The sequence below is a fragment of the Nocardia sp. NPDC057663 genome (assembly GCF_042799895.1).
GTDB lineage: Bacteria > Actinomycetota > Actinomycetes > Mycobacteriales > Mycobacteriaceae > Nocardia.
This window is the reverse complement of the sequence record NZ_JBHVHX010000007.1, coordinates 142,903-258,245: the sequence shown is the minus strand read 5'-3', so window position 1 is coordinate 258,245 and position 115,343 is coordinate 142,903. Positions and strand designations below refer to the sequence as shown.

Genomic DNA, 115,343 nt, shown 5'->3' with positions numbered 1-115,343 from the left:
ATCGGATCGCGGGGCTCGACGCCGGGGCCGACGACTACCTCTGCAAACCCTTCGCGCTTCCCGAACTCACCGCCCGGCTGCGCGCCCTCCGGCGCCGCACCTCGGCGAAGCCCGCCTCGACCGACACCGTCGTCACCGATGGCGTGCGGCTCAACCGATTCCAACGTCAGGTATTCGTCACCGACACCGAGGTCGAATTGACCCGGCGCGAATTCGATCTGCTTAGTGCGCTCGTGGCCGACCGCGGCACCGTGGTGTCGCGAGAACGGCTACTCGAGCTGGTCTGGGGAGGCGACGCGCCACAAACCAATGTCGTCGACGCTTTCATCTGTCATCTGCGTCGAAAGCTGTCTCCGCCAGGCACACCCGAGTTCATCCACACCGTGCGCGGTATCGGCTATGTCGTGCGATAGGCAGCTCGGCGATACCGGTCGTGCAAGGAAGTATCGCACCTCACACGAACATGAACGCATCCTCAGAATTCCCCGACCACCATCTTATTAGCCGCGCATACGGTCTGGACCGAGCACGTTCTTCCCCTGGAAGGTCTCCTCTTTCCGCCCGCGGCCGCCTCGCCGGTTCGATCCCAACTCCCCTGAGAGGTTCATGATGTTGTCTCCCGGCGCACTCGCTGCCGTCGTCACCGTCCGTCTGCTGCAACGATCGGCCCTGGTGCTTACCATCGTCGCAACGATGTCGGCGACCCTGCTGACCACCGGGATCGGCGCCCGCGCCCACGGCGCCTACGACCCCGCCGGGTTCGACTTCTACGTCGAGTCGAGCATGGGTCCGATCAAGTCCCGCATCTTCCGCGCCGCCGACGGCAACACCAACCGCGTCGTCTACGCACTCGATGGCATGCGCGCCCGCGAAGACCTCAACGGCTGGGAGATCGAATCCGACGCCGCCCGCAGGCTCACCGAACAGAACATCAATGTCGTCATGCCGATCGGCGGGCAGTCCAGCTTCTACGCCGATTGGGAACGCCCCTCCACCTTCTACGGCGCCACCATCGACGCCTACGCCGACTCCGCCGGGCTCGACGAGATCCCGGCGTTTTCAGACGGCCCCGGCAAGTCTTACACCTACGCCTGGGAAACCTTCCTGACCCGAGATCTGCGCAACGCCCTGCGCGACCGGCTCGGGTTCAGCCCGGTCCGCAACGGCATCTTCGGCCTGTCCATGGGCGGCAGCGCCGCGATCACCCTGGCCGCCTACCACCCGGACCAGTTCAGTTTCACCGCGTCGATGTCCGGATACCTGACCCCCTCCTCGCCCGGCATGCGGACCGCGATCAGCACCGCGATGGTCAATGCCGGCGGCTACAACCTCGCCTGCATGATCGACTCGCCCCTGTCGACGAAATGGCAGCGCATGGACCCGTTCGTCTTCGCGCCCCGGCTCATCGCCAACAACACCCGGGTCTGGGTCTCCGCCGCCACCGGCGTGACCACCGACCGATTCGACAAGGACACCCTCGCCGGGTCGGCACTGGAAATCCTGGCCTGGGCGAGCACCCGCACCTTTCAGGCCCGAATGACCACTCTCGGCGCGAAGAACGTCACCTACGACTTCCCCACGACGGGACTGCACAACTGGCGACTGTGGCAGGACGAGCTCGTCCGGATGCTGCCCGACCTGTCGGCCAGCATCGGATGAACCGTCCGCCCCGCGACCCGGGTCCGAGGAACAAGTATCCTTCCAAGCCACTCCCAGAAGGACCTGAGAACAGCCGAGGGTAACCCTCGCCCAAGCCGCAAGGAGGCAGAAGTGTCCTTCCCGGACAGCTCCCGTCACGAATCCGAATCCGAGTGGTACCAGGCGGGCCTATCCGTCCGCCGAGATGTGATGGGAGATCAGTTCGTAGACCAAGCGCTTGCCCGTACGGAGGGAACCGACTCGGCAGAGCTGCAGCGGTTTGTGACTGAACACGTATGGGGCGCGATATGGAATCGTCCTGGCCTGGACCGGCGGAGCCGCAGTCTGCTCAACCTCGGGATACTGACAGCTCTGCGCGCACACGAAGAGTTGGCCGGCCATGTTCGCGGTGCCCTGGCCAACGGACTCACAAGGGAAGAGATCACCGAAGCGGTCCTCCATACCGTTGGATACTGCGGCGCCCCAGCGGCACTGTCCGCGATGCGAGTCGTTCAGCAGACATTCGACGCGGACATCCAGTAGCCGGGTCACTCGCTCAACCGAGCCCGAAGACGTGGCCCACCCTCCAATTTGTCACAGTGGCACGGCAGTCGAACCGGATAGCAGGGAAATCGTATAGGTCGGCGCCGAACTTCCGTCCGCCCTGGACTGGCCCGACTACGCGCATCGCCCTGTATTGATGCACCGTTCACATTTCGTTCGGAAGTTCAGCCGGTTCGGCACCATGCGCCCTCCCCTGCCAGTGCAGGATCTCCAACGCCACCGCGATACGAATAGGGTTGCGCTCCAGGGGCTGAGGAAGCAACTGCCGCGCTCGGGCAAGCCTGCGCATCAGCGTGTTGCGGTGGAGGTAGAGCTGTTCCGCAGCGGCCGATGCATTGCCCTGCTCCCTCAGATAGGTCAGCACCGTCGCCCTCAACTCTGGATCAGCCGATGCCAGATCACCTAGGGCGCGATGAATGAAGTCCATTGCCCTCTCGGGGCTTTCGGTGACCAGCGCAACGAGCTCGACATCCTCGAACTCCGCGATCTGCTGGGTCGATCGCAGGCGGCCCATCATCCGCTGGGTAGTCAGTGCATCGCTATGGCTGCGCCGGAAGCCATCCAGTCCGGCGGCCGTGGGGCCGACGGCGATGTGGATGTCGGGGTTGGTAGACACGAGGTCGTTCAACTGCCCTTTGTCGAGCCTCGACTGCCCCGGCATCCACACCCATCGTGTCGCTGTGCTGGCCATGATGCTCAAAGGCCGACTATCGACCGACTGGCACATGGCGTCGGCAACACGATCGAGTCGACGGGGGTCGACATTCGCCTGCTCGCTCCACACCACAGCAGCGGTGTGCGCTTGGTTCAGCCCATAGCCCAACAACATTTCGGCGCGCTGACGCGTGATCGGAGCGCCATCCATGATGAGAGCGACCACTTCACGCCGTTTCGCATGTGAGCCGCGAGTGAGTTCGGCACGCTCTTGTTGCATCTGAGCTTCGATGCCCTGCATCGTTGCATCGAGAAACGCACTGATGGACTGCGCCGTCACATCAAGGAGTTCCTGGAGCTCCGCAGGGTCATCGGTCAGCGTGAAAACGATCTGCATCCATCGTCGCCACGCCACATTCTGGCCGATGCGATACGCGTCGAGAGACGACTGGTCGAGCCCACGACGAACCAGATCGCGCGCGATCGCCAATGGCTCGGCGCCGAGGTTGGCGGGCACGGGCGCACCGGGATTGCGCACGTTTGCAGATGCCCAGTGCTGCAAATTCGCGCGGGTGGTCCGACTACTCGCCGCGGCGAGTTCGGGGTCTTCGGCCATCACCGGGCTGGCGGCAAGGACAGCTCGGTTCACCTCTTCGATCCACGCTGCGGGCGCATCCAACGCGATCTCAGCGCCGCGCCGAATCAGCTCCTTGACCCGAGGCGATGCCGGTACCCATTGCACCTCGAAACCCTACCGCAGGGGTGGTGCACTGTGCACATACGTGGAGTCAAATAGGGCACTGACGACCTTGGCCGCCAGGGATGCGCGTCCGATGATTATGTGAAGAGCATCACTATCCCAGAGGACAACTCTTCATGACACCGCCACAATCACGACACATCGAGCACTTTGACGTCTTGATCGTCGGCGCCGGCATCTCCGGCATCGGTGCCGCCTACTACCTGCAACGTGACCACCCCGGCCGTTCGTACGCCATCTTGGAAGCGCGCGACGCCATCGGCGGCACCTGGGACCTGTTCCGGTATCCGGGCATTCGCTCCGACTCGGACCTTCACACGTTCGGGTACGAGTTCAAGCCCTGGCGCGACGAAGCGATCGCCAGCGCAGACAAGATCCGAGCCTACGTGTGCGAAGCCGCCACCGAGCACGGCATCCGCGAAAAGATCCGTTTCCATCACAAGGTCGGCGCAGCGGCCTGGTCGAGTGACGACGCGCGCTGGATCGTCGACGTGGAGCGCACCGACACAAGCGAATCCACCCAGATCAGCGCCAACTGGCTTTTCTGCGCCAGCGGCTACTACCGCTACGACGAAGGCTTCACCCCCGAATTCGCCGGACGTGACCGATTCGCGGGACAAATCGTGCACCCACAGCACTGGCCCGAAGACCTCGACTACGCGGGCAAACGAATAGTCGTGGTCGGAAGCGGTGCAACCGCCGTGACGTTGGTGCCGGCCCTGGCAGAGGCCGCCGGGCACGTCACGATGCTGCAACGGTCCCCCACCTACATCCTGCCCGTGCCATCGAGGGACTCCATCGGCGATGCGTTGACCAAGGTGCTGGGCGAGAAACGCGGCTTCGCTGCGACACGTCGCAAGAACATCGCAATGCAGCGTGTCACCTGGCGGTTCTGTCGGCGGTTCCCGCGGCTGTCGCGGAACATTCTGCGCCGCATCAACTCTGCCCAGCTCCCCAAAGGCTATCCCGTCGACGTCCACTTCAATCCGAGCTACAACCCGTGGGAACAGCGTCTGTGCACCGTTCCGGACTCCGACCTGTTCCGGGCAATCAGCAGTGGCACCGCGTCCGTGGTCACGGACCGAATCGCCACATTCACCGAGACCGGAATAGAGCTCGAGTCCGGAGCCTCGCTCGACGCAGACATCATCGTCACCGCCACCGGGCTCAACCTCCTCGCGTTCGGCGGCATGTCGCTCACCGTCGACGGTGCAGGAGTTCACCTGCCGGATGCTGTCGCCTTCAAGGGCATGATGCTCAGTGGTGTCCCGAATTTCGCCTTCGCGATCGGTTATACCAACTCCTCCTGGACGCTCAAGGTCGGTCTGCTCTGCGAGCACTTCTGCCGTTTGCTCAGCCATATGGACGCCCACGACTACGCGGTGTGCTCCCCGCAAGCCGAGAACGCCGTCACCCAAACTCGGCCGCTGCTCGACTTCGCCGCAGGCTACGTCCAGCGATCGCTGGATCAGCTGCCGCGGCAAGGGACCGAGGCACCGTGGCTGACCTCCATGGACTACCGCGACGACGTGAAACTACTGCGCTTCGACTCGGTCGCCGACCCGAACTTGCGCTTCGCAGCCGCGGGAGCCGCTGGCACCGCGACCGCCACGCAGCACGCCGTCATCGCTTGATCGCCGAAATGGGAGACTTCATGACCACCTTCACGAACAAGGTCGCCGTCGTAACAGGTGCAGGGTCAGGGATCGGGCAGGCCCTGGCTCTCGCCTTGGCCGAACGCGGTGCCCACCTTGCCATTTCCGATATCGATGACGCCGCCCTCGCCTCCACCGAGCAGTCCATCGTCGCGCTGGGAGCACGCGTACACGCACAGCGGCTCGATGTCGCGGATAGGCAGGCTTTCGCCACCTACGCGCAAGACATCCGAAGCCACTACGGAGTCGTTCACCAGGTCTACAACAATGCCGGGGTCGCCGTCGATGCCGGCGCCGTCGTGTCCACTGACTACGTCCAGTACGAACGGGCTATCGGCGTCAACCTGTGGGGCGTCATTCACGGAACGAAAGAGTTCCTGCCCCATCTGATCGCGTCCGGCGACGGGCACCTCGTCAACATCTCCAGCATCAATGGCATCTTCGCTCAGAACGCTGCCAGCGCGTACTGCACGACCAAGTTCGCGGTCCGTGGGTTCACCGAATCGGTCCGGGCGGACATGATCGCCGAGGACCTCCCCGTGCAGGTGACCGTCGTACACCCCGGCGGTGTCGCCACCAACATCGCCAACTCGGCCTTGGCCAACGCCGCCGACTTCGGCATCGTCCCCACACAACGAGACCGCCAGCGAGTCGAGGTCTACAACTCCAAGCTCCTCCGGATGCCGCCGCGTAAGGCAGCCGCGATCATCCTCGACGGCGTCGCAGCCAATCGACCCAGGATCCTGGTCGGTTCCGACGCCCGGTTCATCGATGCGTTCGCGCGACTGATGCCGCGCACGGCACCAAAGTTCGCTGCATGGCTCGACAAACGCACGTTCGGAACCTCATCGGAAGCCTCAGCAGCTTCGGTGACGCCGTGACCACCTCGCCGACCTCCACCGATCTCTACTGCCATGTCAACAACGGTATCCGACTGTGTTATCGCACCGCCGGGTCATCGTCGAACCCACCAGTCGTACTGGTCGCCGGGCTGGGGCTGGATCTCACATCCTGGCATCCGAAACTGGTCGAGCACCTTGTCGCCGAGAACATGTTCGTGGTCCGCCTCGACAACCGGGACACGGGCCGCTCATCGCGCATTCCCACGAGGCCACCCGGTCTCATCCGGTTGCTCACTGCCCGTCCACGCACCGACAGCTACAACCTCACGGACATGGCGAACGACACTGTGGGGCTGCTGGACCATCTCGGCATCGGCAAGGCTCACCTCGTCGGGATGTCGATGGGAGGGATGATCGCCCAATCCGTGGCCTCGCAGCACCCCGATCGGGTCACCACCCTGACATCGATATTCTCCACGACCGGCGCCCGCAAGGTCGGACAGCCGGCATGGTCCACGCGGGTTCGGATGGCGATACCGGCGGCGACGACGCGAGAGGAATCGGTCTCCCGGCACTTGATGATGACGCGGCACGTCGGGAGCCGCACGCTGGGAACGGACGAGGCCGAAGCAGTTCGCTACGCCCGGGGTGCCTGGGATCGCGCTGGCGGACTCGGCAACCGCGACGAAGTAGCTCGCCAGATCAACGCGATCTACCTCTCCGGCGATCGGACCAGCCAATTGCGGCGTGTTTCCGCCCCGACCCTGGTCGTTCACGGCGACGACGACCGTTTGGTACACCCCAGCGGAGGACGCGCTACCGCTGCCGCGATTCCGGCTGCTCGTGCTGTCACCATCCCCGGAATGGGACACGATCTCACTCCGCGTCCAGTGATCGACCACCTCGTCGATCTCGTCTCCGAACATATCCACTCAGCCGAGGAGGTCAGCTCATGACCGCGACAGAACCTCATCCCATGGTCAATCTCCCGCCGGGGCCGCGGTGGCCCGCCCCCGTCCAGGCGATTGCCTTTTCTGTGTTTCGACCTGAAACCGTACTGGCCCAGGCCCATCGCTACGGCCCCAGCTTCTCCGCCAAGCTTCCGCTGTTCGGGCAGGCAACCGTGATCACCGAACCTCCACTGATCAAACAGCTCTTCCTGTCGCCTCCCACCGAGATGGAGACCATCGACCCCAGCCTCGATCTGATGTTCGGGAAGGGTTCCACCTTCGGACTCCGCGGTGACCAGCACCGCCGCCGCCGCAAGCTGCTGACGCCCCCCTTCCACGGCAAACGTATGCGCGCGTACGAGGCCATGATCGAGGAGGAGACGTTGAAGGAGATCGCGACCTGGCCCGACGATGAGGAATTCAGCGTCCTCCCGTCGTCGATGCGTATCACCCTCAACGTCATCCTCCGGGCGGTGTTCGGCGCTGACGGCAAAGAGCTCCAAGAACTCCGCGAGCTAGTCCCTGCATGGGTGGAATTCGGCTCCAGGCTGTTCGGCCTCCGGTTCCTCCACCACGACCTCGGGCCCTGGAGTCCATGGGGGCGCCACCTCGCCAAACGACGCCAGTTCGACCGCATCGTCGACTCCCTGATCGACAAGGCTCGAGCCGACCGTGACTTCGAGAACCGTGACGACGTTCTCTCACTGATGCTGCAGGCCCGGTACGAGGATGGCGCGGCGATGTCGAGACAAGAAATCGGCGACGAACTAGCGACGCTGCTGGCCGCCGGGCACGAAACGACGGCCACCACCCTGGCATGGGCGCTGGAACGCCTGCAACGGAATCCAGGGGTTCTCGCCGAGCTGGTCGAGGCCATTGACGAGGGCGACGACAAGTTCCTCCAAGCGACCGTCTATGAGGTGCAACGGGTACGCCCGGTCATCGACGGCGTCGTTCGCAGGGTCGCGGCACCCACTGTCACACTGGGCCAGTGGGTGCTTCCGCACGGACACCATGTCTTCGTCAGCGCCACCGCGGTCCACAACGATCCAGCGTTGTACCCGAACCCCGACAAGTTCGATCCGCTTCGATTCCTCGGCAAGTCGCCCGACAACTTCGCCTGGGTTCCCTTCGGAGGAGGAAACCGACGCTGCATCGGTGCAGCCTTCGCCAACATGGAAATGCTCGTCGTGCTCCGTACCATCCTTCGTCACCGCGCTCTGCAACCCACCAGCGCACCGAACGAGCGGCAGAAGTACCGGGGCGTCGCCTTTGCGCCCGCACGCGGGGGCCGAGTCCTCCTACACCGCCGAAACCCGGCAACCCAAGTCAAGCCGACCACCAACGCCGGCGGCTGAGTACCTGTTTTCAGTCAACCGCTCCCGCTGCTTGCTCGTCGTGCGAGCTGAACCAGCCGCACGACACCGGATCGCCGGCGAGGCCCTCGACACAGTCGCGGGTCTTGCTGCGGGCATACGATGCCAAGGCTGGATTTCCGCCGCGCCTCGCGGCCGTATCGAACGAGATCACTTGCCTCCGAACTCATCACCCCCGCAGTACGAAGCCGACTCCACGCACGGTGTGGATTAGGTGCGGATAGCCGACAACCGCGAACTTGCGCCGAACGTGGCCGATCACGACATCGACCACGTTCGATGTCGTGGGGAAGTCATCACCCCACACAGCCTCCAGCAGCTGCTCCCGAGGCACCACCACGCCGCGATGCGCTACGAGAAGGCTCAACACCCCGAACTCGCGCCGGGTCAGCGTGACATCACGACCAGCGAGAAGTACGCGACGCGATGACGGCTCGATCTGCAAGGGACTCACCGGCAGCACATCAGGCAATGCCGTCCAAGCCCTGCCGCGACGGCGCAGCAATGAGTGCAGGCGCGCGTTCAACTCGCGGAGGCTGAACGGCTTGGCCAGATAGTCGTCCGCGCCGAGTTCCAACCCTTCGACTCTGTCGCTCACGCTGGTATGAGCACTGAGTACACAAATGGGGACATCGACGCCGACTTCTCGAAGAGAAGTGATGAATCCGAGCCCACCCAGCCCCGGCATCTCGATGTCCAACACGACAACGTCGGGCATGAGGTCGTGAGTCATTGCCAATGCGTCTGCCCCGCCGCCTGCGGTGCGTACGGCGAATCCGCTCAGCCGAAGCCCACGCTCGAGCGACCGACGCAGGTCGGCGTCATCGTCGACCACCAACACCAGATGACGCTCGTTCCGAACGGTGCTGTTGCCGGACCCGCCCCTGCCAAGGGCTCGTGCCGCGTGCGCACTCACAGCAGCCACACCGTCCTCCCCAGACTTTGTCTTCCGCGTGCAGACTTCATAAGAGTTCTCTGACATCGATTGACTGACTAGATCATCATCCATGACTGTTATATCAGCTGGACGCGCTGGGCACCGACGACCAACGTCTCACCGCCGCGATCCGGATGCCTCACCGCCGACGGTGGTGACCGAGCACCAGGGAGAACACCGAATGCGGATGCACAGACTCGTGGCGTCGACCGCTGTGGCAGCAGCCGTCGGGGTTTGCAGCGCTACAGCCGATACCGGTACCGCTGCGGCGGCATCTGGGTGCCCCGCGCTGTATGTCGTCGCGATCCCGGGAACATGGGAGACGGGAAGCGACAGACGAACCACGGGTCCGGGCATGCTCAGCGGCGTGACCGATGAACTCCCCGACTCGGAGCAGGTGGTCTATGTCGACTATCCGGCTACGGCGTTTCCCTGGGAGGGCAAGGCCTATGGCGCGTCGAAGAAGATCGCAGTCGACACAGCGCGCTCGCTGATCTACCAGCTGGAGCAACACTGCGCAGATGCACGATTCGCGCTCGTCGGCTACAGCCAGGGTGCCGACGCCGCTGGAGATCTCGCTGCCGAGATCGGCGGTGGCAGCAGCGTCGTTGCGCCAGACCGAATCGCCGGCGTCGGTTTGCTGTCAGATCCGCGGCGGTCGCCGACCGACATTCAGGTTGGCCCCGCAGTCCCCGGTTCCGGCGTACGAGGTTCCCGCCCTGGGGGTTTCGGCTCGATCACGCCCCGCGTCCGAACCATATGCGCTGCCGGCGACCTGTACTGCTCCACCGACGAGGAAGACTTCATCACGCGGGTCGCGAGCACCCTCGGTGGCGTCACCGACGACTCCCCCGAGAGCATGCAGCGATACCGCATCGAGGCGACCGCGCTTCTCACCGAACTCCGTTCCGAGCATGATGGACCGGCTGCCTCGCCGGAGGAAGACCAGAAGGCAGCATCCCGTCGTGCGATCGAACTGGGACGGTTCTATGGATCTGGCACGCACATGTCATATGGCACCTACCTCGTCGGCGATGGAAAGTCATCGATCCGGTGGCTACACGACTGGGTTGCCTCGCTGGGGTAAACCGAACAAGTGTCCGCCCCGCATTCTGCCGGGGCGGACACTGCCAGATCGACGCCAGGACTACTCAGCCCGCTGCGGCATCGGCTGATTGATCGTTGTGAAGTATTGAGCAGCTGCCGCGATTGCCACGGGCGCGGTGACGAAGAGCTGCCCTGCCAAGGCCCCCAGGAATCCACCCGCCCCGACACCGGCGATGCAACCCTGAACGCCGGACGGCAGAGCCGCGAACATCGTGGCCAGCGCACCGGACAACACCGCGCCGGTCACCCCTCCGAGAGCGCAACCGACGGCAGCACCCCCAATCGCACCGGTCAAGGTGCCCACACTTGCGCCCAGCGCGATCGTACTGGTCATTCGACTCCATGCGTCCTTCTCGCGGTCGTATTCGTTCTTCCACGTTGCCTGGTCCTCGTACGGCAGCGCCACCGGCTTGTACTGTGCCCGATCGAGGCTGTACCGCGGCGTCAGCGTAGCCATCCGGTCCGCGACCACCACATCGATCGGAAACACGAAATCGTCTACCCGGAACGAGAGTTCGGTGCCGGCAAGGACGGTGCCGCCGGCACCCACGATCTGGAGTACACCGCGTTCGACCACCAGCGAACCCTTGTCCACCTCGACAGTGGCCACCGTATCGCTCACGGAAGCCACATAGTTGACCGACTCCGAACCCGAGTCCGGTCCGGCATCGGCATGACTCGCTCCAGCGGTGATCGCCAGCGCAGTACTGGCGGAAGCGAGCGCCAGTGCGATCTTGGTGAATTTCACGGATGAGCCTTTCACTTACTGCCACGGTGTACACAGTCGCCACCGCGGGAATGAATTTCAATTGCGTTGCAGAGGATGTCGATTCACATCCGCCCAGAGCCGGGCATTCATTGATTGACCGCGGCTGAACCCAAGGGCGATCCGGGCATGACGAACGGTAGGAGAGGAAGGGCAGCGAATCAACGGATAGGCGCGACCAAACCCCGGACCCGCGCATTTCGCCAGAAGTTTCGTACACGACGCTTCGCGCGACCGCTAGGAAGAAAATATGCCCCGAGCGGCCAGAACACCCGATCGAATCAATGCTCGGACGACGGAAATACCCGCAGTATTCGTCACCCATGTCACATTCTTCATCGACGCCGAATCGCCCTGTCCAACAGTGACTTACGCCGCGATCGGGCCTAGTTGCGCCTTCGATCACTTAACAAGCGATCATTTTCCACAGAATTTTCACAACGTACCACGACCGCCGCAAGAGAGAGCCCGGGCGGCACCAGCACCAGCAAGACGACCCGTCACCGGCGCGCAAGCGGGACAGGCCGGCAACGACCCCCTGGCAATGACCCTTGTCATATGTGATGATGTCCTCAGTTACGATGACAACGTCACTCGCTGAGCAGGCGGGGAAGCTGGAAAGGCGGGCGGCCGGTGGGCCACTACAAGAGCAACGTGCGCGACCTCGAGTTCAACCTGCTCGAGGTACTCGGACTGGAGACGATCCTGCAGTCCGGAGAGTTCGGCGACCTGGACGCCGACACCGCGCGGTCGATGTTGACCGAAGCAGCCCGCCTCGCCGAGGGCCCGGTCGCAGCCTCATACGCGGACGCCGACCGCACTCCCCCCACGTTCGATCCGCGCACGCACTCCGTACAGCTCAACGAGTCGTTCAAGCAATCGGTGCGCGCCTGGTATGACGCCGACTGGTGGCAGGTCGGCAAGCCCGAAGCGATCGGCGGTATCCCTGCACCCCAAATGCTGGCCTGGGCGATCAACGAGTTCATTCTCGGGGCACAACCAGCTGCCTGGATGTACATCAGCGGCCCGAGCATGGCTTCCCACGTCCACCGTTCCGGGACCGAACTCCAACGGAACTGGGCGAGCCTAGCCGTGGAACGCAATTGGGGTGCGAGCATGGTGCTGACCGAACCCGACGCAGGGTCCGACGTCGGCGCAGCGCGAACACGGGCGATTCCGCAGCCTGACGGGACCTGGCACATCGAGGGGGTGAAGCGGTTCATCACGTCGGCCGAGTCGGATGATCTCTTCGAGAACATCATCCACCAGGTTCTCGCCCGTCCGGAGGGCGCCGCCCCGGGAACAAAGGGTCTCAGCCTGTTTCTGGTGCCGAAGTACCGCTTTGATCCGGAGACGGGTGCGCCAGGCCGGCGCAACGGTGTCTATGTCACCAATCTCGAGCACAAGATGGGCCTGAAGGCATCGGCGACCTGCGAACTCACGTTCGGCGCGCACGGTGAACCGGCTGTCGGCTATCTCCTCGGTGAGGTACACAACGGTATCGCGCAGATGTTCCACGTCATCGAGGAAGCTCGCATGATGGTTGGCACCAAGGCGATCGCCACGCTCTCCAGCGGCTACCTCAACGCCCTCGACTATGCGCGCACCCGCGTCCAGGGAACCGACCTGACTCAACTCGGCGACAAGACCGCACCGAAGGTCACGATCACCCACCACCCCGACGTCCGCCGTTCGTTGATGCTGCAAAAGGCATACGCCGAAGGAATGCGCGCGATCTACCTCTATACCGCCGCGCACCAGGACCCCATCGTGGCCCAGCAAGTCTCCGACGCCGACGCCGAGCTTGCCCGTCGGGTCAACGATCTACTGCTGCCGATCGTCAAGGGTGTCGGATCCGAGCGTGCTTACCAGTACCTCACCGAGTCACTCCAATGTTTCGGCGGCTCCGGTTTTCTCCAGGACTACCCCATCGAGCAGTACATCCGTGACTCGAAGATCGACTCGCTGTACGAGGGTACGACCGCGATCCAGGCCCAGGACTTCTTCTTTCGCAAGATCGCTCGCGACCGGGGCGTAGCGCTGGCCCACATCGCCGGCAAGATCCGCGAAACAGTCGAATCCGATGCCGATTCCGGCCGCCTCGAGCAGGAGAAGGCCATCCTCGGAACAGCACTCGACGACGTGCAGGACATGGTGGGCCGGTTGACCCAGCACCTCTTCGCAGCAGAGGGCGACCCCACCGAGCTGTACAAGATCGGACTGGAGTCGGTGCGCTTCCTCTTTGCCGTCGGCGACCTCCTGATCGCATGGCGCCTCCTCGTCGGCGCTGAAATCTCTCTCAATGCAACAGATTCCGAAATCAACGACCGGGACAGGTCGTTCTACGAAGGCAAAGTCGCCGCCGCCTCGTACTTCACCAGAACGGTACTGCCGAGGCTCACTGTCGACCGCGCAATGATCGCCAATGTCGACGCCGCGGTCATGCGCGTGGATGAAGCGGCCTTCTAGCCCAATTCTCGCAACGGCCGCCTGCCAGCATTCGGCAGGCGGCCGTTTCTGCAAAGTGGTGACCCACTCGATGCCACAATCGGCGTCGGTACTTCCGAGCTGCACCAAGCGTGCTGACAACTTCGACGTAAACCCTCAGAAAGGACCTGAAATTGAAAGATAAACTGTTCGGAATCGCCGGTTCGCGGCGCGCGTTCATGACCGGCGCGACCGCCGCGGGACTGTCCGCGATCTTGGCGTCCCAACCCGCAGCTGCCGACGTGGGCTCCGATCCGATCAAGTTGACATGCGCCATTCGCCGTCGGCCCGACCTGTCTCCGGCAGAGTTCTACGGCTATTGGCTGCATCGCCACGGACCTTTCGCCGTCGAGCAGATCAAGATCCTCGGCGGTTTGCGCTACGTTCAGAGTCACGCAACCGACTCCACTCAGAACCTCGTCCTGACCACCACACGCGGCGCAGGACAGCCGTTCGACGGGTTGGTCGAAGTCTGGTTCCCATCCGAGCACGCATTGATCGCCGCGCTCGCCACACCTGCAGGTATCGAAGCCAATCTGGGACTCACGGAGGACGAGAAGAACTTCATCGACGTGCCCAACTCCGCGTTCTTCCTCACGAAGGAGCACGTACTCCTCGGTTAGCTAGCGCATCGAGGAGGCCGCGCGCCGACGCGGCTACGCGGTCGGGCCATCGGGCGCTGCGTTGCTGTGAGCACGTCCGGTTCGGCCCGTGGCCAGGCCGTTGAAACGCCATGCGCCACGGGCCGATTCTTACCGAAACACCGTCGAACGTCCTGCCCTCCGGGCATCCATGTCAACCGGCGACCAGAGCGTCCTCGGTCGCTTCTACAGCTGGCGTCGACTGCTTCGCACGCCGAGTCGGCAACAAGGCGGCGACCGCAACGGCGCCGACCGCGAGCACGATCGCCGCGATCGAGCTGGTGTGCGACACGGCTTCGGCGAAGGCAGAGTCGGCCACCGCGGTCAGCTGGGCTGCCTGCTCCGACATCCCGGCCTCCCCGAGCCGCTGCGCCACGATCAGCGCACCACCGATCGAGTCCTGGGCCACATCAGCAGCTTCCGCGGGCAGTCGGCCTTCGACAGCGGGACTGATCTCACTGCTGTAGGTGCTGGCAAGCAAAGAACCGAGGATGGCGATGCCCAGTGTGCCGCCCAGTTCGATAGAGGTGTCGTTGACCGCACCACCGACGCCGAGCAGCCGCTCCGGGAAGGCATCCATGATGGTGTCCGTGGCCGGCGAAACGCTCAGGCCGATTGCCGCGCCCAGGAGGACCAGCGGCCACACGAAGGCCGAATAGCCGGACTCGGCGTCTACTCGGGTCAAGATTGCCAGTGCCGCCACCCCCAACAGCATGCCGGCGACAACCATCGTCCTCAGGCCCAGCCGCGGGGTCAGAACTCCAGTGATGGCCGAGCCGATAAAGACCGCACCTGCCAGCGGCAGCAGCCGGACGCCGGTGGCGAGGGGGTCATAGCCGAGGACGAACTGCAGATGCTGCGTGACGTAGTAGAGCGCTCCGAAAGCGGCCAGGAAGAACAGGAGCACAGCGAGATTCGCGCCCGAGAACGCACGATCGCCGAACTTGCGAATGTCGAGCATAGGGTTCGGGTGACGCAGTTCCCAGCCGATGAACCCGGCGATGGCCACAGCGGCGAGCGCTCCGGCGAACACCGCCGATGCGTGCCAGCCATTTCGCGGCCCTTCGATGATCATGAACACCAGCGCCGCGACAGCAACTACGGAAAGCGCCCCACCGACCAGGTCCAGCCGCTGCGCGGTCTGTGCCCGTGAGGGCGGGACCAGCATCAGTGCCCCCACGATCGACACCAGCGCGATGGGAACGTTGATAAGGAAGGTCGAAGACCAACCGTGGTCGACGAGCAGCCAACCTGCGATCAACGGCCCGATCGCGATCGCGAGGCCGGTGGTGGCCGTCCAGATCGTAATCGCCACGGCACGTTCACGTTTCGGGAACGTCGCCACCAGCAGCGAGAGCGTGGCCGGCATGATCATCGCAGCAGCGGTGCCCATGATCGCCCGGGCCGCGATCACCCATTCGGCACTGTCGACAACCGATCCCAGCACAGCGCCACTGGCGAACAACACCAGACCGACCAGCAGCATGCCCCGTCGACTGTATTTGTCGCCGATCGCACCCATCAACAGCATCAGGGCCGCGTACGGGATCGTGTAGCCATCGATGATCCATTGCAGATCCTGGCTGGTCAGAGCCAGATCCAGGGTCATGTCCGGGGCGGCCACGATCAGCGAGGTGTTGGTCATCACGCCGATGAGCACACTCAGGCACAGCACCGCCAGGGCGGCCCATCGGCGGCCGTAGACGGTCTCCGGTTCGACCGGAGCGGTGACGAATACGGACATGTCAACTCCTCAGAAATTTTGCACGATTGTGTGCAATTTTGCACCCATGTGTGCAATCTAAGGGCTTTGCACAGAGCTGTGCAATCATGGGGGCCTAGAAGTGAACGGACTCACACAGCAGCGACAGGAACCATGACGACATCAACGACACCGAGCACCCGGGCTCAGGCCAAACGCCGACACATCCTCAACGTGGCTGCTGTCGAACTCGCACGCAATCCGGCCGCCAGCATGGAGGAGATCGCGTCCGCGGCCGGCGTTGTGCGCCGAACGCTCTACGGGTATTTCCCGACCCGCGACGCATTGATCGACGGGATCCTCGACGTGGCGGCCGAAGACATCGTCAGCACACTTCGCACGCTCGACCCCGACGAACCGGTCTCCGTCACGACGGCACGGTGCACGATCGCTCTATGGCGGGTGGGAGACAAGTACCGTCTCCTCCTCAAGCTGACCGGAACCAACCTCGGGGCACGCATCGAGCAACGGCTGGCGCCGGTACACGAGCACGGCACCGAAATGCTGACCTACGGCCAAGAGACAGGCGTGTATTCCGACCACCTTCCCGCCGAGGTCCTCTCCCACGCGCTGTCGGGCCTGGTGCTGGGACTCCTCGAAACGCGCAACAGTGGCGAGTGGACAGACCCCGACCCTGACATAGGGGCCGCGCAGGCCTGTCTCATCACCTTGGGGGTGCGCCCCGCAGAGGCGGCGGAAGTCGCCAAGATGGCGGCAATCCTCGAGAATCAAGACCATCAGCCGACCGACTGCCCACCGCACACCAGCATCACGACACCCCGCAACGTGCCCGAGAATCGTGTCTGACGCTTCGATCAGATACGATTCTCAGTGACGATTCAACGAAAGGTGGGCCGGTGACCGCTGAACCCGCAGCACGCAACCGTGTTGACCGTCGCCGCGAGCGCACCCGAAACGCGCTACTCGGTGCCGCGCGAAAGTTCCTCTCCGAAGGCCGATCCGCGGTGAGCATCCAAGAGATCACCGATGCGGCCGATGTGGGATTCGGGTCCTTCTACAACCACTTCGATTCCAAAGACCAGCTCTTCGACGAGGCCGTGCGGTCGGCGCTGCAGGTCTACAGCGAAATGCGCGACGGGATCGTGGCGCTGTACGACGACCCAGCCGAAGTCTTCGCTGTGAGTTTCAGGATGACCGGCCGTCTACAGCGACAAGTACCGGAGATGGTGCGGGTGATCCTGCATTCTGGGATGTCTGTGCTCTTGCGAGACGAGGGACTGGCCCCCCGGGCACGCAAGGACATCATCGCCGCACAGGAGGCCGGGCGGTTCGAGCCGATGGACCCCGACATGGCGATCATGGCCGCCGGCGGCGCACTGCTCGGCTTGCTCCAACTGCTCGACGCAAACCCGGAAGCCGATGTCGAGGCGCGCACCGACGAGATGACATTTCACATGCTGCGGATGTTCGGGATGAACAAGCGCACCGCACAGAAGCTGAGCTCCGCCCCCCTGCCCCCGCAGCCGCAACTGTAGCGCTGCATCTCGAGCGCACAGCGTCGATATCCCGCGCCAAGAAGGCTTCGCCTGCTGGGCGGGGCCGCATGCCGACATCATGACCCGCCTGCCGAATTTGGTGGAGTACATTCAGCGCCACTTCTCGTTCTCCGACTATGGTTCGACCGGGTCTTGAAGCAACTGACCGGTCCCGGTGGCGGACGAGGGTGGGAACCCGGACACAACACCACCACCGCGCGGCGCACGCCTATACAGTCGACAGGACTATCGCGGTAATCCTCGACTCTCGTGTTGTTCCCACCGAAGACCGGACACTATGACCTAGTTGCTTCCTGTGACGATTCGACTTCGGCATCGTGGCCATACTCTCGTTCGATGGCGGCGCCTTCGATGTCGAGGTCTGGGACATAGCGGCCGAACCAGCGCGGGTGATACCACATACGATTGCCGACCAGCGCCATGACGGCCGGTACCAGCGTCAGCCGGACGATGAACGCATCGAGGAGGACGCCGACGGCGAGGGTGAATGCCAGTGGTTTGACGATCGGATTGTCGACCGTCGCGAATGCGACGAAGACCGCGAACATGATCAACGCAGCCGCTGTGACGACGCGAGCGGAGTGGGCGACTCCGTTCTGCACCGAGGCGACCGCGTCTTCGGTGCGGGTGTGTTCCTCCTTGATCCGGGAGACGACAAAGATCTGGTAGTCGCTCGACAGCCCGAAGATGATGGCCAGGGTGATGATCGGCAAGAAGCTCAACGTCTGCGCTTTGGTTACGTCGAGAATGTCTGCGCCCCAACCCCATTGGAATACCGCGACCTGTGTTCCGAGGGCTGCGAAGACCGACAGGATGAACCCGGCGATCGACGACAGCGGAACCAGGATCGTCCGGAAGGCAACGGTCAGCAGGATCAGCGCCAATCCCACCACGACGACGAGGAAGATCGGCAGTGCCTGAGCCAATTTGTCCGACGTGTCGATATTCGCGGCTGTAGTACCCCCGACCAGGTACGTCAGTCCGGTGCCGCCTTCGATCCGAGCTCGGTCGTCACGCAACCTGTTCACCAGATCGGCGGTTGCGCTGTCACCTGGTCCGGTCTTCGGCACGACCTGGAGCAGCAGCAGCTGGTCGCCGGTTCCGGCAGGCTGCACGACCGCGACATCCGGCTCTTGTTGCAGTCGACCGATCAGTGTCTGTGTCGCGTCCTGGCTGGTGGCGTGAGAGAGGTCGGTCACCACGAACAGCGGTCCGTTGAAGCCGGGTCCGAAGGCCTCACTGACCAAGTCGGAGGCCTTCCGGGCGGTACTCGATTCCGGCTGCGTAGCGCCGCTGGGTAGCCCCAGGTCCATCTGGGTAACCGGAATCGCCAAGACGACAAGTATCGCCACTCCGGCGACCAGCAGCGGGATCCGGAATCGCGTCACGAATCGCCCCCACGCATGGCCGCAGGTGCGTTCGGGCTCGTAGGCAGCAATACGAGCCACCTCTTCTGCTTTCCCCGGATGCAGCGGAGGCGATATGAACTTGGCAACCGTCCCACCAGCGAAACTGAGCAGCGCGGGCACCAATGTCAAGGCGACGAGCATTGCGACCAACACCGCTGCCGCCGCGGCGAGTCCCATCACCGTGAGGAAAGGAATCCCCGCGACGGTCAAGCCGCACAGCGCAATGATCACGGTAATCGCCGCGAAAACCACCGAGCTACCTGCCGTACCGACCGCCAGCGGAATCGATTCGGCCGTCGTCATGCCCAGTACTAACTGGTGTCGATGCCGAGACAGTATGAACAACGCATAGTCGATGCCGCAGGACAGACCCAGCATCATCGCCAGCGACTCCGCGGCTGACGGCACATCGACGAATGCGGCGACGCCGAGTATCCCCGCCAGCCCGATTCCCACGCCGACCAGCGCAGTAACGATGGGAAGGCCGGCCGCGACGACCGCGCCGAAAGTGATCAACAAGATGATGAACGCGGCAACGACACCCAGGACCTCCGGCGAGTGGGGGATCTCCGCTGTGAAGCCGGGGTACACAGCACCGGAGAACTCGACCTCGAGTCCGGCCTCGCGTGCCCCGTCAGCAATGTGATCGACCGCCTCGAGCGTGTGCTCGGAGACCTCGCCGGCGGAAACGGTGTACTGCGCACTGCCTAGCGCGACCCGCTGGTCAGGGGATACCGCCTGCGCCTGGAACGGATCGACGACGGCCGCGACCTGAGACAACCCCTGCAATTCCGTCATCACCTGGTCGATCTCGGCTTTCACCTGCGGATCGGTCACCTTGGCCAGGCCGGGTGTGGCGAAGACGATCTGCATCTGCGCGCCGCTGAACGCCGGCATCCGCTCTTGCAGAAGTTGCACTGCGTCCTGCGACTCGGTACCGGGGACGGTGAAGTTGTCATTGGTCTTGCCGCCCGTTCCCGCGGCGAAAGCAATGGCACCGGCCAACAGGAGAATCCAGATCGCCACCACCCACCAGCGGCGGCGAGCTACAACCTGGCCGAGAGCGAACAGATACCTGGACATGCGGGTCCTCTCAGAGAGATACCAAACGACACATCGACACAGCGGTCTCGCGAATCATCCGCACACTAACACGCCAGATGACGACATCATCATAAACGCTGTAATGGTCAGCAGATGGTGTGCGAACGGTGTCAACGTGTCCGAATGCGTCGATGGCTCGGAACGAACGCGGGCAGTGTTGTCCACAGAGTTTCCGGGTGCCGGGAGATGCGCTGAACAGTGCCGTCCGGCCGAACCAGTGCCGCTTTGCCACCGCCGCGGCGCACCCAGCGATACAGCGCGGAACCGCGCGTCGCGTCGATGACGACGCAGTCGCGTTGCCCGCACATGACCCGCTCTTCGGACGACAGCCCGACAGTGGTGACGATGGAGAACCGTCCCGCGACGATTTCGTCGACGTGGCGACCGTCGGCGAGCCGGACATTCGGGATCAGCCGGCCACCGAGCCCACGCCACGGCAACGGGGCGGCAACGAGTTCGGACCGATGTAGTGGTGGCGATTCACCACCGGTCACCATGCGGGTGAGGCCCGGCACCTGCGATAGCCGTGGCACGATGAACCTGCGCAAGCGGTTGCCCATCTCACCGCCTTCGGTCATCGTCATGCCGGTGAGCTTGGCCAGCCGGATCATCGCTCGCGCGTGTGGCTTTCGCTCGATCTCATAGGTGTCCAGCACACTGTGCGGCAGCTCGGCCCGCAGCACGCCGGCCAGCTTCCAGGCGAGGTTTGCGGCGTCACGGACGCCCGCTCCCATTCCTTGACCGATGAACGGCGGCGTCAGGTGAGCAGCGTCCCCGAGCAGGAAGATCCTCCCCCGCCGCCACCGATCGGCGAGCTGGGCGCGGAAGGTGTAGTCCGCGACCCGCACCAGTTCGAGGTTCTGCGCTGTGGTGACATCCATCCAGGGTGCTATCAGGGGCTGCAGCTGGGAAAGATCCCGGTAGTCATCGGCGGTTTCACCGGGTAGCAGCCGAAACTCCCAGCGGTGTCGCGTCTTTCCGATCCGCATGTACGTTGCGGGGCGCATGGGATCGCAGATCTGGTGTACGCCTTCCCAATGGCCGAGATCCGTCGTCGTGGAGATATCGACGACCAGCCAGCGCTGCTCGAATCGGAGATCGTGCAGCTTTCCACCGATCGCCTCGCGTACCAGGCTGTTCGCGCCGTCACAGCCCAGCACATACTCCGCACAGACGGAGTCGGCTCGGCCCGTTGTCCGATCCCGGAAGTCCACCCGGACACGACCGTTCTCCTCGGTCACGGCTTCGACCTCGGCGTTGGACCGAAGCGTTGCCTCCGGATAGATACCCAGATTGGCTCGCAGCAGCTCTTCCAGTTCGGGTTGGTCGAACAGATTTGCCTCCGGATACCCGTTGCGGCCATCGGCTGGATCTCGATCGAATTGGGCCAGCACGTGCCGATCGGCGTCGACGAGCCGTAGCCCCAGCGCCGGCCGGGAGATTCTGTCGAACTCCTCATCGACCCCGAGCCGATCCAATACTCGTCGGATCTCACCGTCCAGATGGACCGCACGCGGCTGGGGATAGACCCCCTCCCACCGTTCCAGGACCAGCGATTCGATCCCATACTGCGCCAGCAAAGTTGCTGCGGAGAGTCCCGCCGGACCTGCTCCGATGATCACGACGGGAATCACCTCGGCATTCACTGAATGGACCCCGCAGCGGTGACAATGTAGGCAACAGCGACCAGACCCGACCCGGCCGCGGGCACGATCTCGATCACACCGTCACCTCGACGCACATGGGACACGATGGCGCCACCCATCAGCAGTGCCAGCCCGGTACCGGCCGCCACGCCGATCCAGGGGTACGCGAGGCCGAGTAGCACCCCGGCCGCCCCTGCGGCTTCGAGCGCGCCGACTCCCCGAAATGCGGTTGGGGTAACACCGAGATGCTCCGCGCGAGCTCGCATCGGCGCGATCGCAGCCAACTTGGCTCCACCGAACGCCGCGAACTCTGCCGCCAGCACGCCGGCGAGAACAGTCGAGATAATATTCATCACCCGATCACTACTTTCCAGGAAATCGCGTAACGGCCGAGGGTGGACTCGACCTCGCTGGTGTCGACGCCATCGCCGACGGTGACTCTCGCGACGATCGCACCGTCGGTCACATCCGCGGTGACCGCTCGAACCCCGTCGACGCCTGCCAACGCGTCGACCAGTTCGCGTCGGGTCGCGTCAGCACGCAGCCCCAATTTGTAGGGCTTGCCGACATCGGTGACGGGCAGAGCATCGACCACCGTGACGGTTTTGGGCGCGGCTGCGCGTTCGTGCACTCGTGCGACCGCCCACTCGACCAGTTCCGGCTCGGTGACCGTTGCGTCCGCCGAGAGCGTCACGTAGGCGACCGGCACTTCGCCAGAGTGCACGTCGGGGCGGCCGACGGCACCTGCGGTGGCCACTTGGGGGTGCGCGAGCAGGGCGTCCTCGATGGTCGCAGGATCGATGTTGTGGCCGCCACGGATGATGAGGTCCTTCGCGCGGCCCTGCAGGTGAATGAAGCCGTCGCGGTCGATATGGGCCAGGTCACCGGTGTTGAGCCAGCCGTCGACCAGCGAACCCAATCCGCTGGTGACGTGGCCGAGTTCATCTTTGCCGGTGATGTATCCGGAAAAGACCGTCGGGCCGCTGATCACGAGCAAGCCGGTCTCCCCGGTGGGCAGTTCCTCCCAAGCACCGTCGTCGTCGATACGCACGATCGCCACAGACTGGTAGGGCATTCTCTGTCCGACCGACTCCGGCCGCGCCAGGTGGGGGAAGCTTCGTGCTGTGATGCAGGTGGCTTCGGTGAGGCCGTATCCCTCCACGAGCGTCACGCCGGTATGGGTCTGGAAGTTCTCACGGACAGCCTGCGGCAGGGGGGACGCACCCACCATCGCGTAGCGCAAGCTCGAGATGTCAGCGCTGATCGGGCACTGGGCGAGCACGGCATAGACTGTCGGGACCGCACTCATCGCCACGATCCGGTAGTGCGACACGATGTTCCAGTACTCCGCGTAGAGCGCGAAGTCTCGATAGCCCAGCGGTCCGGCCCACACCACCGACTGGCCGCGGAAGAGCGGCGCGAGCAGAGTCACGATGAGCGCGTTGACGTGAAACAGCGGCAACGCAGCGAAGACGACCGCATCCTCGTCGAGCAAGGAATTGGCGGCGAGCATCCATGCATTGGAGACCTCACCCCGGTGCAGGTGTGCCGCCATCTTCGGAACACCGGTGGTCCCGCCGGTATGGAACAGCGCTGCCAGATCATCCGCAGTGGGCGGCACACCGACGAAATGGGACGAAACCTGTTCGGCGGCAAGAGCATCAAGGTAGCCGACGACTACCCCGTCGATCGATGGAAGCGCAGGCGGCTCGCCGGCAGCCAGCGTCGGGCGCAGTACCAGCACCGCGTCCAGCAGCCCTTGGGCAGCCAGCCCGCGGACCGACGCCCAGGTTGTCTCGGCGAGTTCGGGTCCGGCGGAGATCAGTACACGTGCTCCGGCGCGACCGAGCAATTCCGCGATGTGCTCGAAGGACAGGCCGCCGTTGATCGGCGCCGCGACGCCGGCCAATTGTGCTGCAAGAGTGGCGGGGATCAACTCGGCGCAATTGGGCGCGATGAGCCCGACCGCATCGGTGCGCCGCACGCCGAGTTCGTGCAGCAGGTTCGCGTACCGGTGGACATCGGCGAGAAGTTCACCGTAGGTACGCCGCAGCGGTTCCCGCCATCGTGTGGCGTCGGGCAGGACGGTGATCGCGTTGCGCTCCGACCACCGTGCCGCGGCCCGGACGAGTAGCGCGTAGGTCGAATCAGGCAGACCGCGTGCAGAAAGGGGCACCGACTCGATGGCAATGAGGTCCTCCGGTTCGGCGTACCGCGGCCAGAGGATGTCCTCGGCCGCCACGTCGAGAGTCCCGTTGTCGGTCATTGCGCATACCGCACGATCGTGCGCTGGCGGCCCAGATCGATGGCTCCGTCATCGGTGCCGATGGCAGCCTCGACCACGTCGCCGTCCTCGAGGTACTTCGGGTTCTTGGCCTGCTTCTGGAAGAACAGCTTCCACTTGACCTTCGGCGGCAGGAGCGATCCGATGATCTCGACAGCCTTCGGAGGGGCACTGATCGCGGTTCCGATCGGTGTGCCGGTGAGGAGCAGGTCGCCGACATCCATGCGCTGGAATCGGGTCAGCTCGCGCAAGGCCTCGACCGGCCGGTAGATCATGTCGGCCACCGTCATGTCCTGGCGCACCTCGCCATTGACCCACAGCCGCAGTCGGAGGTCGGTGAACCGCTTCAGCTCGTCCGCATCCAGCAGCACCAGCGCCGGTCCGACGGGGGTGAAGGTGGGATAGGACTTCGCTTCGTAGAACTGGGTCTTCGGCAACTGGACATCCCGAGCGGAGACGTCGTTGGTCACGACCAGGCCCACGATGTAGTCGGCGAGGTTCTCCGAGGTGATCTCCGAGCCGACAGGCATTTCATTACCGAAGACGAGGCCGATCTCCACCTCGTAGTCGAGCAACTGAACGTGGGGGGGTCGGACAACGTCCTCGGTCGGTCCACTGATCGACCCGGACGCCTTTCGAAAGAACGTCAGCGGAACAGACTCCGGGTCCATTCCCGAATCCTTGACATGCGAGGCGAAGTTGGTCATCTGGGCGACCACGCGGCAAGGTGCGGTAACCGGGGAGAGCAGCGACAGGCTCTCCACCGGGACGGCGTCAGTGCCCGAAGCTGCGGCCGCAACCGCCTCCAGGTCACCGAGCAGCTCGCGAGTCGTCGACGCGGCGGTGTCGACGCGGACGGCACCGCTGGGTGTTTGCACCCACCAGGCTTCGGCAGTGCGGAGAATGGACAGGCTCATGATTTGGCTACTTTCAACAGGCCGCGCAGGCGGCGGAGATCGAATTCATTGCTGTCGAGCAGCGCGTCAGCGATCGCGCGCAGTTCTCGAAGGGATTCGCTTCCAGGAGCAATGCCCAGAAAGTCTTTGGTGACCGGTGGGCCCCATTGGGAGAGCCCAGAGGCGGTCATCGGAGCCCAGCCCGGTTCGAGGGATGAGTCGAACAGGTCGCCGTCGCTGAAGTGCTCTACCAAGAAGCCGTCGGGGTCACGCCAATAGTCGAAGATCTGACTTCCCTGGATGTGACGTCCGATCCCCCATGACCGCTGGAAGCCGCTCTCACGCAGATATTCACCACCGGCAGCGAGCGCGTCCAGGTCCGCCACCTGATAAGCGGAGTGCACGTAACGATTGGAGGGCCCCAGGGTCAGGGCGAGCGTGTGGTGGTCAGCCGGAACCGAGCCTCGGTCGCAGCGAATGAAGCTCATGATCGGGCCCCGCTTGCGCTGTCCCGCGTAGTAGAGGAAGTCGCTGACGATCAGGCCCAAGTTCTGCAGGTACCAGTCGAGAGTCTCGCGATATTTGGTCGTCTGCACCACCACATGCCCGAGGCGCTGCACGCGGGCCGGTACCCGAGCCGGCCGCTGGGTGGCGTTGATCCGCAGAGCCTCGTGGCCGAGGTTGTAGACCTGCGGTTGTTGCGGTTGCAAGGCAGGAAGTTCGTGAGTTTCGGCAACCACTCGGACTCGGAGACCACTGGGATCGACAAGATTCACCGTCACTCCACCGAGCGATTCCGGCAGCGGCACCGGGGACGAATCCGTGGCGTCGGCCAGCCGCAACAGGTCGGTCGGCTCCGCAGCCTTGAACGCGGGGCCGATGAATCTCGACCGTTCTCCGCGACGGATGAGCACGCAGGGCGCACCAGGATCCGTCCCCCGCAGCTGCAGCTCATCGGCCGACTTCGACGACGTCGTGAACCCGAACGCGTGCGCGAATGTCTCCGCCCCGTCCAGGTCGGGCTTCTCGAACTCGAGCCACGCCAGGTCGAGGACCTTCACCACCGGGTTGCGTGCCCGGCCTGGATGTTCACCCGCCACTGCGCCGCTCTCACTGTGCAGTCCGCTGTGCACATCGTGATGGCCACTCATGGACCACTCCCTTCAAGATAATGACGATATCGTCACTCACGACAAGGTTGTCAGTCAAGTGTTTCTGACATATTCGTCAGTATTGACAGGACGCGCTAGGATGGCGGGCGTATACGTCACGGGAGGTAACAGAGATGGCTGCGCAAAAAGGATCGGAGCCGAGCCGATTGGAGCGACGCAAGGCGCGTACGCGCGCAGCGCTCGTCAACGCCGCCCAGACACTGCTGGCCGAGGGCAGGCTCAATGTGCCGATTCTCGAGATCACCCAGGCCGCCGATGTCGGCATGGGCTCGTTCTACAACCATTTCGACAGCCGAGATGCGCTCTTTCACGCCGCCATCGAGGAAGCGCTCGACGTCCACGGCGCCGTGTTGGACCTACTGTGCGAGGACTTGGACGACCCAGCCCAGGTCTTTGCCCAGAGCTTCCGCCTTACGGGCCGGTTGCATCGGTTGAAGCCGACGATCAGCAAGGTTCTACTCAGCGACGGACTCAACCTCGTCGGCTCCGACAAAGGCCTGGCACCGCGCGCTCGCCGCGACATCCAGGCAGGGGCAAGCGCGGGCAGATTTCGGATTCAGGACCCGGAGTTGGCGCTGACGATCGTCGCGGGCGCAACCTTGTGCCTCGGACAGCTACTCCACGACCGCCCAGAACGTGATGACGCCGAGGCAACTGACCAAGTCGCCGAAGGCTTGCTTCGCATGCTCGGTCTCTCTCACGAGGAAGCTTCGGAGATCTGCCGGCGCCAGCTCCCCTCCCTTGACGTGACGCAGGATGCTACTGCGGTGTTAGCAGCGATAGACACTGCAGGATCCGTCACAATCGCTACTCCGCGCTCATGACGATCAGACTTCGAAACTGAGGGTCGGCAGCGGGCTGGTGGCGATCTCGCGTGCCTCGTCTCGCGGAATCCCCAAGGCACACAAGATGAGTTCGACCGCTGCCGTGCCCGCTTCCCTCCAGCCCTGGTGCCCTTCGACGACCATCCACATGGCGCTGACCACCGTACCCATGATCATCGATGCGATTCCGAGTTCCGATCCGGCGGTGATCGTGTAGCGACCGGCAGCCACCCCGGCTGCCACATCCTGCATCGGCGGGCCGCTGACCATTTCACGCAACGACTCGTCGGTAAGCCCGTACCTGACCATGAACCGTCCGATGGCAGGGTTCTCGTGCGCGAGGCGCAGCAACATGCGTGTTCCCACCGACAACCGCACGGGCGGATCGAGGTCCCCGTGCGCATCCATGGCACGCACGTTTGCGCTGTGGACATCGAAGGCGAGCTGAGCCCTGACCTGCTCGAAGAGCTGTTCCATCGACTCCACATTGCGGTAGAGCGTGCCGCGTGCAACACCAGCCTCCGCGGCGAGCTCACTGATCGTGACGTCCAAGCTGCCACGCTCGGCGAACAGTCTCATCGCAGCACTGGCGATCCGTCGCTGTGTCGCACTCATCCAGCCTCCTAACGCGTCCTTCGAAACAGTACGGATCTGTTCGAAGCGCGTCAAGATCGCAACAGTAGGCCTCCTTATGCTCAAAATTAGACACCCGTGTTCCGCGCTGAGCCGACAGAGTCACGTCATCACCGATCGAGGTTGGTCCGTCCGAACGTTGAGCGCTGGGACGGACCAACCACACGGATCGAGATCAGACCTGTCGCTCGGCGGTCAGGTCCAGGGCGATGTCGACGATCATGTCTTCCTGACCGCCGACCAGACCGCGGCGACCTGCCTCGGTCAGCAGAGTACGTACATCGACGCCGTAGTTTTCCGCAGCCTTCTCCGCATGGCGCAGGAAGCTCGAGTACACCCCGGCGTAGCCGAGGGTCAGCGTTTCCCGGTCCACCTGCACGGGACGTTCCATCAGCGGCCGGATCAGATCGTCAGCAGCGTCGGTGAGGCGATCGAGATCGGCGCCGTGTTCCCACCCGTTCAGATCGGAAACAGCGACGAAGGCTTCCAAGGGGGTGTTGCCGGCTCCGGCACCCAGACCCGCGAGTGACGCGTCGACACGACACGCACCCGCTTCTACCGCGACGACACTGTTCGCCACGGCCAGCGAGAGATTCTGGTGGGCGTGGATGCCGACCTCGGTGCCTTCGTCGAGGACCTCACGATAGGCGCGAACGCGGTGCCGAACTCCGTCCATGGTGAGGCGGCCACCGGAGTCTGTGACATAAATACAGTGCGCACCATAGGATTCCATCAGCTGTGCCTGCTCTGCGAGTCTCTCGGGCGTGTTCATATGGCTCATCATCAGGAACCCGGACACGTCCATACCGAGGTCGCGGGCACAGGCGATGTGCTGGGCCGCGATATCAGCCTCGGTGCAGTGAGTCGCGATCCGCACGGACCGAACACCGAGATCATAGGCGCGACGCAGGTCATCGATGGTCCCGATGCCTGGCAGTAGCAGGGTGGTCAGCCTGGCGTGGGTCAGGGAGCCCGCGGCAGCTTCCAGCCACTCCCAATCGGTATTGCTGCCCGGCCCGTAGGTCAAGCTCCCGCCGTGGAGCCCGTCGCCGTGCGCGACTTCGATCGCGTCGACGCCGGCAGCGTCCAGCGCAGCAGCGACGGCGGCCACGGTGGTCGGCGATATCCGATGTCGCAGTGCGTGCATACCGTCACGCAACGTCACATCCTGCAGGAAGACTCGTGTCATCGTGCGTTCTCCGGAATCGGTGTCGCGGTCGCGGCCAGGCGTTCTGCCACCCGCAGCGCCGCCGAGGTCATGATGTCGAGGTTCCCGGCGTACGCCGGAAGATAGTGAGCGGCGCCCTCGACCTCGAGGAACACCGAAACCTGGTGTGTTGCTATGGCACTGGTGCCGGTGAGGGTGCGCATGGCGGCGTCGGCGGACACGGGCGAGATCTGGATTTCCTGCTTGAGGCGATAGCCCGGAACGTATGCCGCTACCTCGGCGATCATCGCGGTGATCGATGCGCGCACTTTCGCGTGCGTTTCCGGACTGGGGTCGCTGATCAGCGCGAGCACGGTGTCTCGCATGATCAGCGGCGGCTCCGCCGGGTTCAGGACGATGATCGCCCGACCGACGGCCGCGCCGCCGACCACTTCGATCGCGTGCGAGGTTGTCTCGGTGAATTCGTCGATGTTGGCACGGGTACCGGGGCCGGCGGATTTCGAGGCGATCGAGGCGACGATCTCCGCATAGGGCACTGCCGTGACGCGGGAAATCGCAGAGACGATCGGAATGGTTGCCTGTCCGCCGCAGGTCACCATGTTCACGTTCGCAGCGTCCAGGTGCTCGTCCAGATTGACAGCCGGGACGACGAAAGGCCCGATAGCTGCCGGAGTCAGGTCGATCAGGCGCTTGCCGTAGGGCGCCAGAACCGCGGAGTTCGCGCGGTGAGCACCGGCAGAGGTCGCGTCGAAAACGATATCGATCTCATCGAAGTGCGGCATCTCGATCAGCCCTTCGACGCCGCCTGCGGTGGTCGGCACGCCCAGTCGCTTGGCACGGGCAAGCCCATCCGACTCGGCGTCGATCCCGACCATCGCCGCCATTTCCAGCGTTTCGGACAGGCGGAGGACCTTGAACATCAGGTCGGTACCGATGTTTCCGGAGCCGACAACGGCCACCTTTGTACGGCTCACGATTCCTCCCACAGGAAGTCGACGGCACCGAGTGTTTCTGTGCCGATGAAGATTTCGTTGCGCACCGGCACTCCCGGATGCAGTGGAACCATCGGGCCGAGTGCACCGGAGAGTACGATCTCGCCGGCGCGCAGCGGCGCGCCGAGGTCGCGCGCGGTGCGAGCCAGCCAGGCCAGTGCGTTGAGTGGATCGCCGAGGCAGGCGGCGCCGGTTCCGGTGGAGACGATTTCGCCGCCGACCGTCATGTTCATCGCGATGTCGCGCGGTTCGAATTCTTCCAATGAGAGTCGCTGCGCCCCCAGTACGAACCAACCGCTGGACGCGTTGTCGGCGACGGTGTCAGCGAAACTGATATCCCAATCGGCGATCCGGCTGTCGACGATCTCCAGTGCAGCGGCGGCGTAGGCCACGGCACCGCGCACGCTGACCGGGTCGAGTTGAGCGGTGTCCAGATCGGCACCCAACACGAATGCGAGCTCGGCCTCCACTTTCGGTTGCAGCAACCGCGGTCGCAGTCCGGTCACAGTCTCGTTGACGTCCATGTCGCCGAAGAGGACTCCGAAGTCTGGTTGATCGACTCCTAGCTGACGCTGAACTGCCGGGGAGGTCAGTCCGATCTTGCGTCCTACAACCCGGGCACCCGAGTCCAGTCGGCGGCGGACGCCGATTCGCTGGACGGCGTACGCGAGATGGACGTCCTCGGGGCCGATGAGGTCACGTATCGGCGGGACGGGAATGCCGGTTGTCGTTGCGGCCAACAGCCGCTCCGAGGCAGCTTGCACCGGTGTGGACACGGCCGAGTTCGCGTTCATCTCGCCTCCTCGAGGTTTCGCGGCGAGCCGTTCACCGCGGTCGGTATCGGACTGGGTGGGAACTCACCAGAATCCGCGCGAGGTAGCGCCTGGCCGTCGAGTTTCCGGAACAGTTCGGCGATCAGAGCCCTTTCCCGTCCTGCTGCAGCGATCCCGAAAACGTACCGGTCAGGTCGAAGCAACAGCAGACCTCCTTGGCCGACCCTCGCTTTGGCGAACCATCGGGCGAGTGTGCCTGTGTAGTCCTCGATGTCGGCATAGTCGTCGCCGGCAGCGCGCCCGTCCCCTGGATTTCCTTGTGGCCGTCCACCGACTGGGTAGACGGTGACGAACTGAGCGCCGATTTCCCGGAGCCTGGCCACATCGTCGGCCTGCAGCGTCTGGCGAGGGTCGACCCCGTATCCGAGAACCGAGAAGCCCAGTCCGAGTGCGTCATCGAAACGGGACCGGCGACCGTCGTAGGTCCGGACGTCGGGCTGCGGCGCGAGGGTGCCCTCGACGTCGCGCAGTCCTCGCCGCGCCAGACCGAGATAAGCTCCACGGCGAAATCGCGGCGAGGGCTTCATCTTCGCGCCGCGGATCCACCCGCTCAAGCCCGGTACACGCAGCGCGGTAACGAGGGCGAGGTCACGTGCCGCCGCCACCAGCTTGTTGTCCACGGATACCAGGGTCTTGTTCAGCACCGACAGATCGATCATGGCCTTCGCGTGGGGGCGCCGCTCGGATTCGTAGGTGTCCAGGATTCGTGGGCTTGCACCATGTTTCAGGATCGCGGTGAGCTTCCAGGACAGGTTGTCCGCGTCCCGCACGCCCGAATTCATGCCCTGCCCGATGAACTGCGGCGTCATGTGGGCGGCATCGCCGGCGATGAGGACGCGTCCGACCCTCCAGCGGTCCGCGACCACGGCATTGAAGGTATAGACGAGTTTGCGCAATACCTCGACCTCGTCGGGGTCGACGAAGCGAGCGATATGGCGACGAACGGTGTCGTCGTCCTCCATGTCCTCCTTGGTCTGTGAATCGCTGAGCATGAACTCGAAGCGATGATGACCTCCGGGCTGCGGACACGAGACGATCGGCATCTCCGGATCACAGACGAAATTGAAGTACGGCAGGTGCCGAAAGGCGTCGATCCCGTCCTTCGCTTCCAGATCGACCACCAGCCAGCGCTGCGGGAAGCTGGTGCCGGTCATATCGATCCCGAGTTCGGTGCGAACGACGCTGCGTCCGCCGTCGCAACCGATCAGGTATTGCGCACGTACCCGCACAGCGGTGCGCGGATCGGGGTCCGATGAGCGCCGACCGTAGTCGGTTCCACGGCATTCGGCATGCTCGACGTTCACGCCGTGGGCATCCTGCTCGAAGCCCGTCACTTCGCGACCGCGCAGCACGGTGACGTGTGGATAGCCGTCGAGGGCACGTTCCAGACTCGTCTCCAGGTAGGGCTGGTAGAGGAAGTTGGCCACCGGCCAGCCCAGCGGCCGGTCGGTCTGGTGGAACTGCGCGAGCACGCGACCGTCGCCGCGCACCCATTGCACGGTGCAGTCGACGTTCATGTCCGCCGCCAATTCATCTGCCACCCCGGCGGTTTGGAAGATCCGCAGGCCTTCGTCATCGGTGTAGACCGCGCGGGCGAGGCCGTAGTACTCCGGCTCGCGTTCGAGCACCAGCACGCTCACCCCGCGCCGGCCGAGCAGGTTGGCCAGGGTAAGGCCCGTCGGGCCGAGACCGACGACCACAACGTCGTAGTCGGTGGTGTTCATCGCGGAAGCCCTCCCGTGAGCTGGGGAACGATCGTCTCGGATGTGCGCGCGTTGTGCAGCGCCTGCTGGAACTGAGCAAACTTGGTCAGCACGGTTTCGCCAACGGTGGTGTGACCCCAGATGCTGATTCCCTTGTGCGTCGACGGTTCCCAGGTGGATTCGAGTTCGGGGCCGATCACGACCGGATTCCAGCCGACCTCGAGTTCGAAGCCGGACGGCGTGACGCAGTAGTAGGACAGTTCACGGTCGTTGGTGTGCTGTCCGACCGACCACTGCATCCGGAATCCCAGTTCGGTGACCCGCCCGAAGGAGGCGAGCATGTCGTCCAGCGTTGCCGACTGGACATTGATGTGCTGGACACGGGTTCGCAGCGGATCGATCTTCACTCCGCGTATGTTGGCGATGGCGATCGAGTGGTGCCGCTCGTTGACCCGCAGAAATCGGATCTTCATCTTCAGCCCGGAGATGTTCTCGTCGATGTAGTCGGTCAGCCGGGAGTCGAACACTGTCTCGTAGTAGCCGCGCATGGCCTCCGGCTCTCGCGACACGATCGCCACGTGCCCCAGCCCTGCCTCGCCCGTGACCCACCCCGAACTCTGCATGACCAGCGGCTCCGGCGTCGTGACCGGGACGGTGAAGATCTCCTGAGCGATACCTTTGGGTCCGGCGAAGCGCCACAGCCGCTCGACACCGCGCAGGGCCGCCTGATCCGGATTACCTTCGACGATGGGTACGCCGCGGTCGGCGATGCGGGCGACGATGCGGTCGAAAGTGTCATCGTCGTCGATCTGCCAGCCCAGCGCGGTGACGTCCTCGGCAGGGCCGCGCTGGATGAGGAACCGACAGGCGTGGTCGTCCAGCCGAAATCGAAGGGAATCCGGGCTGTGCCGGTCCACGTGCATGCCGATGGCATCCGAACCGAAGCGTTGCCAGTCGGTCAGCCGCTCTGACTGCACGACGACGTAGCCCAGGTGCACCGCGCCGAACACCGACGCATCGGAACCGGGAATCAGCGCCTTCGTCATGACGTCGCATCCAAGAACTCGGCCGCCAGAGAATTGAAGAGGGCTGCGTGTTCCCATTGCACCCAGTGCCCGGTATTGGCAGCCAGGTACAGGTCGCAATTCGGCATGATCTGCGCCAGAGTGCGGCCGCCCTCCGGGCGGTTGACCTTGTCCTCGGCACCCCAAATCACCAAAGTGGGGTGTTCGACCTTGCCGAGGCGGGAGTCGCGGGTGAAGTCCATCCGCCACAGCGTCCGTAGCGCGAAGATTCCAGACGGCCGACGCAGCGGCGGATTGGCGACCACCTCCGGGTCGATGCTGCCTCGGTAGCGTTCTTCGATGACCTCGTCGGGCACCGCGTCTCCGTCGAACACCAGGGACTCGCGGATGAAGCTGATGAGCTTGTCCCGGCTGGGGCCACTGCCTTGGTAGTAGCCCAGCAGTTGCTGCAGCCCGGACGTCGGCAGGGCCCGGGTCGTTCCGATGCCGCCCGGCCCCATCAGGATCATCCGGTTCACCTTCTCGGGCCGGTCCATCGCCAGCCGCAGCGCGGCCGCGCCACCGTAGGAGTTGCCGATCAGGTGAGCGGAAGCGATCCCGAGTTCATCGAGCAGGCCCCCGATCACCCGCCCGAGGTCTCCGAAGGGATCGGACTGGTCGACCCGTTTGGACGACCGGCCGTAGCCGGGCAGGTCGGGAACGATCACGCGGAAGTGCCCCGACAGCGCCTCGATGTTGCGCGAGTAGTTCGACAAACCCGTCGCGCCTGGTCCGCCGCCGTGCAGCAGGACTACGGCCGGACCCTCGCCCGTCTCACTGATGAAGATTTCACGATCGCCGACCTTGACCGTCCGACCGGTCCCGACGCCCTTGTCGATGGTTGTCACAGCTACCTCCACTAGTTGTTGATAAAATCATCAACAATCCGATCGAGGTTGTCAAGGTGTATCTGATGAACTCATCAATATCCACATATGACGTGCGGGTCTAGATTGACCATCTTCATCATTCATGATGAAATCATCACACGCGCGAAGGTTGCCTTCGCCGCTCACGCGCCGTTGATGTCGCATCGAATTCACTGGCGAGCGCTCACGCGCACGAAGGGGGAAGCTGTGAGGCGTCCGAAGAGGCGGGACCACCTCCGGATCGACGATTCGTTCTGGGTGTGGCTCGATACGCCCGGTACACCTATGCATGTCGCCGCCCTGGCAATCTTCGAATCGGAGTCCGAGGCTGCGAACGTAGTCGTCGAGCGCGTTCTGACGAGCTTCAGACAGCGCACCGACCTCGACCCGCGCTTTCGGTTGGTGATCCGGATGCGGCGATTCCCGCTGCGGGCTCGACGCGAGCAGGCGACCGATGTCGATCTCGACTACCACCTGCGGCACCACCGGCTGTCGGGATCCGAGGGTGAGCACGCTCTCGAACAGCTGGTTTCACGATTGCAATCGATTCGCCTCGACCCCACCCGCCCGATGTGGGAGGTACACCTCATCGATGGCCTGCCCGGCAACAGATTCGCGGTGTACCTCAAGGCCCACCACTCGTTGGTCAACGGCGTCGACGCGCTCCGGCTCCTGAGTCGCTCTCTCGCGAGTGACCCCGATTCGTCCCCTCCCACCCCGGTGTGGACGATTGGCCGGCCTCTCCCGCGGCTGACACCCGCTGACGCAGATACAGCGGATTCTCCTCGGAGCAGTCGCGCGAAGACGATTCACGCCGCGTCGAAGGCCGCTGCCAAGCTATGGTTCGCCGGCCTGAGGAGCACACCTCTTGTCAGCCCGTTTGCTGCCACGAGCTCGCGGTTCAACATCGCAATCGGGCCACAACGACACGTCTGCACGGCATCCGCCGATCTGAGCATCATCAAGGCCATCGCGAAGGCCAGCGGAACGAGTCTCAACGACGTCGTCCTTGCGGCCTGCGCGACCGCCCTCCGCCGGTATTTGCTCGACATCGGCGCGCTGCCCGTCAAGCCGCTGATCGCAGGATGTCCCGTCTCAATCGAGGCCCCTGCAGGAGCTTCCGACAGCTCGATCGGCATCTTGTTCGCCGATCTCGCCACCGACGACTCCGACCCGTCCGCCCGTCTGGCCAGGATCTCCCGCTCCACTCAGACAGCGAAGGAGCACCAGGCCGAGTTGCCCCACCCAGCGCTGATTCCGTACGCGATCCTGGCGATGGCCCCACACACCCTGCGGCAGCTCGTGCCGGGCGCCGCCCACCTTCCACCGATGTTCAATCTGATCATCTCGAACGTTCCGGGACCACCTCAGCCGCTCTACCTGGCCGGCGCACAGATGACCGAACTCTATCCGGTGTCGCTGCTGTTCAAAGGCGAGGCTCTGAACATCACCGCGGTGTCCTATGCAGGCCGACTACAACTGGGTATCACCGCGTACGCTGTTGCCCTCCCCCACCTTCGTTGCCTCGCCCAGTACTTCGAGGCTTCAGTCGAGGAGATGCGCCGACACTACCTTGCCCCGTTGCCCGACCTCACGATGCCCGCATGACCTCGAACCTCCAGGAACCACTTTCATGACGACACAACCTGCCCTGTCGAGCCGCTTGCCGCGTCGCGCCGCGGACGCTCCGACCGTCTCATTCAGCAATCGAGATGCTGTCTACGAGTTCTATGCCCGACACCGTCAGAACAGGCTGCGGGCCAAACTGCTGTGTGCCGCCACGGCCTTCCGACACCGGCCACAGATCCGGTATGCCGACGGAGCACGCTCTCAGCTCGAGCAGTTGATTCGCGACGGCAAGCCTCTGATCGTCGCAATCAATCATCTGAGCATCGAAGATCCACATGTACTGGCGGCCTGCTCGTGGCGCAGCATCCTCCGCCCGATGATCGGCCGCACCCGAGTACTCGCCAAGGATGACCTGTTCTTGGCCCCCGCCCAACGCTCCCGGCTGGACACGATGGGGGGCATCCCGGTGTTCCGCGGTAAGGACCATGGCTTGCGCGCAGCCCACAGCGCCGGCCAGCAGCTGATTGATGTTTGCGTCGATCGGCTTCAACTCGGCGACAACCTCGCGCTCTTTCCCGAAGGCACCTGCAACGAAACCGACCCCACCCGAGTCCAAGCTATCGGGACAGGGATCGGACACATTGCCCATCGGGCCGAAAGAGCAGGTGTCACACCAGCATTGCTCTTCCTCGGCCTCACCTACGGCCCCGATCACGCCACCACAGAGTCGGCGACTTTCTACTTCGACACCCCGGTCACCGAGCTGCCGGACCGCCCTGCCTCGATTACCCGATCAATCGCCGCAGGGATGCAAAAGGCGCTCGATGGCGCGATCGCGCACCATTCCGACGGACACTGAAGCCGACGGCTGAACGCCGGTCCGCAGGCGGCCGCAACCCCAAAACTCCACGGCTGGTGTCTCCTTCGTCCATGGCAACGACCTGTGGGTCGCGGACACGGTCCGCGACGTTCGCGCGGCGTAGATGGACTCGATGAGGTCGGCGTAATTTCGGGCAACCACGGCTCGCTTGATCTTCAGACTGGGGGTGAGTTCGCCTGATTCGACAGAGAGCTCGCGCGGCAGGATGCGGAACTGCTTGATGGTTTCCCAGCGGTTCAGATTCGCATTGACCACGTCTACGGCGCGCTGCACGGAATCGCGAACGGTGGCCTCGGTGCTGCCATGTGCGGATTCCGGGTCGATTGTCACCAATGCCGAAGCGAAGTTCCGTCCGTCGGCGACAACGATCACATGCGAGACGATCGGGCAAGCCGCCTTGATCGCGGACTCGATTGCAGTTGGCGCGATATACTTTCCGCCGCTCGTCTTGACCAGGTCCTTCTTACGGTCGGTAATCGTCAAGAACCCCTGTGGACCCAGGCTCCCGATGTCCCCTGTGGCGAACCAGCCGTCCGCGTCGATCACCTCGGCCGTCTGGGCGGGCAGCCCATGATAGCCGCGCATGACGCCTGGGCCACGGAGGAGGATCTCTCCGTCGTCAGCGATCTTCACCTCCGTGCCGGGGAATGCTTCACCGACCGTGCCGATCCGAATGTCCTTCGGGCGGTTGACGAAAGATGCCCCGGTGGTCTCGGTCAGTCCATAACCTTCCAGAATCGGCAGTCCCGCGGCCGCAAACCATTCAGCGATCTGCGGGGAGAGGGCCGCGCTACCGGACACGAGGTACTCGATGTTGCCGCCGAGGCGCGCGCGGATTCGCGCGAAGACGAGCCGGTCGGCCACGGCAAGTTGCGCGGCTCGCCAACGGGAGGGCATCCGACCTGACGCTCGAAGTCGGACCGCTTCGATGCCGATCCCGAACGCCCAGCCGAACAGCGCCTTACGAAGGGTCCCACCTGACTCCGCTGTGGTCACGACCCGGCTGTAGATCTTCTCGAAAATGCGCGGTGCGGCAGCCATGAACGTTGGCTGAATGATCGCGACATTGTCGATGATTCGATCGATTCGGCCGTCGATCACGGTAACGAACCCGATCTCGTATTGAGCCGCCAACAGCAGTTTGCCGAACACGTGCGACAGCGGCAACCACAGAAACTGCACATGGTCTGGGCGGACGACTCCTTCGGACGCGACGGCGGATCCGAGGTAGAGCCAGTTGCCGTGAGTGAGTTCGACGCCCTTGGGCCGTCCCGTGGTACCCGAGGTGTAGACGATGGTTGCCAGGTGACTGCTCGTCAGCTCGGCGAGCGCATCGTCGACCGCGGTCGGGTTGGTGCTCAGATGCGACCGCCCGATCTCGACGAGATGCGCGAGCGACAACACGCCACGCCGGCCTTGATCGCCGTCGAACATGACCACGTACCGCACGGCGCCGACGAACTCGTCACCGAGCTCGAGCTTTGCCAGTTGGTCTTCGTTTTCGGCGAAAACCACGGAAGCGCCGCAGTCTCTGAGGATGTAAGCGACATCGTCTGCGTTGGTGCTCGGATATACGGTCGTGGTGGCGCCGCCCGCAAGTGCGATGGCGAGGTCAGCAAGGATCCACTCCATGCGAGTGGAACTCGCGATCGCTACGCGCTGTTCGGCGGTGATCCCGAGCGCCAGCAACCCTGCCGCCAGTTCACGGGCACGAACAGCTGTTTCCACCCAGTTCAGAGACTGCCACTGCCCCTCGGACGTCGGCACACGGAATGCCTCGCTCGTCGGTGATTGGGCGCATTGCGCCAAGAAGCGGGCACCGACAGAGGCGTAGGTGACGGATGTTGCGGTCAATGTGTCATCTTCCGTTGCAGTCGAATTGATTCGGCGGCCTGGTCGGCAGGACCTGGCTGACTTTCCGGTTGCTTTCAGACAGGACAGTGGGCGCAGCTCGTCCTAGTGAGCGTCACCGAACGCACGCTCGTGGTAGTCACTGCGCGCGGTCTGATCCATTTCCTCGGCAATGCGCCCGATTCCGGTGGCCAGCAGGACACGTTCCCGGATCACCCGCCCGACCAGATGCCCGAGTCGAACGCCGATCGCCTGACCAGCCGGCGACCACACCTCGAATCGGTTGTGCTGCACAGCATCGACCACGGCACGGGCGCAATCGTCGGGTGTGCCGACCGGGATCAGTCGCGACGGACGGCGGGTTCCAGTCGTCATCGCGGTCGAAATGTAGCCGGGGTGCAGGACCGAGAACTGCACGCCGCTCGTGCGGTACTCCAAGCGCAGGGATTCGGTCAGGCCGACGACGCCGTGCTTGGTGGCGCTGTAGACAGCACTTCCGGGCTGGGGCACCCGCCCCGCCGCGGATGCGACATTGACGAGATGACCGCTACGACGAGGCAACATTCGTTGTAGCGCGAGACGCGAGCCGATGATCGGACCCATGAGGTTGACCGCCACCTGGCGGCGGCTGACATCGTTGGGTTCGGCGTGGAACGGCCCCATCCAATCGACGCCGGCGTTGTTGACCAACACGGCCAACGGTCCGTTCGTATTCTCTGCCTCGTCCAGGAACGACTCGAAGGAGCTTTCATCACTCACGTCGAGCCCGAAACCGATCGCACCGTTGCCGAGTTCGGCGGCTAGGGCGCGGGCAGATTCAGCGTCGATGTCACCAATCGCGACACGCGCGCCAGCACGAGCGAAGTGCTCGCTCACGGCGCGGCCGATGCCGTTGGCACCGCCGGTCACCGCCACCGAGGCGCCCTCGAGGGAGGCGGTATTGGCACGCGACCGGCGCCGCAGAAGTGTCGTCATTGCTTTCCTCGGGTTGGTTGCTAGTCGGTCCGCTGGCCGAACTCCAGAACAGTGGTGTCGCACTGGCGAACCCGTGACCACAGAGTCCGCAGCAGAGACCACAGAGTGGCCCGTGAGTCGCCTCACCGGATCCGCAGTGGGATGCACGCCACATATTGAACACGAGCGTTCAAAGAAGATCAACCCCGTACACTTCAGCACTTCGCCGGATCGATCTTCACAGTTGTGCGCAAGAGCAACTTCAACCGCCACCCTTCAGTGCATCACCGCCGATAGACGCACTCCCGCAAGGTTTCCACCAACCGATCACCTCGTCAGACATGATGCCGTATTCCAACTCGGAGCAATCTGACGCAATCCTCACTACTGCTGAATCTTCACAAAACCGATCGACATCTCACCTGAACGCACCTACACTCAGGTTTCACGCGGTGTAACTTGGATCACCTTCTCGCTCAGATGTGCCGCGTACCACTGTCAAGAGCGACGAAGTGGAGGATGTCTTGACACGCATAAGACTCATTCGGACGCGCCTCGTAATCAGCTCGGCACTACTCCTCGTAGCCGGACTCATTGTGTTCGCGGGCGTGCCGTACGTGTGCCGACTACAGGACGGGTTTGCTTCATCACAGCGCCTGGTCGGTACCTACCAGGTGCTCGATCCAGCAACCTTCGACCTGGGCGAGCCCACAGAAATCGATGCACACCGCGAGACGACCGTCGATTCGGCCACACAGTCGACGGCCTTGGTCACATCGACAACCGTCGTCAACCTCCCCTCCGGTGCACAGAGCACGAAGTACAGCTATGCGGTCAACCGCTATGACTACGGCCAGATCCGGCCCCCGAAGGGAGGAGATGTGCTGAATCAACGCGGAGGAATGGTAATTTCGCGACCGACAGCGTCCGGAGCCGGCGATTTCAAGGTCTACAACCCTGCAATCGACAGCACCCAGCCGATGACCTACACGGGTTCCAGTCAGATCGGCGGCCGAGCAGTCAACAACTTCACCGGCACCGCGTCCGGCGTGCTGGCCGATCGGCAACTCGCCGCACCCTACGAAGCGGCGATCGGAGTGCTGGCGAACACCGGAGACGGAACAACGATTCCCAAACTCCTGCTGGAGATGATTGTCGCCGATCTACCGCTCCGCTACGCCGGGCGACTGGCGGCGATCCTGCCAGCGCTGCCGAACGAAGTTTCCGTCAAACTGACCGTCGTCGACACGACCTCCCTCGCTCTCGACCAGCAGATCGGCGCTCCGATCACCCTCTCCGGCGACCAGACCACGATCCTGAACGTGTTCGACGACTTCACCCTGACACCGGTCATGCCGCTCTCGCGCATCGCTCTGCACAGCGACGCAGACTCGACCGCCGCCTCGGCCCAGTACATGTCAGACAATGGCCGCAAACTCACAATGTTCGGAACCTATCTACCGATTGGCCTGACGGCCGCGGCGCTCGCCCTCGCCATAAGCGTCGCAGTCAGCGTGGTCAGGTTTCGCCGGAGTAGTACACCCGTCGCCTCTGCGACCGCGGCCTCCGATCCGGATCCAGGCGATCGACACACCACTCGATACACCCGCGCGGGCGCCGCCTTGCCGTAGACAACACGGCGCGGCAGTCGAAGGACCATCAGGGGCTAGAAGAAGGACCACGACCAACGCCACAGCACCAGGGGATCGCGGCAAAACCTCGCGACACCAGCACCCTGTCGATCACACGCAAATCGTCACTGTGACGTGACCGCCTTCGTCGGCGTAGTGGACATCGAATATTGCCCGCCGCGAGCAGATCTCACTGCGACCGACGCGGCACCCCGCACATCAGGAACCCGCACCAGCATTTGATGCTTTCATCAATTATGATCTCAATGACACATGCTGGAGGACTGATGGCAACGGATCACACCGCAAACGGCAAGGTCGACCGACGCCGGGAACGAACACATCGAGCCCTCCTCGGCGCAGCACGAACGCTTCTCGCCGAGGGCCGCACCGCTGCCACCATCCAAGAGATCACCGACACCGCAGATGTGGGATTCGGCTCGTTCTACAACCACTTCCACTCCAAAGAGGAGCTGTTCACCGAGGCAGTGCGCGAAATCCTCCACGAACACAGCGAGATGCGTGATCGCATCGCCGCAATGTATCGCGATCCTGCCGAGATGTTCGCGGTGAGCTTCCGGATAACGGGGCGACTTCAACGACAGCTCCCCCAGGTAATCCGCGTGATCCTGAATTCTGGAATGTCCGTTCTTCACCTCGACGACGGGCTGGCGATGCGGGCTCGCCGCGACATCGTCGCCGCCCAGGAAGCCGGGCGGTTCGAGTCGATGGATCCCGACATGGCAGTCATGATCTCGGGCGGTTCACTACTCGGCCTGCTTCAGTTGCTCGACGCCAAGCCCGACGCCGACGCCGACGCGCGAACCGACGAGATGACCCGCAATGTTCTGCGCATGTTCGGAATGACCAAGCATTCAGCCCTACAGCTCAGCAGCAGCCCCCTTCCCCCACCGCAATCCAGCCCGACATCGTCGACTGCGCTCGATAGATCCGACATTGCGCTCGAATGCGCCGGGCGACACACAGAACATTGAGCCGAACCCGACAGCGCACCTCGCAAGTCCAGCGGCGACTACGAACGCAGCTCGCGACACAGTTGGCACCCAGACCGACACCCCCGCTTCGAGCCCGCCACAGAGAGACGCCCACCACCCCTGACTACATCCTGCAATGCGCATCACAAGACGTCCTTGATCTATATTGAACAATAGTGTTCAATTACGTATCGATGCGGTCGCCGGTCGACGCACAGCAACGAAAGGTACGGCCATGAGTCAGGAACCCGCCCCCGCACGAGGAGGCTCAGATGCGGAGCACGTTCCGGTCCTGATCGCCGGCGGTGGGCCGGTCGGTTTGACGCTCGCGCTGGCCCTGGCCAACCATGGCGTGGAAGCTCTACTGGTGGAGCGGAATCCGTCTACGACGACCCACCCGAAGATGGATATCACCAACGGCCGGAGCATGGAACTGTTCCGCCACCTCGGCGTCGCCGACGATCTGCGCAAAGTCGCGGTTCCCGAAGACCACCCCTTCGATGTCTCCTGGGTTACCAAACTCGATGGATGGGAGTTGGCTCGATTCCGCTACCCAACAGTCGTCGAGCGGAGGGCACTCATCCGCGACCGCAACGACGGCACGGTCACTCTCGAGCCTGCCATGCGGGTCTCCCAGACCATCCTGGAGCCCGCACTCAAGGAAATCCTGGAAGACCGCGCTGACGGCATCGACGTGCGTTTCGGCTGGGCATTGGAGTCGTTCCAGCAGGATGACCACGGAGTCGACGCGGTGATCCGGCATTCGGCCACCGGCGAGCACCGAACCGTGCGCGCCCAGTTCCTTGCAGGGTGCGACGGCGCCGGAAGCGTCGTACGCCGAGGGCTAGACATAGCCCTCGACGACATTCACCTGCACCGGTTGGCGGCACGCGAACTCGGCTTGCGACGACTCGTCTCCTCTGCGATTCGGGCCTACCGCGAGGACCACGAACCGCCGATGGACGGCCGCGTCTACATGGTCCATTTCACCTCGCCCGACCGTGAACTGTTCGAGAGATTCGGGAAGACCTGGCACACTCAGTCGCCAGAAGGTTGGACCCTCATCTCGCAGAACGACCATGACACATGGACTCTGCACAACCCGATCGGCAGAGGTGTCGACCCCGATTCCATCGACCCGAAGCAGTTCCTCTTCGAACGTTTGGGCATAACATTCGACTGCAAGATCATCGTCGCGAATGCCTGGCGCCCCCGACTGTCTCTCGCCGAAAGCTATGGACATGGCCGCGTGTGGCTTGCTGGGGACTCCGCACACCAAGTGGTCCCTGCAGGCGGCTACGGCATGAACACTGGAGTCGGCGACGCGATCGGCTTGGCATGGGCGCTTGCCGCAAATGTCCAGGGCTGGGGCGGAAACCGTCTATTGGACGCCTACGAAGCAGAGCGCCGACCGGTTGCAGTTCGCAATCGAACCGCCTCGGCACGCAATACGCTGGTTCGGATTGCAATCAAGTCCTTGCACAAGCGGAGCATTCATCGCGACGGGTGGTCGGGAGATCGCGACCGCGGCATGATCGGACGGGAAATCCTCGATCTGGGCAACCTCGAGAACGAAGCCGACGGTATCGAATTCGGCTACCGATACAGCGACTCACCCATTGTCTACGGCGAGAACCTGCCATCGGAAGATCGCTTCCATTCCTACATCCCCAGCTCGGTCCCGGGCGCTCGCCCACCGAGCCTGTACCTCGATGACGGGCGCGCGATCTTCGATCTACTAGGCCCGGGATTCACTTTGCTCCGTTTCGCCGATATCGATGCCGGAGAATTCGAAACCGCGGCAGCAAACCGCGGTATGCCCTTTGCCGTCGTGGACATCCGAGACACACACGCGCGCTCGTTGTACGAGCGAGACCTTGTTCTCATTCGACCCGATCAGCACGTCGCATGGCGCGGAAACACCGTTCCCAACCATCCGGAAGACGTGATCGACCGCGTGTGCGGTGGCACGAAGGCACCAACTTCACCCTGAACTTCCGACAACTCGACGGAGGCATCCACAGACACAGACACCCCCTTCAGGCACTTCATCTGCATTTCTTCGAACAACATCCGAGGCACAAAATGACCTACCCGATCCGAACAATCTCGATGATCACACCCCTGATGCTGCGTGGCGACCTCACCAGAGAAGCCGCGACGACCTATTGGGCAGAAGCCCATGCGGAAAAGGTCAAGAAGCTACCGAATATTGTCGAGTACAATCAGCGTCACTTCTCACCGACTGATCACAGTTTCTGGCCATCGGAAAACGGCGTCGGCACGATCGTTCCGCAAGAATGGAAATTCGATGGCCTCGCCGAACTCCGGTTCGGAAAGACGGCCTTGATTCCCAACACCGCTCTGCACGCGCGCGAGGTGTATCTCGACGAGCAGAATGTCTTCGGCCGCGTCGTCGGATACCCTGCGTTTCCGAACGGAAGGCATTGGTGGACAGACGGACACGACGATACGGTCGGGCACCGGGTGACGCTGATGCTGCGTCGACGCGTCGGCGTCCGTAGCAAGCAGTTCCGCGAGTTCGTCAGCGGCGGTGTCGTTCCGGCGTTGCTGTCTGCAGGGGCGCGTGACCTTCGTGCGTACTCATTCCTTCCATGGATCCCGGTATCTCACACCTCACCCGGAGTGGCGCACAACAATCCTCCACATCAGCGGTACCACGGAGCCGTGATCTTCGGGACCGACGATCGGGCAGCTGTCGATGAACTGCTGGGCAGCCCCTCAGTGAAGGCGCTGGTTGCCGAACAACACACTGTGTTCACTGCAGTTCATGCCTACGGCGTGGAACGCACCGTGCCGGCAATTCGGGCCAACACCGAGGCCTGATCAGGGTCGCGGTGCTACGTCCGTCGGGAAGTACCGCCACATGGTCGCGCCGGCCGAGCTTCGAGTCCAGCAGCTGCCGAAGCAACAATTTCGCGCCCTTCCGGACCGCATACCGCAGCCGATCGGGATCGTTTGCCGCCCCGATGCCCTTCCCGGCCCACAAAGGGCCTGGAATATGCGTCTGATGCACCCGAGGCGAGGAGGGTTCGTCCGGCGGATCGAGGTTCCGTGTTCGCGCGGTCGACACATAGATCGCACAATGCAGGCCCACGAAGAGTCCCCACGAAATCGCGACTACGCGACGATCATTCCAACTACAGGAGAAGGCTGCGATGAAGCTCCGTCGAATCCGTGTCGATGACCGCCTCGAACTACAACGGCAAGGCAGCGATGGCCGATGGACATCCCACGCCGACCGCCAGCCCTTAGGCGGCGCAGTTTTCGATGCCACCCATGAACTGACCACCGCAGCAAGGCATCTCACCCTCTCCGAGTACCTGCTGCCGTTCCAGCCTGCAAGCTTTCGGGACTTCTTGCTGTACGAAAAGCACAATATCGACGCAGCGCGCGGCTTGGTACGCAGGTTCCACCCCGGCCAGTACCGCGTGACCGCAGGATTCGAGGCGGTCGCCCATCGTCCGTTTCCTCTGTTCGAACCGAATCGGCTGTTCTACAAACAACCGATGTACTACATGTCCAACCATCTCACGTTCGTTCCCAGCGGCACCCCGATCAGCACACCCAGCTACTCCGAGTCCCTGGACTTCGAGCTGGAGCTCGGGTTCGTGCTCTCCGCTCCCTTACGGGACGCAACCCCAGAGGAAGCGCTCGCCGCCATCGGAGCGTTCGTTGTCCTCAACGACATCAGCGCGCGCGACGTACAGCGGGCGGAAATGTCCAGCGGCTTCGGACCACAAAAGTCGAAGCACTTTCTGAACTCGATGTCGGCCACCGCGGTCACAGCCGATGAGGTACTCCCCCAGGTCGACTCGCTCACCGGTTCGGTGCAGATCAACGGTGTCACCGTGAGCACAGTGAGCAGCGCAGGAATGCAGTGGAGCCTTGGCGAAGTCCTCGCCCACGCCTCACGATCCGAGCAACTCATCCCCGGCGAACTCTTCGGAACCGGAACCTTGCCAGGCGGCAGCGGCATGGAAACCGGTCACTGGCTCGAGACCGGCGACACACTCACACTCGCCCTGGACGGCATCGGACACATCACTCACGACATAGTCGGTAGCTGACCGCCTTCCGATTCCCGCCACCCGCACCGATGGCAGTGCACATCGGGGAATTTGACACCCAGTGAATCCACCCGTACCCAGACCGACCAGCACGCCGCTTCAGCGCTTGGCCGGACGAATGCAACGCGCCCTCCCCCCGGGATGGCATGCGGACGTTATCGACATACACACCCATCGCGAAGCGGAAGAGCGGCCGACGCTCCGCGTCGGGCCGCCGTAGGGCGGGTTCGCTGTCCCCGGGCTCCGGGAGCAGCTGGGCGCTGGGTGGGTGAGCATGGCCACCATGCGCACGCTCGGCTGCCTCGGCTCCCTGAGACGCACATGGCATCCATCGAGGTTCCAGCGCCGTACAGCGTGCGCCACGTCAATCCTTGTCGAGCCCCTCGGCGGACTCGCGACCGGCGATGACGACGCGGTCGAGGAAATCGGCCAATAGTTCGAGTTGGTCGGGGGTGTAGTCGGCGCACAGGTTGTCGACGGCTGTGTTCATTCCCGACAGCAGGTCGTAGACCTCGCCGAGCCGCTCGGGGCGGGAGCGGACGACGACCGCGCGGCGGTCGCCGGTGGCGCGTTCGCGCAGGATCCAGCCTCCGCGTTCAAGGCGGTCCAGGATTCCGGTGAGCGTCGCGGGATGCAGACCGGCCTGCTTCGCCAAGGCACTCGGGCTCAGCGGGCCATGGCTGTTGACCAGATCCAGGCAGTCGAAGTCGATGTCTTTGAGTTCGAGATGGGTGCCGACCTTCCGGTTGAGCAGCGCCAATTGACCGCGCACATCGCGCAGCGAGCCCTTGACGCGGGCGGTCAGGCGTCGTCGGTGACGAGCATCACCCACATTTTGTACGGAACTCATATCATCTCCAACTCAAACCAACTAGTATGACTTTCATATCTTACGACATTCGGTAGGTCTGCATCGGCGACCTACCAGGCAAGAAGGAAGGTCAGCCATGATCGTCGTCATCGGAGCCACCGGAACAGTCGGCCGGGAAGTCGTCACGCAGCTGGTAGGGACGGGTGCGGCCGTCACCGCCGTCACCCGGGACCCAGGACAGGCGCAGATGCCGAGGGGCACTGTCGTAGTGGGGGCCGATCCCTCGGTACCGAGCATTCCCGCCGAGACCTGGGACGGCGTCGAGGCGGTGCTGCTGAGCTCGCGCGCCGTGACCGCCTCTGCACCGGAAATTCTCTCCGCCGCAGCCGATCACGGAGCGCGCAGGGTGGTCGTGATCTCGGCATCGACGGTCGAATACCCCGCGGGAGAGCCGCGGTTCATAGCTGGATTCCGGGCACTGGAGGCCGCGGCAGAGGCGTCGGGGCTTACATGGACATCGTTGCGCTGCGCGGATTTCGACGCCAACACGCTGGCGTGGGCACCGCAACTCCGTGGCGGCGACGCGGTGCGCGGCGCCTACGGAAAAGCCGCCACCTCCCCCGTCCACGAACGCGATATCGCCGCGGTCGCAGTACGCACACTGACCGAACACGGCCACGACGGCCGCCGGTATGTGCTGACCGGCCCACAGTCACTGACCCAGCACGACAAGGTCCACATCCTCGGCGAAGCCATCGGCCGCACCCTGTCATTCCTCGAACTCGCCCCCGAGCAGGTTCGCGCCGCCATGACCGCCCAGGGCCTGCCCGAGGAAGTCCCCGCCCGGCTACTCGGCTCCTTGGCCGACTACGCCCGCACCCCCGGCCCCACCACGGGTACCGTCGAGGACCTGCTCAACAGACCCGCTCTGGACTTCGCCGCCTGGGCCGCCGAACACGCCGACTCCTTCCCTTCTCGTCGATAGATGGCCCAGTGCGTTCTAGTCAAGATTCGCTGTGCGACCGGCGGCCCTACTCGGTGCCATTCACGATCGCGTTCATGCGGTTGCGTGCTTCATCGGCGGTACGCTGCCGTGGCGATTCAATAGCCGCAGGTTCGGGTGTCATTTCTGACCTCACCTGACGGGTACGGCGCGGCAGTCTCGGTCGATCATCTCAGCCCTGAGTCGCCAGGAGCGGTCGTGGGCCGTACTGCCCCGATCCGGTCGTTCGTGATGGCCGAGACCGGCCCCGGACTCGGACTCCAGGTCGGCGGATTTGGCGATTCCACCGCTTGGACGGCCGGAAACCGTTCAGGCTTACCGCTCTTCGACCAGGCAGGCTCGGGAACATCAAGGTCCCCATCGGCGAACTCGGCAGCGGCCGCCGCCGACTCCATGAGCGCGGAAGGGATCAGCACCACCGCGCGCACGCCACCGTATGCGGACTCATTCAAGCGCACCGAAATGCCGTGCTGCCCAGCCAGCTTCGCGACGACGAACAGGCCCAGCCGGGTATTGCCAGACACCGCCGCAACGCTGAAGTCGGGCGGATCGGCCAGCGTCGAATTGTGCTCGGCGAATTCGCCCTCGGACATGCCCAGGCCCTGGTCGGTGATCTCGACGACGACTCCCCGGCCGACCGTCATTCCAGAGACAGTCACCTGGGTTGCCGGCGGCGAACAGGCAGTGGCATTGTCCATGAGCTCGGCGAGCAGATGAACCACGTCCGCGACGGCGTGACCTGCAATTCGCGTCTCGGGCATACGCTCGGCGCGGATTCTGGCATAGTCCATGCTTTCAGAAACCGCACCGCGGACCACATCGAGCAGAGGGACCAGATTTCGCCAGCGGCGGCCGGGCTGCTCACCACCCAGAATGATCAGGTTCTCCGCATTGCGACGGGACCTGGTCGCGAGGTGGTCCAGCTGGAACAGCAATTCGAGCTGACGGGGATTCTCCTCCGTCCGTTCGGCTTGGTCGAGCAGCTCGAGTTGCCGATGTACCACGAGCTGGCTGCGATGCGCGATGTTCAGGAACACTGTGTTGATACCGGCACGGGTCTTGGCCTCGGCGATGGTGGCCGATACCGCCGCGAAGTGAGCACGGTTGAAGGCAGCGGCTACACGGCCCAATTCGTCGGTGCCGAAGTCCAGCGGGGCCTGCTCGGAGGTGGCGTCGACATCCTCACCCGCGCTGAGCCGCTTGAAAAGCGCAGGCATACGTTGATCAGCCAATTCCAGTGTCTCATTGTGCAATCGGTACATACGACCGATGAATCGGTTGGCGAGTACCAGTGCCGACAGGAAGGCCAGTGTGGCAACAAGCAGAACGCCGAGTCCACCGAGAAGCGAGTCACGAGCAGCCCGTTTTCCCTGATCGCGGGCTATGGCGTGGGCTTCGTGTCCCTGATCCTCCCACACCTTCTGCAACGCGGCATTGATATGCCCGGACGCCTTTTGCCAAACCTCGAGGCTCATCGGCAAGGTAGCCGTAGCCTCCACAGCCGTCGAGGCCGGTTGGCCACCGATCACTGGTCCGCGCAAAAGTAGCGCATCCTGCATCCCGATGACCTGCTGCCAGGCCACATCGTTGGTGATGGCGTGGAGTTGGGAGAGCCGGGCATCTTTCAAGATGGTGGCGGAATATGCTACCTCCGCACGGAATTCGCCGACCAGGCGGCTGAATTCGAGAAATTGACCCGCTGTCAGCTCACCGGTGGTCAATGCTACTGCACCGATCGTGTCGGCCTGCGAGAGCGCTTCGGCGGCGCGCAACAGCTCGACACAGTAGCTCAGTTCGATGGCTATGGGGGCATCCGGAGCGACTCGGGCCGCCAGCGTGGAGGCAGAGATGGTGACCCCGATGACCTGCGTGAAGTAGCGAAACACCTCATCAATGGACACCCGACGGGAGTCAACTCCAGCGCGCAGCGTCGGCACCATCGCGAAAAGCTTACTGTAGCCCTCGATCTCGGCGCCCGAACCGTCAGGATTGAGTTCGCTGGCCTCCTCACCCTTCACGACAATGGCAGCCAAGGCTTGGTCGGAGCGCTGCCGGACGGCAACCAGTCCATGCACCGCGCTGGCATCACCAGCCAGATGCAGGACCGAGAGCCGCCGTTCCTCTTCCAATGCCAACACCATGAGCTTCGCTGGAACTGTCGTACTGCTTGCGAATTCGGCCCACAGTGTGGACTCCCGGGCGGTCTTCACCAGAAACAGGGCCGCCCCGCCACCGATGGCCAGCAACGCCACGCTGGAAATCAGCACAATTCCCATCAGTCGAGCCCGAACGCTCAAGCGCCCACGGGCACCCGAGACAGAGTTCGTACCAACCGATTTGCGCAGGTCCTGACAGCTGCCCACTGTGGATCTTCGAATCTTCCTGCTCCTAGCTGCCGCGTTTCTCGACTTCACAGTTGATGACTGATTTATCATATCTGAGTCAATCATCACATCTGCTGGATGAGAGCGTAACCGAAGCGAAGGGATTCGACTACTGCCCCGTCATGCATGGCGACGGCCTTCTCCCGCCGGTGACCGCCGCTCACTGCCTCCATCGGCGGGGCTACGCACCCCTGGATCGGGCCGCAGCCCGGGGCCTCCCGGAATGTCACCTCACACAGCGAGATGCCGGCCGTCGTCATCCCACCGGCGCAGTCCTCAGCGCGGCGATTCGATCCCCGACGCGCACGGCAGCAGAAGTCGCGGCGTCCAGGCTCCCTAAAGGCCCCTTGCCGGAGTCAACGGGCGCCTCGACCTCGACGTTCACCGAGATTTGATGCGTGACTGCGCTGTCGCCGATCAAACCCAGCAACAGATCGTCCGCGGCGAAGGGCACGATCCGGACGTCATGGCGTAGTCGGTAGCCGGGCACATACTCCGCGACCTCCGCGGCCATCGCCTCGACCGATGCCCGCACAGCGGCATGCACCGAAGGATCGGGTTCGGTGATGAGTGCCAGCACAGTATCCCTCGTACGCGCCGGGGCGCTGTCGGGACTGAGGATGATGATCGTTCTCCCGATCTTGGCGCCACCTACAGATTCGACACCTGACGAGGTCCGTCGAAGGAACTCATCGACATCAGGGACAAACCAGGGCCCTACGGCCTTCGACGCTACGTACGCACCCACCTCGGCGTAAGCCACCTCGGTCACCCGGGTGATCGCAGCGACGATCGGGATCGTGGTCTGCCCCGCGCGAGTACCGATGTTCACCTCGGGCTCGCCTAGGAGTCGGTCCAGATTGACCGCTGGGACGACGCAACGACCCCCAGCAGCCGGGGACAGGTTTATCACACGCTTTCCGTCGGATCGCAGCGAATCGGCTTGACCGCAACGCGCAGCAGCCAGGGCGGTCACATCGAAGACGATATCGACCTCACCGTAGTGCGGCATCGTTCGCAGCCCTCCGACTCCGCGATTCGTCGTCGGGACTCCCAGACGATCCGCTTCGACCAGCCCCGGGGAGGCCGCGCCGAGGCCGGCCATTGCCACCAGCTCGAGGCTCGACGACTCCTCGAGGACCTTGATCATGAGATCAGTGCCGGTCGCGCCGGAACCGAGAATGGCTACTTTGGTCCGCCTCAACACTGCCTCCATGACGAGCGGCCGGGAACAATTACGATCACTTCCTCTACTCTGACGATAGCATCACTTACCAGTCTTTGCTAGGCACTGTTGACTCAGATAGAACACTAGTGTTCCATTTGGGATGGATGACCGCACGGCCGCGGGACAGCGGCAGGTCGCCAAGAGCTCAGGAGGCTTCGATTCCGACGACCGATCACCGGCAGACTTCCCATCCGACGAGATGGTCGCGCGCGCTGGTCACTGACACCTCAGCAGGTATCGGCACATCGATCGCCGAGGATCTGGCGGCCCTGGGCGTCAACCTGGTGCTCGTCGCCCGAAGCGAACACACCTTGCACCAGTTGGCCGAGTCGCTGCAGACAGCCCCCGGCAACGAGGGGCCGGCTCTGCGCGCAGACCTCACCTACGACAGGGCACGGAACGCGCCCGAACGTCCACTCGGCGTCGACCCCGTCTTCGACTCCCCGGGACATCCGGTGCCGCAGCGCACTCCTGTTCGGCGAAATGCTCTGACACGCACAGACCGTCGAGGAGTCGAATAGTGGATTCGACATTCGTGGTCGCGGGCGCATCATTCGTCGCCGCGTTCTTGTGGCGTGAAGTACTTGTCGGCCTACCCGCACTCCGATCGGACCCGTCGGCGGATCAGCTCTCATTCATCGCGGGCTACTACGCCCGGATCACTCGAACCGCAGGGACGAGGTCGGCCCTCGCCCTCGCACTTCTCGCGGCCGTGGGCGGACTTCTCACACAGATCATCACCGATGCGAGACCGGCATGGCAGTCGACGATGAGTCTGACACTGCTCGTCGCGGTTCCAGCGATCAGCTCATCGCTGACCTGGCCCGCCGCCAAGCTGCTGAGCAGTGGCATGGACCTGTCACGGATCACGCAGTGGGTCGCCGCTACCCTCACCCGCTGCCAGCTCGTTCTCGTCGGATTGACGACAGGCATCGTCGGAATACAGCTCCTCGAAGCGGGCGATACCCTGCCCGCGGCGATAGCTGTCGCTGGTGCCACGTTCTTCGCCGGCATCATGTGGAACGAGGTCCTGCTCGACTGTCCCATGAAGTCGACATCTCGATCGATCCCTGACGCGTACCCGGCGGTGCTCACGGCCTACTACGCGGTGATGACTCGAACCTCACGGGGACTGAACCTGTCCTCGCTCGCGCTGTGCATCGGCGCGACACTTGGCGCACTCGTCGTACAGCTACTCGACCCAAACATCGAAAAGAGCGGCACGATCATCTCTTTGGCCATCATGGTGGGATTGCTGGCCTTCTCCGGGACCCACACTTGGCCGGCTGCGGTTCGCATCGGAAGCGGTTCCGCCGACCACTCGGAACTGAATCGGATCGCCCGCCCTCTCGGGCTGAAACACCTCGCCTTCGTCGCGAGCCTTCTGACAGTCGCCACCATTCAGATCGCCACTCTCCTCTGAACGGCTGGCAGCGCTCGATCGACATCGACATCTGTAGGGCCGCGCGCCATCCACCCTGGAGCGTGCCCGGAATCGAGCACCGGCGTTCATCAGTCAACAAACAGGTCAGTACGCACTTCGATACCAACCGACGGTCACCGCAGAACAAGCATCGGTAGCCACGACACCCATGGAGATGCAATGGACAGAACCAAGTCGACAACCGACCTCGAGGTCCGGGTGGCCCGGCTGGAGGCGGTCGAGGCGGTACGTGGCACCTTTGCCCGATACACGCAACTGATGGACGGAGGGTTCGTCGACGAGCTACTCGACGTGTTCGCGACGGATGCAGACTTCTTGGCGGAGAACGAACCTCCAGGAAGCGGTGGCTCAGTCGACTACCGCGGCCGCTCCGAGATAGCAGGCCACTACCGCGCACTCCCCTACGGCTGGTTCCGACATCACACGACCAATACAACAGTGGATGTCTCCGCAAACGCGCAACAGGCCGAACTGTCGAGCTACTTCTTGACCACTTTCCCCGGCGGCGTCCAAGGCGGGCTGTACGAGGGCAGTTTCGCTCTCGACGTCGATGGCGTATGGCGTATTCGCCGCTGGCAGATCACGTCGTCGTGGGGTTGGGGAACCGGCGATATCGGATTCCAGTACTTCGAACCTCTCGCTGCACGCACCCTACGCGGCGGAAGGCCGGTCGTCTGGAACGAAACATTGGGATCACACGGCAATGAAACAGCACAAGAGTCCGTCGATCCGATCGGGTGACATCGACGCTGCGGCCACGCGGGCACTCCCTGCCGCACGGCTGTCAACCCACATCGACCGACAAGACTGTGGCGACACGGGCCGAAGCTGCCATCAATCGTCGCCCTAGCCATGAGGTGTGTAGGCGAAGCCATTCACAACCCACTGGCGCGCCACTTGTCAACAGCGACACCGCTTGTGACAGAAGAAGATTCAGGAAGGAAGTCAAATGACCGGACGGCATCGAGCAGTGACCAAGCAAGCCACCATTTTTCGCATGCTTCCCGTGGCCGTAGCACTGCCCGCAGCAATTGCTGTCGGCACCGGAGCCGGGGCCGCACAAGCCGCGCCGGTGCACGCTGTCGCTTACGCCCCTCACTCCCCGGAGCCCTTGGCGGCAACAACGACCTCAGCCACCGAGACTCCGCATATTGCGACCCCGGCATCGTCGGTGATCGATGCCGACACCGCGATTCACACTGAGAGCGTGGTAGCGCGACCAGCAACCTACGCCGACCAGGTGGCCTCCGCGGCACCGATTGCGAGCCCGATCGAGAACGCCACCTACCTCGGCTCGACCGCTGGACAGGTGATCGGCGGCATTGCCGGCGCCGGCCTGGGCGCACTCGGCGGATCGGCACTGGCGCCCACAGTTGGTGTCACCACGCCTGCCGCGGCAATCGGTGGCGGGATCATCGGCGGCGCGGCCGGAACCGTTGCCGGTTATTACGCAGGGGCCTACCTCGGGACACTTCTGGCTCAGCAAGCGCCCGACATCATTCCCAACGTCCTGCCCTGATTCGCCCAGTTCTGCCGACCACACCGTCATATCAGGGCTCCTGCCAGACCGGTACGGACGACATGGTTCCAGGGTTGATCGGCGGGACCTCGCTGAGGCCCCGCCGATCAATCATCTGGACTCGAGGTCTGCCGGCAGAACAGGTCAGTGTTGCGGCGCGAGCGCGGCGAAGATCTTGCGACCGAAACGCTGAGGGAGGACTCCCAGCATGGCGGCCGAGATCTTATAGTGCCTCCCCGGAACCGAAAGCGCCTTGCCGACTGCGGCGTCTGCCAGCGCGTCGGTAGCAACTCGCTCCGGAGACAGCACGAGCCAATTCGGGACACCATCGAGAGCGCCCTCCACACCCGCATGTGCCGTGAACTCCGTCCCGACGTAGCCCGGCATGACCGTCGTGACAGTTATGGCCGAGTCTCGAATCTCCTCATGGAGGGCTCCGGAGAAGCTGTTGACGAATGCCTTGGTTGCACCGTAGACGGAGTGATAGGGAGTCGGTTGCAGACCATCCAGCGATGAGACACTGACGATTGATCCCCGATCTTCGCTGCGCATCCGGTCCAGTGCCCGTCGCGAAAGCCGCAGTGGCGCTATGACGTTGACATCGATGGTTCTGATCTCGTCGTCGAGATCCGTGCTGGAGAATGCGCCGAACGTGCCGATTCCGGCATTGTTGACCAGGAGATCAATGAAAGGGTCGGCGGCCAGACGACGCTCTACGACTTGTAGGGACTGCGTGTCAGAGAGGTCGGCAGGTAAGACCTCGACTGCCACGTTGTGTCGTACCAGCAGTTCTTCGGCGAGCGACTGCAACCGCGCCTCGTCACGAGCGACCAGAACCAGGTCGACGCCTTGGCTGGCCAGGCATCGCGCGAACGCAGCACCGATACCCGCCGATGCGCCGGTTACCAGCGCTCGATTCCACCTTGCATGGCCTGCGGATCTCTTGCTGATTTTCACCGAGAATGCCTTTCGAGTGCGAGATTCATTGGAGCAGGAGTTGATCGGAGCATCGAGCTCTCGAAGGCAGCCGCGCCGACCTGGCGACCCAGTAGGCGGATGTCACGATGCTCGCTCCGATCCGACCTCGCTGCCATCCCACACTGCGACTGCTCGCCGCCTGCGCAAGTATATGACGAAATTCTCATTTCTGATAGTAGTATTGATTATTTTTCAGGGTCCCGCTTGGCAGCTCGCTCGATGCAAGACCGAGTCACATGTCCGCACCCCCAACCAGACAGGCAGCACCAACCGGCAGGCAGCAGAGGAACTATGTGCGGCTACGCAGGCGAGGAGGACGCGTGCCGACGACACGAACGCGAGTACGTGACACTGCGTGCCGCCCACACGGCCGCCCCTGCCTTGGTTGACGGCCCGATCGAACCACAGCCCGACGTCGATCAGAATCACTGCCCGACGCCCCCGGCGCCGAATCTGAAATGAAACTGTGTCTGAAAGTGTCGGCGAAACCGGCGGCGAGTGGCGAGAATGGGCCCCGACGGTTCGGCGCGACTCAGCACCTGCCGCACTGTCGCTAATCCCCTTCGGCAACAGAGGAATTGGACGATGAACAGGTTGTCGAGATCCGCCGCGGCGACGGTGGTTGCCGCCGTCGTCGCGGTCGGGACTGCGGCGGTCGGCGTCGCGCGGGCGGAAACGCCCGGCGCGCAGCCCTGCACCCCGTACACCGCAATTTTCGGGCCGGGGACCTGGGAGACCACGCTGGGCGCCGATCCCGAGGTGCCCGTCGGCATGCTCCGGCCCGTCGGCGATGGTCTGCAACGGCAGTTCGGCCGTGACATCACGGTTCTCTACGTCCCCTATGCCGCCAGCGCTTTCGACCAGGGTATGAGCTACGCGGAGTCCCTGAGCACCCTGGAATCCCGCTTGCGCCAGATGCTGCGTGGCCTGTGCAGCTCGACGCAGGTCGTCCTCGCCGGCTACAGCCAGGGCGCGGACGGCATCGGCGATCTCGCCACCGAGATCGGCAATGGCGACGGTCCCATCGATGCCGATCGAGTGGTCGGTGTCGGACTACTGGCCGATCCACATCGCGATCCGAATACCACACTCTCCCTGGGAAATCCGCAGCCCGGATACGGCATAGCCGGATCACGAAGCCGGGATTTCGGTGCGTTGAGCGAGCGGGTTCGCACCCTGTGTGCCGATGGCGATCTGTACTGTTCCCTCGATGCCGCCGCCTCCCCGTTCCTCGCCGTGTTGGGCAGGGTCCTGAGCGGTGATCCCGCACCGATCGCGAACCTCGTCCCCGCCACGGCCGATCCCAGCAGTCTGATCGCTCAAGCCGTCACCATGGGTGCCGGCTGGACCGCCACCGCGGCGAACCTGCCTACCATTCTCGACAACCTCACCCGCCTTCCGGAGTTCATCGCGGCGGGTGACATTCGTGGTGCGCACCGGACCGCGCGTGCCCTGAACGTTGCCCTGGCCCCGTTGGTCCAGGCCGCCGCGGGTGTAGACCGAGTCCTGGTCGCCCAGGTCATCCGCGCAGCCGCCGCCGTCGACCCCTCTGGTCGGACCGCAGGCGTCAGCGTCATCGCCGACGCCCTCCTGCACATCGATTTTCTGAGCATCGCCGACAGGGTCGGCCACATTCAGGAAATCCTCTGGCGTGCGGTCGAATCCCTCGATCGCAACGACCCCATCGCCGCCGCCGCCGACCTGGCGACCTTGGCCGCCGCCGGCGCCGATCTCACCGGCTCCGTGCTCGGCCCCGTCGCCGCCGGCATCCGAGCCGACCTCCACGCAACCACCCGAACCCTGCTCAGCATCGCCGACCCCGCCACCGTCGATGAGCTCGTCCAACTGGGCCGTCAAGGCGTGGACATGGCCAACTTCTATGCCTCCGCCGCCCACATCGACTACGGCGACGACGTCCACATTCTCCTGAGCTACCTGAGCTCCCAGGTCGTTTCGTAGCCTTTGGCGTGCCGCCTCGCGAAACGGTTGTGCCGCCGAAGCATCGCGGGCCAGCCGTCGCGTATTCTCACCTCGTGCCGACTGGCGGTAGCAAACAGGTTCGCGCCGCACGCAAGCGCAAGAAGCGGATGGCGCAGGTCACCCACGACCTCACCGACGCACAGTGGGACGCGCTCAAGACGTCCTGGGGCGGGTGCGCTTACTGCGGCTCCCCCGCCACCTCGCTGCAGAAGGACTGCGTGCAGGCCATCTCGCGCGGCGGCCGCTACACACTCGGCAACGTCGTGCCCGCGTGCGGGTCGTGCAACGCCAGCAAGTGCAACGCCGAGGTGACTGGCTGGCTGCGGCGCAAGAAGCTCGACGAACGCTCGTTCCTCGTGCGCCACTATGAGATCGCGGCCGAGCTCACAACCCGGTTCGCCTAGTGGCGTAGCACAATGGTGGAAGTTCTCCACAAGCCTCGGGGCGACACACCTATGGCTGGTCAACACGGCCACCAGCAGCGCACTCGCGATCCATGGGTCCCCGCGCCGGTGTCGACCACCACATCGGTTTCGCGGCTGGGACTTCCAAGCAAGCCGCACAAGGGCCGTGGGGCCTGAAAGCCGACGAAGCGGTACTCGCCCGTGATGAGACTCGGTGCAGGAATCTTGACCAACTTTCAGCGCAGCTCGAAAGCGGCCATCAGGCATGGCTGGTGCCAAAATTGCACGACACGCCAAGTGATGAGTGTGGCTCTCTAGTCGGCTCAGCATGTCTTGCGCGCAGAATGCTCGGCCAACGAACCGAGCAGTTCCCGACCAAGGTCCCGATTTGAAGTGACTTCGTACCCTAGGTGCCTGAAAATCGCGATGGTGGGATCGGGGCCCGTAAGAGAGTCCGCCCCATCGATGTGAGGTTCTCAGGTGACAAATTCGAAGCCGCCCAATTTGTTTCAACGCGCATCCGAGTCCGTCACCCCCGACCTACTGCCGACGAGAGAGCGACTGCCATACACCGTCTCGATCCTGCCTCTCAGCGGTGTCGACCGACTGCTCCCGGAAACCGCTGGCATGGCCGAGCAAACCGGCGTGTCCCCTCGCAATCCACGCGATCGCGGAATTGACCGCGACGGTGTAGTTCTCCGGCATCGCCTGCGTCCTACCACAGCGACAGAGACAAACGGCCTGTTTGTGATTGCGAGGCTCGACGCCGGCGACGCTGCGGTCGATGTCTACAGCAGCGAGTTCTATTGCGGTCATGCTTCCGATGGCGCCGTTTGCGCCCGTACCACGGCAATCTGGTCGAGGTCACTGCGGCTGGAACCGGGCACATCAGCCGATCTCGACGGGCTCGACCGGACGCTGGCTGCCGCCGGATACTGTCGCGTCGGCGGTTGGCGCGTTCGGGTCACAGCCAACGGCGCCGTCCGGTACTTCGCCGACGCAACAACTAGTTCTCGGTGAGCTGCAGACAGCCTTCAAGATCCGTAGCGTCCTGGCGTTCAACCAGTCGGGTTCGGCTCGGTGATGCAGGTTCACGACGAGGACGCCAGGAGTTCTCCGGTGATTCGGGTGGGCGGTTTCATCCGCCGAGGACGCGACGGTCGAACTGGGCCACGACTTTCGGGTACAGCTCCGGAAAGAGGCGGACGGCTCCGTCTAGGAAGGCGGCGTCGCGGCCGACCCGGATCCGGGGCGAGCCGGCGGCAACGCCGTCGAGGATGATGGTCGCGGCTTCGGCGGCATCCATGCGCAGCAGCTTCTCGTTGTAGAAGTCGGCCCGCTTGCGCTGGGCGGTGGTCACCTCCGCGCCGTCGGCGAGTGCGGCGGCGACACCGTTGGTAGCTATATCGGTCTTCACCCCGCCGGGATGAACCGTGGTCACCCGGACGGGGAGTCGGGCCGCGAGCATTTCGGTGCGCAGCGCCTCGGTGAAGCCGCGGACCCCGAACTTGCTGGCACAGTACGCGGACAGCGTCGGTTGAGCCAGGTAGCCGTTGAGGCTGGAGATGTTGACGACATGCCCGTCGCCGGAGGCGATGAGGTGAGGGAGAAAGGCTTTGGTGCCGTGGATGACCCCGAAGAGACTGACCGCGATCACCTTCTCGTAGTTCGCCCAGTCGCTGTCGAGCACGGTGGTCGAGTGGCCGGCGATCCCGGCGTTGTTGTAGATCTGGTGGACGGCACCGAACCACTCGACCATGTCGTCGGCGTAGGCGATTACCGCGTCGCGGTCCGCCATGTCGACGGTCGCAGAATGGACCTCGGTGCCGAGTGCGGCGATCTGGTCGTGGGTCTCTGCCAGGCCCCGGTCGTCGACGTCGGACACGGCGAGCAGTGCGCCGCGGCGCGCGAGCTCGAGTGCCAGGGCGCGGCCGATCCCGGAACCCGCGCCGGTGACGACGGCGACTTTGCCCTTGAAGGTGCTCATACGGGGTCTCCTGCTGATCGGGTGACGCGCGCGTGGTCGGTGATGAGCCGCGCCAGGCGGTCCAAGACACCGGGTGCGAGATGATGTCGCATTCCGGGGATTTCGATGTGACGGGCCCCGGGGACGGCGGCCGCTGTGGCCCGACCGCCGCTGGGATGGACCATCGGGTCGGTGTCGCCGTGGATGACCAGGGTCGGGGCGAGGATCGCGCTGATCTCGGCGCTCCGGTCACCGGAGGCCTGGATCGCGCCGATCTGCCGGGCGATTCCCGCCTGCGCACGAGGTCCTGCTCCGCGAATCCACGCCACTGCCGCCAGATTGCGTTCGACCGCCTCGTCAGGTGCGAAGACAGTCGAGCCGATGTGCCGCAGCATCGTCAGGTGCGCCGCGACAGCCTCGTCGACCGTGCGCGGTGGGCGCCGCGCCATGCGTACCCACGTCGACAGCGCAGGCTGACCGACCTTCACGTTTCCCGTCGTGGAGAAGATCGACGTGAGTGTCACCACGCGCGCCGGGTGCCGGGCGGCCAACGTCTGGGCGATCATCCCGCCCATCGACATACCGACCAGATGCGCTGCGCCGATCTCTAGATGGTCGAGCAGCGCGAGGACGTCGTCGGCCATGTCGGCCAGCGTGTAGGCGTCCTGGCGTGGGCGTTTGAACAGGATCCGCGCATTGCCCGGCGGCTTCCCGTTTCCGGCGCTCGAGCGCCCGACATCCCGGTTGTCGAGCCGCACGACCCGGAACCCGGCGTCGACGAGCCGGTCGACCATCGGTTCGGGCCAGGATCGCAGGTCCAGGCTCAAGCCGGCGATGAGCACGAGCGGCTCGCCGTCGGCGGGTCCGTCCAGCCGATAGCAGATACGCGATCCGTGCGGCAGCGTCACCACCTGTTCCGATGCTGCGCCGGTGTCGTCCGCGCTCATGCGGACACCGATGCGGCGTGCTCGGCCCGGCCCGCGGCGACCGCGGTCTCGAAGTGCAGTTCGGGGTCGAGGACGGCGGCCTCGCGCAGGAGTTTCACATCGTCCTGGTAGTTCATCGACGTCCGCCACGGCATCCGGTCGCCCTGACTGGGCAGCTGATCGACGGCGCGCTGGATGTAGCCCGCGGCGAAGTCGAGGAACGGCCGGGTCGGCATCGACGTGTCGGCGACCTCGGCGCGGGCGATGTCGTAGCCGTTGTCGTCCATGTGGGCCAGCAGGCGGCAGAAGTGCTCACAGAGCAGGCCGATCTTCAACGTCCACGAAGAGTTCGTGTAGCCGATGGCGTACGCGAGATTCGGTACACCCGAGAGCATCAGGCCTTTGTAGGCCACCGTGTCCGACGCGTCGACCGCGCGGCCGTCGACCGTCACCGGGATGCCGCCGAACGCCTGCACGTTCAGGCCGGTCGCGGTGACGATGATGTCCGCGTCGAGTTCGCGGCCCGAGACCAGCAGGATGCCGTTCTCGGTGAAGGTGTCGATGCGATCGGTGACCACCGACGCCCCGCCGTGCCTGATGGTCTTGAACAGGTCACCGTCGGGCACGGTGCACAGCCGCTGCTCCCACGGGTTGTACGGCGGATTGAAGTGCTCGTCGACCGGATAGCCCTCTGGCAGTTGCTTCGCGTTGGTCCACCGGATGACTCGCCGCATCAGCTGCGGGTACTTCTGCGACAGGCTCCAGACGAGTTTCTGCTGGGCGATGTTCTTGCGCCGGGTCCAGGCGTAGCCGCGTTCGTCGCCGAACAGGCGCTTCATCGCGTTCGCGATCGGATCCTTCTTCGGCACCGGCAGGATGTAGGTCGGGGTGCGCTGCAGCATCGTCACGTGCGCCGCGGTCTCCGCCATCGCGGGCACCAGGGTCACCGCCGTCGCGCCACTGCCGATCACCACGACGCGCTTGTCCGCGTAATCGAGGTCCTCGGGCCACTGCTGCGGGTGCACGATGGTGCCCTGGAACCGGTCACGACCGGTGAACTCGGGGGTGAACCCTTCGTCGTAGCGGTAGTAGCCCGCGGCAGAGAAGATCCAATCCGCGGTCAGCTCGAGGCGCTCGCCGGTGTCGGTGCGTTCGACCTGCAAGGTCCAGCGGACCTCCGCCGACGACCACGAACCACCGACGACCTTGTGGTGGTAGCGGATGTTGTCGTCGAGCCCGTTCTCGGTGGCGGTTTCGCGCAGGTAGTCCAGGATGCGTTCGCCGTCGGCAATGGATTGTTCGTCGGTCCAGGGTTTGAACTCGTAGCCGAAGGTGTGCAGGTCGGAGTCCGAGCGGATGCCGGGGTAGCGGAACAGATCCCAGGTGCCGCCGAGGCTGCCGCGGGCTTCGAGGATGGTGAAGCTCTTGTGCGGCAGCAAGGTTCGCAGGTATCGGCCCGCGCCGATGCCGGAGATCCCGGCGCCGATGATCAGGACGTCGACATGATCGGCGCGGGTGTCGCCTGCAGTCGACGGATCCGAGGTCTGCGTGGGTGTCATTGCGGCTCCTTCGTTGGACTCCGCCATCCACGGACTGCGCGGAGGCTGAATTCAAGGTTCGGGTACCAAGACACACTTGCGCTACATCATATCGACGCAGGATTCTGAACTTGTGGTTCAAAATGACGCACGCGACTCGAGCTGGCCCGAGCCGGGGCCCGAACTCGTCGACTTGATCCGGCAGGCCGCCGAGATAACACTCAACCCGCCGGCGGACTGGCTCCACGATCTCCACGAGGCGGCGCTGTCAGGGCAGCGGATGCAGCGCATCGCCGAGGACCCAGTACTTGCGGACTCGGTCCGACGGGCGAATCTGGCCAATATCACGCATTGGGCCTGGTCCAATGTGCAGAATCCCGGGCGCAGGGTACCGCCGAACGTCGGTCCAGAGGTGCTGTCTTCGGCAAGAGACCTGGTGCGTCGCGGGCTCGACGAGACGTCGCTCGACGCGTACCGCACGACCTACAGCGTGGTGTGGAACCGATGTATGGAGGTCTGCTTCGGGCTGACCGACGATCCCCGGCAGCTACGCGAGTTACTGGAACTCGCCTCGCTGTCGATTTCGACCTTCATCGAGGACACGATCGCCGCGGTCACCGTCCAGATGAAGGCCGAACATGCGGACTTGGTCCAGGGAACCAACGCCGAACGCCGCGCAACGGTGTCGCTGCTGCTCGAAGGGGCACCCATCCGGCTTGCGAACGCCGAGAGCCGACTGGGTTATAGATTGACCGGTCCCCACACGGCCGCTGTCCTCTGGGCCAGATCGCCCACAGTCAGCGATCAGCTCGAAGCTGCCGCGGAATTGCTCGTGCGGGTCGGCGGCGCCGGTCACCGGCTCACGGTCGTAGCCAGCGCCGCGGCGCTGTGGTTGTGGCTGCCCGTCGACACGGCACCCGAACTGGAACCTGTGGTGCGTGGCCTCGACGCCGCGCCCGACGTGCAGATTGCCATCGGACGACCGGGTAGCAACCTCGATGGATTCCGGAGTAGCCACCTCGACGCTCTGGAGACTCAGCGCATGTTGGCCCGTCTGACTTCTCACCGACGCGTCGCTCGCCACCAGGACGTTCAGCTCGTGGCAGTGCTGACCTCCGACCCGATCAGGGCCGACGAGTTCGTCGCCGACACTCTCGGTGCACTCGCCGGCACGGAACCAGAGGTGATCGACACTCTCACCATCTACCTCGAGGAGCAGTGCAACATCACCCGGACCGCCGAACGGCTCTACGCCCACCGCAGCACGGTGGTACGCCGCCTGGCCCGTGCTGAAGAGCTACTGCCCCGACCGTTGGCGAGCAACACGATCGCGGTGGGCGCGGCGCTCGACGTCCTTCGCTGGACACGCTGATTCCGCGGGATCGATCGAGTTGTGATCAAGCAGCCCATCTTCCAGGTCTTCATCCGGGCGAAAGCGTACTCCCCCAACCTGACCCGACATCGATGCCGAAGGAAGGAAATCGCGGATGACCGCGCCGCGGCGGTACTGGATCGAATTCGACCGACAGGAGTGCTCCGACGCACGGTTCTGGGAGGGCGTCGGCGTAACTGGGTTCGACGTACCGGATTGCTTGTCGATGCTGGCGGATCTGGTCCTCGACGGACCGTTGCCACCCGTGCGCCGAATTACGGTCGACATCTCACTGGCCGAGCCACTGCCGGTGAATCGCTGTCTCGGAGTCTCGGTGTGGCGCGGAGTGTGGTACCCACCCGTGAACCTTGAAACCGGGCCGACCCGCAGCATCGACAGACGAGGCGCGCCCTCCGACTACCCGGCACCTGTCACCGAATCACGCCACGTGCGGGCAGGTGAGACCCTGCGCACGAAGACCACGTGGTGGGACGAAATTCCGCATATCGACGGCCTGCGGTGGCCGCTGGTGACCATGCACAGCGCCGAGCACAGCCGCGGAATCCGGCACAGCGCCCCAGCGCTGCGCGCCGCCTGCGCCAAGGATCCGACCTATGGGCACATGCTGCGCGAAGCCCTCGACTACATGATCGCGTGGCACCCGACACCGGACGAATGGTTCGATCCGACCGAAACCAGGTTCGCCGATCAACGCGACCTGGACGAATACCTGCGAGCCTTCCGCGACTACTTGTCCGGCGATCGCCCGGAGCCGATCTGCCCTCCCGGTAGCGAACCGCTTTCACCCGAGGACCAGTACCTGCGAGCCGTCCGCATCTTGTTCGGAACTCGCCCGGAGCCGATCGACGCTCCCGGCAGCGAACGGCTCTCACCCGACGCGGACCCACGACTCCCCCGGGACGAGTGAAACCGGAGCTGATTGCCAACCTCGCCGACGCACGTCGAAGTATCGTGGTCTGAATGCTGATTCGGGCGTGGCAGGGAAGTTCGATTCATCTGGCATAGTCGTCCAAGCGCGACGGGTGCCGGCCTTCATAGGCTGTGGGGTAGTCAAACGAGAGGAACCCCGATGAACGTCCGTGCACGCCGATTCGGCCTTGCTGTGGTGCTCGGTGCGTTGCCGACCATGATCATGGCCGCGCCGAACGCGACCGCCGCAATCACCGGAGTGAGTGTGGAACAGCCGACCGAAGGCCTGCGTACCGGGTGCTCCTATACGGTGACGGTCGGTGTCGACGCGCCGGTTTCCGAGGCGGGTGAGGTGACCATCAGCATCAGTGGTGGTCAGGTCCCGGGGAATGGCGAGAGGCTCGGGGTCGCCGTTTATCATCCGGAGAACGGCACCGCGACCTTCGAGTGGACGCCTGTGTACTCCGGTCGCCACAATGTCGTCGCCCAGCAGTTCAAGCCCGGGCAGGTCACCTCCGCGCAGTACGTGACGGTCGAAGTCGGCGGGCGAGGTGTGAATACCGGAAGCTCCTGCCTGCCGCTCCCTTAGCCCGCCGGACGCGAAGTAGCGAACGTCAGCTCGATTGGCGTCGAGCCGCAGCGCCGGACTGTCGGACGTGTCAGTTTTCTTGCTCTGCCAGTGCGGCTGTCGTCAGGGTGAGGTGTCGAGTCAGGATGTCGACAGCTGTGTCGGAGTCACGGGCGAGCGTCGCCTCCTCCAATCGGCGATGCTCGTCAACTCCATCTCGCTCCGGGTTACGGTGTGCCCAGCGGCGGGCCAGCTCGCTCGCGACCCACATCCGGTCGAAAGTTTCCAGCAGCACCGGGTTGCCGCACCCTTCCAACAGGGCGCGATGAAACACCCGATGAGCCTCGGCCCATGCCTCGCTGTAGTACTCGCCGTCCTCCGGAGTGAATGCCGGTGTGCGCGCCAACCGGTGGTAGGCAGCTCGGACGTCGCCCTCCCAGTTGAGGTCACCACGTTCGATCGACATGCGTAGCAGGACCGGCTCGATGGCCCGGCGGGCCTCGCCGATCTGCTGCCAGCGGTGATCGGAAAAGGCTGGGACCGCGAAGCCGCGATTGGTCAGCCGTTCGGCCAAGCCCTCACCGACCAGCCGCACCAGCGCCTCACGCACCACGGCCAGACTCACCCCGCGTTGCCTGGATAGATCCTGCGGTTTGAGCGCATCACCGGGTGCGAACTCGCCGCGCATGATCGCGTTCCGCAAGTGCGCGTAGACCTGCTCGGAAAGCATCTGCTTCGCCGGCGAGGTCGGGGTGTGGGCGGTCCGAGTCATGGTCCGATCATAGACGATTTGACAAATCATCGATTATTTCCGCTATCGTCGATTGCGCCTACCCGACACGATGAGAAAGCCGCGACACGATGAGCGCAAACAATCCCTTCGCCCGCCTCCCCGAGGCAGCCGCATTCACGGTCACCAGCACCACGGTGAGCGACGGCGCCGCCTGGCCACCCGCCCAGTGGTCCTCCGGCGCCCCCGGCGGCAGAGACGTTTCCCCGCAGCTGAGTTGGAGTGGCGCACCCACGGCCACCAAGAGCTACGCCGTGACCGTGTACGACCCGGACGCTCCCACCGGCTCCGGTTTCTGGCACTGGGCTGTCGCCAACATCCCGGCCACGACCACGACCCTTCCCGAGGGTGCCGGAGACGACGCGGGTAGCGGTTTGCCGGTCGGCTCCTTCCAGTTGCCGAACGACGCGCGTCTACCTCGCTACATCGGTGCGGCACCGCCGGCGGGGCACGGTGAGCACCGCTATTTCGTCACCGTGCACGCCCTTGATGTCGACGACATCGGCATCGCCTCCGACTCCACTCCGGCTCTGCTCGGGTTCACTATCGCCGGCCACATCCTGGGCCGGGCGACACTCGTCGTCACGGCGGAGACACCGCAGTGAATTCCGTTCGAAGTGCCGGTCCGGCCACCGACGCGGATCCGTCGCCTGCACGGCTTCCGGCAACTGGGACGATCCCCTGCGAAGTCGAGATCATTCGTCACTCGCGGCGCGACGGCGACGCCATCGCCCGCTGGGTCCAGGTCATCGTGAACGGCATTCCGGTGCCGGCCACCGGAGAGCCGCGCGTCGTGCACACGCCCCTCGGCACGCACGTCGCGCTCGACCTGACCGCCACTTCGGTCACCATCCGGGCCGAGGACGGGAATACAGAACTCGAGGAAAGACTGTGAGCGACAACGACATCGATCGCATGGTCGATCGCACTGTGCTGATCACGGGCGCAACCGACGGACTCGGCCGCGAACTAGCGGTACGCCTCGGCGCTGCGGGTGCCCGGCTGATCCTGCATGGCCGCAACCGCGATCGGGCCGCAGCGGTCGCCGCCGAGATAACAGCCGCGAGCGGACACGCCCCGCGGATCATTCTGGCCGACCTGTCACGACTCGCGGAGGTGGACCGGCTGGCGGACGAGATCATCGCCCACACTCCACGATTGGATGTGCTGGTGAACAACGCCGGCACCGGCGGCGGGCCGGACGGGAAACGCGAACTCAGCACCGACGGCAACGAATTACTGTGGGCGGTCAACCATCTGGCCCCGTATCGGCTGACGCGGCGCTTGCTTCCGCTGCTGCGAGCCTCGGCTCCGGCGCGGGTGGTGAACGTAGCCTCGGCCGGGCAGCGCGAAATCGACCTCGACGATCCGACCCCCCAGCACGACTACAACGTGTACACCGCCTACTGCCGCGCCAAGCTGGCGATGATCATGGCAACCATCGAGTACGCCGAGGAACTCGACGGAACCGGCGTTACCGTCAACGCCGTGCACCCGGCCACCCTCATGGCCACGACCATGGTGCTGGAATCGGGCGCCACCCCGATCAGCACCGTCGCCGAGGGCGCGGCGGCGACCCTCCGGCTGATCTGCGATCCCGGCCTGTCACAGATGACAGGCCGGTATTTCAACGGCACCAGGCAGAGCCGGCCACATTCACAAGCCGACGATCCGAAGGCGCGTCGTCGCTTGCTCGAAATCAGCGACACCGCAGTCATTTCGGCGGTCGGCTGAGGCGGTGGGCCGGTGGGTTGCGCGTCACGTGACCCACCGCCCCACCACTCCGAATCCACAGATTGTGTCCTTCGTCGAACGCGCTACGTTGGCAGCCGCCGACCACGCGGACCGCACTCTCCGACGAGTTCGGCTGCCCGGATAATGTGCTGTTATCCGGGCAGCGTCGGCCCTGGAACGCTCAGCCGTGGGTTCTCGAGGACTATCCGTGCGCGCGCATCAGGCCCTGCGCATCTACCGAAGCCACCAATTCTCCAGCGCGCGTGAATATCTGAATCCGCGCGTACATGCGGCCCGCGCCCGCAAACGGGCTCTCGCAGCGCAGCAGCAGCCAGTCGTGCACGGTGAACGGCCGATGGAAGGTGATGGTCTGGGTGAGCATGGCCGACTGCCCCCGGCCACCGCGGCGCGCGATCTCGGCCTGCGGGTAGGGACGCGTGGCGACCGGGCCCAGGAAACCCTCACTGCCATGGGCCAACAGCGCCCGCGAAAACAACGGCAGATCGGGAGCCTTGTCGCAGCGCATCCACACATCCAGCGACGGCGGCCCCGCGAGGTCGAGCGCCAGCGCGTCCGCCCCACCCGGTGTCCGGACCTCCCACGGCAGCAGGGCACAAGGCAGGTCGGCGCACTCCTCCGGACCCGGCACCTCGGGCGGCAGTACAGCATGGTGTGCGAGGAAGTCCGGCTCGTCGACGCTGAGCATGGCCAGCACCCGGGCGTGCTCGCGCCCATCCTGCCGGAACGACACCTGCACGGTGGCCAGCGACCGCCCCGACTGGACGACCTCGACGTCCACGTCGACCTCACGATCGGCGTACCCACCGCGCGGGAACACACCGTGCAGCGACTGCACCGCCATGTGCGGCACCGTGCGCTCGGCCGCGACCACCGCCTGCGCCAACGTCTGACTGCCCAACGTCGTCGGCAGCGTCGAAGTCACGTTCCTCGCCCGGAATCGTCCGGGCGCGACCTCGGCGAGATCGAGCACGTCGAGGAGGTCAGGCAGGTCGACGACCGGCCAATTATCGGTTCCACCAGCCACCGCGGAATGCTCGCACACACCTCGATCTCCAGAGAAGTCACGGTGAGCGGTGAATGGGACACTTTCTCAACGAGGCCCCTTGACCACAGTATCCGCCGCCTCCGACACCTGCCTGATCAGGCAGCCAACGAAACGCCGCGGCCGTCGGGCGCGCGCCGACTCATTCACACCGTCGGACTCGCCGAACGAACCCGGCGATTCCTCTCCGGGCCACCCTATCGAGGGCGATCTTCACCGGCTCGGGACGGTTGTACAGGTCGGAATGTGAGTAGCCTTCGGCCACGCCGGCTATCTCGACCGCATCAACGCATCATCTGTCGGACGAACCGCTCGCCGATCCACTGCCCAGGAGGCACAACGGATTCGCCACCATGGCCGCCTGCGCCGAACCAGACGACGAACCGGTGATCCCTGAGTCGACCGGTGGCGTATTCGGTACCGGTGCTGCCGGGTTGCCCGAGCCGCCGGTCAACATCGACTCGCCGTCGAGATTCGCGGGAGCCGAGATGTCGAGCAGGTCCAGAACGGTCGGTGTGATGTCGGCGAGGGTGTACCCGTTGTTCTGCGTTCCCGCTGCGAACCCCGCTCCGCGCGCGATCACGAAACTGGCTGTCTCGTAGGCGCTCTGCCCACCATGGCCACCATCCGGCTTGTGCCCGTGGTCGGTGGTGACCAGAATCGTCCACCGCTCGTTCGAATGCGAAGCCGCCCGCGCGTCCACCGCGGCAGTGATCTTTCCGACCAGGCCGTCCGCGCGGGTGATGGCATCGCGATACGCCTGCGGCCAGATTCCGCGCAGCGTGTGTCCCACAATGTCGACCTGATCGAGGTGCGTGAACACCAGATCGGTCCCGTCGTCGGTGATGGCCGAGACGACCTCCGCGGTGGCGTTGGCATCGGCGGTGGTCTCACAGACGCCCGCACCGGTGGGATCGATCTGCGTGACGGTCACCCGGTCGGCCTGCGGGCTGCCGGTGCGCGCGATCATGCCGATCTTGTCCCAGGTCCCGATGGAGGCCGTCGACAACGACGGACGCTCCCGCTCCACCTGCGTGAACACCGTCGGGTACTGCGCGAAAGGTCCTGCGTTGCAGGTGGATCCATTGTCCTGAATTCCGTGTTTGTTGTCCCACACGCCGGTCAGTGCGGTTGCCCACGAGACGCACGACATGGTGGTGTGCGGGGCGATGGAGGTGCGTGCCAGGGTGCCCTCCGCGGCCAGGCGGTCGAGGTTCGGGGCATCGGCCGCCGACACCTCACTCCACAGGGTGCCATCGATACCGATGACCACGACCTTGTTCACGACCGGAGTCGCCGGGGCCGGTGCTGCTGCGGCGAGTGGGACAGCGGCCAGGGCGGCGGCCGCGAGTATGCGGTGAGTGCGAGACATGCGCGGGACCGTAGTTGCCGCGCGGCCCCAGCACCTGGCAAATTGGACAATTGACCGATAGAGTCCCGCCCACTGGGAAGTCCCCTGGCCTACCGCCGGCTCGGCTCGACCGCTCGGGCGACAAGGCCTGCTTGCCATTGGGTACGCCCACTGGTACCACTGTGTTTACCCGGGCGGCTGCCGCCCGAGCGCTGCTGCCCACCCACCCACGTCATCAGGTCGTCGCTGTGCCCGTAGCCAGCGACCGCATCAAATCTGGCCATCCCGAGTTGACGCCGGGTTTGCGATCGAGAAGACGCTCGATCTGGTGCTGAACTTCGCCTGGAAGGTCCTGCGGCATCGCCGAGAGCATGGCGGGAAGCTGCGAGCCGACTATGATCGGCAAGCATCCGACCAGCCGTGCACCATAGTGCTCGTCGATCACCGGCAGCTGTTCGACGATCGTGTACAGCTCCCTGTCCTCCATCAGGTTCAGCAGATGGACCATCGCCGAACCCACACGCCTACCCCGACAACCCGACCCGATGGATCGACCCACTCGGTCTGACACGCCGATATCCCCGACTGCTCCATGGCAGACGAACCTCCCGCACCAGGGATCGTCTTCCGAGCACTGTCTCCCGGCGAATACCCGGCACTCGGGCTTTCGCCCGCGACCCCGACGCCCTGGGTGTCACACCTCTGAGTCACGTTGCCGGTAAACAGGATTCACCGTGGATCTCCACAAGCAAGCTACCCGAGACAGCGTTCTCCAAGTACAACGGTGTAAATGGTATCGTCGCCATCAACCTGTCACGAGTCGCCAGCTTCACCGACGTATCCGGCGGATTCCAGGAAAGGGCCGATTGGACTTCTACGCACGAAAAGATCGAGAAGTCCTCATCTATCAACACGTCCCGCCCGAAGCGATCATTGGATTCTGGCAATGAAATACGACGCACCCGAAGTCCTGGAAGCACTCGACACAGCATGGGACCCAGAACGCGGATACCTCGGCAACCTACGCGACGGCAGATTCGTCCCCGAACTAGGAGACGCATACCTGGAGCTGATCCAATCGATCGAGATCCCCGAAGGTGAACGACTCCACGCCGACTTCGTCCGCCTGTTGTGGTTCGCTCCACAATTCTCCGAATGGCAGATCAAGCGTGCCGTCGACCGAGGAGCGGACCGCATCGAGGTTTCCAAGTACTCAAACCTGATTTGGAATGCCGTTACTGAACTCCTGGGTACGCCGTAGCCGCGGACGTGTCCTCCAGATCATTCGGTCCTGTCGCCGTGGTCGATGTCAGCGTCGCCATTTCGCGTTGAACGGCACCGCCACCGCAGCCACGGCGAGCACGACTCCGCGATCGGCGCGCCGATATCCGCTGGCACAACCAGCACGCCCGGCCCAACAAGTCGGAGACCATCGCACAATCCTGCAACGTACAACCGCAACACTCACGGGTCTAAACTGATCCGCCTTCTCGTTCGACGCTCCCCGCGCCGATGAACATGGCTGACGGATCAGTAGCCAAGGAGTGCGCAATTTCGACGACGACCATCGCCGCCGAAACCCTCCCGGACACGACCGGCCTGGAAACTCCGGTGCTGGCCAGGAACACGCCGAACTGCTTGCCCCACACGGCCTCCGACCCCGACTGCCAGACACCAAGGGGGCATTGGAATTGAGCGAGACCGCAATCGATCCGATCGCTGACGCACGCAGCACTACCAAGCGGCACCGGTCGTCGTAAGCTGGGCGACCGGTAGTACGGATGTGCATGCTCCATGGGTGGCGATCTGGTCGATCGTGCGAGTGAGTGCCGCACCGCGGCTCGGCGAGCTGGGCGGGGATGGTCGGTGGTGGTGATCGGCCCGTGCTGACCCGATGTGATTCGCCCGGGGTCGCCACTCTCGGTGGAATCGGTCCGGCGACACCCAGCCGCGGGAGAAGCATCTCGCTAGGTGCGCGTGGCAGGATCAGGTGGTGCTCGAGCTTCCCGATGGCCGACCGCAGTTCTCGACCTCGCAACTGTCGGCGAGCGAGGCCTTCGAGGCATGGGCATCGGCCATCAGCGCCGCGCTGATCCCGATCTCGACCGAACCGTATTCGGGCACAGAGTTCTTCGGTGAGGCCACGGGCCTGATCGATCGCCCTGATGTGCGGATGTCGGCGATCACCGCGAGCCCGTCGACGATGTGGCGAGCAGATCACCACATCGGCGCCTCATCCGAGCAGTACATCACCGCCAACATCGTCGTCGACGGCATCATGCGTTTGCGGTACGGCGATGACCGGTCCGAGCTGCGGCCCGGTTCGCTGATCGTGATCGACAGCCTCAACCGGATCCATGTCGATGCCCCGACACCGCATTCCTTCCTCACTGTCATGGTCCCTCGCGAGCACATCGCCGAATCGATCGGGGTAGGTGATCGCGCGATGGTGGAGCCGTTGGTATTGACCGATGAGCTGGCCCGCCTGACGTCGGGCTACCTGTGCGATGTCGCGATGCTGGCGCCGAGTGAGCACCATCGGGCCGCGAAGGTCATCGATGCCGCCGCAGACCTTCTCGCCCAATCCATTTCGATCGCGCTGGGCGAACGGGACATCTTGGACCCGGCTTCCGATGTCGTGGCTCGGCGCCGGGTCCTCGACTATGTCCATGCCAACTTCCGTGACCCGGAGCTGACGATCGAGCGCCTCGCCCACGACTGCCACATATCCAAACGAACTCTGTACCGGCTCGTCGGGTCCGAGCAGGTTTCCGGACCGTCGGGGTTGCTTCGTTCGGTGCGTGTCGATCACGCCTGCCGGCTCCTACGCAGCGCACCCACCGTCGACATCGCCGCGATCGCGTGCGCCTGCGGGTTCGGCAGTGCCCGCCAGTTCTACCGCGCGTTCCACAGCCACATGCAAATGACCCCTGGCGAGTACCGGGCGAGCGCGGCAGCGGGCCGACCCTAACCGCGGCGGTGGCGGGCCGACGGCAGCGCCTGCGAACAGCCGGCTCCTCACAGCGTCTCCGTCGTGATCAGCGCAGCCGCGTCGGCGGTCGCTTCGGCCGCCCGGCGGATCTCGGACGCGACGCCGGGAGATGCCGCCAATGCTGTGGCGTGTACGCGAAGTTCAGTGGCCAGAAGGATCAACAGTGTCCGCACCATGGGAATGTTGGGGCCCCGCGACCGCAGCACCGGGTCCGAGGTGGCGAGCCTGGGGTGCGCCAACGCGGGTCGATCGGTCGACAGGACCGCCCGCAGGGCGGCCTCGACATCGTCGATCAGCAGATCGCACTGCAGCGCGGTCGTCGAATACGAAGGTGGCGCCGAGATCGCGAGATCGGCGACGACTCGCGATGCGGCACCGATCGCGGCGACAGCGTGGTGGCATCGACCCAGCGCCACCACGGGGGAATCAGTGGACGGGGACATGGTGAGCCGGGTCCGGGCATCGGAGAGCAGCGCCGCGACACCACCGGGATCATGGCTGTTACGCGACGGAAGCGTCCGATCGACCTGCGGCGTCGAGCCGGAGGAATCGCTGCTCATCGGCGCAGGCTAACGCTGACAACCGAGCACTTCTCGTTGCGAGAGTCGAATGAGGCCGGTTCGCAACATTCTCTGACATATTGTGCCTCATCCAGTGACATCTGGTCTCAGCCCGAACCCCACCGCGTCACCGCATCGCAGCGTTTCCGGGTCAGCGCCAACGGTGCCGGCACGCCGACCTGATGGCATCATCCTTGTGAATCCCGGCGCGGTTGCGAATGTCGGCATCGCGCTCCATCAGTCCTGTCGCCACCAAAACTTTGGTCTGACAGGCGCGATGTCTGCGGAGTAGCGTTGTTCATGCCTCGGCTCGTTCCGTCGAGCCGGGGACCAAACAACACCGGTAACAAATCCCAGGCTGCGGGGGCAATGGACGCGAGATCCTCAGGCGTGCAGAGCTTCTCGCCAGCCGCAGCGATCTGGGTCAGGATCGATTCGGTGGCGGCGCGGTGGAAAGTTTGTGTGCGAGCTTCGACTGACGGCACGGTCAGACTATGCGGTGCGTTGTCGTCCTTGTCCCCGATACCGGCGGCGTGAATAGTCGCGCCGGCGCGAACGTGATGGTGGTGTCGGTCGCCCGCGCTTTCCTAACGTCGATCCTTTTTTGCTTGACGTCGAGCTCCAGCCGCGATGGTCGAGGCTTCGTACTTCTTGCGACCGGACGACTCTCGGGTGGTGTCGACGCGCGCCTTCCCTGAAGACCGCACCTTTCCGTCACCGGTGTCGATGTCGCTGAACGAGGGGGCATCGTCGCGGGCCAGTGCCAACCGTTCCTCTTTCAACCGGAGGGCACTGTGCCGAGACGCCGCGGCCAGCTGCCGACTGACTCGACTGAGAGCATTCTCGAACACCTCCGCCTTGCCCGCATTGCGCTTGTTCGCCGCCTTGCCGGATCCGCGTGCACCTTTGGATTCGACTTTGGTGGCGCCGGCCCTCCGGTACAGCTTGACGTACTTGTTGCGAGCACGCCGGATACGGCTATGCAGCGCGATCAGGTCATCCTCGTCGAGGTCCACGATCTGAGCCTTCTTCGTTTCACGGATCAGCACGTACTCGTCCTCGGACAGGGAGTTCAGAATCTTCTTCATGTTGAATCCAATCCATCGAGTGCTCACCGAATACCTCCATGGTAATGGCAAGGGTGGAGGCCACCTATTTCCGGTGCAGGTCCGACCCGGGTTTCACCGCCCCATGGTCAGTGCATCGAGACGGCGTGTCTGACACCGACCTACTCGAAATCGTCACCGCACTCGCCACACCGACCGGCCGACAACACGCACTGAACTCCAGATCCGGAAGGCTCAGCCCACCCACGCCACAACAATCCGGAAACCCCACACCAGACGAAATGTCCCAAATATCCGAAAAGACCGCCGCAAGAACACGCTTTTGTAGCGAGATCACTCCACTTTGCGTGTACTAATGCATGAACGAACCTCGAGGTGCCGTAGCACCGTTGACTGGCTGACCGACGGCAACCGATCAATCCTCGTCAACTCGACAGATTGCCCAACGCCTTTCGCTCGCAATGATTTAGGGCGTCCATGATGCGAAGCTCGAGATCTGACTGGAGGTTCCGTCGTTGCAGTCGACATGCCCCGATCACTTTCACTTCGTCGCCACTCTCGCGGAGTTCGTCCGTCGAGACCTGGGCGACCGATTGAATGCCCGGTGCATGGCGGGATCGGCGGCGGCGCGGCAAGGCCAGTTGTGACGATCACGGCGGCTGATCCGGTGACGGTGGAGTTGTTGTCGGGCTGCGGCCTTGCAACGTTGACCTGTGAGGATTCGGCGACCGTGCCACGGACCCGACCCCCGGACCACCCGTTCGATAAGGTACCGATCGGTCCGCGTGTCGTCGCGGGCCCGGGAGGAGCGCCGCGGATGCCGATGATCGGACGAGACAGCGAGCTGAAGGACTTGGCCGCACTCGTGGCCGCTCCCGAAGAACACAGCGGCGTCGTGATCGAGGGCGAACCCGGAATCGGGAAGTCGACCCTCGTCGAGCAGGCGGTCGCGGCGGCGGCGGACGCGGGGCTGCGGGTGCTGCGGACCACGGGCGTGGAAGCCGAGCACGGCCTCGCCTACGCCGGGCTGCACCGGGTGCTGTATCCGCTGCGACGGGCCTTCGACGCGTTGCCCAGCCGCCAGCGCGAGGCGCTGACCTGCGCGCTGGGGATGTCGGATCTCGTCGACGAGCCGAGCCCGCACCTGGTCGGGCTCGCCGCGCTGACCGTGCTGGCCGATGTCGCGGCCGACCGGCCGCTGCTGGTCGTCGCCGAGGACGCGCACTGGCTCGACCCGGCCAGCGCTGAGGTCCTCGCCTTCGTCGCGCGGCGGATCGATGCCGAACCCCTCGTCCTGGTCGCCACCGTCCGCGACGGCGCGAGCTCACCGCTGCGCGAAGCCGAGCTGTCCACCATGCGGCTGGGACCACTGTCCGACGACGACGCGAACGCGTTGCTCGACCGCATCGCGCCGCGGGCATCGGCCCAGGTCCGGCGCCGCGTGCTCGCCGAGGCCCACGGCAATCCGCTGGCCCTGACCGAACTACCCACGGCCGCAGTCGATCTCGTCGACACCACGGCGGCACTGCCGTTGACCGAACGACTCGAACGCGCCTTCTCGGCGCGCGGCGCGGAACTGCCGGAACACACCAGGTCGGCGTTGCTGGTCGCCGCGCTCGACGACGGCACCGTGCTCGCCGAAATACTCGCGGCCACCGGGCAACTGACCGGATCCACCGTCGACGCGGATGTCCTCGCGCCCGCAGTGACCGCGCGGCTGATCGATATCGGCTCCGGCACAGTGACTTTCCGTCATCCCCTGGTCCGCTCGGCGCTGGTCGCGGCAGCGCGGGCAGAGGAATGCCGCCGCGCGCACCTGGCTCTCGCCGACGTGCTCGCCGGGTCGCCGGATCGCCAGGTGTGGCACCGGGCGGCGGGCGCGGCCGGCCCCGACGAGGACGTGGCGGCGGCACTGGAGGCGACCGCCGAACGCGCCAGGCACCGGGACGGGGCGATCGCGGCTCTGGAACGCGCCGCCTCGCTCAGCGTCGCCCCTGGCCGGCGCGCCGATCGGCTGCTGCGCGCGGCCGAACTTGCCGTCGAATCGGGTCGCCGTGACATCGTGGACCGGCTGGTCGACGCCGCGCGCTCGCTGCCGCTCACCCCCGAGCAGGAAGCCACCGCGAGCTGGGTGCTCAGCGCGCCCGAGGACGGCATCCGCGAAAGCCCCTCGCGGATCGGTGAACTGGCCGCGCTGGCCGCCTCGGTCGCCGCCGAGGGGTACCCGGATCCGGCGCTGCGGATCCTGTGGGGTGCGGCCATGCGGTGCTTCTGGTCCGAGCCGGGACCGGACATCCGGCGCGCGGTCCTCGCCGTCGCCGACTCCTTCGGCATTCCCGACGGCGACCATCGCAAGCTCGCGATCGACTCGATCGTGGCGCCGTTCGAGCGCGGCGACCAGGTTCTGGGTCATCTGCGGGCGCTGGCAGCAACCACCGGGCGTGACCCGGAGGTCGACTACTTTCTCAGCAGCGCCGCCTACCAGGTCGGCGCGTTCGATCTCGCGGCCCGCTTCGCCGGCGCGGCCGCACCCGGCTTCCGCTCCGCCGGCCGGCTGGGCCTGCTGACGCGGGCACTGGCCATCCAGGCGTGGAGCCTGGCCAGGGTCGGTGACCTCGCCGCCGCCGCGCCCATCGCGGCCGAGGCCGCGGCCTTCGCCCTGGAGACCGGGCAGACCTTCATGCATGCCTCCGCCACCGGCGTCCAAGCCGAAATCGCCGCGCTGCGCGGCGATTACGCGGAGGCGGCGGCGATCGCCGCCGACACCGAACGGACCGGACTGGCCGCCGCCGTGCGCCCGGTGCTGGCCACCGTGCAGCTCACGCGCGGGATCATCGCGCTCGGCGAGGGCCGTTTCGACGACGCCTTCACCGATCTGGCCCGCATCCACGATCCACTCGACCCGGCGTATTCGCTGGCACTGTGGGTGTGCTTCCTGACCGAACTCACCGAGGCCGCGGTCCGCGCGGGCCGCACCGCCGCCGTCGCGGACCTGCTGCGCGGTCTGGAACCGGTGGCGGCGGCCACGTCCGCACCCGCCCTGCACATCGGAATGCGGTACGCGCGAGCGGTTCTCGCCGGCGACTCGGCCGCGGAGCGGTTCGCCCAGGCACTGGCGGCCGACCTCACCGGCTGGCCCGCCGAACGCGGCAGACTGCATCTGGCCTACGGCGAGTGGCTGCGCCGCCAGCGCCGGGTGGTCGAATCCAGGACCCATCTGCGCACGGCCAGGGAGATCTTCGATGCCCTCGGCTTCACCGCCTGGAGCGAACGGGCCCGGCTCGAGCTGCGCAGCGCGGGCGAATCCAGCCCGAACCGGGACCCGGACGCGCGCGAACGACTCACCCCGCACGAGCTCAGCATCGCGCAGCTGGCGGCGCAGGGGCTGACGAACCGGGAGATCGGGCAGCGGCTCTATTTGTCGCATCGGACCGTCAGCACGCACCTGCACCGCATCTTCCCGAAACTCGGGATCAGTTCGCGGGGTGACCTCGCGGCACTGCTGCCGACCCTCGACGACCCGGCGGTCTGAGCCGGCGCCGGGCACCGGCGATCGACACCGATTACGTCATCCGACGCACGCGGCGGACCCGGTGCGCTCCCTAGCGTCGAGGGCATGGACATCAATCGACGACGACTTTTCGGTAGCGCGCTCGCGGCGGGTGCCGCGGGCCTGGCCGTGACCTCCCTCGGCGCCTGCGCCACCGAAGCCCCGGCACCGGCCGCGCCCGCCGTTCCGGGCGCGGCGCTGCGAGCAGGCGCGGGAGCAAACACGGCGCTGGGCCCGATCAAGACGGTAGAGGCCGGTGTGCTCGACGTCGCCTACGCCGAATTCGGCCCTGCCTCGGGACAACCCGTGATTCTGCTGCACGGGTGGCCCTACGACCCCTACAGCTACGCCGATGTCGGTCCGATCCTGGCCGGGTCGGGATTCCGGGTACTCGTCCCGTTCCTGCGCGGGTACGGGCCGACCCGCTTCCGGTCCGCGCAGACGCTGCGCAACGGTCAGCAGTCCGCCATCGCGCGCGACATCGTCGACTTCATGGACGCGCTGCGCATCGATTCGGCGGTGCTCGGCGGATTCGACTGGGGCGCACGGACAGTCGACATCATCGCCGCGCTGTGGCCGGAGCGGGTCAAGGCGATGGTCGCGGTGAGCGGGTACCTCGTCACCCAGCAGGCGGCGCAGCAGCAGCCGTTGCCGCCCGCGGCGGAGCTCGGCTGGTGGTATCAGTACTACTTCGCCACCGAACGCGGCCGCCTCGGCTACGCACGCAACCGCCACGACTTCAACAAACTCATCTGGCGAAATGCCTCTCCGGCCTGGGATTTCGACGATGCCACCTACCAGCGCAGCGGTGCCGCCTTCGACAATCCCGACCACGTCGACATCGTCATCTCGAACTATCGCTGGCGGCTCAGCCTGGCGCCGGGCGAACCGCAGTACGACGACTACGAGCAGCGCCTGGCCACCGGACCCACCATCGCCGTCCCCGCCATCACCATCAGCAGCGACTTCGACGGCGCCGCCAAGGACGGAAAGGCCTACCGGGGCAAGTTCACCGGGAAGTACGACCACCGCGTTCTCGACGGTATCGGCCACAACGTCCCGCAGGAGGCACCGCGGCCGTTCGCCCAGGCGATCGTCGACGCCGACCGGATGTGAAGGAACGACACTGCTACACAGAAGAACTCCGGTGCCGGGCAACTGTTGCCCGGCACCGGAGTGCTGTAGGTCAGAAGGTGATGGTCTGGTATTCGGTGTACTGGCCCAGCCCGACCGCCCCGAATTCGCGGCCGATCCCACTGGCTTTGAAGCCGCCGAACGGGCCGTCGAATCCCACCGGCGCGCCGTTGACGGTGACCGTCCCCGTCCGGATCCGGCGCGCGACCGCTAGGGCGGCGTCCTCGTCGGCCGACCACACGCCACCGGAGAGTCCGTAGTCGGAGTCGTCGGCGATGCGGATCGCGTCGTCGATGTCGTCGTAGGGGATGACCACCAGCACCGGGCCGAAGATCTCCTCGCGGGCGATGCGCATGGCCGGTGTCACGTCGGCGAAGACCGTCGGTGTGACGTAGAAGCCGTCGCCGAGGCCGGGCGGTAGTTGCGGCCCGCCACAGACCAGCCGCGCGCCCTCGGCGATGCCTGCTTCGATGTAGTCGCGGACCCGCTGTTGCTGATCGCCCCGGACCATCGGTCCTATGAAGGTGCGCGGATCGCTCGGATCGCCGACCGGCAGCGACTCCACCAGCGCGGCGAGCGCGGCGACCACCTCCGCGTAGCGGCTGCGCGGGGCGAGGATCCGGGTCTGGGCGATACAGGATTCACCGTTGTTCAGCAGTGAACCGAACTTCAGGCCCGCCGTCACCGCGGTCAGGTCGGCGTCCGGCAGGATCACCGCCGCCGATTTCCCGCCCAGCTCGAGGCTGACACGTTTGAGCTGCTCGCCTGCGATGGCGGCGATCCGCCTGCCCGCCCCGGTCGACCCGGTGAACGCGATCTTGTCCACCCGGGGATGCGAGATCAGGTACTCGCTGGTGTCGCGGTCGGCGGGCAGCACGCTGAGCACGCCGTCGGGCAGCCCGACCTGATCCATCAGCTCGGCCAGCACTCCCATGCTCAGCGAATTCTCGGGAGCGGCCTTGAGCACCACCGAATTCCCGGTGAGCAGAGCGGGCAGGATCTTCGCTGTCGCGGCGGCGAAGGGCGAATTCCACGGGATCACCGCGGCGACCACGCCGACCGGCTCCCGGCGGACCACGGTACGGACCGGGTCGGCCGGGTCGGACGGGGTGAGCGTGCGCTCCCACGGGAAGTCCTCGGCCGCGGTGAAGTAGGCGTGCGCCTGCCGGGTCAGCCCCGTCTGGCCCGCCGTGGTGAACCAGGCGGCCGAACCGTTCTCCGCGGTGATGAGCGCGGCGATGCGGTCGGCCTGGGCGGTGCGGAGTTCGTCGAAGCGCCGGAGCGCGGCGATGCGCTGCGCCGGCGGGGTGTCGCGCCAGACGCGGCTGTCGAAGGCCGCGGCGGCCGCCGCCACCGCCAGGTCCACGTCCGTGGGTTGGGCCTGCGCCGCTCGGCCGACGACCGAGCGGTCGTGCGGGGAGAGGATCTCCAGGAGCGCGGGCTCGCTGGGTTCGGTCCACGTGCCGCCGACATAGAGCCGGTCGTAGGAGATCACGCGACCTCTCCTCGTGCCGGTGGCTGCTGCTGGTCGCGATAGGTTTCCAGCAGCCGCAGCCAGACCTCGCCGATGGTGGGGAACGACGGCACGGCATGCCAGAGCCGTTCCAGGGGAACCTCTCCGGTGATCGCGACGGTCGCCGAGTGCAGCAGTTCAGCCACCCCGGGACCGGCGAAGGTGGCACCGACGACGACACCGCGATCCGGGTCGATGAGAACGCGCGCCCGGCCCCGGTACCCGGGATCGTGCTGGATCGCCCCGGCGACGTGGCCGATCTCGTAGTCGACCACATGCACCGCCCGTTCGGCGCGGGCGGCGTCGGCGGTGGTGAGGCCGACCGAAGCGATCTCCGGGTCGGTGAACACCACCTGCGGCACCGCGTCCAGATCAGCGGTGGCGGCGTGCGCGCCCCAGCGTCCGGCGTCCAGTGCCTGTCCGCGCGCCCGGGCGGCGATGACGGCCCCGGCGATGCGGGCCTGGTACTTGCCCTGGTGGGTGAGCAGGGCCCGGCGATTGACGTCGCCGACCGCGTACAGCCACGCACCCTCGACCGCCGTGACGGTGAGCGTGTCGTCGGTGCTCAGCCACTGGCCCGGCGTCAGGCCGACGGTGTCGACGCCGAGGTCGGTGGTTCGCGGTGCGCGCCCGGTCGCCAGCAGCAGCTCGTCGGCGACCAGCCGGGTGCCGTCGGCGAGGGTGAGGTGCACGCCGTCGTCGCCGCGCCGCGCCGCCGCGACGGTGGTGCCCAGCCGCAGGTCCACCCCCGCCTCCCGGAGCCGTTCGGTGACCAGGTCGGCGGCGAACGGCTCGACGCGCTCCAGCAGCCGGGTTTCCCGGGCGAGCAGGGTCACCCGGGCGCCGAGTGCCTGCCAGGCGGTGGCCATCTCGACCGCGACGACCCCCGCGCCGAGGATCGCGAGCCGGTCGGGCACCGTCTGCGCGGCGGTGGCCTCCCGACTCGTCCACGGCCGCAGCGCGTCCAGATCGGGCAGCGGCGGCAGCGCGGCCGAGGTGCCGGTGCACAGGGCGACCGCGTGCCGGGCGGTGAGCCGCACGGTGCTGCCGTCGGGCGTGCGGACCGTCACCTGTTTCGGCCCGTCGAGCCGGCCGTGGCCGCGCACCAGGTCGACCCGGACGGAGTCGAGCCAGGCGAGCTGGTCCTGGTCGTTCCAGTCGGCGGCCATGCGGTCGCGATGCTTCAGCACCGCGGCCGCGTCGAGGCCGCCGGTCACCGCGCTCGCCACGCCGGGGAAGCGGGCTGCCTCGTGATAGAGCAGCGCCGGGCGCAGTAGCGCCTTGCTGGGTTCGCAGGCCCAGTACGAGCATTCGCCGCCGACCAGTTCGGCTTCGACGATCACGGTGCTCAGCCCGGCGGCGCTGGTTCGGTCGGCGACGTTCTCGCCGACCGGCCCCGCGCCGATCACCACGACATCGTAGATACGGGTTTCGTTGTCGGACATGATGTTCCCCTTCGCGGTCAGCGGCCGGGCGCGCGCTGGGTGACTTCCTGCAGGAACCAGCCGTTGCCGTCGGGGTCGGCGAACGCCGCGAAGGAACCGTAGGAACGCCGCTGCGGGTCGGCGCCCGGCACGCGGTGCTCGGTGCCGGGGTGGTGGAACACGCCGGTGGCGTCGCGGAACGGGCCCTCGACCTCGATACCTCGCCCGGTCAGTGCCACGACGGCCTGCTCGATATCGGTGACGATCAGGTGCAGGCCGTGCAGGGATCCCGGTGCGGCCGTGGCGACTGCGGTGCCGAAGATGATCGAGCACTTCGAGCCGGGCGGGGTGACCTGCACGACGCGATAGCCCTCGTCCACCGGGAAATCGGCGTCGAGCCGGAAGCCGAGCCGGTCGACATAGAAGGCTTTGGCGCGATCGACGTCGGCGACGGGCAGCACGACGACTTCCAGTTTCATATCCATGATCGGTGTTCTCCTCGAAGGGTTTTCGTACTCGGTGTCAGTGGGTCGCGGCGGCTTGTTCGATGACGTCGGCGACGACATCGGGATGCGAGACGGCCACCGAATGCGACGCGGCGACCTCGGTGATCCGCGAATGCGCCCGCTCGGCCATGAACCGCTGCGCTTCGGCCGGGATATTGAGGTCCTGGGTGGTGACCACGGCCCAGCTGGGCTTGTCGGTCCAGGCGGCCACGGTGGCCTTCTCCTCGAGCGCGGCCTGCGCGATCGGGCGCTGGGCGGCGGCGGCCAGCGCGGCACGCTCGGCGGGTACGTCGGCGGCGAATTGGGCGGGGAACTTCGCCTGCTGGATGTACAGATCGGTGCCGGCGCTGCCGTCCGCGGCGGTGAACGGGACCGGATCGAGGGTGCCGGGCAGGGTGGAGCCGGGGAACTTGCCGGTCAGCTCGAGCGCGGTCTCCCCCACGGCCGGCTGGAAGGCCGCCACATAGACCAGTGACCGCACCTGGTCGTTGCCCGCGGCGGCCGCGCTGATGACCGATCCGCCGTAGGAATGCCCGACCAGGATCACCGGGCCCTCGATATGGCTGATCACGCTGCGCACGACCGCCGCGTCCACGGCCGGACCACGCAGCGGATTGGCCACCGCGACAACGGGATACCGGTCCGCGATGAGCTTGCCGGCGACGTCGTTCCAGCTCGAGCCGTCCGCGAACGCGCCGTGGACCAGGACCACAGTCGGGCGCGGCGCGTCCAGCGTCGGCCCCGCCTGGGTGGTGGTGCTCGCGGTGCAGGCGACGGCGAGCGCGCCCGCGGCGACGGCGGCCGTGGCCGCCGCGAGGATCCGGTGCGGGCGTCGGATGTCGACCATGTCGGTGGTCCTTTCGAACGAACAGGTGGGAGTGGTTCCACCTTCCGCCGCACCGCCCGGCCGCCACATCTGTCATCTGACGCCGACCATGACGTAGTCACCCGCGATTACGTCACCGCCTGCGTCATCCGACAGATTCGGCGGGTGGTCGCCGGCGGCGATCGTTGTGCCATGACAACGATCCGCTTCCACCTGCTGTCCACCCTGACTCCCGCCGAGGTCGTGGGCGTGCTCACCGACTTCGGGCCCACCCGGCCCGAGATCTGGTCGAACTCCATCGACGCCGAGCACTTCGTGGTGCACGACCGGGGCGAGACCTGGGCCGAGATCACCGAGGGCAACGCCACCGCCTGGGAACGCGCCCGCTACGACTGGGACCCCGCGGGCGACACCGTCACCGTCACCACGCTGGACTCCAAGCTCTTCGGCGCGGGCGGCGGCTGGGTCTTCCGCGCCACTCCCACCGCACAGGGCTCGCGCGTCGACGTCGAACTGACCCGGACGCCCACCGCGTTCAAGGGCAAGATCCTGGCGGCGCTGCTGCCGCTGGTCGGCCCGTCCTCGCTGCGCAAGTCCTTCGCCGCACCGCTGCGGGCCGCGTGATGTCCGGAACGCTGACACCCGGCACCCATGCCTTCGACTCCGACGGCGTGACTCAGCGGTACCACGTGTACGGCACTGGACCGGTCTGCCTGGTCCACCCGGGCGGGCCGGGCATCCACTGGGAATACCTGCGCATGCCCGCACTCGAAGAGCACCTGACCATGGTGTACATCGAGGCGCTGGGAACCGGCGAGTCCGGTCGGCTGCCCACCCACCCGAACGGCTACACCCGCGAGCGCTACAGCACGGCGCTGCGCCGCGTCGTCGACCGGCTCGGCGTCTCGCGGGTGTATCTGCTCGGGCATTCGCACGGCGCGTTCGTCGCCGCCTATCACGCTATCCACCATCCGGCCGCGCTCGCGGGAATCATCCTGTACGAGGGCGCGCCGGTGACCGGGCCCGAGCACGGTGCCGAGGCCGCGCGGCGGCTGCGCGAATTCGTCACCGCGCACGCCGGACGCCCCGAACTGCCCGACATCCTCGCCGCTTTCGGTGCGATGCAGGACATTTCGAACGATGTGCAGACCCTCGCCGTCGCCCGGGGCATCCTGCCCGCCTACCTCGCCGACTACTGGGGCGACGAACCCCGCTGGGCAGCGGTCCGGGACGCGCTGCGCGCCGGGTACATCTCGGGGCTGGACGCGCTCGGCGCGCCCGATCTCGTCGACGACCGGGCTGACCTGCCCGCGCTCACCGTGCCCGCGCTGGTCGTGGTCGGCCGCTTCGATGTGATCTGCGGGCCGCGCTGGGCGCAGGAGCTGCACGACCGCATTCCCGATTCGCGGCTGGTGGTCCTGGAGAACAGCGGCCACCTGGGACATCTCGAGGAACCCGGACGCTTCGCCGAGGCGGTGCGCGACTTCGTTCTCGCCACACCCGCGCCGTCGGCGAGCGGCGAAACAGCAGGCAGGAGCCCGCAATGACCGAACGTCCTTTCATCGCAGCGCTTTTCGTCACCGGGCCGATCGCGATGCTGATCTGGTCGGAAACCGCCGTACTGCACGGCCGCGGCCCCGGCCCACGCGAACTTCTGGGCCGAGCGCAATCCTGATCGAACGGAAGAATCCATGAACAAGACCGCAGTACAGGCTGTTTCGACGACGGAACGGTCGTCGCTGATCCGGCTCTCGCTGGGCCGCGGTGTGCTGGCGATCGGGTGGGCGCTCGCCTTCGCCGTCGTGAGCGACACCCTGGGCGTGGTGGCCGTGGCGCTGCTCGTCGCCTATCCGCTGATCGATGCCGTGTCGTCGCTGATCGACTACCAGGAGATGCCCGACGGCCCCGAACGCCGGGTGACGGCGCTGAACGGTGCCCTGAGCGCGGTCGTCGCCGTCGCGCTCGGCATCGCCGGAGCCGTGGGCGGTGTGGGCGCAGTGCTGGGCGTCTTCGGGGCCTGGGCCGTGGTGTCGGGCGCGGCGCAGCTGGTCGTCGGCCTGCGCCGGCGCGGCCCTGTCTTCGGCAAGCAGTGGCCGACGCTGATTTCCGGCGGCCTGTCCTTCCTGGTCGGCCTCACCTATCTGGCCCAGGCGGCGGGCGACTCGCCATCGCTGCACGTGCTGTCCGTCTACGCCACCGGCGGCGGCGTCTTCTTCCTCGCCCAGGCGGCGCTACTGGCGTGGAAGTCGCGCCAGAGTGCCGGAACCAACTGACAGACACTCCGATTCGACACCCGCGAGGAGCATTCCATGGCACAGCGGCTACGCGGAAAGACGGCGCTGATCACCGGATCCACCAGCAATATCGGACATTCCATCGCGCTCGCGTTCGGCGCGGAGGGAGCCCACGTCATCGTGTCGGGACGTGACCGTGCGATGGAAAAGCTGGGTATCGGCTGACCAATCACACGTCTGGCCCGGCAGGGTTGTCTGCCGGGCCACACGATTTCCATGGGGCTGCATCGAGAATATCGGGCATCGCCCATCCGCCCGCCGCGAGCAGATGAATCCCATCGCTCCGTGCTCCGGCGTAGTGGCCAATACTGCAACGGCAGTGCCGAATGGTGGCGTCCCGAACTCGGGATCGGTATCGACGCACTCGCAGACACCTATGCCACCTTCGCACGCAACCTGCTCGGGTGACCGCGCGTCAGCCAGCGGTCTCCCGGTAGCCGCTCTTCTGTTTGGCGGCAATCGCTTTCGCCGCCTGCGCGGCGGCCTTGGCCGCGTCGGCGTAACGCTTGGCGCTGACGGTCCCCACGGCGCCTTCCCTGCCGTGCCGGGTAGCGACGATGTCGAGGCCCGGATCGGTGATGATCTCCCAGAACTTGGTGCCGTGCGGCCCGGTCGCCTCGAAGTACTGGCGGGTGAGATGGGGGCCGCGCCGCTGGCCGCCGAAGAGCATCATTGTTTCGGGCGCGGCCTGTTCGAGGTAATAGGAGAATTGGCTCAGGAACGAGGTCGCCAGGATCCACGACAACGACCGCTCCCAGTACGCATCGGCCGGATGTTTAGCCGGGTGAGCGAAGACCCGGTCGTCGGAATCGGGTGATACATCGGAGAACACGGTGTCGACCGTGCCGTCGAGCCCCACCACCAGCACGTTCATGGCAGACAGTACGGGGCTCCACTTGTGTTGGCGCTCACCGCGCAACGTGGCTACGTACTTCTCCCCGAGCTTGCGCATGCGGACTTGTTCCCGCCGTACCTCGGCGGGGCCGAGCAGGCGTAGACCGGTCTCTCCGAAGTGCCATTCGGCGTGGCCGATGCGCTGCCACAGCGTGCGCAGGCTCTCGGGCAGCGGTGCCCCGAGTTCGGCTTCGAGGGCGTCGATATCCTCCGGCGCAGCCGCCGGGCCGATCTCCACCCCGAACCTGTCCAGACTGGGCGAATGCGCGGTGAAGCCCTGTGCCGCCAGATATTCCGCGATCTCGCCGAGGGCGGCGACATGCCAGGCGGGGTCCTGATTGTCATCGCGGATGCGGGCGCGGACCCATTCGGCGACGGTCAGTTCTTCACGCACCCGATAGCCATCCCAGGTCACCCACTCCAGGCAGGACAGTGCCGCGCCGTCGCGATACAGCTCCAACTCCCGGCGTTCCTGGGCAGCCTCGACGGCCGGGTCCACGGCGAACAGGAGCTGGTCGAAGGCCATCAGGCGCTCGGTGGCGGCATCGGGCCTGCGGAAGGTACGCATGATCGCCCCACGGCCGGGCAGATACCACGGGTCGGATTCGGTGTACTTCGCCGCCGCGCAGGTGGCTTTCATTCGGGCGAAGGCATTTTCGGCGGCGGCATGGTCGGGGAAGGTGAGACCGACCGTGTCGAAGCGGCCGTTGTTCACGCCCCACCGGTACACGATGCGATCGAGATAGCGCACCAGTTCGACGAATTCGTTGCCTGAACCCGTCCACAGGAGCGAGCGCTCGGATTGCTCGTCCACCTCGCCGACGAAATCCCGCATTCCGTTATGGCCGATCGGGTTCGCCCGAAAGGGGGTGTCGCCCATGCCGAAACCGTCGAAGGCGTGGACGTCTCGCTCCGAATCGAGGAACCACACCTCCCCCGTGGCCCGGTCGGCGAGCAGGCGTCGCCGCAGGCTGGTGCCGGCCAGGGCGCCGAGGTCGTCGTCACCGATTCGGGTGAGCGGCCGCCCCGCCGCACGCGCCCGCTCGCCCTTGTCGAGCAGGGCGCGCCGCGCCGAATCGGCATCCCCCGACAGCACTTCGGCCAACCGCGTGCGCAGGTCGTCCGCGTCGAGCGGATCGGTCCAGTCCCGCCCACGGGACAGGCTGTCGGGTCCGACCGCCGCAGCGGCGATAGATTCTCTACTCGCGTAGGCGGTGCGGACAAGGTCGAAGTCATCCGCCTCCAGCGCCGCCAGGATGCCGGTGGACAGCGCGTACTTGAACACCCGCTGCTCGGTCTCGTCCGAGGGTGTGGGCCAGCCGCTGATCTCGCGCAGCAATTCCACCTGGGGCCACCGCTGCGCGACGTGATCGGCGAGGGCATTGGCGTAGTGCGCCGCGGCGCGGGCGTCACGCCGATCGCGCAACCGCCGCATGACATCCCGGTGCACCTCGGCCGAGAAGATCTCGCCGAGAGCGTTTCCCATGCGCCAGATGCTGCGCCGTTCGGTGAACAGCCGTTCGATCAGTGCGGCGCGCGCGATGTCGGAATCCAGTTTTCGCACAGCGGAATACAGGTTGGCTACTACATCCTCGAGCTGACCGTCCACCGTCTGCCCATGGCTGAGTACCGGACTGTTCGCCGGGTTCGAGTCGGCATAGCGACGTCCGTAGTCGTCGAGCGCCTCGATGAGGTAGTCCTGTGCACCCGCGTGCCGGAAGCCGTACAGCTGATGGCCCGCCGCATTGCGCGCGGCGATTCCGGGATGCGTCAGTACGGTGTCGATCATGGCGGCGGCGGCCCGCACGGCCTGCTCCGGCGACACCCGCCGCAGCACACACTGCTCCTCGCTCGAATCGAACAGCTGCTCCCACAGCGCCTCGACCGTGCTGGTCGGCGCAGGCAGTGCCGCCAGCCGCAGCAGTTCGTCGAAGATCGGCGGGTGATGCGCCACCGGGGCCAGCGCGAGGCAGACGGCCTTCTTCAGGTCGTCGTTGTACATCTCGCCGAGGATGTCGGAGGCATCGGGCTCCACTGTGTGCTCGAGCAGCCGGATGAACACGGGGACGAGGACGCTGTCCGGGGAGTCCACCCGAAGCCCCTGGACGATGCGGGTGCGAGTCTCGGCGGGCAGCAATTGGATACCGGTGGCGGCCAGTGTGGCGCGATCAGGGCGCGCACCGTCCAGAATGATGCCCAGCGCCCACTCGATCACCTCGGCGGGCGATTCGGCGATGTCCGCGCACAGCAGAACGCGTTGTGCGACAACCTCGCTCAGCCCGCTGTCGATATCCGCCAGGATCGCGGCGGGGTCACCCTCAGCGTCGCGCAGCCGCTCCAGGTAGGCCGACGATGCCTCCGCGCGGTCCCAGCGGTGGTCGAGCTCCGCACGGGTCAGCACGGGTTCGGCCGCGCACAGTTCGTGTGACCGCCGCAGGGCGGTCAGGCACGCCCTGCTGTACGGGTCCTTGGCGAGCAGCTCCCGCGCCGCCTCGGCGAGCGCGGCGCCGTCGCGTACCAGCGGCAACGCGGTGGACAGCGCCCACACTCGGGTCGACCACGCGCAGGTGGAGGCGGGCAGCAGACGCACGAGGGTGTCGGCGGCCGGGCTGTGGTCGCGCCCGGCCCGCCGATCCGCGTCGGCGCGCAGCAGTGCGGTACCCGTCGTGACGGGCATGCGGCTCAGGGCGGCCATCACCCCCTCGGTGGTGAGCGTCCCGCTGTTCAGCCCGTGGACGATCCAGCTCGCCCGGCCCAGCGGCTCGTGCTCCGGGGCCATCTCCAGGCTCGTCAGCGCGGCCCTCGCCAGCGCCTCGTCATCGGAAGCGACGTACTGCTGTAGGAGCGAGCGGCGGATGCGGAAATCCGGCACGGACGGCACATCGCCGTCGATCCCCAGCGTGCCGAAGACCTCGACGAAGGCGTCCAGCAGTTCGGGACGCTCCTGGGCACGGGCGATCTCGTCGAGTACGCGGGCGCGTTCGTCGTCCTGTGCGAGCAGGCTGGTATGCAGCAGCCAGTAGATGGCCAGATGCGGATCCCGATGCAGCAGCGGCAATTCCACCTCGAGCACCTTCCGGGCATCGATATCGCTCCACAGATGTGCGAAGTGCCCGGCGGCGCTGGAGGCCAGCTCCTCGGCGGATTGCATGGGCTTTCCGTCGCGCAGCAGCGGCTGAGCCAGCAGCCATACCAGCCACTGGCAGCGTTGCGCCAGTTCCGCGCTGGTCGGGGTCGGCCCGGTATCCGCGGCGGATGACGACGGACGGAATGAGTCTCGGATATCGAACTTCGAACGCTCGTCCTCGTCGTTCGCCTCGGCGCGCTCGAGCTCGTCCAGGTAGGCCGGCCAGTCGTCGAAAGAGTCGAACCACAGCTCCAGTTCCCGGGTTTCGTGATCCTGCCACCACACCCGTCCGCTGCCGCGCAGATCCAACAGCGTGTAATCGTCTCCCTCGTCGTCGAGAACGACGAAGCCGCTCAGCGATTTGTCGATCGCGCCGAAGTACGGGTAGTTGATCGCCAGGTGGGCGTCCACGAGCGAGCCGCGATCACCCACCCAATACTCGAGCAGCTGATCGTCCATGGCGTCGGCCACGCGAACGGGCACGGGCACGCCGAAGTAGCGGCTGGCGGACAGGTGCAGGTCCATAGATTCTTCCTGATATCGAAATGTTGCTGTACCGGTGGAAAAGACGGGTCGTGTCCGAGAGTGGCTCGGCGATCGCTGAGAGGCGGCGAGGCAAACCGTCCAGACGAATGATCGTTTGGTTCGGCAGGCTACTGCGCGGCTGTGACAAAAACGGCTCCCGCTTCCCCGGAACGGGCCGTCACACTGGCCGAGGCCGATGCCCGCCTCGGCGCGATGCCGCCGCTCAGCATTCGCGCGAGGCCACTGTCGTCTGCGCCGCCGGATCCGACACGAGCCCGAAGACGCGCGAATCGAGCATCGCGGTGCCCTGCGCTGTTTCCAGCTCCGGGGCGACGGCAGGGAAGCAGCTGGCACGGCTCCGAGTCTTCCTCGGTAGCAGTGTCGTTGGCGTGGCGCAGGGCCGCGGCGGATTCGACGGCGCGACCGAGCTGCCCGGCCAGATCGGGGTGGTCGGGCACAAGGACTCGAATTCGACATGGGAATGATTCACCAACCGGGGTTCGGTACACCGGTCGATGTCAACGGAACAGGACGTTCAGTGCTCTGTCCCGCGATGGACGACCATGACCGGACACTGCGCGTGCTGGACCAGCGCATTACTCGTCGACCCCAGCAGCAGGCCCCGGAAACCACCGCGCCCCCGGCTCCCGGTGACCACCAGCTGCGCCTCGGCGGACCATTCGAGGAGATGATGGGCCGGGCTGTAGCGATAGACCTGCGGCTCGACCTCGACCGCGGGATGTTCCGACCGGCCCGGCGCGAGCACCTCGGTCAGCAGCCGGTGCGATTCCGCGAGCGATTCGGCATCGTCGACCGGATCCGGCAGGGCGGCCGCCTTCTCGAAGCGCAGGTCGTCCCAGGTGTGGACGGCGACCAAGGGCACGCCACGCAGCGCGGCCTCAGTGAAGGCCGCTGCCGCGGCGGCCCGGCTGAGATCGCTACCGTCCACCCCGACCACGACCGGCAGGTCGGCGCGCGCGTCGGCATCACCGCGCACCACGACGACGGTGCCGGCCGCGTGCGCGGTCACCGCGAGCAGCGTGGAACCCAGCCGATTTCCCCCACGCCCGGCACCGATCACCGTGAGATGGGCGCCGTCCGATCGCGCGACGAGCGCGTCGGCAGCGTCTTCCTCGGTGAGTTCGACCGCTACCGCCAGGTCGGGATCGATCGAGCCGACCAATCGACGCGCATTCTGGAGACGCTCCGCACCCTGCGCGCGGACGGTGTCCGGCAGCGAGGGCGTGAACAGGTCGAAACGCCCGAAAATCGACTGTACGGCGCTGATTTCGAGGGCGCACAGCAGACGGAGCGGACGCCGCCGAGCCACTGCGGCGCGGGCGGCCCAGCGCACCACCGAATCACTGTGCCCGTCGATACCGACCACGACCGGCGCCGACTCACGATCCGGGGTATCGGCTACCGGGCTGCCCATGGTCGCGGCCTTTCGCGTCGGAGAGGCGTGGTGCTGCTGATGGTGCTCGGCCCAATCCTAGAAGTTCCCGGTCGGAGGACGAGAATGTGGGTCCGGCATGATGCCGAACCTATTCTTCTGGTGGAGCTAAGGGGGCAACAGAGACCAATCCGTACCGACAGACCGCGATCGTCAGATCGGATAGGAACCCACGATGACCAGGCGATTCCAGTTGCCCATGTCTTGCGTGTCCTGCCGAGGGCACGAACCTGCGACAGCGTGACCTCCTCGGTCGCTAGGCGGGTAGAGGCGAAAATGCCCGGCGGGTCGAGCCGCCGACCACCACACCCATCACGTCGAGCCTGGCCGACCGCTATTCCGCCGGGCTGAGCACGTGTGCGGGGCACCACTGGTGGAGCTGGAGCTGTCCGTGCCCATTGCCGGTCACCAGGTTGAAGGTGCACAGGCCCATCCGCTGCCCCCCACGTCGAAGCCGGGCAACGGCTACCTTCTCGTCGGCCCGACGAAGAACGGGTCCGGCGAGTAGACAGCTGTCGGTGGTGACGCTTCCAGTCGCCACCGACCACTGACAAGGTGGCGGGCACCGTGATCAATGCCCGCCACTCTGCGTCCTGCCACGGGGCGAAGTCAGTAGTCGAAGTCGGGATCGGCGAAGAGCCTGCAGGCGAAGAGGATGCGTGCACGGAGCCGCGAACCCCGTACCGTCCCTGCTATTTTCATCAACCGCACCAAGCGCTGCGTGACCTGGCAATCCACGCGAACCACTGGTAACCAGTGCAGTTGGAACATGCCGAATAGGGCTCGGCACGTGGGGTCCGGACGGGCTTACCGGGGTTCCGGCGGTGAAAGCAACGGAGTTCGTGGAACGCTGGGTGCGCATCGCAGGCAGATACCGCGGCGCGAACTAAGACACGAGCAAACCCTGAGAGGCCCACCGTGACCGCAGACGCATTGTCAGCATTCGACTGGACTTATCCGCCGTCGATAGCTCTGTCCAACCGGCTGGTCGGCCAGGCGCTGGGGGTCAAGACCAAAGTGGTCGAGCAGATGATCGAGGCTGGTCTGATCACCGATGGTGTCGATGTGGATGAACTCAACCATCTGATGGGCATCCCGGTGGCCGGTACAGGACCTGGCACGATCCCCGTGCTCCTGATGCCCAGCCGTCGGCCGAGCAACGACTGCACCCCGGTGCAATACCACTCAGAGATGTCGGATGCCGACTTGACGGCCGACATCAGGAGGTTCCTGCGACAGGACCACTACGGACTGCTCCGGCAGAGAACCTGGATGCTGCTGCTCTGCGAGACGTTCGTCGTCGGTGCGGCCAACTGGACCAGGCTGCCTGACGGCAACATCGACGAGGTCCACTTACTCTCCAGGTGGCGGGGGCAGATCGGGTCAGGCCACCCGGAGTGCATTCACGCCGACCCGTTGGCTGGCGATCCGATCGACATGAGCATTCTGGGCAAGAGACTGGTCAGGAACAGGGCGAGCATTCTCTGCGTGTTCTAGGGACACTTGAAGTGATGTCCATGTCCGTTGCTTCTCGGCGAGTACTACCGGAACCCTTACTTCCGGATTCCGGCATCAAGGGCCTTCGGTGACCCCTAATGCTCACTGCCCCAATGTATTTCATGACCAATGGATGTGCTTGCACATATTCCATCAGGCGCGCAGACGACCCGCCGTCTGATGCCGAGCTCGTCAAGTCGAAGTCGCAACGTTGGCTGACGCCGTTGTGTATTCGATCACTTGGCGTCATGAAACGATGTCATCCCTACTCCAGCCCAGATCGCACAGGCCTAGCGTCTTAGCATGACCGGGTCTTCGCCAACCTCTTCACCACGGAATCCGCACTACACGCTCCCCAACGAATGGGATTTCGCTGACGAACGCCTGGCACTGCTCGGCGCAGCCTACGACCCAGACAGCATCGCCCTTGCTCAGCGACTGGGCGTGGGTGCGGGATGGCGGTGTCTGGAAGCCGGAGCTGGCGGCGGTTCGTTCGCGCGATGGCTATGCAATGCCACATTGCCAGGTGGTCGAGTGCTCGCGGTGGACGCTGACCCACGTCACCTGATGGACCTGCCCGACCGTGGCGGCGAAGTCACCCGGATGGACCTGGTCACCGATGAACTCCCCGAAGGCGCATTCGATTTCGTCCATACAAGGTTCGTGCTGCTGCACATTGCCCAAAGAGACATTGTTGTGCAGCGACTGGTCCGGGCGCTGGCGCCAGGTGGCGTTCTCGTGCTCGAGGAAGGCGACGGGCTCGGCGTCCTCAATGAAATGCCAGGCGCATTCGGGGAGGTCTGGCGAGCCTTTGCGCGCTCGACCGAGACCGCGGGTGCGAACCAGGCCTGGGCCAGGAACCTACCCACGCACCTGGAGGCGCTCGGGCTCGTCGACGTCCAGGCCGAGGCGCAGATCCCTGTGTTTCGCGGCGGTTCGCCGATAGCGCGCATGTGGAACCTCACCTGGGTGCAGGTCCACGACACTTTGGTAGCGCACGGGGTCTCACACAAGGTCATCTCCACCGCGCAGGCTGAGCTGGGGGACGAACAGCGATGGTTTTATGCCCCGCCCACGGTCCGCGCATGGGCCCGAGCCCCCCGGTTGCCAGTCACAAATGATCATCGGTGTGGCTGACCACCATATCTGTCACCACTCGTGAGGCCCGAACTGGTGGGAGCGCCGCGTTGATCAAGCTATCTGTCACCAGATTTCCATCACCGTTGTCACCGACCGCCCGTTTGACGGCTCCTCGGCGAGTTGCCCGTCATAGAACGTCCGCTCATTCCGATTATCGTGCTCTTGATTACTGTTGAAGATCCACCGGCGGCGAATCGACTCGAGGTCGGCGTCCGAGTCCACCGGTGCGGCCCGGACAGGATCTCACTGCCGACTGCGTCCACATCGTCCGTCGCGGCGGATCGGAACCGCGACAAGGCGGTCCGCAGACGGCATCCATCAAACACACAGCCAAAACGGGGGGTTTACGGGGGGCCAGGACCGAAAACCAGGTCAGATCAAGTAGTCCCCGACTATGACCAGGCGTTTTCCGGTTGCCCATGGTTTGCGTGTCCTGCCGAGGGCACGAACCTTCGACATCACGCCAGGACTGACATTCGCCAGACCTACTGGTCCACGCTCGTGCCTGAAGTTCGGACGTTGGCGAGACCTGGATTCCGCCATCCCGATCGAGCGCTACCGGCCCCTCCACCGCACCATGTGCCCATGCGCCGCCGCGGCCTGTCCCCCGACCAGGTCGAGACCGCCGTCCACCTCTACCAGCTCGGATGGTCCCTCACTCAAGTAGGACAGCATCTCGGCGTAGCCCACACCACCATCCAGACCGCATTCCGCCAACACGGAATACCCACCCGAGACACTCACGGAAGACCTCGGTAGCGGGCGCATGACCATGCCCTCCATCCGAGCAACCGCAAGGGGCCCGCCTCGGGTGATCGATCCGGTTTCTTCATGCTCCGCGCCCTATCCCGGGTCGTCATCGAAGTGCCGGAAGGGGTGCTCCGGTGAGACCATCCTGGCCGATAGGGCGCCCGACACAGAAGCTAGTCGGCAGTGAGTTTGGCGGGCATGGAGCGGTAGGCGTGCAGGTTGATCAGGCGACGCGGGATCGGCGGGCCGTCCAAGCGCAGATCCGGATATCGCTCGAAGAGGGTCCGCAGCGCGATGACGCCTTCCATTCGGGCCAGCCGGTATCCCAAGCAGCCGTGCACCCCGCCGCTGAACGCGAGATGATCCGCGGCGTTGATCCTGGTCACGTCGAATCGTTCGGGATCAGGGAAGACGCCGGGGTCGTAGTTTGCGCCCGCCAAGGACAGTAAAACCAGAGAACCGCGCTTGATGTGCTGATCGGCGATGTCGACGTCACAGTTGGCCATCCGGCCGGTCATCCGCACGGGGCAGTCATAGCGCAGGATTTCCTCGATCGTGTCCGGCCACAGCTCAGGCTTCGCCTTCAGCAGTTTCAGCTGATCCGGATGGCTGGTCAGCAGGACGATTCCATTGCCGAGCAGGTTCACCGTCGTCAGGAATCCGGCGTCCAGCAGCAGGGCGGCGTTGGCCGTCTGCTCGCGGCGGGTGAGCTCACGACTTGTCGCAAGCACAGAGAGCAGGTCATCGCCCGGTTCGGCGGTGAGCTCGTCGATGCGCTGGTCGAAATATTGCTTGACCTCGGCCAGTTCGTCGGTAGCGTGGCGATACGTGGTCCAGGTCAGGGCGCGGTCGATCAGCGGCGCACTGTTGAGACCCCACCTCAGCAGAGTCGAATGCATGTCGGCGGGAAGCCCGAGAATCTCGGCGATGATCGCGACGGGCACCTGTGCGGCGAAGTCCTCGATCAGGTCCGGTCGTGGATTCGACTCCAGGCGTTCGAGTAGGCCATCGGTCACTTCGACGGCCCTTTGCTCCAATTCGGCGATCGCACCCGGTCTGAACGCGTGCCCGACCACACGCCGGTACCGGGTGTGTTCCGGCGGATCGGTCACCAGCATCGAGGGCGGTTCGGAGAGGTTGGGAAGTTCCTGATCCGTCTTGGTCAACACCCAGCGGATCGGCTTCGGAATGATCGGATGGTTGGGCGTGACCACGCCGAAGCGATTGTCTCGCAAGATGCGACGACACAAATCGTAGTCCGTGGTGACGTACGTCCCCGACAATTTGGGCAGACGGCCCCGCTGTCGGATCTCCTCGAGGAACGGCGACGTGCCGAGTAAGCGATCCTGGCCGAAGGCGATTTGCGCGAGGGGATCGCCGCGACGCGCCGACCACAGCAGGTAGAACCGCATTATGCCGTGTATGAGCAGCCACCGAATCCACGCGCGAGTCAGCATTACCGCCTTTCGGTCCGACATCGCGCTCATGATGGGTAATGATAGCCAGATCATATGATTTGCACCTTGTTTGCGCGGTTGGCTGGTTCTGTCGACGATGTTGCTGGGAGCCCCGCCTCGGGGCACTGCTCGACGATTCGGTCCGGCTAGGTGGTGAGGGTCGATCGGAAGTGCTCTGTGAGGACCAGTCCAATTGCGCGGAGCGCGTCGGGTTCGGTCATCCGTTCGTGCCGAGTGGGAATGTCGTGTTCGGTGATATTGCCGGTGATGTGGTCGTTCCATGCGAGCGCCGGACAGGGGTCGTCGTCCGTGTGGTCGGCGGCGTTGAAGTAGATCAGGTCACCGTCGAAGAGTGCCGGCCGGTGGTTCCAGGCGAGGTCGACCAGTCGGGTGTAGTCCTCACGCAGGATCACGAGATGTTCGGGGGTCACGGCCGTGAGGAGCCCGCCTTGGCGATGCAGCAACTCGATTGCGGCCTCGATGGTGAGGTCGGCGGGGTCCTGAGGTACGGCGAGGCCGCCGAACTCGGCGAGCATGTTCCCGATGCTCGGTGTGGGAGCGCGCACGCTGCGGGCGGTGACGACGCGGGTGTCCATCATGGCCAGGGTGGCGACAGGGTCGCCGTCGCTGCGGAGTTGGACGGCGATCGCGTGGGCGATGGTGCCGCCGAGTGAGTAGCCGAGCAAGTGGTAGGGGCCGTGCGGTTGGACGGCCCGGATCTCCCGCACGTAACGGGCGGCGAGTCGGTCGAGCGTTTCGTACCGTGCGGTGGGCTCGGTGAACGCCGGGGACTGCAGCCCTCGGACGGGACGTTCGGGGTCGAGGTGCTGCACGAGTCCGCTGAAACCCCAGGCCAATCCGATGGCTGGATGGACGCAGAACAGTGGCGGGCCGGTTCCGGCGGCGCGCAGCGGGAGCATGACCGAGAGTGCTTCGCCGGGGTCTTGTTCGTCGATGATGTGCTGGCGGGTGTCGATGCGGTGGGCCAGTAACTGCGGCGTCGGGTCGGTGAAGATCCACTGAACCGGCACGTCGACACCGGTCGATTCCGCCAGCCGCGCCACCAGTTCGGTAGCGGCCAGCGAGTTGCCGCCGAGGGTGAAGAAGCCGTCGTCGACACCGGCTCGATCGATGTCGAGGGTTTGAGCGAAGGCGTCGCAGACGGTGGCCTCGAGTGGCGTGGACGGTGACCGGAAGCGGGAGGGGCGCTGGTCGGGTGGGGGCAGGGCTTTGTAGTCGAGTTTGCCGGTGGTGGTGCGGGGGATCCGGTCCAGCACCATGATCGAGGACGGGATCATGTGGGTGGGTAGTCGGTGTGCGAGGCGGGTGATCAGTGCGGTGGTGTCGGGTGTGGTCTGGGGGGTGGGTACGACGTAGCCGATGAGTTGGTTGGTTCCGTTGGGTTGGGCATGGACTGTGACGGCTGCGTGGGTGATATCCGGGCAGCTGCGCAGCGCGCTCTCGATCTCCCCGGGTTCGACGCGGTTGCCCTGGATCTCGAGTTGTCGGTCGCTGCGGCCCTGGTAGTGCAATGTTCGGTCGGCGGTCCACGCGACCAGGTCGCCGGTGCGATACATGCGCGTCCCGGCCGGCCCGTACGGGTCGGGGATGAATCGGGCTGCTGTCGTTGCAGGTTGCTTGTGGTAGCCGCGGGCCAGGCCTGGTCCGGACAGATACAGTTCGCCGACTACCCCGGGTGGGACGGGGCGCAGTCTGCGGTCGAGTACGACGGCGGTGAATCCGCGTACCGGGCTGCCGATCGCCATCGGGCTGTCTGTGCTCGTGGTCGAGGGAGCGTCGGCGCAGCTCGTGATCGTGGTTTCGGTAGCCCCGTAGCAGCTGATCACTGTGCGGCCCGGTGTCCATAGGTTCGCCAGGTCCGGTGGGCAGGTCTCGCCGCCGATGACCAGGGTGCCGAGGGTGTCGACGAGTCCGTCGGGGTGCATTGATGCAAGCACTGTCGGGGTCATCGCGGCATGGGTGACGCGTTCGGTGTTGATCACCCCGGCCAGTTCGGGGCCGGCGGCCACCGGTGGTGGAGCGAGGATCAGGGTGGCTCCGGCGGCGGCGGCGCCGAGCCATTCGAGGATCGAGACGTCGAAGCTCACCGAGGCAGCCGCCAGCATTCGGGAGGTCGGGGTGAGGCCGAACCGTTCCCGCGTGTCGGCGGCCAGGTTCGCTATCCCGGTGTGGGTGACCACGACCCCTTTGGGGGTCCCGGTGGAGCCCGAGGTGTAGATCAGGTAAGCGGGGTGCTGCGGTCGTAGCGTGGTTGTTCGTTCGGGGTCGGTGACCGCGGCAGGGGACGCCGACGCTGTCGCCGAGGCGAAAGAGGGGTCGTCGAGGACGAGCCATCTGGTGGTGTCCGGTAGCTGGTTTCGGTGGGCCCCGAGGGTCAGCCCGACGGCGGCGCCGGAATCGGTCAGAATGCTGGTGATCCGGTCGTGCGGATGGGCGGGGTCGATTTGAACGAACGCGCCGCCGGTCTTGGCGACCGCCCATACGGCGAGCACAGCCTCGATGGAGCGCGGCAACGCCACGACCACGAACGATTCCGGCCCTATCCCGGCATTGATCAGTACCCGCGCCCACCGGTTCGAGGTTTCATCGAGTTCGCGGTAGGACAGTCGTGTGCCGCTGCATACCACCGCTTCGGTGTCCAGCGTCATCGCGGCCGTCAACACCTGCGGCAACACCGACATCGCCTCGCCAGGAGGACCGTGAACGGGTACCAGCGCTGCTCGCTCGACCGGCGATAGCAGCTGTAGCCGGTTGAGGGGGAGTTCGATATGTGTGGCCAGGGTGTCGAGCACTCGCAGCACCCGGTCGGCGATGGCGTCGATCTGGTGCCGTGTGAACAGTTCGGGCAGGTATTTGAAAGTCAGGTGCAGCCGGGTGTCGTGCTGGACCATCAGGCCGAGCGGAAAGTGCGCCGCGTCACGGCCGTGCACGTCCAGGACGCGCATTCCGGCGATATCGGTGTCTTCGGACAGCCCGGCCGAGTCGATCGGGTAGGACTCGAACACGGTTGCGGTGTCGAATATCGCGGCGGGACCGGCCACCTGTTGGATGCGGGCGAGTCCGAGGTGGTGATGGTCGAGCATCGCGCCTTGCTCGGTGTGTATTCGCCGTAGCAGCTGGGCGAGGTTTTCGCGGTGGTCGAGCCGGACCCGCACGGGCACCGTGTTGATGAACAGCCCGATCATCGATTCGATACCGGGGATCTTTGGCGGCCGCCCGGAGACTGTGGTGCCGAAGACCACATCTTCGCGGGCGATCGCGCTCGCGAGCACGATCGCCCAGGCGGCTTGGACGACGGTGTTGAGGGTGGTCTCTTGCTGGTGGGCCACGGCGACCAGGGCCGCGGTGCGGTGTTCGCTCAACCGCACCTGGACCTCACGCGCGGCAGCGGACTGCCGGCGGCCGCGGGCTTCGGGCGCCAGCAGAGTCGGCTCGGTGACGCCCTCGAGTGTCCGCGCCCACGCGGTTTCCGCCGCGTCCTGATCCTGGGCCTCGAGCCACATCAGGTAGTCGCGGTAGGGACGCACTGATGGCAGCACTGTGGGGTCGCTGTCGGTCGCGTAGAGGGTCAGCAGTTCCCGGATCAGCAGTGGCGTGGACCAACCGTCGATCAGGATGTGATGAATGGTCAATACCAACTGGTACCGCTGGGGGCCGGTGGCAACAAGTGCCAGTCGCAGCAGCGGCGCCGCGGTCATGTCGAAGTGGCGGTCGTTGTCCATGAGCCGATCGAGCGCGGCCGCGGTGTCGGAGCACTCGGCCAGGTCGATCTGGGTGAACGGCACTTCGACATGCCGATTTACCACCTGAACCGGATCGCTGGCGCCGTCGCGCACGAACGCGGTCCGCAGGTTCGGGTGCCGTGCGACGAGCGTCTGCACCGCACGGCGTAACCGGTCCGCGTCGACGCGCCCGCCGAGTTCGATACAGAGTTGCACGATGTAGCTGTCGTGGGCGTCGGCGGCGAGCTGGGCGTGGAACAACAGGCCCGCCTGTAGCGGTGTGAGCGGCCAGATATCGTCCAGTGCCGGATGCTGGGCCTCGAGCCGGTTGATCGCGGCCTGGTCGAGGTCGACCAGGCCGATGTCGGAGGGCGTCAGGCCCCCGGCCCCAGGCCGGGACGCGTGAGCGGCGAGAGCCGTCACTGCGTCGCGCCACAGGTCCGCGAGGTCGGTGACCTCGGCGGAAGTGAGCAGGCCGGCCGGATAGTCCCAGGTCGCGGTCAGAGCCGGCCCGTCCGGCGTGTCCACGGTGACCGCGTTGACGGCCAGCAGAGCTGCTATGGCCGCGTCGGGATTCTGCACACCGCCGCGGTTGGAGTCGCCTTCGGCGGGCATCCACTCGCTGTCGCGCAACGCTTCCGGAATGGCGTCGAACCGGCCCAGATAGTTGAAGCTCACCTGCGGGTCGGGCAGGGCACCCAGAATGCGGGCGGTATCGGCGTTGAGGTAGCGCAGCAGCCCATAGCCGATCCCGTGGTCGGGAACCTGGCGGAGTTGTTCCTTGATCGATTTGATGACCGCTCCGGCGGCAGCCCCAGCGGCGAACGCGTCGTCGATGTCGATGTCGGCCAGGTCGAGCCGCACCGGGTAGGTGGTGGTGAACCATCCGACGGTGCGGGTGAGATCGGCACCCGGGAGCACCGTGTCGTGGCGACCGTGGCTTTCGAGGGTGAGCAGTGTCTCGGTGACCATGTTGCCGTGGCGCCGCTGCCATCGCGTCAACGCCAGCGCGAGCCCGGCGACGAGGGCATCGTCCACGTTGCCGTGGAACGCCCCAGGCAGTGTGGTGAGTACAGAGCGGGTCACCGCGGTAGGTAGCCGCACCTCGACAGTGGCGAGAGTGCCCTGCACGTCCACGACCGGGTCGAGAGGGCGGGCCCCGATCGCCGGATCAGCAGCGCTGAGCGTGGACCGCCACCAGTCGAGTTCATCGAGGTTCCCCGCGGCGGTGTCCAGGCCGTGCGCCCAGCGTCGCATCGACGTACCGACCGGCGCGAGCCGCGGCGGTTGCCCGGCACTCACCTGGGCCCATGCCACAGCGAGGTCGGGCACGAGGATCCGCCACGACACGCCGTCGGTGACCAGATGGTGTACGACGACGAGCAGCCGCCCCGGCTGTCCGGGCGAGTCGAACCACACCATCTGGAGCATGACTCCCGCCCCGGGGTCGAGGCGCTCGGCGGCCGCATTCGCCTCCGCGTCGACAATCGCGGCGAACGCGCTGCTGTCCGGTGCCGCATCCACCGACGCGCGCCGGATCAGCCCGGCAGCGGATACCCCGGCCGGGGGTACCTGCAATGCCCAACCCGATGGATACTCGGAGTCGGGGAGCAATCGGGCCCGCAGCATGTCGTGGTGATCGATCACCGCTTGCACGGTGGCGCTGATTCCGGCGATGTCGATGCCGGTCGGCAGAGTGAGCATCACCCACTGGCAGAAGCAGTCGAATCCGCCGCGCTCGAACAACCAGCACATGATCGGCGTCGCCGGCATCGGACCCACACCCCCGCCGGGCAATTCCGACGGAAGGGCGGTCGCCGCGGCGCTGTCGTGCACGGCGATCCGGGCCAGCCCGGCGACCGTTTTACACTCGAACACATCACGCACGGAGAACACCAGACCCGCCGCCTTGGCGTAGGTCACCAGCTGGATCGACACAATACTGTCACCGCCGAGAGCGAAGAACGAATCATCGAGGCCGACCGTGTCGACACCCAGTACCTCGGCGAACAGTCCCGCCAGCGTCGACTCCACGTCGGTGACCGGTGCCCGGAATCCGGCTCCGCTCCTGTGGAATTCGGGCTCTGGCAGTGCGGCACGGTCGAGTTTGCCGTTCTTCGTCATCGGCAGCTCGTCCAGCATCACCACGGTCGCGGGCACCATATGCGGGGCCAACCGCTGCGCCGCGACTGCGAGGACGGCAGCCGGGTCCAGGTCGGCGCCGGACTCGGGCACCACGTACCCGATCAACCGCTCGCCGGTGCCCGGGCCTCGGTCCACGGTCGCTACCGCGCGGGCCACACCCGGGCAGGCGACCAGAGCCGATTCGACCTCGCCGAGCTCGATGCGGAAACCACGAATCTCGACCTGGAAATCCGAGCGGCCCACATAGTCCAGGACCAGGTCCCCTTCCGGTTGCCGCCGCCAGCGCACCAGGTCCCCGGTCCGATACATGCGTTGTCCCGGGGCTGCGAACGGATCGGCGACGAACCGCGACGCTGTCAGATCCATCCGGTTGTGGTAACCGCGAGCCAGACCCGGACCCGCGAGATACAACTCACCCACAACCCCGACCGGTACCGGCCGCAAGCACGCGTCGAGCACAACCTCACCGACGCCGCGGATCGGCCCGCCAACCGTCACCGCCGCCGACGGGTCCAGCGCCGCACTGATATTCGTCATGATGGTGGTCTCGGTCGGGCCATATCCGTTGTGGAACGCTCGGCCCGGCGCCCACCGGACGACCAGTCCCGGCGGGCAGGCTTCTCCGCCGACGACGAGCACCCGCAGGCCATCCAGGCCTGTCGGGTCGACCGACCCCAGCGCCGACGGGGTGATGAAGGCGTGCGACACCCGCTGCTCGATCACCAAGCGCCGCAGCTCTTCTCCGCCGTATATAGTTGTCGGCGCGATCACCAGTGTCGCCGTGGCCTCGATCGCCATCAACTGTTCGAGCACGGCCGCGTCGAAGCTCGGTGAGGCGAGGTGCAGGATCCGCGCCGACGGCCCCACCGCGTACCGGTCACGTTGCTCGGCAGCGAAGTTCGCCAGTCCGGTGTGGGTGACGATCACGCCTTTGGGCCGCCCGGTGGATCCGGAGGTGTACATGACGTACACCGGGTGGGCCACATGCAGCGGTACTTTTCGTTCAGCCGGCGTGATGGCCGCCGCGGAGGTGGTGGCGAGATCGGCTCGAAGCTCGGGGGCGTCGAGTATCAGCCAGTCGATCGTGCCGGGCAGCGCTGCCGCTACCGTCGATACCGTGATACCGATCCGGGTGCCGGAATCGGTCAGCATGAACATGATCCGGTCGTCGGGGTAGGTGGGGTCGATCGGTACGAACGCTGCCCCCGACTTGGCCAGCGCCCATACCGCCAGTACCGACTCGATCGACCGCGCCAGCCCCACCGCAACGGTTGTTTCCGGTCCCGCACCCCGACCGATCAGGAGTCGTGCCAGCCGATTCGACTCGGCATCCAGCTCGCCGTAGGTCCACCGGCGATCCCCGCATACCACCGCGACCGCCCCTGGATTCCTTTGCACCGCCGCGGTCAACAACTCCGGCAGGACTCGCCCCGGTACGGCCGGATCACCCGACACCGGCGTCAACTCCCGGTATTCCGCCGTGGAGAGCAGATTCAGCCGGGCCAGCGGCAGATCAGGGTCGGCGGTCACGACGCGGATCACTCGCAGGACCCGCTGCAGGGTTGCCTCCATCGTGTCGTGGTCGAAGAGTTCGGGCAGGTACATAATTTTGAGGCGCAGTCGCGTGTCGATATGGGCAACCACTCCCAGCGGATAGTGCACGGCGTCGATCCCGGTCACGTCGATCAGCCGCATCCCGGCGATATCGGTGTCTGCGGTCAGCCCGCCACGATCCACCGGGTAGGACTCGAACACCATCATCGTGTCGAACACCGCACCCTGCCCGGCCACCCGTTGGATGTCGGTCAGACCCACGAGCTGGTGATCGAGCAGTGTGACCTGCTCCGCCTGGATTCGGTCGAGCAGTTGCCCCAGGCTCTCGGTGGTGTCGAGCCGGACGCGCACCGGCAGCGTGTCGATGAACAGCCCGATCATCGATTCGACGCCCGCGAGCTGCGGAGACCGCCCGGAGACCGTAGTACCGAACGTCACATCCGCTCGGGAGGTCAACCCGCCCAACACGATCGCCCACGCCATCTGGAGCACGGTGTTGAGGGTGACTCCACGGGACCGCGCGAGGCCGGTCAGCGCCGTGGTCTGCGCCTCGGTCAGTTCGCCTGCCAACTCACGTGATTCGGAATATCGACGGCCGGGATCGCCCGGAGCCACCAGGGTCGGCTCGTCGGCGCCGTCGAACGCGCGGGCCCAGGCATCCAGCGACGCAGCCGGGTCCTGCCCGGCGATCCACGCCAGGAAGTCCCGGTAGGGGCGAACACGAGGCAGGATCGAGGTGTCGCCGTCGGTGGCGTAGAGCACCAGCAACTCCTTCAGCAGCAGCGGCGTCGACCAGCCGTCGAGCAGCAGATGATGGTTGGTCAGCACCAGCCGGTAGTGCTCCGGCCCCATGGTGACCAGCATCCAGCGCAGCAGCGGCGCGTGAGCCGGGTCGAGCCGGGTCGCGCGGTCCGCTGCCATCAGTCGATCCCACTCGCGATTGCGTGCGCCGTCGTCCAGCTCGGACAGGTCGAGCTCCGCCAACGGAGTCCCGACGTGTTCGAGGACCACCTGCACCGGCTCGGCGCCGATGTCCGCGTCGAAGGCGGTGCGCAAATTCGCATGCCGGTCGAGAAGCATCTGCGCGACTCGGCGCAGCCGCTTCGGATCGACGTACCCGCGCAACTCGAGGACCAGCTGCATCACGTAGGCGTCCACAGCCTCCTCGGACACCAGCGCATGGAACAACAACCCCTTCTGCAACGGAGTCAACGGCCAGATGTCGCTCAACGCCGGATACCTGTCCTCGAGTCGCTCGATCTCGGACTGCCCGAGTCGGACCAGATCCAGATCCGAGGGCGTCCGGCCTCCGGATCCGGAACGATGGGTATGTGCCGCCAACGCGGTCAATACCCGACACCACGACTCCGCCACCTCACGCACCTGGACGTCGGTGAGGACCCCGGCGGGATACGACCAGGTCGCCCGCAACCGTGGTCGGTCACCGTCGTCGAGGGTGAGGGCATTGATGTCGAGTACCGCGGACACCGGCATATTCGGATCCCGCGCACCGGCGAGCTCGCCACCGCCGAGGTCACCACCACCGTCCACCGGCATCCATCCGACCGCCGCCATCCCGTCGGGAATCCCCGGCGCACGGCCGAGGTAGTTGAACCCGATCTTCGGCACCGGCAGACTCCCGAGAATCGGTGCGGTGTCCTCATTGAGATAGCGCAACAAGCCGTAGCCGATCCCGTGGTCCGGAACAACCAGAAGTTGCTCCTTGACCGACTTGACCGCCGCACCCAAAGCCGGCCCACCCACACATGCGTCGTCGAGATCGATGCCCGAAAGGTCCAGGTGCACAGGAAAACTCGTGGTGAACCAGCCCACCGTCCGGGTGAGATCCGCGCCCGGCAAGGCACCATCCTCACGGCCGTGCCCTTCGAGACCGATCACCACGTCTGCGAGCGAACCACCGGATGCCTCCGTCTCGAACCCACGCCGCCACCTCGTCACGGCCACTGCCAGTGCGGCCAGCAGCCCGTCAGCGACACTGCCGTGGAACGCCGCGGGCACATCGGTCAACAGCGCCTCGGTCACCTCGGGGGACACTTCGACCTCGACGGTGCGGGTGGTGGCAGCCACGTCGGTCACGGGGTCCAGGGGCCGGGACCCGATCACCGGGTCGTCACCGACAGTCATCGCCTGCCACAATTCGAGCTCGGCGACCCGCTCCCGGCGTTGGGCTGCCTCGACCAGCCCGCGCGCCCACCTGCGCATCGACGTCCCGACCGGGGCCAGATCGGGTGGCTCGCCGGACTCGATCCGCATCCAGGCGAACGCGAGGTCCGGTACCAGCACGCGCCAGGAAACCCCATCGATCACCGAATGGTGCACCAGCATCAGTACCCTGCCCGGCTCTGCCGTATCAACCGGGTCGAACCAGACCACCTGCATCACGATCCCCGCACCCGGATCGAGCCGGTCCGCTGCGGTATCCAACTCCGCCGCCACCAACGCACGGAACTCGACGCTTCCCGGCCTCCCCTTCAGCGCCACACGCTGGATGACGTCGTCGGCCCGAATCGTTGCGACCGGCAGCACCTCCCACGTCCAGCTCCCGTCCTCGCCCGGGCGCAACCGCGCGCGCAGCATGTCGTGCCGATCGAGTACCGCCTGCACCGTGTCGGTCAGTCCTTGTCGGTCGATCCCCGCGGGCAGACCCAGAACCATTGCCTGCGACAAGCGGCCGAACCCCGGCTTCGCCCGCTCGAGCAGCCATCGCATGATCGGCGTCAGCGATATCGGCCCCACACCCGCGCCGGGCAGTTCCGTCGGAGGAGCGCTCGCCGCAGCGCCGTCACGGGCGCCGACCTGGGCCAGCCCGGCGACCGTCTTACGCTCGAACACATCGCGGGGGGAGAACACGACACCCGCCGCCCTGGCCCGTGTCACCAATTGGATCGACATGATGCTGTCACCGCCGAGGGCGAAGAACGAGTCGTCGAGACCGATCGTGTCGATGCCAAGTACATCGGTGAACACTCGAGCGATCGTGTGTTCCATCGCTGTCTCAGGCGCTCGGAACGCCTTGTTGTCGGTGAATACCGGATCTGGCAGCGCCTTGCGGTCCAGTTTGTTCGTCGGTGTCAACGGAACGCGGTCCAGCACCATGATCGAGGACGGGACCATGTAGGACGGTAACCGGGCGGTCAGATGTTCGGTCAGCGTGGCGGTATCGATCGAGTGATCGGGCGCGGCAACGACATACGAAACCAGCGACTCGGCCCCAGAGTCGTTGCGGTGGCCGATGGTGGTGGCGAACCCGACGGTCTCGTGGGCAGTGAGTGCCGCATCGATCTCGCCGAGTTCTATGCGCAGGCCCCGAATTTTCACCTGGAAGTCGGTGCGGCCGAGATGCTGGATCGCTCGGTCGGCCGTCCACCGGACCCTGTCCCCGGTGCGGTACATCCGTCCACCGGGTAGCCAAGGACAGGCTACGAAACGCTCGGCCGTCAGGCCCGCCCGGCGATGGTATCCGCGGGCCAACAGCGGACCGGCAATATACAACTCACCCGCCACACCGACCGGCACGGGCTGCAGCCGCTGATCCAGCACCCATTCCGAGACACCGCGAATCGGGCCACCGATCGTCACCGGCTCACCCGCCGCCAACGGAGCGCTGTGGTTCGTCACGATCGTGGCCTCGGTCGGACCGTAGACATTGCAGAACTCACGACCGTCGCTCGCCCAGCGGCGCACCAGCTCCGGCGGGCAAGCATCACCGGCGGAAAGGACGAGCCGCAGATTGTCGAGTCCGTCCGGATCCACCGAACTCAGGGCCGCCGGTGTGATCACCGCGTGGGTCACCCGCTCGCGGCGCAGCAACTCGGCCAGCTCCGCGCCGCCGTAGGTGCCGGGCGCGGTGATCACCATCGTGGCGCCGGGACCCGCTGCGAGCAGCAACTCCGAGACCGACGCATCGAAGCTCGGTGACGCGAAATGCAGGGTCCGCGAGTCCGCGGTCATCGCATAGCGTTCCCGCTGTTCGGCATCGAGCGCGGCCAACCCGCCGTGCGTCACGGTCACACCCTTCGGCACCCCCGTGGAACCCGAGGTGTAGATCAGGTAGGCCGGGTGCTGCGGCCGTAGCACGGTTGTGCGTTCGGGATCGGAGATCGGCTGGGCACTGCAGGCCTCGTCGATGTCGTCGGGTGTCAGCCAGTCGATGTCATCGGGTAGTTGTGAGCGCACCGATGCCATGGTCAGGCCGATGGCTGCCTTCGAATCGATCATCATGTAGGTGATGCGTTCGGTGGGGTAGGTCGGGTCGATCGGCAGGTAAGCAGCTCCCGATTTGGTGACCGCCCATACCGCGAGGACCGAATCCACAGAGCGCGGCATACCGATCGCGACGATGTCTTCCGGGCCGATACCTCGTCGGATGAGCAGGCGCGCCAATCGGTTCGAACGCTCGTCCAGCTCTCGGTAGCTCAGCTGTTGCCCGTCGAACACGATCGCCGTCGCGTCGGGATCCTGCGCGGCCGCCGTCCTCAGCAGGTCGGCCAGGGGGGTGGGCGCCATTGTCGGCGCACCGGAACGTGTCAGCAGATCGGCTCGTTCGGCGGGCTCGAGTATCTCGATCGTCCCGACCGGAACCATGGGATCGGCGGCAACCGACTCCAGTACCCGGATCCACCGGTGCACAAGAGAATCGATGGTCGTCGCGTCGAACAAATCCGTGGCGTAGGTGACCGCTACCGTGATATCGCCGCTGTCATGGTTGTCCGACAGCACGAACTGCAGGTCGAAGCGAGACACCTCGGTAGGCAGATCGACCACCGACACCGCGAGACCGGGCAGCTCGAGCTTCACCTGTTCCAGATTCTGGAATGCCAGAAGCACCTGGAACAACGGGTGCCGGGCCTGAGAACGCTGCGGAGCAAGGTGGTCCACCAACTGCTCGAACGGAACAGCGGCATGCCCGAAGGCGTCCAGGTCGACCTGCCTGATCCGGTCGAGCAGATCGGTGAACGGTTCATCGAGATCGATGAATGTCCGTAATACCAGGGTGTTGACGAACATGCCGATCACGTCGTCCAGCGCGGCTGCACCACGCCCGGCGATCGGCGTGCCGATCGGAATGTCGCTGCTACCGCTCAACCGGGCGAGCAGGACCGCCAGCGTGCCGTGGATCACCATGAAGAACGACGAGCTATGTTGCTGCGCAAACTCTTTCAATTCTCCGACCATCCCGGCGCGCAACGAAAAACTCGCAGTGGTACCCCGATTCGACATCACCACCGGCCGCGGCCTGTCGATCGGCAGACGAAGCTCATCGGGAACTCCGTCCAGAGTTTCGGCCCAGTATCGGATCTGCTGGGCGCACAACGATTCCGGGTCGTCGGGCGAGCCGAGGCAGGCTCGTTGCCATAGTGCGTAGTCCGCATACTGGACAGGCAATGGTGTCCACGACGGGGCCTCACCGCGAATCCGTGCGGTGTACGCAGTTGTCACGTCGCGAGCCAGGGGTGTCATCGAGAAGCCATCCGCGGCGATGTGATGCACCACGACGGCCAATATGTATTCGGGTTCCTTGCTGCCGAGCGCAGCGAACAATCGGGCACGCACCGGCACCTGGGCGCTCACGTCGAAGCCCTCGATGACGAATTCGGTTACCGTTGCGATCAACTGGCTCGGCAGAACCGGTACCGGAGTCAGTTCGTGTTCGACGTCGTCGGCGGGTTCGATCAGCTGGATCAGTACTCCATCGTGGTCCGGGTACCGCGTTCGCAAAGACTCGTGCCTGCGCAGCACGTCGACCATGGCCAATCGCAGGGCCTCGACGTTCACCTCGCCGCGTAGCCGAATGGCGATCGGCAGGTTGTATGCCCCGGAGCCGGGTTCGTACTGATTGAGGAACCACATCCGTTGCTGGGCCGGTGCCAACGGCACGAGCGCAGGGCGTGGCCCAGCGATCAGCGGCGGGCCGCGCCCCGTGCCGGCATCCCGCTCTACACGAGCTGCGAGTGCCGCGGCCGTGGACGCCTCGAACAACAGTCGCACGGGAATCTCGGTATCGAGCGCGGCCCCGAGCCGCGCGGCAATCCGCGTCGCTACCAAGCTGTCCCCGCCGAGGGCGAAGAAGGAATCGTCCACACCGACCCTGTCGACACCCAGAATATCTGCGAAACACCGGGCGACGATCCGCTCGGTCGACGTCCCAGGCGCCCGGAAAGGCCTGTCACCAGCGAACACCGGCTTCGGCAGCGCCTGACGATCCACCTTCCCCGCCGGCGTCAACGGAAAACGATCCAGCACCGTGATCGACGCCGGAACCATATACGACGGCAACCGATCACCCAGATCCTCGGCCAGCACCGCCGTATCGATCGAACACCCCGGCGCCGCAACGACATACGAAACCAACAACTGCGCCCCCGCATGACCACGACAACCGACAGTCGTCGCATATCCCACAGCATCATGAGCCATCAGCGCCGAATCGATCTCCCCCGGCTCGATACGCAGACCTCGAATCTTCACCTGAAAATCCGAACGACCCACATACTCGACCGCCCCCTCGTCCGTCCACCGAGCCAGGTCCCCGGTCCGGTACATCCGCTCACCCGGCGCCCAAGGACAAGCGACGAAGCGCTCCGCCGTCGTACCCGCCCGAGCGCGATACCCACGAGCCAGCAAACTGCCCGCAACATATAGTTCACCCGCGACACCGACCGGCACAGGCTCCAACCGCGAATCCAGAATCCACTCCGACACACCACGAATCGGACCACCGATCGTCACCGCACCACCCACGATCAGCGGGGTGCTTTGGTTCGTCATGATCGTGGTCTCGGTCGGACCGTAAGCATTGAAGACCTCACGACCATCGCCGGCCCAGCGCTGTACCAGCTCCGGCGGGCACACCTCACCGGCCACGACGACGACTCGCAGAGCATCGAGCCCGGCCGGATCCACCGACATCAACACGGTCGGCATAACCACCGCGTGCGTCACTCGCTCGCGGCGCAGCAGATCAGCCAACTCGGCGCCTCCGTAGGTGCTGGGCGGGGCGATCACCATCGTCGCCCCGGCGCCTACCGCAAGCAGCAACTCCCAGACCGAGGCGTCGTAACTCGGCGATGCGAAATGCAGGGTCCGCGAAACCTCCGTTGTCCCATAGCATTCCCGCTGTTCGCAACTGAGCGCGGCCAACCCCGCATGCGTCACTGTCACCCCCTTCGGTACACCGGTGGAGCCCGAGGTGTAGATCAGGTATGCCGGATGCTCCGGGCGAAGTACGGCTGTCCGTTCCCTGTCGGAGATCGGCTGAGCACCCGAGGCTTCGTCGAGGTTGTCCGAAATCAGCCAATCGATATCATCTGGCAACTGCGCGCGCACAGCTGCCACGGTCACGCCCACAACCGCCCCGGAATCGGCCACCATGTGAGCGATCCGCTGCCTCGGATAACCCGGATCGACCGGCACGAAAGCCGCCCCCGACTTCGCAACGGCCCAGACCGCCACCACTGAATCCACACAACGCGGACAACCCACCGCAACCACGTCCTCGGGGCCCACACCGCGCCGAACGAGTAACCGGGCCAACCGATTCGAACGCTCGTCCAACTCCCGATAACTCAACCGCCGCCCATCGAACACGACCGCCGAACCATCAGGGTTCCGCCCCACCGCCGCAGCCAACAGCTCCGGCAACGTCATCACCGGCACGGCGGCGGCACTCGAATGCGACAACAGGTCGGCTCGCTCGGCAGGCTCGAGCATCTCGACAGCGCCGACCGGAATCGTCGGGTCGGTGGCTACCGATCGGAGTATCCGCATCCATCGCTGCGTGAGGGAGTTGACCGTTGCCTCATCGAACAAGTCGGTGGCGTACGCGATCGTGGCTGTCGAGTCACCGCCGTCGTGGTCCTGCGAGAGTATGAATTGTAGGTCGCAGCAGGATATTTCGCTGGAGAGTCCGAGCGCCGGCAGTTCGAGGTCGAGTAGTCCCGGTTGGACCGGTTCCAGGTTCCGGAAGGCCAGCATCACTTGATACATGGCGTGTCGCGACCGGGATGGCGGGTCCACCGCTTGTTCCAACGGAACATCGGCATGATCGAACGCATCCAGATCAACCCGCCGAACCCGACCGAGCAAATCGACGAATGACTCGCCCGGATCAATCTCCGTCCGCAACACCAACGTATTGCCGATCCTGTCGTCGAGCGCCCCCACACCACGCCCCGCAACCGGCGTACCAACCGCAATATCAGCGCTGCCACTCATCCGGGCGAGCAACACCGCCAACGCACCATGAACCACCGTGAACAACGAAGAATCATGCTGCCCGGCAACATCTTCCAATGCCCGAACCAGTCCGGCGCCGAACGAATGGACGACGGTGGCGCCCCGATTCGACATCACCACCGGCCGCGGCCTGTCCACCGGCAAGCAAAGTTCCTCGGGAAGATGCGCAAGCGCAGCCCGCCAGAACACCAGGTTCTCGCGGCGGCGGCGGATCCCGGCGCTGTCGGCGGCGCTACCGGGGTCGACCTGTCCGAGCTCGGTGTCCGATGTGGCGGCAGTGAACTCGTCGAGGAACTCCACGAATCCGGTGCGGTGCGCCGACAGTTCGAGGTCGGTGTAGAGGTTGGGATTGGCCAAGAACTGGAGGATCGTCCGCGGCGGATCCCCGGTCTGATACACATCGACCAGCAAATCCTCGACCGGGCCGGAGCTGAGGATGTGGAATTCCCCGGTCACCGACCCGAACTGGAGCTTCCGGGCGAAAAGCATGACGTTCACCACCGGGCCCGCGAAGCGCCGCTGTGTGGCACGGGTCCCGGTGGCGGCGCGGATGTCGGCGAGGCCGCACCTCTGGTGCCGCAACACACCCACCAGATCGGACTGCACCCGCAGGGCCAGCGTCGCGACGGTGTCCCCTGGATCGAGGACGATCGGAAGCGGTGCGATATTGACGAACACCCCCGCGGACCGCCGCAGCACGGCGGTCGTGCGGCCCGACACAGGAATGTTGACCAGGACCTCGTCCCGGCCGGTTTTCCTGGCCAGGTAACAGCCGAATGCGGCGATCACCACCGCGGCCGGGCTCGCGCCCAACGCTTTCGCCGAATGATCGATCCGCCCCACCGTCTCCGCCGACAGTTCGGTGATCGCGACAACACTGTCCGCGCACGCGGGGGCGTGCCCGGCAGCCAGGCCGAGTTCCTCGCCGACGCCGGCGAGTCTGTTCACCCAATAGGTCTGGTCGTCGGTGAACCGCTTCGACTCCCGGTAGCTGCGGTCGGCCTCGTACAGGGCGCGGATATCAGCCGCCCGGTTGGGCTCTGCCGTGCTGCCCTGCACCGCCGCCGTATACAGCGCCGCAATCCGATTCACGATCATCATCGCGCCGTAGCCGTCCATTGCGACGTGGTGGCTCCGGCAATACAGCAGATAATGCCGATCCCCGACCCGCACGATCGCCGTGGCGACCAACCAGTCCCGGGTCATATCCAACGGCGCGGTGTACTCCCGGCGCATCCACTCCAAGCCTGCCGCGACGGGATCCGGTGCACTACGCACATCGATCACCGGTCCCGCCACCTGCAGTGATGGGTCGTAAAACTGAGACGGCTCCCCCTCGGTCTCTACCAGTTGTAGATACCCCGACTGGAACTCGTGGCCGGCTCGAATCGCCGTCTTACGCAGCAGATCGACGTCGAGGTCGCCCTGGAACTCGACGTACTGCGCCTCGGATATCGGCACATCCGGACTCAATTTCTGCGCCAGCCACAACCCCCGCTGCCCGGCAGACAGCGGTATCGACTGCACGGCCGACGCGTCCGGCTCGGTATTTCCGTTCGATCCGAGGTCGAGCTGCGGTCGCGGAGCAGTCATCATTCCTTCTCACCCCGACCTCGGCAATCATAACGCGAACGACGTTCGGGTACAAAGCCGGATGCTGAGACAGTTTCCATATCCATGGCCGAACAGCAGAAACTTGGCGACTTTCGACCTTCGATTAGACGGCGGAATATTCTTTCGGTTTCGGCATTTGTGCACTTCGTCGGCCGCCGGTGGTGAATACACACCCGAATTCGCATGTAGTAGTACCACATTCGGCGATGATGGCCCGACTCCTTCGGATCGTGAATCCCACGGTCCCGGCCGCTGGAATCGGGAGTCGGCCCACGGCTCCGACAGACAGGTCGGATTGTCCATTCCGTCCGATTTATGCAATGGCTATACTTTTGCCATAAGAATGTCGTGGAAAAGTAACGGCGACGCGATGCCTACGAGTATCGCAACAGACCGCGACCACCGAGATCTTCAGCGTTAACCAGCCCGGACTACACTTCCGCTCCGGTCGTCAGCGCTGGAACCTATGTTCCAGGAAGCGCTGGACCTGGTCACGGTGGATGGCGGACCAGGCTTGCACCCGAACTGCCCACCACGGGGCCACGTCGCGGGGTTTGGCGGTAACAGCGTGCGCGATGAGGTCGGAGGCCTCGTCGACGGTCAGACCGGGGATACGGCGGAAGTCTGCAAGGTGCACTACGCAAAGCCGCACAGTGACACGGTCGCGGCAGCGATCAGCGAGCGCGACGGGGTCCTAACGCAGGCAGCTGACGACGCCATCGTGGACGTAGGTGACCTGGCCTCCCCGCCTCCTGCACCCCGACGTAACAAAATTCGATGCATGAAACAAATTTGGAAATATTCGGCTTCGATCTTGCCGGTTCCATCGGATTCATATCGCGAATTCCACCAGTGTCTTTCTCCGGCTCGGCCGTTGAGCGGCTTCGCTGCGGATTCCGCGCGATCCAGTGTGGTTACCTCTCCGCTCTCCGGGACGGGTTTGCGCTGGTCAGTCAGGTACGACTCATAGCACGGAACTGGATAAAGCGGACACTATGAGGGATGGTCGCGGCCGATTATCACCACGACAGTTCGGCACGGTCGTATACTCCTGTTATGGCGGATGGGCAGTCCCCCACAGAATTCTCCGAATCGCCGGTTCTTGTGGT

General features: G+C 65.3%; 87 protein-coding genes (2 of these 87 only partly in view). 47 read left to right on the top strand and 40 right to left on the bottom strand.

Annotated elements, in window-relative coordinates; translation table 11 throughout:
- The 3 genes from ACFVAV_RS18660 to ACFVAV_RS18650 all read left to right on the top strand — a co-directional run.
- On the top strand, positions 1 to 413 hold the 3' portion of the coding sequence (locus ACFVAV_RS18660) for a response regulator transcription factor (RefSeq protein ID WP_379036187.1). The gene continues 289 nt to the left of window position 1, outside the view; 413 of the gene's 702 nt are visible here — the last part of the coding sequence; its start codon lies beyond the left edge, outside the window; its stop codon occupies positions 411 to 413.
- Positions 414 to 609: 196 nt separating this feature from the next.
- Positions 610 to 1,659: an alpha/beta hydrolase gene (locus tag ACFVAV_RS18655; RefSeq protein ID WP_379036248.1), complete on the top strand. Its 1,050-nt coding sequence runs from the start codon at positions 610 to 612 to the stop codon at positions 1,657 to 1,659.
- 189 nt (positions 1,660 to 1,848) lie between these two features.
- Positions 1,849 to 2,181, top strand: coding sequence for a carboxymuconolactone decarboxylase family protein (locus ACFVAV_RS18650; protein ID WP_379036247.1), 333 nt, complete (start codon positions 1,849 to 1,851; stop codon positions 2,179 to 2,181).
- Between the two features lie 166 nt (positions 2,182 to 2,347).
- Here ACFVAV_RS18650 and ACFVAV_RS18645 read toward each other — a convergent pair whose 3' ends face one another.
- Complete coding sequence (locus ACFVAV_RS18645) at positions 2,348 to 3,598, bottom strand: PucR family transcriptional regulator (protein WP_379036185.1); 1,251 nt, start codon at positions 3,596 to 3,598, stop codon at positions 2,348 to 2,350.
- 134 nt (positions 3,599 to 3,732) lie between these two features.
- Here ACFVAV_RS18645 and ACFVAV_RS18640 point away from each other — a divergent pair, with 134 nt between their 5' ends.
- Genes ACFVAV_RS18640 through ACFVAV_RS18625 form a run of 4 tightly spaced genes read left to right on the top strand, consistent with a single transcriptional unit; the run spans position 3,733 to position 8,421 of the window.
- Positions 3,733 to 5,250, top strand: coding sequence for a flavin-containing monooxygenase (locus tag ACFVAV_RS18640; protein ID WP_379036184.1), 1,518 nt, complete (start codon positions 3,733 to 3,735; stop codon positions 5,248 to 5,250).
- A 20-nt stretch (positions 5,251 to 5,270) separates the two neighbouring features.
- Positions 5,271 to 6,152 carry an SDR family NAD(P)-dependent oxidoreductase gene (locus ACFVAV_RS18635; protein ID WP_379036183.1) on the top strand — a complete coding sequence of 294 codons (882 nt, stop codon included), beginning with the start codon at positions 5,271 to 5,273 and terminating at the stop codon, positions 6,150 to 6,152.
- Complete coding sequence (locus ACFVAV_RS18630; protein ID WP_379036182.1) at positions 6,149 to 7,069, top strand: alpha/beta fold hydrolase; 921 nt, start codon at positions 6,149 to 6,151, stop codon at positions 7,067 to 7,069. Before ACFVAV_RS18635 ends, ACFVAV_RS18630 begins: the two co-directional genes overlap by 4 nt.
- On the top strand, positions 7,066 to 8,421 hold the full coding sequence (locus ACFVAV_RS18625; RefSeq protein WP_379036181.1) for a cytochrome P450: 1,356 nt from the start codon (positions 7,066 to 7,068) through the stop codon (positions 8,419 to 8,421). Before ACFVAV_RS18630 ends, ACFVAV_RS18625 begins: the two co-directional genes overlap by 4 nt.
- A 187-nt stretch (positions 8,422 to 8,608) precedes the next feature.
- Here the strand turns inward: ACFVAV_RS18625 and ACFVAV_RS18620 are convergent, their stop codons facing one another.
- Positions 8,609 to 9,280, bottom strand: a complete 672-nt coding sequence (locus tag ACFVAV_RS18620) for a response regulator transcription factor (RefSeq protein WP_379036179.1) — start codon at positions 9,278 to 9,280, stop codon at positions 8,609 to 8,611.
- 277 nt (positions 9,281 to 9,557) lie between these two features.
- Here ACFVAV_RS18620 and ACFVAV_RS18615 point away from each other — a divergent pair, with 277 nt between their 5' ends.
- A complete protein-coding gene (locus ACFVAV_RS18615; RefSeq protein ID WP_379036178.1) occupies positions 9,558 to 10,463 on the top strand; it encodes a cutinase family protein in 906 nt (301 codons plus the stop codon).
- Positions 10,464 to 10,523: 60 nt separating this feature from the next.
- Here ACFVAV_RS18615 and ACFVAV_RS18610 read toward each other — a convergent pair whose 3' ends face one another.
- Positions 10,524 to 11,231: a hypothetical protein gene (locus ACFVAV_RS18610; protein WP_379036177.1), complete on the bottom strand. Its 708-nt coding sequence runs from the start codon at positions 11,229 to 11,231 to the stop codon at positions 10,524 to 10,526.
- Positions 11,232 to 11,882: 651 nt separating this feature from the next.
- Between ACFVAV_RS18610 and ACFVAV_RS18605 the strand changes: the two genes are divergently transcribed.
- Together ACFVAV_RS18605 and ACFVAV_RS18600 are read left to right on the top strand one after the other, a co-directional pair.
- On the top strand, positions 11,883 to 13,718 hold the full coding sequence (locus tag ACFVAV_RS18605; RefSeq protein WP_379036176.1) for an acyl-CoA dehydrogenase: 1,836 nt from the start codon (positions 11,883 to 11,885) through the stop codon (positions 13,716 to 13,718).
- Positions 13,719 to 13,915: 197 nt separating this feature from the next.
- On the top strand, positions 13,916 to 14,359 hold the full coding sequence (locus ACFVAV_RS18600) for an EthD domain-containing protein (RefSeq protein ID WP_379036175.1): 444 nt from the start codon (positions 13,916 to 13,918) through the stop codon (positions 14,357 to 14,359).
- A gap of 172 nt (positions 14,360 to 14,531) precedes the next feature.
- Here the strand turns inward: ACFVAV_RS18600 and ACFVAV_RS18595 are convergent, their stop codons facing one another.
- A complete protein-coding gene (locus ACFVAV_RS18595) occupies positions 14,532 to 16,121 on the bottom strand; it encodes an MFS transporter (protein ID WP_379036174.1) in 1,590 nt (529 codons plus the stop codon).
- Between the two features lie 132 nt (positions 16,122 to 16,253).
- Between ACFVAV_RS18595 and ACFVAV_RS18590 the strand changes: the two genes are divergently transcribed.
- Positions 16,254 to 16,946, top strand: a complete 693-nt coding sequence (locus ACFVAV_RS18590; RefSeq protein WP_379036173.1) for a TetR/AcrR family transcriptional regulator — start codon at positions 16,254 to 16,256, stop codon at positions 16,944 to 16,946.
- Between the two features lie 50 nt (positions 16,947 to 16,996).
- Positions 16,997 to 17,635: a TetR/AcrR family transcriptional regulator gene (locus ACFVAV_RS18585; protein WP_379036172.1), complete on the top strand. Its 639-nt coding sequence runs from the start codon at positions 16,997 to 16,999 to the stop codon at positions 17,633 to 17,635.
- Between the two features lie 296 nt (positions 17,636 to 17,931).
- Here the strand turns inward: ACFVAV_RS18585 and ACFVAV_RS18580 are convergent, their stop codons facing one another.
- The 6 genes from ACFVAV_RS18580 to ACFVAV_RS18555 all read right to left on the bottom strand — a co-directional run bounded on the left by ACFVAV_RS18580 (position 17,932) and on the right by ACFVAV_RS18555 (position 26,146).
- Entirely contained in the window at positions 17,932 to 20,148 is a 2,217-nt protein-coding gene (locus tag ACFVAV_RS18580; protein ID WP_379036170.1) for an MMPL family transporter, read from the bottom strand.
- Between the two features lie 131 nt (positions 20,149 to 20,279).
- Complete coding sequence (locus ACFVAV_RS18575; protein ID WP_379036169.1) at positions 20,280 to 21,815, bottom strand: bifunctional 3-(3-hydroxy-phenyl)propionate/3-hydroxycinnamic acid hydroxylase; 1,536 nt, start codon at positions 21,813 to 21,815, stop codon at positions 20,280 to 20,282.
- The gene (locus ACFVAV_RS18570) at positions 21,812 to 22,168 is read right to left on the bottom strand and encodes a DoxX family protein (RefSeq protein ID WP_379036168.1); all 357 of its coding nucleotides are present in this window, start codon (positions 22,166 to 22,168) and stop codon (positions 21,812 to 21,814) included. The genes ACFVAV_RS18575 and ACFVAV_RS18570 overlap by 4 nt, the downstream gene beginning before the upstream one ends.
- Entirely contained in the window at positions 22,168 to 24,081 is a 1,914-nt protein-coding gene (locus tag ACFVAV_RS18565) for an acyl-CoA synthetase (protein ID WP_379036167.1), read from the bottom strand. Before ACFVAV_RS18565 ends, ACFVAV_RS18570 begins: the two co-directional genes overlap by 1 nt.
- Positions 24,078 to 25,016, bottom strand: coding sequence for a fumarylacetoacetate hydrolase family protein (locus tag ACFVAV_RS18560; protein ID WP_379036166.1), 939 nt, complete (start codon positions 25,014 to 25,016; stop codon positions 24,078 to 24,080). Before ACFVAV_RS18560 ends, ACFVAV_RS18565 begins: the two co-directional genes overlap by 4 nt.
- On the bottom strand, positions 25,013 to 26,146 hold the full coding sequence (locus ACFVAV_RS18555; RefSeq protein ID WP_379036165.1) for a VOC family protein: 1,134 nt from the start codon (positions 26,144 to 26,146) through the stop codon (positions 25,013 to 25,015). The genes ACFVAV_RS18560 and ACFVAV_RS18555 overlap by 4 nt, the downstream gene beginning before the upstream one ends.
- 134 nt (positions 26,147 to 26,280) lie before the next feature.
- On the opposite strand from ACFVAV_RS18555, the gene ACFVAV_RS18550 reads away from it, so the two are divergent.
- Entirely contained in the window at positions 26,281 to 26,991 is a 711-nt protein-coding gene (locus tag ACFVAV_RS18550; RefSeq protein ID WP_379036164.1) for a TetR/AcrR family transcriptional regulator, read from the top strand.
- Positions 26,992 to 26,994: 3 nt separating this feature from the next.
- On the opposite strand, the gene ACFVAV_RS18545 is transcribed toward ACFVAV_RS18550, so the two are convergent.
- The 7 genes from ACFVAV_RS18545 to ACFVAV_RS18515 all read right to left on the bottom strand — a co-directional run bounded on the left by ACFVAV_RS18545 (position 26,995) and on the right by ACFVAV_RS18515 (position 34,223).
- Positions 26,995 to 27,660 carry a TetR/AcrR family transcriptional regulator gene (locus ACFVAV_RS18545; protein WP_379036163.1) on the bottom strand — a complete coding sequence of 222 codons (666 nt, stop codon included), beginning with the start codon at positions 27,658 to 27,660 and terminating at the stop codon, positions 26,995 to 26,997.
- Between the two features lie 139 nt (positions 27,661 to 27,799).
- Positions 27,800 to 28,813, bottom strand: a complete 1,014-nt coding sequence (gene dmpG, locus ACFVAV_RS18540) for a 4-hydroxy-2-oxovalerate aldolase (protein ID WP_379036162.1) — start codon at positions 28,811 to 28,813, stop codon at positions 27,800 to 27,802.
- Entirely contained in the window at positions 28,810 to 29,751 is a 942-nt protein-coding gene (locus ACFVAV_RS18535; protein WP_379036161.1) for an acetaldehyde dehydrogenase (acetylating), read from the bottom strand. Before ACFVAV_RS18535 ends, dmpG begins: the two co-directional genes overlap by 4 nt.
- Positions 29,752 to 29,762: 11 nt before the next feature.
- Positions 29,763 to 30,578: a 2-keto-4-pentenoate hydratase gene (locus ACFVAV_RS18530; protein WP_379036160.1), complete on the bottom strand. Its 816-nt coding sequence runs from the start codon at positions 30,576 to 30,578 to the stop codon at positions 29,763 to 29,765.
- A complete protein-coding gene (locus ACFVAV_RS18525) occupies positions 30,575 to 32,341 on the bottom strand; it encodes a bifunctional 3-(3-hydroxy-phenyl)propionate/3-hydroxycinnamic acid hydroxylase (protein ID WP_379036159.1) in 1,767 nt (588 codons plus the stop codon). Before ACFVAV_RS18525 ends, ACFVAV_RS18530 begins: the two co-directional genes overlap by 4 nt.
- Positions 32,338 to 33,366 carry a VOC family protein gene (locus ACFVAV_RS18520; RefSeq protein WP_379036158.1) on the bottom strand — a complete coding sequence of 343 codons (1,029 nt, stop codon included), beginning with the start codon at positions 33,364 to 33,366 and terminating at the stop codon, positions 32,338 to 32,340. Before ACFVAV_RS18520 ends, ACFVAV_RS18525 begins: the two co-directional genes overlap by 4 nt.
- A complete protein-coding gene (locus ACFVAV_RS18515) occupies positions 33,363 to 34,223 on the bottom strand; it encodes an alpha/beta fold hydrolase (RefSeq protein WP_379036246.1) in 861 nt (286 codons plus the stop codon). Before ACFVAV_RS18515 ends, ACFVAV_RS18520 begins: the two co-directional genes overlap by 4 nt.
- Positions 34,224 to 34,337: 114 nt before the next feature.
- Between ACFVAV_RS18515 and ACFVAV_RS18510 the strand changes: the two genes are divergently transcribed.
- Both ACFVAV_RS18510 and ACFVAV_RS18505 read left to right on the top strand, forming a co-directional pair.
- A complete protein-coding gene (locus ACFVAV_RS18510; RefSeq protein WP_379036157.1) occupies positions 34,338 to 35,861 on the top strand; it encodes a wax ester/triacylglycerol synthase family O-acyltransferase in 1,524 nt (507 codons plus the stop codon).
- 25 nt (positions 35,862 to 35,886) lie between these two features.
- Positions 35,887 to 36,681: a lysophospholipid acyltransferase family protein gene (locus ACFVAV_RS18505; RefSeq protein ID WP_379036156.1), complete on the top strand. Its 795-nt coding sequence runs from the start codon at positions 35,887 to 35,889 to the stop codon at positions 36,679 to 36,681.
- On the opposite strand, the gene ACFVAV_RS18500 is transcribed toward ACFVAV_RS18505, so the two are convergent.
- On the bottom strand, positions 36,616 to 38,556 hold the full coding sequence (locus ACFVAV_RS18500; RefSeq protein ID WP_379036154.1) for an AMP-dependent synthetase/ligase: 1,941 nt from the start codon (positions 38,554 to 38,556) through the stop codon (positions 36,616 to 36,618). The genes ACFVAV_RS18505 and ACFVAV_RS18500 overlap by 66 nt on opposite strands.
- Before the next feature lie 102 nt (positions 38,557 to 38,658).
- Entirely contained in the window at positions 38,659 to 39,528 is an 870-nt protein-coding gene (locus ACFVAV_RS18495; protein ID WP_379036245.1) for an SDR family oxidoreductase, read from the bottom strand.
- A gap of 461 nt (positions 39,529 to 39,989) precedes the next feature.
- Between ACFVAV_RS18495 and ACFVAV_RS18490 the strand changes: the two genes are divergently transcribed.
- The 5 genes from ACFVAV_RS18490 to ACFVAV_RS18470 all read left to right on the top strand — a co-directional run bounded on the left by ACFVAV_RS18490 (position 39,990) and on the right by ACFVAV_RS18470 (position 46,224).
- Entirely contained in the window at positions 39,990 to 41,138 is a 1,149-nt protein-coding gene (locus tag ACFVAV_RS18490; protein ID WP_379036153.1) for a porin PorA family protein, read from the top strand.
- Between the two features lie 287 nt (positions 41,139 to 41,425).
- A complete protein-coding gene (locus tag ACFVAV_RS18485) occupies positions 41,426 to 42,133 on the top strand; it encodes a TetR/AcrR family transcriptional regulator (RefSeq protein ID WP_379036152.1) in 708 nt (235 codons plus the stop codon).
- A 235-nt stretch (positions 42,134 to 42,368) separates the two neighbouring features.
- Entirely contained in the window at positions 42,369 to 44,126 is a 1,758-nt protein-coding gene (locus tag ACFVAV_RS18480) for an FAD-dependent monooxygenase (RefSeq protein WP_379036151.1), read from the top strand.
- A gap of 92 nt (positions 44,127 to 44,218) precedes the next feature.
- Positions 44,219 to 44,980, top strand: a complete 762-nt coding sequence (locus ACFVAV_RS18475; RefSeq protein WP_379036150.1) for an EthD domain-containing protein — start codon at positions 44,219 to 44,221, stop codon at positions 44,978 to 44,980.
- Between the two features lie 332 nt (positions 44,981 to 45,312).
- The gene (locus ACFVAV_RS18470; RefSeq protein ID WP_379036149.1) at positions 45,313 to 46,224 is read left to right on the top strand and encodes a fumarylacetoacetate hydrolase family protein; all 912 of its coding nucleotides are present in this window, start codon (positions 45,313 to 45,315) and stop codon (positions 46,222 to 46,224) included.
- A 364-nt stretch (positions 46,225 to 46,588) separates the two neighbouring features.
- On the opposite strand, the gene ACFVAV_RS18465 is transcribed toward ACFVAV_RS18470, so the two are convergent.
- The gene (locus ACFVAV_RS18465; protein WP_379036148.1) at positions 46,589 to 47,074 is read right to left on the bottom strand and encodes a MarR family winged helix-turn-helix transcriptional regulator; all 486 of its coding nucleotides are present in this window, start codon (positions 47,072 to 47,074) and stop codon (positions 46,589 to 46,591) included.
- Between the two features lie 97 nt (positions 47,075 to 47,171).
- Here ACFVAV_RS18465 and ACFVAV_RS18460 point away from each other — a divergent pair, with 97 nt between their 5' ends.
- Positions 47,172 to 48,020 carry an NAD(P)H-binding protein gene (locus tag ACFVAV_RS18460; RefSeq protein ID WP_379036147.1) on the top strand — a complete coding sequence of 283 codons (849 nt, stop codon included), beginning with the start codon at positions 47,172 to 47,174 and terminating at the stop codon, positions 48,018 to 48,020.
- 185 nt (positions 48,021 to 48,205) lie between these two features.
- Here the strand turns inward: ACFVAV_RS18460 and ACFVAV_RS18455 are convergent, their stop codons facing one another.
- Both ACFVAV_RS18455 and ACFVAV_RS18450 read right to left on the bottom strand, forming a co-directional pair.
- Positions 48,206 to 50,314 (bottom strand): nitrate- and nitrite sensing domain-containing protein, encoded by a 2,109-nt coding sequence (locus ACFVAV_RS18455; RefSeq protein WP_379036146.1) that lies wholly within the window; start codon positions 50,312 to 50,314, stop codon positions 48,206 to 48,208.
- A gap of 364 nt (positions 50,315 to 50,678) precedes the next feature.
- Positions 50,679 to 51,638, bottom strand: a complete 960-nt coding sequence (locus ACFVAV_RS18450) for an acetaldehyde dehydrogenase (RefSeq protein WP_379036145.1) — start codon at positions 51,636 to 51,638, stop codon at positions 50,679 to 50,681.
- A gap of 116 nt (positions 51,639 to 51,754) precedes the next feature.
- Between ACFVAV_RS18450 and ACFVAV_RS18445 the strand changes: the two genes are divergently transcribed.
- The 4 genes from ACFVAV_RS18445 to ACFVAV_RS18430 all read left to right on the top strand — a co-directional run bounded on the left by ACFVAV_RS18445 (position 51,755) and on the right by ACFVAV_RS18430 (position 54,613).
- Positions 51,755 to 52,171 carry an SDR family NAD(P)-dependent oxidoreductase gene (locus ACFVAV_RS18445; RefSeq protein WP_379036143.1) on the top strand — a complete coding sequence of 139 codons (417 nt, stop codon included), beginning with the start codon at positions 51,755 to 51,757 and terminating at the stop codon, positions 52,169 to 52,171.
- 248 nt (positions 52,172 to 52,419) lie between these two features.
- The gene (locus ACFVAV_RS18440; protein ID WP_379036142.1) at positions 52,420 to 53,073 is read left to right on the top strand and encodes a hypothetical protein; all 654 of its coding nucleotides are present in this window, start codon (positions 52,420 to 52,422) and stop codon (positions 53,071 to 53,073) included.
- A gap of 180 nt (positions 53,074 to 53,253) precedes the next feature.
- On the top strand, positions 53,254 to 53,835 hold the full coding sequence (locus ACFVAV_RS18435; protein WP_379036141.1) for a nuclear transport factor 2 family protein: 582 nt from the start codon (positions 53,254 to 53,256) through the stop codon (positions 53,833 to 53,835).
- A 208-nt stretch (positions 53,836 to 54,043) separates the two neighbouring features.
- Entirely contained in the window at positions 54,044 to 54,613 is a 570-nt protein-coding gene (locus ACFVAV_RS18430; RefSeq protein WP_379036140.1) for a hypothetical protein, read from the top strand.
- Between the two features lie 144 nt (positions 54,614 to 54,757).
- On the opposite strand, the gene ACFVAV_RS18425 is transcribed toward ACFVAV_RS18430, so the two are convergent.
- Positions 54,758 to 55,570, bottom strand: coding sequence for an SDR family NAD(P)-dependent oxidoreductase (locus ACFVAV_RS18425; RefSeq protein WP_379036139.1), 813 nt, complete (start codon positions 55,568 to 55,570; stop codon positions 54,758 to 54,760).
- Between the two features lie 606 nt (positions 55,571 to 56,176).
- On the opposite strand from ACFVAV_RS18425, the gene ACFVAV_RS18420 reads away from it, so the two are divergent.
- The 3 genes from ACFVAV_RS18420 (at position 56,177) to ACFVAV_RS18410 (ending at position 58,995) form a co-directional block, all read left to right on the top strand.
- On the top strand, positions 56,177 to 57,550 hold the full coding sequence (locus ACFVAV_RS18420; protein WP_379036137.1) for a cutinase family protein: 1,374 nt from the start codon (positions 56,177 to 56,179) through the stop codon (positions 57,548 to 57,550).
- Positions 57,551 to 57,624: 74 nt separating this feature from the next.
- Complete coding sequence (locus tag ACFVAV_RS18415; RefSeq protein ID WP_379036136.1) at positions 57,625 to 57,975, top strand: HNH endonuclease; 351 nt, start codon at positions 57,625 to 57,627, stop codon at positions 57,973 to 57,975.
- Positions 57,976 to 58,455: 480 nt separating this feature from the next.
- Positions 58,456 to 58,995, top strand: coding sequence for a hypothetical protein (locus ACFVAV_RS18410; protein ID WP_379036135.1), 540 nt, complete (start codon positions 58,456 to 58,458; stop codon positions 58,993 to 58,995).
- Positions 58,996 to 59,113: 118 nt separating this feature from the next.
- Here ACFVAV_RS18410 and ACFVAV_RS18405 read toward each other — a convergent pair whose 3' ends face one another.
- From ACFVAV_RS18405 to ACFVAV_RS18395, 3 genes are read right to left on the bottom strand one after another with little or no spacing between them, the layout of a single operon-like run.
- A complete protein-coding gene (locus ACFVAV_RS18405; protein WP_379036134.1) occupies positions 59,114 to 59,962 on the bottom strand; it encodes an SDR family NAD(P)-dependent oxidoreductase in 849 nt (282 codons plus the stop codon).
- The gene (locus tag ACFVAV_RS18400; RefSeq protein WP_379036132.1) at positions 59,959 to 60,888 is read right to left on the bottom strand and encodes an alpha/beta fold hydrolase; all 930 of its coding nucleotides are present in this window, start codon (positions 60,886 to 60,888) and stop codon (positions 59,959 to 59,961) included. The genes ACFVAV_RS18405 and ACFVAV_RS18400 overlap by 4 nt, the downstream gene beginning before the upstream one ends.
- Complete coding sequence (locus ACFVAV_RS18395; protein WP_379036131.1) at positions 60,885 to 62,426, bottom strand: flavin-containing monooxygenase; 1,542 nt, start codon at positions 62,424 to 62,426, stop codon at positions 60,885 to 60,887. The genes ACFVAV_RS18400 and ACFVAV_RS18395 overlap by 4 nt, the downstream gene beginning before the upstream one ends.
- 76 nt (positions 62,427 to 62,502) lie before the next feature.
- On the opposite strand from ACFVAV_RS18395, the gene ACFVAV_RS18390 reads away from it, so the two are divergent.
- The 3 genes from ACFVAV_RS18390 to ACFVAV_RS18380 all read left to right on the top strand — a co-directional run bounded on the left by ACFVAV_RS18390 (position 62,503) and on the right by ACFVAV_RS18380 (position 65,296).
- Positions 62,503 to 63,777, top strand: coding sequence for a PucR family transcriptional regulator (locus ACFVAV_RS18390; RefSeq protein ID WP_379036130.1), 1,275 nt, complete (start codon positions 62,503 to 62,505; stop codon positions 63,775 to 63,777).
- A gap of 115 nt (positions 63,778 to 63,892) precedes the next feature.
- The gene (locus tag ACFVAV_RS18385) at positions 63,893 to 64,705 is read left to right on the top strand and encodes a hypothetical protein (protein WP_379036129.1); all 813 of its coding nucleotides are present in this window, start codon (positions 63,893 to 63,895) and stop codon (positions 64,703 to 64,705) included.
- Positions 64,706 to 64,924: 219 nt separating this feature from the next.
- Positions 64,925 to 65,296 carry a hypothetical protein gene (locus ACFVAV_RS18380; protein ID WP_379036128.1) on the top strand — a complete coding sequence of 124 codons (372 nt, stop codon included), beginning with the start codon at positions 64,925 to 64,927 and terminating at the stop codon, positions 65,294 to 65,296.
- A gap of 70 nt (positions 65,297 to 65,366) precedes the next feature.
- Here the strand turns inward: ACFVAV_RS18380 and ACFVAV_RS18375 are convergent, their stop codons facing one another.
- Positions 65,367 to 66,047 (bottom strand): GntR family transcriptional regulator, encoded by a 681-nt coding sequence (locus tag ACFVAV_RS18375; RefSeq protein WP_379036127.1) that lies wholly within the window; start codon positions 66,045 to 66,047, stop codon positions 65,367 to 65,369.
- A gap of 89 nt (positions 66,048 to 66,136) precedes the next feature.
- Between ACFVAV_RS18375 and ACFVAV_RS18370 the strand changes: the two genes are divergently transcribed.
- The 3 genes from ACFVAV_RS18370 to ACFVAV_RS18360 are packed head-to-tail and all read left to right on the top strand — an operon-like array spanning position 66,137 to position 67,799.
- Positions 66,137 to 66,670, top strand: coding sequence for a YbhB/YbcL family Raf kinase inhibitor-like protein (locus tag ACFVAV_RS18370; protein WP_379036126.1), 534 nt, complete (start codon positions 66,137 to 66,139; stop codon positions 66,668 to 66,670).
- Positions 66,667 to 66,960, top strand: a complete 294-nt coding sequence (locus tag ACFVAV_RS18365) for a hypothetical protein (RefSeq protein WP_379036125.1) — start codon at positions 66,667 to 66,669, stop codon at positions 66,958 to 66,960. Before ACFVAV_RS18370 ends, ACFVAV_RS18365 begins: the two co-directional genes overlap by 4 nt.
- Complete coding sequence (locus ACFVAV_RS18360) at positions 66,957 to 67,799, top strand: SDR family NAD(P)-dependent oxidoreductase (protein WP_379036124.1); 843 nt, start codon at positions 66,957 to 66,959, stop codon at positions 67,797 to 67,799. The genes ACFVAV_RS18365 and ACFVAV_RS18360 overlap by 4 nt, the downstream gene beginning before the upstream one ends.
- Positions 67,800 to 68,001: 202 nt before the next feature.
- On the opposite strand, the gene ACFVAV_RS18355 is transcribed toward ACFVAV_RS18360, so the two are convergent.
- The 3 genes from ACFVAV_RS18355 to ACFVAV_RS18345 form a co-directional block, all read right to left on the bottom strand.
- Positions 68,002 to 68,844 carry an acyl-CoA thioesterase gene (locus ACFVAV_RS18355; RefSeq protein WP_379036123.1) on the bottom strand — a complete coding sequence of 281 codons (843 nt, stop codon included), beginning with the start codon at positions 68,842 to 68,844 and terminating at the stop codon, positions 68,002 to 68,004.
- 310 nt (positions 68,845 to 69,154) lie between these two features.
- Positions 69,155 to 70,234, bottom strand: a complete 1,080-nt coding sequence (locus tag ACFVAV_RS18350; RefSeq protein ID WP_379036122.1) for an alkaline phosphatase family protein — start codon at positions 70,232 to 70,234, stop codon at positions 69,155 to 69,157.
- A gap of 214 nt (positions 70,235 to 70,448) precedes the next feature.
- Complete coding sequence (locus tag ACFVAV_RS18345; protein ID WP_379036121.1) at positions 70,449 to 70,733, bottom strand: hypothetical protein; 285 nt, start codon at positions 70,731 to 70,733, stop codon at positions 70,449 to 70,451.
- A gap of 426 nt (positions 70,734 to 71,159) precedes the next feature.
- On the opposite strand from ACFVAV_RS18345, the gene ACFVAV_RS18340 reads away from it, so the two are divergent.
- Both ACFVAV_RS18340 and ACFVAV_RS18335 read left to right on the top strand, forming a co-directional pair.
- Positions 71,160 to 71,474, top strand: a complete 315-nt coding sequence (locus ACFVAV_RS18340; RefSeq protein ID WP_379036120.1) for a hypothetical protein — start codon at positions 71,160 to 71,162, stop codon at positions 71,472 to 71,474.
- 732 nt (positions 71,475 to 72,206) lie between these two features.
- Positions 72,207 to 73,184 (top strand): helix-turn-helix domain-containing protein, encoded by a 978-nt coding sequence (locus ACFVAV_RS18335; protein WP_379036119.1) that lies wholly within the window; start codon positions 72,207 to 72,209, stop codon positions 73,182 to 73,184.
- Positions 73,185 to 73,231: 47 nt separating this feature from the next.
- On the opposite strand, the gene ACFVAV_RS18330 is transcribed toward ACFVAV_RS18335, so the two are convergent.
- Positions 73,232 to 73,765, bottom strand: a complete 534-nt coding sequence (locus ACFVAV_RS18330; protein WP_379036118.1) for a hypothetical protein — start codon at positions 73,763 to 73,765, stop codon at positions 73,232 to 73,234.
- Between the two features lie 587 nt (positions 73,766 to 74,352).
- Positions 74,353 to 74,853 (bottom strand): hypothetical protein, encoded by a 501-nt coding sequence (locus tag ACFVAV_RS18325; RefSeq protein ID WP_379036117.1) that lies wholly within the window; start codon positions 74,851 to 74,853, stop codon positions 74,353 to 74,355.
- 796 nt (positions 74,854 to 75,649) lie between these two features.
- Between ACFVAV_RS18325 and ACFVAV_RS18320 the strand changes: the two genes are divergently transcribed.
- Both ACFVAV_RS18320 and ACFVAV_RS18315 read left to right on the top strand, forming a co-directional pair.
- The gene (locus ACFVAV_RS18320; protein ID WP_379036116.1) at positions 75,650 to 78,364 is read left to right on the top strand and encodes an ATP-binding protein; all 2,715 of its coding nucleotides are present in this window, start codon (positions 75,650 to 75,652) and stop codon (positions 78,362 to 78,364) included.
- A gap of 90 nt (positions 78,365 to 78,454) precedes the next feature.
- The gene (locus ACFVAV_RS18315; protein WP_379036244.1) at positions 78,455 to 79,498 is read left to right on the top strand and encodes an alpha/beta fold hydrolase; all 1,044 of its coding nucleotides are present in this window, start codon (positions 78,455 to 78,457) and stop codon (positions 79,496 to 79,498) included.
- 70 nt (positions 79,499 to 79,568) lie between these two features.
- On the opposite strand, the gene ACFVAV_RS18310 is transcribed toward ACFVAV_RS18315, so the two are convergent.
- From ACFVAV_RS18310 to ACFVAV_RS18295, 4 genes are read right to left on the bottom strand one after another with little or no spacing between them, the layout of a single operon-like run.
- Complete coding sequence (locus ACFVAV_RS18310; RefSeq protein ID WP_379036115.1) at positions 79,569 to 81,011, bottom strand: aldehyde dehydrogenase; 1,443 nt, start codon at positions 81,009 to 81,011, stop codon at positions 79,569 to 79,571.
- Positions 81,008 to 82,474 carry a dihydrolipoyl dehydrogenase family protein gene (locus ACFVAV_RS18305; protein WP_379036114.1) on the bottom strand — a complete coding sequence of 489 codons (1,467 nt, stop codon included), beginning with the start codon at positions 82,472 to 82,474 and terminating at the stop codon, positions 81,008 to 81,010. The genes ACFVAV_RS18310 and ACFVAV_RS18305 overlap by 4 nt, the downstream gene beginning before the upstream one ends.
- A 17-nt stretch (positions 82,475 to 82,491) precedes the next feature.
- Positions 82,492 to 82,938, bottom strand: a complete 447-nt coding sequence (locus tag ACFVAV_RS18300; protein WP_379036113.1) for a VOC family protein — start codon at positions 82,936 to 82,938, stop codon at positions 82,492 to 82,494.
- A 37-nt stretch (positions 82,939 to 82,975) separates the two neighbouring features.
- Positions 82,976 to 83,806, bottom strand: coding sequence for an alpha/beta fold hydrolase (locus ACFVAV_RS18295; protein WP_379036112.1), 831 nt, complete (start codon positions 83,804 to 83,806; stop codon positions 82,976 to 82,978).
- A 171-nt stretch (positions 83,807 to 83,977) separates the two neighbouring features.
- Between ACFVAV_RS18295 and ACFVAV_RS18290 the strand changes: the two genes are divergently transcribed.
- The 6 genes from ACFVAV_RS18290 to ACFVAV_RS18265 all read left to right on the top strand — a co-directional run bounded on the left by ACFVAV_RS18290 (position 83,978) and on the right by ACFVAV_RS18265 (position 86,487).
- Complete coding sequence (locus tag ACFVAV_RS18290; protein ID WP_379036111.1) at positions 83,978 to 84,409, top strand: hypothetical protein; 432 nt, start codon at positions 83,978 to 83,980, stop codon at positions 84,407 to 84,409.
- The gene (locus ACFVAV_RS18285) at positions 84,409 to 85,332 is read left to right on the top strand and encodes an alpha/beta fold hydrolase (RefSeq protein ID WP_379036110.1); all 924 of its coding nucleotides are present in this window, start codon (positions 84,409 to 84,411) and stop codon (positions 85,330 to 85,332) included. Before ACFVAV_RS18290 ends, ACFVAV_RS18285 begins: the two co-directional genes overlap by 1 nt.
- Complete coding sequence (locus tag ACFVAV_RS18280) at positions 85,329 to 85,460, top strand: hypothetical protein (RefSeq protein WP_379036109.1); 132 nt, start codon at positions 85,329 to 85,331, stop codon at positions 85,458 to 85,460. The genes ACFVAV_RS18285 and ACFVAV_RS18280 overlap by 4 nt, the downstream gene beginning before the upstream one ends.
- A gap of 16 nt (positions 85,461 to 85,476) precedes the next feature.
- Entirely contained in the window at positions 85,477 to 86,058 is a 582-nt protein-coding gene (locus ACFVAV_RS18275) for a DUF308 domain-containing protein (RefSeq protein WP_379036108.1), read from the top strand.
- 36 nt (positions 86,059 to 86,094) lie between these two features.
- A complete protein-coding gene (locus ACFVAV_RS18270; RefSeq protein WP_379036107.1) occupies positions 86,095 to 86,244 on the top strand; it encodes a hypothetical protein in 150 nt (49 codons plus the stop codon).
- A 120-nt stretch (positions 86,245 to 86,364) separates the two neighbouring features.
- Positions 86,365 to 86,487, top strand: a complete 123-nt coding sequence (locus ACFVAV_RS18265; RefSeq protein WP_379036106.1) for a hypothetical protein — start codon at positions 86,365 to 86,367, stop codon at positions 86,485 to 86,487.
- A 7-nt stretch (positions 86,488 to 86,494) separates the two neighbouring features.
- Here the strand turns inward: ACFVAV_RS18265 and ACFVAV_RS18260 are convergent, their stop codons facing one another.
- Complete coding sequence (locus ACFVAV_RS18260) at positions 86,495 to 90,625, bottom strand: SMI1/KNR4 family protein (RefSeq protein WP_379036105.1); 4,131 nt, start codon at positions 90,623 to 90,625, stop codon at positions 86,495 to 86,497.
- Between the two features lie 535 nt (positions 90,626 to 91,160).
- Entirely contained in the window at positions 91,161 to 92,060 is a 900-nt protein-coding gene (locus tag ACFVAV_RS18255) for a universal stress protein (protein ID WP_379036104.1), read from the bottom strand.
- 936 nt (positions 92,061 to 92,996) lie between these two features.
- Here ACFVAV_RS18255 and ACFVAV_RS18250 point away from each other — a divergent pair.
- Positions 92,997 to 93,575 carry a hypothetical protein gene (locus ACFVAV_RS18250; protein ID WP_379036103.1) on the top strand — a complete coding sequence of 193 codons (579 nt, stop codon included), beginning with the start codon at positions 92,997 to 92,999 and terminating at the stop codon, positions 93,573 to 93,575.
- A 303-nt stretch (positions 93,576 to 93,878) separates the two neighbouring features.
- On the top strand, positions 93,879 to 94,712 hold the full coding sequence (locus ACFVAV_RS18245) for a class I SAM-dependent methyltransferase (RefSeq protein ID WP_379036102.1): 834 nt from the start codon (positions 93,879 to 93,881) through the stop codon (positions 94,710 to 94,712).
- 926 nt (positions 94,713 to 95,638) lie between these two features.
- Here ACFVAV_RS18245 and ACFVAV_RS18240 read toward each other — a convergent pair.
- Together ACFVAV_RS18240 and ACFVAV_RS18235 are read right to left on the bottom strand one after the other, a co-directional pair.
- On the bottom strand, positions 95,639 to 96,952 hold the full coding sequence (locus ACFVAV_RS18240; RefSeq protein ID WP_379036101.1) for a cytochrome P450: 1,314 nt from the start codon (positions 96,950 to 96,952) through the stop codon (positions 95,639 to 95,641).
- A 116-nt stretch (positions 96,953 to 97,068) separates the two neighbouring features.
- Complete coding sequence (locus tag ACFVAV_RS18235) at positions 97,069 to 114,213, bottom strand: amino acid adenylation domain-containing protein (protein ID WP_379036100.1); 17,145 nt, start codon at positions 114,211 to 114,213, stop codon at positions 97,069 to 97,071.
- Between the two features lie 1,077 nt (positions 114,214 to 115,290).
- On the opposite strand from ACFVAV_RS18235, the gene ACFVAV_RS18230 reads away from it, so the two are divergent.
- Positions 115,291 to 115,343, top strand: the 5' end (the start) of a protein-coding gene (locus ACFVAV_RS18230; protein WP_379036099.1) for an FHA domain-containing protein. Its footprint extends 2,410 nt past the window's final position; the window shows 53 of its 2,463 coding nt (coding positions 1-53); it begins with the start codon at positions 115,291 to 115,293; its stop codon lies beyond the right edge, outside the window.

Coding starts and splice junctions, on each gene's coding strand:
- ACFVAV_RS18530 (WP_379036160.1), bottom strand. CDS start 30,578: ATGAACGCGAACTCGGCCGTGTCCACACCGGTGCAAGCTGCCTCGGAG.
- ACFVAV_RS18340 (WP_379036120.1), top strand. CDS start 71,160: ATGAAATACGACGCACCCGAAGTCCTGGAAGCACTCGACACAGCATGG.
- ACFVAV_RS18485 (WP_379036152.1), top strand. CDS start 41,426: ATGGCAACGGATCACACCGCAAACGGCAAGGTCGACCGACGCCGGGAA.
- ACFVAV_RS18255 (WP_379036104.1), bottom strand. CDS start 92,060: ATGGGCAGCCCGGTAGCCGATACCCCGGATCGTGAGTCGGCGCCGGTC.
- ACFVAV_RS18240 (WP_379036101.1), bottom strand. CDS start 96,952: ATGAGCGCGATGTCGGACCGAAAGGCGGTAATGCTGACTCGCGCGTGG.
- ACFVAV_RS18460 (WP_379036147.1), top strand. CDS start 47,172: ATGATCGTCGTCATCGGAGCCACCGGAACAGTCGGCCGGGAAGTCGTC.
- ACFVAV_RS18280 (WP_379036109.1), top strand. CDS start 85,329: ATGACCGAACGTCCTTTCATCGCAGCGCTTTTCGTCACCGGGCCGATC.
- ACFVAV_RS18450 (WP_379036145.1), bottom strand. CDS start 51,638: ATGGAGGCAGTGTTGAGGCGGACCAAAGTAGCCATTCTCGGTTCCGGC.
- ACFVAV_RS18320 (WP_379036116.1), top strand. CDS start 75,650: ATGCCGATGATCGGACGAGACAGCGAGCTGAAGGACTTGGCCGCACTC.
- ACFVAV_RS18650 (WP_379036247.1), top strand. CDS start 1,849: ATGGGAGATCAGTTCGTAGACCAAGCGCTTGCCCGTACGGAGGGAACC.
- ACFVAV_RS18290 (WP_379036111.1), top strand. CDS start 83,978: ATGACAACGATCCGCTTCCACCTGCTGTCCACCCTGACTCCCGCCGAG.
- ACFVAV_RS18295 (WP_379036112.1), bottom strand. CDS start 83,806: ATGGTCGACATCCGACGCCCGCACCGGATCCTCGCGGCGGCCACGGCC.
- ACFVAV_RS18565 (WP_379036167.1), bottom strand. CDS start 24,081: ATGACCGACAACGGGACTCTCGACGTGGCGGCCGAGGACATCCTCTGG.
- ACFVAV_RS18275 (WP_379036108.1), top strand. CDS start 85,477: ATGAACAAGACCGCAGTACAGGCTGTTTCGACGACGGAACGGTCGTCG.
- ACFVAV_RS18445 (WP_379036143.1), top strand. CDS start 51,755: ATGACCGCACGGCCGCGGGACAGCGGCAGGTCGCCAAGAGCTCAGGAG.
- ACFVAV_RS18465 (WP_379036148.1), bottom strand. CDS start 47,074: ATGAGTTCCGTACAAAATGTGGGTGATGCTCGTCACCGACGACGCCTG.
- ACFVAV_RS18270 (WP_379036107.1), top strand. CDS start 86,095: ATGGCACAGCGGCTACGCGGAAAGACGGCGCTGATCACCGGATCCACC.
- ACFVAV_RS18640 (WP_379036184.1), top strand. CDS start 3,733: ATGACACCGCCACAATCACGACACATCGAGCACTTTGACGTCTTGATC.
- ACFVAV_RS18595 (WP_379036174.1), bottom strand. CDS start 16,121: ATGTCCGTATTCGTCACCGCTCCGGTCGAACCGGAGACCGTCTACGGC.
- ACFVAV_RS18475 (WP_379036150.1), top strand. CDS start 44,219: ATGACCTACCCGATCCGAACAATCTCGATGATCACACCCCTGATGCTG.
- ACFVAV_RS18520 (WP_379036158.1), bottom strand. CDS start 33,366: ATGACGAAGGCGCTGATTCCCGGTTCCGATGCGTCGGTGTTCGGCGCG.
- ACFVAV_RS18400 (WP_379036132.1), bottom strand. CDS start 60,888: ATGAGCGCGGACGACACCGGCGCAGCATCGGAACAGGTGGTGACGCTG.
- dmpG (WP_379036162.1), bottom strand. CDS start 28,813: ATGACACGAGTCTTCCTGCAGGATGTGACGTTGCGTGACGGTATGCAC.
- ACFVAV_RS18245 (WP_379036102.1), top strand. CDS start 93,879: ATGACCGGGTCTTCGCCAACCTCTTCACCACGGAATCCGCACTACACG.
- ACFVAV_RS18285 (WP_379036110.1), top strand. CDS start 84,409: ATGTCCGGAACGCTGACACCCGGCACCCATGCCTTCGACTCCGACGGC.
- ACFVAV_RS18635 (WP_379036183.1), top strand. CDS start 5,271: ATGACCACCTTCACGAACAAGGTCGCCGTCGTAACAGGTGCAGGGTCA.
- ACFVAV_RS18550 (WP_379036164.1), top strand. CDS start 26,281: ATGGCTGCGCAAAAAGGATCGGAGCCGAGCCGATTGGAGCGACGCAAG.
- ACFVAV_RS18455 (WP_379036146.1), bottom strand. CDS start 50,314: ATGGGAATTGTGCTGATTTCCAGCGTGGCGTTGCTGGCCATCGGTGGC.
- ACFVAV_RS18260 (WP_379036105.1), bottom strand. CDS start 90,625: ATGGACCTGCACCTGTCCGCCAGCCGCTACTTCGGCGTGCCCGTGCCC.
- ACFVAV_RS18625 (WP_379036181.1), top strand. CDS start 7,066: ATGACCGCGACAGAACCTCATCCCATGGTCAATCTCCCGCCGGGGCCG.
- ACFVAV_RS18495 (WP_379036245.1), bottom strand. CDS start 39,528: ATGACGACACTTCTGCGGCGCCGGTCGCGTGCCAATACCGCCTCCCTC.
- ACFVAV_RS18615 (WP_379036178.1), top strand. CDS start 9,558: ATGCGGATGCACAGACTCGTGGCGTCGACCGCTGTGGCAGCAGCCGTC.
- ACFVAV_RS18435 (WP_379036141.1), top strand. CDS start 53,254: ATGGACAGAACCAAGTCGACAACCGACCTCGAGGTCCGGGTGGCCCGG.
- ACFVAV_RS18655 (WP_379036248.1), top strand. CDS start 610: ATGTTGTCTCCCGGCGCACTCGCTGCCGTCGTCACCGTCCGTCTGCTG.
- ACFVAV_RS18350 (WP_379036122.1), bottom strand. CDS start 70,234: ATGTCTCGCACTCACCGCATACTCGCGGCCGCCGCCCTGGCCGCTGTC.
- ACFVAV_RS18385 (WP_379036129.1), top strand. CDS start 63,893: ATGACCGCGCCGCGGCGGTACTGGATCGAATTCGACCGACAGGAGTGC.
- ACFVAV_RS18580 (WP_379036170.1), bottom strand. CDS start 20,148: ATGTCCAGGTATCTGTTCGCTCTCGGCCAGGTTGTAGCTCGCCGCCGC.
- ACFVAV_RS18325 (WP_379036117.1), bottom strand. CDS start 74,853: ATGAAGAAGATTCTGAACTCCCTGTCCGAGGACGAGTACGTGCTGATC.
- ACFVAV_RS18505 (WP_379036156.1), top strand. CDS start 35,887: ATGACGACACAACCTGCCCTGTCGAGCCGCTTGCCGCGTCGCGCCGCG.
- ACFVAV_RS18525 (WP_379036159.1), bottom strand. CDS start 32,341: ATGAACACCACCGACTACGACGTTGTGGTCGTCGGTCTCGGCCCGACG.
- ACFVAV_RS18375 (WP_379036127.1), bottom strand. CDS start 66,047: ATGACTCGGACCGCCCACACCCCGACCTCGCCGGCGAAGCAGATGCTT.
- ACFVAV_RS18430 (WP_379036140.1), top strand. CDS start 54,044: ATGACCGGACGGCATCGAGCAGTGACCAAGCAAGCCACCATTTTTCGC.
- ACFVAV_RS18555 (WP_379036165.1), bottom strand. CDS start 26,146: ATGAGTGGCCATCACGATGTGCACAGCGGACTGCACAGTGAGAGCGGC.
- ACFVAV_RS18330 (WP_379036118.1), bottom strand. CDS start 73,765: ATGAGCAGCGATTCCTCCGGCTCGACGCCGCAGGTCGATCGGACGCTT.
- ACFVAV_RS18305 (WP_379036114.1), bottom strand. CDS start 82,474: ATGTCCGACAACGAAACCCGTATCTACGATGTCGTGGTGATCGGCGCG.
- ACFVAV_RS18300 (WP_379036113.1), bottom strand. CDS start 82,938: ATGGATATGAAACTGGAAGTCGTCGTGCTGCCCGTCGCCGACGTCGAT.
- ACFVAV_RS18570 (WP_379036168.1), bottom strand. CDS start 22,168: ATGAATATTATCTCGACTGTTCTCGCCGGCGTGCTGGCGGCAGAGTTC.
- ACFVAV_RS18370 (WP_379036126.1), top strand. CDS start 66,137: ATGAGCGCAAACAATCCCTTCGCCCGCCTCCCCGAGGCAGCCGCATTC.
- ACFVAV_RS18380 (WP_379036128.1), top strand. CDS start 64,925: ATGATCATGGCCGCGCCGAACGCGACCGCCGCAATCACCGGAGTGAGT.
- ACFVAV_RS18480 (WP_379036151.1), top strand. CDS start 42,369: ATGAGTCAGGAACCCGCCCCCGCACGAGGAGGCTCAGATGCGGAGCAC.
- ACFVAV_RS18560 (WP_379036166.1), bottom strand. CDS start 25,016: ATGAGCCTGTCCATTCTCCGCACTGCCGAAGCCTGGTGGGTGCAAACA.
- ACFVAV_RS18395 (WP_379036131.1), bottom strand. CDS start 62,426: ATGACACCCACGCAGACCTCGGATCCGTCGACTGCAGGCGACACCCGC.
- ACFVAV_RS18590 (WP_379036173.1), top strand. CDS start 16,254: ATGACGACATCAACGACACCGAGCACCCGGGCTCAGGCCAAACGCCGA.
- ACFVAV_RS18420 (WP_379036137.1), top strand. CDS start 56,177: ATGAACAGGTTGTCGAGATCCGCCGCGGCGACGGTGGTTGCCGCCGTC.
- ACFVAV_RS18440 (WP_379036142.1), top strand. CDS start 52,420: ATGAGTCTGACACTGCTCGTCGCGGTTCCAGCGATCAGCTCATCGCTG.
- ACFVAV_RS18405 (WP_379036134.1), bottom strand. CDS start 59,962: ATGAGCACCTTCAAGGGCAAAGTCGCCGTCGTCACCGGCGCGGGTTCC.
- ACFVAV_RS18600 (WP_379036175.1), top strand. CDS start 13,916: ATGACCGGCGCGACCGCCGCGGGACTGTCCGCGATCTTGGCGTCCCAA.
- ACFVAV_RS18235 (WP_379036100.1), bottom strand. CDS start 114,213: ATGACTGCTCCGCGACCGCAGCTCGACCTCGGATCGAACGGAAATACC.
- ACFVAV_RS18470 (WP_379036149.1), top strand. CDS start 45,313: ATGAAGCTCCGTCGAATCCGTGTCGATGACCGCCTCGAACTACAACGG.